Origin of the sequence: Hymenobacter sp. BRD128 (assembly GCF_013256625.1) — a bacterium.
Taxonomy (GTDB): Bacteria; Bacteroidota; Bacteroidia; order Cytophagales; family Hymenobacteraceae; genus Hymenobacter.
Genome location: NZ_CP053908.1, coordinates 1,770,689 through 1,886,031, shown reverse-complemented (window position 1 = coordinate 1,886,031; position 115,343 = coordinate 1,770,689). Strand labels below are relative to the sequence as shown.

General features: G+C 62.8%; 91 protein-coding genes (2 of these 91 running past the window's edge). 57 read left to right on the top strand and 34 right to left on the bottom strand.

All coding sequences use genetic code 11. The annotated features are described in order from the left end of the window. Window positions 1–217, top strand: partial view of a pirin-like bicupin family protein gene (locus GKZ68_RS08270; RefSeq protein ID WP_173113121.1) — the final stretch only. Its footprint begins 506 nt before the window's first position; the window shows 217 of its 723 coding nt (coding positions 507–723); its start codon lies off the left edge, out of view; the stop codon is at window positions 215–217. Beyond that, window positions 218–919, top strand: coding sequence for a GAF domain-containing protein (locus GKZ68_RS08265; protein WP_173113118.1), 702 nt, complete (start codon window positions 218–220; stop codon window positions 917–919). 5 nt (window positions 920–924) lie between these two features. Here GKZ68_RS08265 and GKZ68_RS08260 read toward each other — a convergent pair whose 3' ends face one another. After that, window positions 925–1,767, bottom strand: a complete 843-nt coding sequence (locus tag GKZ68_RS08260) for an alpha/beta hydrolase (protein WP_254244215.1) — start codon at window positions 1,765–1,767, stop codon at window positions 925–927. A gap of 23 nt (window positions 1,768–1,790) precedes the next feature. Then, complete coding sequence (locus GKZ68_RS08255; RefSeq protein ID WP_173113115.1) at window positions 1,791–3,680, bottom strand: M2 family metallopeptidase; 1,890 nt, start codon at window positions 3,678–3,680, stop codon at window positions 1,791–1,793. 81 nt (window positions 3,681–3,761) lie between these two features. Here GKZ68_RS08255 and GKZ68_RS08250 point away from each other — a divergent pair, with 81 nt between their 5' ends. From GKZ68_RS08250 to GKZ68_RS08230, 5 genes are all read left to right on the top strand, one after another. Next, window positions 3,762–4,712 (top strand): alpha/beta hydrolase, encoded by a 951-nt coding sequence (locus GKZ68_RS08250; RefSeq protein WP_173113112.1) that lies wholly within the window; start codon window positions 3,762–3,764, stop codon window positions 4,710–4,712. 77 nt (window positions 4,713–4,789) lie between these two features. Further along, entirely contained in the window at window positions 4,790–5,251 is a 462-nt protein-coding gene (locus GKZ68_RS08245) for a peroxiredoxin (protein ID WP_173113109.1), read from the top strand. Window positions 5,252–5,370: 119 nt separating this feature from the next. After that, the gene (locus GKZ68_RS08240; protein ID WP_173113107.1) at window positions 5,371–5,985 is read left to right on the top strand and encodes a trans-aconitate 2-methyltransferase; all 615 of its coding nucleotides are present in this window, start codon (window positions 5,371–5,373) and stop codon (window positions 5,983–5,985) included. Window positions 5,986–6,174: 189 nt separating this feature from the next. Then, a complete protein-coding gene (locus GKZ68_RS08235) occupies window positions 6,175–7,125 on the top strand; it encodes a helix-turn-helix domain-containing GNAT family N-acetyltransferase (protein WP_173113104.1) in 951 nt (316 codons plus the stop codon). Between the two features lie 48 nt (window positions 7,126–7,173). Continuing rightward, window positions 7,174–7,584, top strand: a complete 411-nt coding sequence (locus tag GKZ68_RS08230; RefSeq protein ID WP_173113101.1) for a DUF2000 family protein — start codon at window positions 7,174–7,176, stop codon at window positions 7,582–7,584. 19 nt (window positions 7,585–7,603) lie between these two features. Here GKZ68_RS08230 and GKZ68_RS08225 read toward each other — a convergent pair whose 3' ends face one another. From GKZ68_RS08225 to GKZ68_RS08210, 5 genes are all read right to left on the bottom strand, one after another. Further along, window positions 7,604–9,217, bottom strand: a complete 1,614-nt coding sequence (locus GKZ68_RS08225; RefSeq protein ID WP_173113098.1) for an efflux transporter outer membrane subunit — start codon at window positions 9,215–9,217, stop codon at window positions 7,604–7,606. Between the two features lie 75 nt (window positions 9,218–9,292). Beyond that, window positions 9,293–10,957 (bottom strand): efflux RND transporter permease subunit, encoded by a 1,665-nt coding sequence (locus GKZ68_RS22020; RefSeq protein WP_254244265.1) that lies wholly within the window; start codon window positions 10,955–10,957, stop codon window positions 9,293–9,295. Next, entirely contained in the window at window positions 10,861–12,579 is a 1,719-nt protein-coding gene (locus GKZ68_RS22015; RefSeq protein WP_254244214.1) for an efflux RND transporter permease subunit, read from the bottom strand. Before GKZ68_RS22015 ends, GKZ68_RS22020 begins: the two co-directional genes overlap by 97 nt. A 74-nt stretch (window positions 12,580–12,653) precedes the next feature. Beyond that, entirely contained in the window at window positions 12,654–13,694 is a 1,041-nt protein-coding gene (locus GKZ68_RS08215; RefSeq protein WP_217275339.1) for an efflux RND transporter periplasmic adaptor subunit, read from the bottom strand. A 341-nt stretch (window positions 13,695–14,035) separates the two neighbouring features. Next, window positions 14,036–14,284, bottom strand: a complete 249-nt coding sequence (locus GKZ68_RS08210; RefSeq protein ID WP_173113095.1) for a hypothetical protein — start codon at window positions 14,282–14,284, stop codon at window positions 14,036–14,038. 148 nt (window positions 14,285–14,432) lie between these two features. On the opposite strand from GKZ68_RS08210, the gene GKZ68_RS08205 reads away from it, so the two are divergent. The 5 genes from GKZ68_RS08205 (at window position 14,433) to GKZ68_RS08185 (ending at window position 20,762) form a co-directional block, all read left to right on the top strand. Continuing rightward, entirely contained in the window at window positions 14,433–14,879 is a 447-nt protein-coding gene (locus tag GKZ68_RS08205) for a hypothetical protein (protein ID WP_173113092.1), read from the top strand. A gap of 132 nt (window positions 14,880–15,011) precedes the next feature. Then, window positions 15,012–15,407 (top strand): hypothetical protein, encoded by a 396-nt coding sequence (locus GKZ68_RS08200; protein WP_173109581.1) that lies wholly within the window; start codon window positions 15,012–15,014, stop codon window positions 15,405–15,407. Continuing rightward, window positions 15,407–15,619, top strand: coding sequence for a carboxypeptidase-like regulatory domain-containing protein (locus GKZ68_RS08195; RefSeq protein ID WP_173113089.1), 213 nt, complete (start codon window positions 15,407–15,409; stop codon window positions 15,617–15,619). Before GKZ68_RS08200 ends, GKZ68_RS08195 begins: the two co-directional genes overlap by 1 nt. A 148-nt stretch (window positions 15,620–15,767) precedes the next feature. Continuing rightward, window positions 15,768–18,311: a zinc-dependent metalloprotease gene (locus GKZ68_RS08190; RefSeq protein WP_173113087.1), complete on the top strand. Its 2,544-nt coding sequence runs from the start codon at window positions 15,768–15,770 to the stop codon at window positions 18,309–18,311. 111 nt (window positions 18,312–18,422) lie between these two features. Next, the gene (locus GKZ68_RS08185) at window positions 18,423–20,762 is read left to right on the top strand and encodes a DPP IV N-terminal domain-containing protein (RefSeq protein ID WP_173113084.1); all 2,340 of its coding nucleotides are present in this window, start codon (window positions 18,423–18,425) and stop codon (window positions 20,760–20,762) included. Between the two features lie 92 nt (window positions 20,763–20,854). Here the strand turns inward: GKZ68_RS08185 and GKZ68_RS08180 are convergent, their stop codons facing one another. Next, on the bottom strand, window positions 20,855–22,354 hold the full coding sequence (locus GKZ68_RS08180) for an APC family permease (protein ID WP_173113081.1): 1,500 nt from the start codon (window positions 22,352–22,354) through the stop codon (window positions 20,855–20,857). A 113-nt stretch (window positions 22,355–22,467) separates the two neighbouring features. Here GKZ68_RS08180 and GKZ68_RS08175 point away from each other — a divergent pair, with 113 nt between their 5' ends. Both GKZ68_RS08175 and GKZ68_RS08170 read left to right on the top strand, forming a co-directional pair. After that, window positions 22,468–23,223 (top strand): hypothetical protein, encoded by a 756-nt coding sequence (locus GKZ68_RS08175; protein WP_173113078.1) that lies wholly within the window; start codon window positions 22,468–22,470, stop codon window positions 23,221–23,223. Between the two features lie 71 nt (window positions 23,224–23,294). Next, window positions 23,295–26,069, top strand: coding sequence for a hypothetical protein (locus GKZ68_RS08170; RefSeq protein WP_173113075.1), 2,775 nt, complete (start codon window positions 23,295–23,297; stop codon window positions 26,067–26,069). A gap of 117 nt (window positions 26,070–26,186) precedes the next feature. Here the strand turns inward: GKZ68_RS08170 and GKZ68_RS08165 are convergent, their stop codons facing one another. Beyond that, window positions 26,187–27,671, bottom strand: coding sequence for an ATP-binding cassette domain-containing protein (locus GKZ68_RS08165; RefSeq protein WP_173113073.1), 1,485 nt, complete (start codon window positions 27,669–27,671; stop codon window positions 26,187–26,189). 78 nt (window positions 27,672–27,749) lie between these two features. On the opposite strand from GKZ68_RS08165, the gene GKZ68_RS08160 reads away from it, so the two are divergent. Continuing rightward, a complete protein-coding gene (locus GKZ68_RS08160) occupies window positions 27,750–28,832 on the top strand; it encodes an AAA family ATPase (RefSeq protein WP_173113057.1) in 1,083 nt (360 codons plus the stop codon). Window positions 28,833–28,883: 51 nt separating this feature from the next. Beyond that, entirely contained in the window at window positions 28,884–29,222 is a 339-nt protein-coding gene (locus tag GKZ68_RS08155) for a hypothetical protein (RefSeq protein ID WP_173113054.1), read from the top strand. A gap of 47 nt (window positions 29,223–29,269) precedes the next feature. Here GKZ68_RS08155 and GKZ68_RS08150 read toward each other — a convergent pair whose 3' ends face one another. Further along, a complete protein-coding gene (locus GKZ68_RS08150) occupies window positions 29,270–29,956 on the bottom strand; it encodes an IS630 family transposase (protein WP_302051990.1) in 687 nt (228 codons plus the stop codon). Continuing rightward, window positions 29,865–30,230, bottom strand: a complete 366-nt coding sequence (locus GKZ68_RS08145) for a helix-turn-helix domain-containing protein (protein ID WP_173110521.1) — start codon at window positions 30,228–30,230, stop codon at window positions 29,865–29,867. Before GKZ68_RS08145 ends, GKZ68_RS08150 begins: the two co-directional genes overlap by 92 nt. 235 nt (window positions 30,231–30,465) lie before the next feature. Here GKZ68_RS08145 and GKZ68_RS08140 point away from each other — a divergent pair, with 235 nt between their 5' ends. After that, window positions 30,466–31,035, top strand: coding sequence for a hypothetical protein (locus GKZ68_RS08140; protein ID WP_173113051.1), 570 nt, complete (start codon window positions 30,466–30,468; stop codon window positions 31,033–31,035). A gap of 32 nt (window positions 31,036–31,067) precedes the next feature. Here the strand turns inward: GKZ68_RS08140 and GKZ68_RS08135 are convergent, their stop codons facing one another. Together GKZ68_RS08135 and GKZ68_RS08130 are read right to left on the bottom strand one after the other, a co-directional pair. After that, window positions 31,068–32,465 (bottom strand): sensor histidine kinase KdpD, encoded by a 1,398-nt coding sequence (locus GKZ68_RS08135; RefSeq protein ID WP_173113048.1) that lies wholly within the window; start codon window positions 32,463–32,465, stop codon window positions 31,068–31,070. 160 nt (window positions 32,466–32,625) lie between these two features. Then, window positions 32,626–33,321 carry a response regulator transcription factor gene (locus GKZ68_RS08130; RefSeq protein WP_173113045.1) on the bottom strand — a complete coding sequence of 232 codons (696 nt, stop codon included), beginning with the start codon at window positions 33,319–33,321 and terminating at the stop codon, window positions 32,626–32,628. 454 nt (window positions 33,322–33,775) lie between these two features. On the opposite strand from GKZ68_RS08130, the gene GKZ68_RS08125 reads away from it, so the two are divergent. The 5 genes from GKZ68_RS08125 (at window position 33,776) to GKZ68_RS08105 (ending at window position 38,568) form a co-directional block, all read left to right on the top strand. After that, a complete protein-coding gene (locus GKZ68_RS08125; RefSeq protein ID WP_173113042.1) occupies window positions 33,776–35,044 on the top strand; it encodes a family 16 glycosylhydrolase in 1,269 nt (422 codons plus the stop codon). Further along, complete coding sequence (locus GKZ68_RS08120) at window positions 35,005–35,208, top strand: hypothetical protein (RefSeq protein ID WP_173113039.1); 204 nt, start codon at window positions 35,005–35,007, stop codon at window positions 35,206–35,208. Before GKZ68_RS08125 ends, GKZ68_RS08120 begins: the two co-directional genes overlap by 40 nt. Window positions 35,209–35,311: 103 nt before the next feature. Beyond that, on the top strand, window positions 35,312–35,869 hold the full coding sequence (locus GKZ68_RS08115) for a histidine phosphatase family protein (RefSeq protein ID WP_173113036.1): 558 nt from the start codon (window positions 35,312–35,314) through the stop codon (window positions 35,867–35,869). 39 nt (window positions 35,870–35,908) lie between these two features. After that, entirely contained in the window at window positions 35,909–37,102 is a 1,194-nt protein-coding gene (locus tag GKZ68_RS08110) for a hypothetical protein (protein WP_173113034.1), read from the top strand. Between the two features lie 62 nt (window positions 37,103–37,164). After that, window positions 37,165–38,568 carry a M20/M25/M40 family metallo-hydrolase gene (locus tag GKZ68_RS08105; RefSeq protein WP_173113031.1) on the top strand — a complete coding sequence of 468 codons (1,404 nt, stop codon included), beginning with the start codon at window positions 37,165–37,167 and terminating at the stop codon, window positions 38,566–38,568. 171 nt (window positions 38,569–38,739) lie between these two features. Here GKZ68_RS08105 and treA read toward each other — a convergent pair whose 3' ends face one another. From treA to GKZ68_RS08070, 7 genes are all read right to left on the bottom strand, one after another. Then, entirely contained in the window at window positions 38,740–40,338 is a 1,599-nt protein-coding gene (treA, locus tag GKZ68_RS08100) for an alpha,alpha-trehalase TreA (protein WP_173113028.1), read from the bottom strand. 117 nt (window positions 40,339–40,455) lie between these two features. Beyond that, on the bottom strand, window positions 40,456–42,018 hold the full coding sequence (locus GKZ68_RS08095; protein WP_173113024.1) for a RagB/SusD family nutrient uptake outer membrane protein: 1,563 nt from the start codon (window positions 42,016–42,018) through the stop codon (window positions 40,456–40,458). 24 nt (window positions 42,019–42,042) lie between these two features. After that, window positions 42,043–45,087, bottom strand: a complete 3,045-nt coding sequence (locus GKZ68_RS08090; RefSeq protein ID WP_173113020.1) for a SusC/RagA family TonB-linked outer membrane protein — start codon at window positions 45,085–45,087, stop codon at window positions 42,043–42,045. A gap of 151 nt (window positions 45,088–45,238) precedes the next feature. Then, entirely contained in the window at window positions 45,239–47,044 is a 1,806-nt protein-coding gene (locus tag GKZ68_RS08085; protein WP_173113017.1) for an alpha-glucosidase, read from the bottom strand. 21 nt (window positions 47,045–47,065) lie between these two features. Continuing rightward, the gene (locus GKZ68_RS08080; protein ID WP_254244213.1) at window positions 47,066–47,947 is read right to left on the bottom strand and encodes a carbohydrate kinase; all 882 of its coding nucleotides are present in this window, start codon (window positions 47,945–47,947) and stop codon (window positions 47,066–47,068) included. 63 nt (window positions 47,948–48,010) lie between these two features. Further along, window positions 48,011–49,342, bottom strand: coding sequence for a sugar porter family MFS transporter (locus tag GKZ68_RS08075; protein ID WP_173113014.1), 1,332 nt, complete (start codon window positions 49,340–49,342; stop codon window positions 48,011–48,013). 181 nt (window positions 49,343–49,523) lie between these two features. After that, a complete protein-coding gene (locus GKZ68_RS08070; RefSeq protein ID WP_173113011.1) occupies window positions 49,524–52,319 on the bottom strand; it encodes a substrate-binding domain-containing protein in 2,796 nt (931 codons plus the stop codon). Between the two features lie 307 nt (window positions 52,320–52,626). Between GKZ68_RS08070 and GKZ68_RS08065 the strand changes: the two genes are divergently transcribed. Further along, window positions 52,627–54,696, top strand: a complete 2,070-nt coding sequence (locus GKZ68_RS08065; protein WP_217275338.1) for a glycoside hydrolase family 65 protein — start codon at window positions 52,627–52,629, stop codon at window positions 54,694–54,696. Between the two features lie 93 nt (window positions 54,697–54,789). On the opposite strand, the gene GKZ68_RS08060 is transcribed toward GKZ68_RS08065, so the two are convergent. Then, entirely contained in the window at window positions 54,790–55,599 is an 810-nt protein-coding gene (locus tag GKZ68_RS08060; protein ID WP_173113008.1) for an OmpA family protein, read from the bottom strand. 142 nt (window positions 55,600–55,741) lie between these two features. Between GKZ68_RS08060 and GKZ68_RS08055 the strand changes: the two genes are divergently transcribed. The 4 genes from GKZ68_RS08055 to GKZ68_RS08040 all read left to right on the top strand — a co-directional run bounded on the left by GKZ68_RS08055 (window position 55,742) and on the right by GKZ68_RS08040 (window position 59,798). Continuing rightward, window positions 55,742–57,580, top strand: coding sequence for a S8 family serine peptidase (locus GKZ68_RS08055; RefSeq protein ID WP_173113006.1), 1,839 nt, complete (start codon window positions 55,742–55,744; stop codon window positions 57,578–57,580). 49 nt (window positions 57,581–57,629) lie between these two features. Next, entirely contained in the window at window positions 57,630–58,415 is a 786-nt protein-coding gene (locus GKZ68_RS08050; protein WP_173113003.1) for a hypothetical protein, read from the top strand. An 80-nt stretch (window positions 58,416–58,495) separates the two neighbouring features. Beyond that, on the top strand, window positions 58,496–59,098 hold the full coding sequence (locus tag GKZ68_RS08045; protein ID WP_173113000.1) for a hypothetical protein: 603 nt from the start codon (window positions 58,496–58,498) through the stop codon (window positions 59,096–59,098). A gap of 55 nt (window positions 59,099–59,153) precedes the next feature. Beyond that, a complete protein-coding gene (locus GKZ68_RS08040; RefSeq protein WP_173112997.1) occupies window positions 59,154–59,798 on the top strand; it encodes a porin family protein in 645 nt (214 codons plus the stop codon). 123 nt (window positions 59,799–59,921) lie between these two features. Here the strand turns inward: GKZ68_RS08040 and GKZ68_RS08035 are convergent, their stop codons facing one another. Then, entirely contained in the window at window positions 59,922–61,250 is a 1,329-nt protein-coding gene (locus GKZ68_RS08035) for a M23 family metallopeptidase (RefSeq protein WP_173112994.1), read from the bottom strand. A 135-nt stretch (window positions 61,251–61,385) separates the two neighbouring features. Between GKZ68_RS08035 and GKZ68_RS08030 the strand changes: the two genes are divergently transcribed. Beyond that, a complete protein-coding gene (locus tag GKZ68_RS08030) occupies window positions 61,386–62,255 on the top strand; it encodes a hydroxymethylglutaryl-CoA lyase (protein WP_173112991.1) in 870 nt (289 codons plus the stop codon). Between the two features lie 126 nt (window positions 62,256–62,381). Next, window positions 62,382–63,140, top strand: coding sequence for a (Fe-S)-binding protein (locus tag GKZ68_RS08025; RefSeq protein ID WP_173112988.1), 759 nt, complete (start codon window positions 62,382–62,384; stop codon window positions 63,138–63,140). 2 nt (window positions 63,141–63,142) lie between these two features. Here the strand turns inward: GKZ68_RS08025 and GKZ68_RS21665 are convergent, their stop codons facing one another. Genes GKZ68_RS21665 through dapA form a run of 3 tightly spaced genes read right to left on the bottom strand, consistent with a single transcriptional unit; the run spans window position 63,143 to window position 64,585 of the window. Next, on the bottom strand, window positions 63,143–63,439 hold the full coding sequence (locus GKZ68_RS21665) for a 2OG-Fe(II) oxygenase (RefSeq protein ID WP_217275337.1): 297 nt from the start codon (window positions 63,437–63,439) through the stop codon (window positions 63,143–63,145). Continuing rightward, the gene (locus tag GKZ68_RS08020) at window positions 63,328–63,708 is read right to left on the bottom strand and encodes a hypothetical protein (RefSeq protein WP_217275407.1); all 381 of its coding nucleotides are present in this window, start codon (window positions 63,706–63,708) and stop codon (window positions 63,328–63,330) included. Before GKZ68_RS08020 ends, GKZ68_RS21665 begins: the two co-directional genes overlap by 112 nt. Window positions 63,709–63,721: 13 nt before the next feature. Then, the gene (dapA, locus tag GKZ68_RS08015; RefSeq protein WP_173112985.1) at window positions 63,722–64,585 is read right to left on the bottom strand and encodes a 4-hydroxy-tetrahydrodipicolinate synthase; all 864 of its coding nucleotides are present in this window, start codon (window positions 64,583–64,585) and stop codon (window positions 63,722–63,724) included. Window positions 64,586–64,664: 79 nt separating this feature from the next. On the opposite strand from dapA, the gene GKZ68_RS08010 reads away from it, so the two are divergent. Next, window positions 64,665–65,606: a polysaccharide deacetylase family protein gene (locus GKZ68_RS08010; RefSeq protein ID WP_254244212.1), complete on the top strand. Its 942-nt coding sequence runs from the start codon at window positions 64,665–64,667 to the stop codon at window positions 65,604–65,606. Window positions 65,607–65,700: 94 nt separating this feature from the next. On the opposite strand, the gene GKZ68_RS08005 is transcribed toward GKZ68_RS08010, so the two are convergent. Further along, a complete protein-coding gene (locus GKZ68_RS08005) occupies window positions 65,701–66,879 on the bottom strand; it encodes a LacI family DNA-binding transcriptional regulator (RefSeq protein WP_173112979.1) in 1,179 nt (392 codons plus the stop codon). Window positions 66,880–67,186: 307 nt separating this feature from the next. Between GKZ68_RS08005 and uxuA the strand changes: the two genes are divergently transcribed. The 21 genes from uxuA to GKZ68_RS07905 all read left to right on the top strand — a co-directional run bounded on the left by uxuA (window position 67,187) and on the right by GKZ68_RS07905 (window position 103,289). After that, on the top strand, window positions 67,187–68,428 hold the full coding sequence (uxuA, locus tag GKZ68_RS08000; RefSeq protein ID WP_254244211.1) for a mannonate dehydratase: 1,242 nt from the start codon (window positions 67,187–67,189) through the stop codon (window positions 68,426–68,428). A 40-nt stretch (window positions 68,429–68,468) separates the two neighbouring features. Next, on the top strand, window positions 68,469–70,580 hold the full coding sequence (locus GKZ68_RS07995) for an alpha-glucuronidase family glycosyl hydrolase (protein ID WP_173112976.1): 2,112 nt from the start codon (window positions 68,469–68,471) through the stop codon (window positions 70,578–70,580). Window positions 70,581–70,613: 33 nt separating this feature from the next. Continuing rightward, a complete protein-coding gene (locus tag GKZ68_RS07990; protein ID WP_173112973.1) occupies window positions 70,614–71,438 on the top strand; it encodes an SDR family NAD(P)-dependent oxidoreductase in 825 nt (274 codons plus the stop codon). A 72-nt stretch (window positions 71,439–71,510) separates the two neighbouring features. Beyond that, window positions 71,511–74,705 (top strand): TonB-dependent receptor, encoded by a 3,195-nt coding sequence (locus tag GKZ68_RS07985; RefSeq protein ID WP_173112970.1) that lies wholly within the window; start codon window positions 71,511–71,513, stop codon window positions 74,703–74,705. Window positions 74,706–74,787: 82 nt separating this feature from the next. Beyond that, complete coding sequence (locus tag GKZ68_RS07980) at window positions 74,788–76,572, top strand: RagB/SusD family nutrient uptake outer membrane protein (RefSeq protein ID WP_173112967.1); 1,785 nt, start codon at window positions 74,788–74,790, stop codon at window positions 76,570–76,572. A 174-nt stretch (window positions 76,573–76,746) separates the two neighbouring features. Continuing rightward, window positions 76,747–78,321, top strand: coding sequence for a DUF5597 domain-containing protein (locus tag GKZ68_RS07975; protein WP_254244210.1), 1,575 nt, complete (start codon window positions 76,747–76,749; stop codon window positions 78,319–78,321). Beyond that, a complete protein-coding gene (locus GKZ68_RS07970; RefSeq protein ID WP_173112962.1) occupies window positions 78,311–80,263 on the top strand; it encodes a sialate O-acetylesterase in 1,953 nt (650 codons plus the stop codon). The genes GKZ68_RS07975 and GKZ68_RS07970 overlap by 11 nt, the downstream gene beginning before the upstream one ends. Further along, on the top strand, window positions 80,253–82,451 hold the full coding sequence (locus tag GKZ68_RS07965) for a glycoside hydrolase family 3 N-terminal domain-containing protein (RefSeq protein ID WP_173112958.1): 2,199 nt from the start codon (window positions 80,253–80,255) through the stop codon (window positions 82,449–82,451). Before GKZ68_RS07970 ends, GKZ68_RS07965 begins: the two co-directional genes overlap by 11 nt. An 8-nt stretch (window positions 82,452–82,459) precedes the next feature. Further along, window positions 82,460–83,965, top strand: coding sequence for a xylulokinase (locus GKZ68_RS07960; RefSeq protein WP_173112956.1), 1,506 nt, complete (start codon window positions 82,460–82,462; stop codon window positions 83,963–83,965). Window positions 83,966–84,120: 155 nt separating this feature from the next. After that, entirely contained in the window at window positions 84,121–85,437 is a 1,317-nt protein-coding gene (xylA, locus tag GKZ68_RS07955; protein ID WP_173112953.1) for a xylose isomerase, read from the top strand. A gap of 164 nt (window positions 85,438–85,601) precedes the next feature. Continuing rightward, entirely contained in the window at window positions 85,602–86,690 is a 1,089-nt protein-coding gene (locus GKZ68_RS07950) for an endo-1,4-beta-xylanase (protein ID WP_173112950.1), read from the top strand. A gap of 245 nt (window positions 86,691–86,935) precedes the next feature. Next, on the top strand, window positions 86,936–89,341 hold the full coding sequence (locus tag GKZ68_RS07945; protein WP_254244209.1) for a glycosyl hydrolase 115 family protein: 2,406 nt from the start codon (window positions 86,936–86,938) through the stop codon (window positions 89,339–89,341). A gap of 129 nt (window positions 89,342–89,470) precedes the next feature. Then, complete coding sequence (locus GKZ68_RS07940; RefSeq protein ID WP_173112946.1) at window positions 89,471–92,137, top strand: glycoside hydrolase family 3 C-terminal domain-containing protein; 2,667 nt, start codon at window positions 89,471–89,473, stop codon at window positions 92,135–92,137. 154 nt (window positions 92,138–92,291) lie between these two features. Continuing rightward, the gene (locus GKZ68_RS22650; RefSeq protein ID WP_367949215.1) at window positions 92,292–92,885 is read left to right on the top strand and encodes a family 43 glycosylhydrolase; all 594 of its coding nucleotides are present in this window, start codon (window positions 92,292–92,294) and stop codon (window positions 92,883–92,885) included. Window positions 92,886–92,926: 41 nt separating this feature from the next. Continuing rightward, window positions 92,927–93,967 (top strand): family 43 glycosylhydrolase, encoded by a 1,041-nt coding sequence (locus tag GKZ68_RS22645; RefSeq protein WP_367949214.1) that lies wholly within the window; start codon window positions 92,927–92,929, stop codon window positions 93,965–93,967. A 94-nt stretch (window positions 93,968–94,061) separates the two neighbouring features. Then, window positions 94,062–95,018 carry a glycoside hydrolase family 43 protein gene (locus GKZ68_RS07930; RefSeq protein ID WP_173112943.1) on the top strand — a complete coding sequence of 319 codons (957 nt, stop codon included), beginning with the start codon at window positions 94,062–94,064 and terminating at the stop codon, window positions 95,016–95,018. A gap of 83 nt (window positions 95,019–95,101) precedes the next feature. After that, complete coding sequence (locus tag GKZ68_RS07925) at window positions 95,102–96,394, top strand: glycosyl hydrolase family 8 (RefSeq protein WP_173112940.1); 1,293 nt, start codon at window positions 95,102–95,104, stop codon at window positions 96,392–96,394. Between the two features lie 15 nt (window positions 96,395–96,409). Further along, window positions 96,410–97,978, top strand: coding sequence for a glycoside hydrolase 43 family protein (locus GKZ68_RS07920; protein ID WP_173112937.1), 1,569 nt, complete (start codon window positions 96,410–96,412; stop codon window positions 97,976–97,978). 40 nt (window positions 97,979–98,018) lie between these two features. Beyond that, window positions 98,019–99,365: a family 43 glycosylhydrolase gene (locus GKZ68_RS07915; RefSeq protein WP_173112934.1), complete on the top strand. Its 1,347-nt coding sequence runs from the start codon at window positions 98,019–98,021 to the stop codon at window positions 99,363–99,365. 259 nt (window positions 99,366–99,624) lie between these two features. After that, window positions 99,625–101,703 carry a transketolase gene (tkt, locus tag GKZ68_RS07910; protein WP_173112931.1) on the top strand — a complete coding sequence of 693 codons (2,079 nt, stop codon included), beginning with the start codon at window positions 99,625–99,627 and terminating at the stop codon, window positions 101,701–101,703. A 389-nt stretch (window positions 101,704–102,092) separates the two neighbouring features. Beyond that, complete coding sequence (locus GKZ68_RS07905) at window positions 102,093–103,289, top strand: lactonase family protein (protein ID WP_173112929.1); 1,197 nt, start codon at window positions 102,093–102,095, stop codon at window positions 103,287–103,289. A 95-nt stretch (window positions 103,290–103,384) separates the two neighbouring features. Here GKZ68_RS07905 and ligA read toward each other — a convergent pair whose 3' ends face one another. Next, window positions 103,385–105,397 carry an NAD-dependent DNA ligase LigA gene (gene ligA / locus GKZ68_RS07900; protein ID WP_173112926.1) on the bottom strand — a complete coding sequence of 671 codons (2,013 nt, stop codon included), beginning with the start codon at window positions 105,395–105,397 and terminating at the stop codon, window positions 103,385–103,387. Window positions 105,398–105,562: 165 nt separating this feature from the next. Next, window positions 105,563–105,802: a hypothetical protein gene (locus GKZ68_RS07895; protein ID WP_173112923.1), complete on the bottom strand. Its 240-nt coding sequence runs from the start codon at window positions 105,800–105,802 to the stop codon at window positions 105,563–105,565. Window positions 105,803–105,963: 161 nt separating this feature from the next. Here GKZ68_RS07895 and GKZ68_RS07890 point away from each other — a divergent pair, with 161 nt between their 5' ends. The 3 genes from GKZ68_RS07890 to GKZ68_RS07880 all read left to right on the top strand — a co-directional run bounded on the left by GKZ68_RS07890 (window position 105,964) and on the right by GKZ68_RS07880 (window position 107,385). Continuing rightward, entirely contained in the window at window positions 105,964–106,242 is a 279-nt protein-coding gene (locus tag GKZ68_RS07890) for a hypothetical protein (protein WP_173112920.1), read from the top strand. Beyond that, complete coding sequence (locus GKZ68_RS07885) at window positions 106,214–106,582, top strand: hypothetical protein (RefSeq protein ID WP_173112917.1); 369 nt, start codon at window positions 106,214–106,216, stop codon at window positions 106,580–106,582. The genes GKZ68_RS07890 and GKZ68_RS07885 overlap by 29 nt, the downstream gene beginning before the upstream one ends. A 248-nt stretch (window positions 106,583–106,830) precedes the next feature. After that, entirely contained in the window at window positions 106,831–107,385 is a 555-nt protein-coding gene (locus tag GKZ68_RS07880) for a cytochrome c oxidase subunit 3 (protein ID WP_173112914.1), read from the top strand. Between the two features lie 369 nt (window positions 107,386–107,754). On the opposite strand, the gene GKZ68_RS07875 is transcribed toward GKZ68_RS07880, so the two are convergent. Next, entirely contained in the window at window positions 107,755–108,531 is a 777-nt protein-coding gene (locus GKZ68_RS07875) for a copper homeostasis protein CutC (protein WP_217275336.1), read from the bottom strand. Between the two features lie 208 nt (window positions 108,532–108,739). On the opposite strand from GKZ68_RS07875, the gene GKZ68_RS07870 reads away from it, so the two are divergent. Beyond that, entirely contained in the window at window positions 108,740–110,962 is a 2,223-nt protein-coding gene (locus tag GKZ68_RS07870) for a GH92 family glycosyl hydrolase (RefSeq protein ID WP_217275335.1), read from the top strand. 76 nt (window positions 110,963–111,038) lie between these two features. On the opposite strand, the gene GKZ68_RS07865 is transcribed toward GKZ68_RS07870, so the two are convergent. The 5 genes from GKZ68_RS07865 to GKZ68_RS07850 all read right to left on the bottom strand — a co-directional run bounded on the left by GKZ68_RS07865 (window position 111,039) and on the right by GKZ68_RS07850 (window position 114,439). Further along, a complete protein-coding gene (locus GKZ68_RS07865; protein ID WP_254244208.1) occupies window positions 111,039–113,027 on the bottom strand; it encodes an AAA domain-containing protein in 1,989 nt (662 codons plus the stop codon). Window positions 113,028–113,246: 219 nt separating this feature from the next. After that, window positions 113,247–113,378 carry a hypothetical protein gene (locus GKZ68_RS22390; protein ID WP_302052011.1) on the bottom strand — a complete coding sequence of 44 codons (132 nt, stop codon included), beginning with the start codon at window positions 113,376–113,378 and terminating at the stop codon, window positions 113,247–113,249. A 5-nt stretch (window positions 113,379–113,383) separates the two neighbouring features. Continuing rightward, window positions 113,384–113,800: a hypothetical protein gene (locus GKZ68_RS07860; RefSeq protein ID WP_173112910.1), complete on the bottom strand. Its 417-nt coding sequence runs from the start codon at window positions 113,798–113,800 to the stop codon at window positions 113,384–113,386. Between the two features lie 19 nt (window positions 113,801–113,819). Continuing rightward, entirely contained in the window at window positions 113,820–114,191 is a 372-nt protein-coding gene (locus GKZ68_RS07855) for a cupin domain-containing protein (protein ID WP_173112907.1), read from the bottom strand. A gap of 29 nt (window positions 114,192–114,220) precedes the next feature. Next, window positions 114,221–114,439 carry a Kazal-type serine protease inhibitor gene (locus GKZ68_RS07850; RefSeq protein ID WP_173112904.1) on the bottom strand — a complete coding sequence of 73 codons (219 nt, stop codon included), beginning with the start codon at window positions 114,437–114,439 and terminating at the stop codon, window positions 114,221–114,223. Between the two features lie 196 nt (window positions 114,440–114,635). Here GKZ68_RS07850 and GKZ68_RS22640 point away from each other — a divergent pair, with 196 nt between their 5' ends. Continuing rightward, entirely contained in the window at window positions 114,636–115,187 is a 552-nt protein-coding gene (locus GKZ68_RS22640) for a CsbD family protein (protein WP_173112901.1), read from the top strand. Window positions 115,188–115,323: 136 nt separating this feature from the next. Then, a protein-coding gene (locus GKZ68_RS07840; protein WP_173112898.1) for a YtxH domain-containing protein crosses the window boundary here: on the top strand, window positions 115,324–115,343 show its 5' end (the start). It continues 394 nt past the right edge of the window; only the first 20 of its 414 coding nucleotides appear in the window; the start codon lies at window positions 115,324–115,326; its stop codon lies beyond the right edge, outside the window.

Below are 115,343 nucleotides of genomic sequence, written 5' to 3'. Positions count from 1 at the left end.
GAGCAACCTGGACTGCGGAAAAAAGCTGACGTTCAAAACTTTCCCCATTCGCCTTACCTTTATCTACGTCAAGGAAGGCAGTATCTCCGTGAACGGCACCGTGCTCGGGCCTAGCGACCAGGCCCGCCTCGACGCCGAAGACGTGCTCGATATCGAAGCCACCAAAGACGCCCAGTTTATTTTGATTGACCTGCCCGGTAGCGAGGCGAATTACTAGATGACGACCAATTTTCCTGCTTCGCTGATACCTGCGCACGACGCTGCCCGCCTGCGCACGCTGCACCAGTATCAGATTGTGAATACGACGCCCGAGCAAATATTTGACGATTACGTAGCGTGGGCGGCGCAGCTTTTCAGCGTGCCCATCGCGCTTATCTCGCTCGTCGATGCCGAGTTTGTGTGGTTTAAGGCCCTGACCGGGGCTACTGGTATCCCGGGCCTGCTGCGCAACGAGAGTATGTGCTCGGCGGCAATTTTGAGCGCCGATAAGGTAATAATATCCGACTACAAGCCCGAAAGCTGCGAGCTAATTAAGCCCGACGTGGCGCAGGCTATCGGGCTCAACTTTTACGCCGGCGCCGCCCTGGTGGCCGAAGACAACTCGCGCATGGGTATGCTCGCCATCATTGGCAAAGAAGCCCGCGATTTCTCGGCCGCCGAGGCCGAGCTGCTGACCCGGCTAGCGGGCCTCGTGAGCCAAACTATTGAGCTGCGCTACCGCTACCTGGCCGCCGGCCAGCTGGCCGAGTGGGAAGACGCGCAGCACGAGCTAAGCAAGGCCCTGGACGATAACGCGGCCCTGGCCCGCTACCTGGCTACTCGCAGCCAGGGCATTGACCTCGGCGACGCCGAGGTGGTGCGTCCCATCACCCAGCGGCTCGAAAGCGTGGCCCGCGTGCTGGCCCGCCGGCTGGGCTAGCCAGCTTACTTGGCTTTGCGCGGGGCCAATACCCGCCGGAAGCCCCGCAGCGCGGCCGGGTGGTAAATGGTAGCGTGCGTTTCGGCCGGCATGGGCTCGTAATACGCGGTGAGGCCGCTGCGGGGCGCGGCCCGAATGAGGCTGGCTAGCCGGGCCGTGGCCGCCGTGTCGCCTTGGCTGCTGGTGGCCAGGTAGAGCGTTTTGGCCGGGCCGCGGTAGGCCGCTACGAGGCCGGGGGCCTGCTTCACCAGTTGCCCGTCGTTCCACCACAGGCTGGGGTCGAAGGCCAGGTAGGTATCAAATAAATCGGGTTCCAGCAGCAGGGTTTCGACGGTAAAAAGCCCGGCCAGCGACTCGCCTACTAGGGCCGTTTCGGCGGTGGTGCGGTAGCGCTGGCGCACGGCCGGCATCAGCTCGCGGCGGATAAATTGCCGGAAGGTGGCCGACTCGCCCACGCGGGGCGCTATTTTTTTGTCTGCGGCATTGGTAGTGGGGCCGGTGAGGTCGCGGCGGCGCTGCGTATTCTCGATACCCACCAGGATGAAGGGCCGCATCGTGCCATTGCCCACCAGCACCTGCACCAGTCCCGCCACGTGCAGAAAATCTTCGGCTAGCCCCCCGTCGGGCATGTAAAGCACCGGCAGCCGCACCGTGGCCGAGTCGCGGTACACGGGTGGCAGGTACACATTGAGCCGCCGGGTTTCGCCCAGCACTTTCGAGGCTAGCGAGAAGGTTTCGCCGATGCAGAGCGGGGCAGCTGGGGTTTGGGCGCTGACCTCCTGCTTGGCAGCGAATATCAGGGCTAGCCAAAGCAGCTGGCTGAAGAAAATTTTTGGCCAGATATTCAAATAGTTAAAATGGAATTGCCGCATCACATCGTGTATTTCCGCCCCTTGTTCTGCTCCTTCAAGTATACCATTAGCGGCTGAAAATAGTCGACCATGGCCCTGGCCGAAAGGTCTTCGCCGGTTTTTTCCTTGAGCACGGTGCGCCAGTCGCGGCTGCTGCCGGGGCGCATAATGTCTTGTAGAAACTGGCCGACTTCCTGGCTGCCGTAGTAGTTGGTGGCGTGCGGGTCCTGGTGCAGGATTTTGCGGGCGATGTGGTCGTGGAGCTGGAATAAGATAATGTAGCTCAGCGCGTAGTCGTAGTACTGCGCGGGGTCGTCGTTGATGTGGGTTTTGGTGGCGGGGTCGAGGAACTGTTCGCCGCGCGGGCTAGGGGGCACCATGCCCTGGTACTGCTTGCAGAGCGCCCACCACTTGGCGTTGAGTTGGTCGGCGGGCAGGTTTTCGGCATAAAAGACGTTTTCCCACTCGCTCATCACGCCCGAGGCGAAGGGGATGAACGGCACGTATTGCAGCGCCTCTTTCAGCAGCTGCTGGGTCTGGTCGGTTTTGGTATTCGGGGCTATCAGCCCCAGCCCGGCCAAGAAGGGCTTTTGCTGGGCGGCTAGCCCCATCATGCTGCCGATGGCCTCGTGGTAGGCGCGGTTGGCGCCCTGGCGCAGCAGCGGCGGCACGTTGGGGTTGGTGTAGGTGAGGTAGTAGTAGATGTGGCCCAGCTCGTGGTGGGTGGTTTCGTACCACTCGGTGTTGGGCTCCACGCTCATCAGGCTGCGCACGTCGTGGTTGAGGTCGAGGTGCCAGGCCGAGGCGTGATTGTTCTTTTTGTAGCTGGCCGTGGCGGGCAGCGGGTAGATGCTGCTTTTCTCGTAGAAGCTGGCCGGCAGGGCCGGGAAGCCCAGGCTCTGATAGAAGCGCTCGGCCTGCTGCACGGGCCACTGCTGGCCCTTCTTGGCGATGGCCGCGTCGAGGTTGATGCCTTTTACCGTTACCAGGCTGCCCCAGTCCTGGCCCCAGCGGTTGGGCAGCCACTGCGCGGGCATGTAGTCGGGCACCTGCTTGACGTGGTATTTCTTGGCGAGCTCGTAGCGGGCGTAGGTGTGCAGCTCGCGGTAGAGCGGGCGCAGCTCGTCGTTGAGCTTGCGCACGAGCGCCATCATTTCGTCGCGGCTCAGGCCGTAGTCGCTGGCCTGGTAGCTGAAAAAATCGGGGTAGCCCAGCGCCTGCACCGTCTGGTTGCGCAGGTCGCGCAGGTTTAGCAGGCCGGTCTTCAACGTGGGGCCGATTTCCTTACTGGCCTCCCAGATTTGCTGGCGCTTCTGCGGGTTGGTTTCGGTGCGCAGCAGCGCATCGAGGTCGTTGGTCGTCACCGACTTGCCGGCGTAGGTGTACGTAAAGCCGTAGAGCTTCTCGGTCTGCGCGGCTTCGGCTTTGATGCGGCGCTTCACGAGGTCGGCCACGGTCTGGGGCGAGTTGGCGGCGTTGTAGAGCGCCGTTTCGAGCTGCTTGACTTGCAGCGGGGTAAGCTGGTCTTTGTGGGCTAAGAGCTCGCGTATTTCTTCAATAATCTGCTTGCTGCCGGCGAAGGCGGCCATGCGCTCATTGGCGCGGGCGGTGCGGCCGGCGTTGGTGGTGTCGCCGGGCACGATGTGCGTGTTGCTGGTCCACTCGGCCTCGCTAGCCTCGGTGTAGCGGCGCACGTACTGTTGGTTGTATTCAGTCAGAAATTGGTCGGCCGCGTCTTTAAAATCAATTTGCACATTGCCCGACGGCTGCCTGGCGGCAACGGGGCTAGCCGGCTTGGCCGGTGGCACGGTAGCCACGGGTACCTTTGCCGTGGGCGCGCAGGCGGTGAGCAGCGCGGCCAGCACCGACCAGGGCCAGCTAAAACGAAATTCAGAATAGCGCGTTTTCATGCGGGAAAGGTAGGGCCGCTGCCGTGTCTTGTTGCTTCTCCCGGCGTTATGGCCGCTTGTTTCGTTTGATTAATTGCTCTTATGAAAAATTCCTCCCTGCTGCTAGCCTTAAGTCTTTTCGGTTTGACTACCACCGCCCACCTTCACGCCCAAACTACGGCTGCCGGCACGGCCGCGCCCGTGCTGCCCCTTTACGCGGGCGCCATCCCCGATTCGAAGCCTAGCCAAGTGCAGGAAACCAGCGTGACCGAAGGCGTCGGCGTGCGGATTTCCAACGTCATTCAGCCCACGCTTACGGTGTATACCCCGGCCCGCGACCGCGCCAACGGTACGTCGGTTATTATTTGTCCCGGCGGCGGCTACGCCCGGCTGGCCATCGACCACGAGGGCTACGACGTGGCCAAGCGCCTGGCCGAGATGGGCATTACGGCCTTCGTGCTGAAGTACCGCCTGCCCAACGACCGCAGCCAACCCGACAAAAGCATCGCACCGCTGCTCGATGCCCAGCAGGCCCTGCGCCTGGTGCGCCAGTTGGCTCCCAAGTACAACCTCAACCCCGAGCGCATCGGCCTGATGGGCTTTTCGGCGGGCGGCCACCTGGCCGCCACGGCGGGCACCCATTTTGCCCGGCCCGTGGGCGATAACCCCGGCCCGGCCTCGGTGCGGCCGGCATTTCTGGTGCTGCTGTATCCGGTTATCAGCTTCGCCGATAGCATCGCCCACAAAGGCTCGCGCGACAACCTGGTGGGTGCCACCGCTAGCCCGGCGCAGGTGCGGCTGTACTCTAATGAGCTGCAAGTGAGCGCCCAAACGCCACCCACCTTTTTGGTGCACGCCGAGGATGATAAAACGGTGCCGGTGCAAAACAGCCTCGTGTTTTACGAGGCCCTGCACCGCCACGGCGTGCCCGCCGAGCTGCACATCTACCCCAAAGGCGGCCACGGCTTCGGTATGAACAACGCCACTACCAAAGACCAGTGGATAGAGCGCCTGCAAAACTGGATGGATGCCAACGGCTGGCTGACAAAATGAGTGAACAGTTGGTAGTGAGTAGTGAACAATACCCCTTCCACCTGTTCACTACTCATTATTAATTGTTCACTGCACGTATGCTTCAGCTCGGCGACCTAGCCCCCGATTTTACTCTGCCCACCGATAAAGGCGATACGTTTCACCTGGCCGACCAGCGGGGCAGGCCGGTAGTGCTCTATTTCTACCCCAAGGATGACACGCCCGGCTGCACCGCCGAGGCCTGCGCCTTTCGCGACCAGTACGCCGATTTTCTGGACCTGGGCGCCGTGGTGGTGGGCGTGAGCTCCGATAGCGAGGCCTCGCACCAGAAGTTCAGCCAGAAGCACCGGCTGCCGTTTCCGCTGCTGGCCGATGGCGGCGGGCAGCTACGCAGGCAGTATGAGGTACCCCGCGCGCTGCTCGGGTTGCTGCCGGGGCGCGTCACGTTCGTAATTGACAAGAACGGTAAAATCGCTTATATTTTCAACTCCCTGAGCGGCGCTATCGACCACGTTAGCAAGACCAAAGAGGTGCTGCGCGGGCTGGCCAGTAAGGCTTAGGTTCTGGCCCCTGGCGGACTCTAAACCGAAGACTGGTGCCGCCAAGCGTAGTGAGATGCGTAAGCGCGATTCCCCGATAAGTTGGCTAAGGCTGGCATAACCATTTAACCAACTTCTTCATGCGCAAGCGCTTTGGGCAGCTGCTCGACAATGCGGCTGTATTCCGCTACCATCGGCAGCGCATTCTGGATTATGGGCCAGGCAGCCCTGGCGCCCTCGGCTGGCATGCTGATAGCCAGCAGGTGCGCTTCAAAATGCTGGCCCAGATTGCTGACCTCGCCCACTGCTCGGTGCTCGACGTGGGCTGTGGCTATGCCGACCTGTATCCGTATCTGCGGCAGCGCTTTGCCGGGGTGCACTACCACGGCATTGAGCAAATGCCGGAGCTACTAGCCCTGGCCCAGGCCCGCTACCGCGATGCTCCGGATATTACCCTGGCCACCGGCGATTTTTTGCGCCAGGAGCTGCCGCTCAGCGATTACGTGCTGGCCAGTGGCTCGCTCAATTATCGCCAGCGCCAGCCGGGCTTCATTTTTCAGGCTATCGAGACGCTGTATGCAAGTAGCCGGCTCGGCCTGGGCTTCAACCTGCTGAGCTGGGAGCCGGCCGGCGGCGGCCCGCTGGTAGCGTATGACCCCGCCGATATTGTGGCCTTTTGCCAATCGCTAGCCCCCACAGTGGAGTTACACGAAGGCTACCGCGACGGCGACTTTACCGTATTCGTGTATCGTTAGAGACTAGTAGCGGCCAGGGTTAATGTGGCCGCTAGCCCTGCTGAGGGCACATTCCGACTCAGACAGGGCTTGCCTGGACGTGGTTGCCCTAAGGCAAAATGTGCCCAGTAGCTTATTGTGAATACCTGGAATTTGTGACTAAACCACCGCAGTAGTATTTTTGTGTAAGTACTTACATAAAACTCTGCCGTGGATTTTATTCAACAGCTAGGCCCGGTGGCTTTGGGAAGCCGCCTGCGCCGCCTGAGCGAGCAGCTAACTGGGGAAGCTGCGAGTATTTACGCGCAATACGGGCTGGATTTTCAGCCGCGTTGGTACCCGGTATTTTACCTGGTGGCGCACCAGCCGGGTATTTCCAGCAATGAAATTGCCGGGCAGATTGGGCATACGCACGCCTCGGTTAGCCAGATTATCAAGGAGCTAGTGCGTCACGAATTGCTAACCATGACGACCGACCCGCTCGACCAGCGCCGCCGCCTACTGGCGCTGGCGCCGCGTGGCCAAGCGCTGCTGCCTCAGCTGCAAACCCAAACCGAGGATGTGCGACGCAGCATGCAAGCCCTGCTGGCCGAAGCCAACGTGGACCTATGGCAGGCGCTCGAAATTTTTGAGCAGCAACTGCAGCGCCAGAGTCTGCGCCATCGGGTAGCGGCGACGCGGCGGCAGCGCGAGGCGGGCCTCGTGCGCATCCGCAATTTTGAGCCGGCCGACCAACCGGCCTTTCGGCAGCTGAATGTGGAGTGGATTTCACACTACTTTACCTTGGAACCGGCCGACTTAAAAGCCTTGGACCAGCCCGAGGCGTACATTTTGAAGCCAGGCGGCAGCATTTTGCTGGCCGAGCTAAATGGGACGGTAGTGGGCACCTGCGCCCTTATCAGGATGAGCGATGGCGGCTACGAGCTAGCAAAAATGGCCGTGGCGCCGGCCGCGCAGGGCCAGCAAATCGGCTACCTGCTGGGGCAGGCGGCCATCGAGCGAGCCCGCGCGCTAGGGGCATCCCGCGTCTATTTAGAAAGCAATTCTGCGCTCACACCGGCGCTGAACCTCTACCGCAAGTTAGGGTTTCAGCCGCTAGCCCAGGCTGTGCCCTCGCCCTATGCGCGGGCCGATGTGCAAATGGAGCTGTTGCTTTCGTAGTGGCAAGAGTATGAATAATTACTTGAAAGATAATGTTTTAACTTGTAGATGTACGCTACTAAAATTACCATTGTGCTGAAAAATGACCTGGCCGACTGGCAAAAGCTAAACGTAACGGCTTTTTTGGCTAGCGCAGTGGCCATTCAGTTTCCCGGCACGCACGGCCAGCCACTAGTGGGCAGCTCGGGCACTGCGTTTCTGCCGTTTTTGCGGCAGCCAATACTCGTGTATAAGGCTGAGCGTGAAGAAGAATTGCAGCGGGCCCGCCGCCGCGCCGCCGAGCGGGGGCTAGCAGTAGGCATTTATACCGAACCCTTATTTGCCACTAGGGGCGAAGCCGAAAACCTGGCCGTAGTGGCTAGCTACACCGATGACGAGCAGCCGCTGGTGGGGCTGGTGCTATACGGCGACGCCAAGCAGGTCAGCAAGGCCCTGAACGGCCTGAAATTTTACACCTAACGTACCGGTTATCACTAAGCTAGCGCCAGCCGCCACCCAGCGCGTGGTAGAGGTCCGTCACGGCCTGGCGCTGCTGCAGCTGGTCGTTTACACCATTGAGCTGGGCTTGCAGCAGGCTCTGCTGGGCCGTGAGCACCTCGGTGTAGTTGGCAAAGCCGGCGCGCAATAGCTCGTGGGTGTAGTCTACGGCTTTATTGAGCGCACCGAGCTGCTGGGCCCGGATACGGGCTTTGTCGGTGGCACTCTGGTAGGCAAAAAGGGCGTTGCTGACCTCCTGGCCGGCCGTGAACATCGTTTGCTGGTAGGTGTAGAGATATTCCCGCTGCAATGCCTGCGAGCGGGCCAGCCGCAGGCGGTTAATGCCTTGGTTGAATATCGGCTGGGCTAGCCCGCCCACGATGCTGGCAAACACGGCCGTGGGCGAAAACAGGTTTTGGATGGTGGTGCTCGTCAGGCCGCCGTTGGCTGTGACGGTGAAGCTAGGGTAGAAGTACGCCCGCGCGGCGTTGGTACTTTCAAAGGCGCTTTCAAACGTAAACTCGGCCTGCTGCACGTCGGGGCGATTGCGCAGCAGCTGGCTAGGTACGCCCGTGAGCAAGGGCGGGGGCGGGTCCTGGCTGGCCAGCATGCCGCGCTCAATAGGGCCGGGCGTGCGGCCCAGCAGCGTGGCCAGCAGGTTTTCGGCCTCCCGAATGCTGCGCTGCAAGTCGGGAATGGTGACTTCGGCGGCGTAGCGCTGGGCCTCGCTCTGCACTACGGCGGCGCCGGTTACCACGTCGCCTTCGAGCAGTTGTTGCATCACCTCCACGTCTTTGATGCGGTTTTGCACCGTTTGGCGGGTTATTTCGAGTTGTGCATCGAGGGCCAGCAGCGAGTAGTAGTTGTCGGCAATGTCGGCGATGAGCTGGGTTTGCACCACGCGCCGGTAGGCCTCACTCTGGAGCACCGAGGCGGCATACGAGCGCCGGGTGCTGCGCAGCTTGCCCCACACATCAGCCTCCCAGCTGCTGCTTAACCCGAGCAGGTACTGGTGGGCCGCGCCGCCCGTCACAATGCTCGACTGGTCGGTGGTCGTGGTGCCGGTGGTCGTGCCCGTACCGGTGGTCGTGCCACCCGTGGTCGTGCCCGTGCCGGTGGTCGTGCCCCCAGTGGTCGTGCCACCCCCGGTGGTCGTGCCACCCCCGGTGGTCGTGCCGCCCGTGGTCGTGCCACCACCGGTGGGTGTGCCGCCGGTAGTAGTACCCGTAGTGGTGCTGCTGCCGCCTACGCCGGTGCTCACAAAAGCCCCGCCCGTCCGCGAAAGCGTAGTGGTCGCGCGCCCGTTGAGGCTGGGCAGAAAGGCCGCCCGGCTCTGGGTTAATAGCGCCTGCGCCTGGGCAATGCGGGCGTCGGCCACTTGCAGGTTGCGGTTGTTGGCTAGCCCTTCAGAAATGAGCTTTTGCAGCTGCGGGTCGGTAAAGAGCTGCTGCCAGGGGCGGCTGGCCAGCGTGGTGGTATCGGTAGTAGCCACGTCGCGGTAGAGGCCGCTGGCAGGCGTTTCGGGCCGGCCATAGGGATGCAGAATGCCGCAGCCGCTGGCAGCGGCTAGTAGCAGTAGGGCGGGGGCTAGCCGTAATAAGCTATTGGTAATCATTGGTTTCAAGTCTAGGGCTTTGCACGCAGATACTGGCTGGGCGGGCTGCCCTGGGGCTGCCCACCCAGCTAGCCACTAGGCCATAGCCGGCTGCGGAGCAGGTTGTTCTTCCGGTTTGGGCTGGTCGGGCTTTTTGTCGCCGGCCGGCTTGGGTGGGCCACCCGCTACCTCCTCTTTTTCGAGCTGTTCCCGCGTTTTGGGCGGGCCGCTGATACGCTCCTGTAAGCTTTCAAAAATCAGGAACAGCACCGGGATGAAAAACACCCCGACCAGCGTGCCAAACAGCATACCGCCGATGGCGCCCGCCCCGATGCTCTTGTTGCCGTTGGCGCCCGCGCCGCTGGCAAACAGCAGCGGCAGCAGGCCAAACACGAACGCGAACGAGGTCATCAGGATGGGCCGCAGGCGGGCCTTGGCGCCCTCAATGGCGGCATCCAGAATTTCGAGGCCGTGGTCGCGGCGGCGGGCTAGCGAGAATTCAATAATCAGAATGGCGTTTTTTGCTAGCAGGCCGATGAGCATAATCACCGAAATCTGCAGGTAGATGTTGTTGTCGATGCCGAAGAGCCGGGCGAATAAGTACGTGCCGCTCAGGCCGATAGGAATCGATAAGAGCACCGCAAACGGCAAGATGTAGCTCTCATACTGCGCGCTCAGCAGCAGGTATACGAAGATGAGCGAGAGCGCGAAAATGTAGAGCGACTGCTTGCCGCTGCCCTGCTCCTCGCGGCTGATGCCCGAAAACTCGAACCCGTAGCCGGCCGGCAGCTTCTGGGCCGCCACTTCCTGAATGGCTACCAGCGCCTGCCCCGAGCTGACGCCCTCCTTGGGCGAGCCGTTGACTGAGATAGCCGTGAAGAGGTTGAAGCGCGACAAGGTTTCGGGACCAAAAACCCGCGTCAGCGTCACAAATTCGGTGATGGGCGCCATCGCGCCGGTGGCGTTGCGCACGAATATCTTACTCAGGCCCTCGGGGCTGGCGCGGTAGCTGGTGTCGGCCTGCACCATCACCCGGTACTGCTTGCCAAACTGGTTGAAATTAGAGGCATAGGAGCCCCCGTAGTACACCTGCATAGCGTTGAGAATGTCGGATTCCTTGAGGCCGGCTTCCTTCACCTTCGCCACGTTCACCGCCAGCTGATACTGCGGAAAGCCGGGATTGAAGGCGGTGGAGGCAAACTGGATTTCGGGCCGCTGGTTGAGCGCCGCCAGAAAATCCTGCGCCACTTTATAAAACTCGGCCACGGAGTGCCCGCCCCGGTCCTGAAGCTGAAACGTGAAGCCACCCGTCTGCCCGAAGCCCGTAATAGTGGGCTGCGAGTTGCTGCGGATTTCGCCGGCCCGGATGTGGGACGTAAGCTGCGTTATCTTCTTGATAACCGCCTCGTTGTTCATGTCCTTGCGCTCATCCCAGGGCTTGAGGCGCACAATCACCATGCCGTAGGCGCTACCCTGGCCGGCCAAAAAATTCTGGCCCGTAATGCGCAGCGTACCCCGCACCGCCGGAATGGTTCGAATCAGGCTATCGACCTCGTTGTTAACGGCCGTGGTGCGCTCCAGCGTGGAGGCGGGCGGCAGGCTCACGTTCACGAAAATGGTACCCATGTCCTCATTGGGTACGAAGCTGCTCGGGGTGCTCGTCATTAAAAAATACAGAAACCCGGCGAAGCCCGCCACGCCCGCCAGCGCCAGCCACTTGCGCCCCGCCAAAAACTGCACAGCGCGGGTGTACTTGCCCACCAGCGCATCATACGCCGCATTAAAGGCGATGCTGAAGCGCTGCATAAACGTCTTTTTCGGCGCACTGGCGCAGCCGGTGCGGGCTGGCCATCGGGGGCGGCCGGGTCGGCGGGGTTGGTCTGGTGGTGCGGCGGCAGCAGGAACAGCGCCGCCAGGGCCGGGCACAGCGTGAGCGCGTTGATGGCCGAAATCAGGATGGCCACCGCCAGCGTTATCCCGAATTGTTTATAAAACACGCCCACCGAGCCCGTAATAAACGTAACCGGTAAAAAAACCGCCGCCATTACCAGCGTGATGCTCAAAATAGCGCCGGTTATCTCGCTCATGGCGTCGATGGCGGCCTTGCGCGGCGAGGTGTAGCCGCTTTCGAGCTTGGCGTGCACAGCCTCGACTACTACAATGGCATCGTCCACCACAATGCCGATGGCCAGCACCAGCGCAAAGAGTGTCAGCAGGTTGATGCTGTAGCCGAATATCTTGAGAAAGAAAAAGGTGCCAATAATCGACACCGGCACCGACACGCCGTGGATAATCGTGGAGCGAAAATCCTGGAGAAAAATAAAAATTACCAGGAACACCAGCGCAAAGCATTCAACCAGCGTGTGAATTACCTTGTCAATCGACGCATCCAGAAAATCGTTGATATTCACCAGGTTGGTATAATGAATACCGGCCGGAAATGATTTCTCGGCTTCGGCTAGCACGGCTACCGATTTTTGAATAACGTCGCGGGCGTTCGAGCCCGGCGTCTGGTTCACCGAAATGCCCACCGAAGGCTTGCCAAACGTGGTGCTGTTGCTGGCGTAGTCCTGGGCCCCTAATTCGAGCCGGGCCACATCCTTGAGGTGCAGCAGCTGCCCCTGCGACGTACCCTTCAACACAATATTGCCAAACTGCTCGGTCGTGACGAGCTTGCCGGTGTACTTGATAACGTACTGAAAGCTTTGGTCCGAGTTCTGGCCAAACTGGCCGGGCGCGGCCTCCACGTTCTGGTCGGCCAGCGCGGCCGTAACGTCGGCCGGCGTGAGGCCATAGATTGCCATCACGTCGGGCTTGAGCCACACCCGCATGGCGTAGTTGCGCGAGCCGAAGGCATTGGCCGCGCCCACGCCATTTACCCGTTGCAGCTGCGGCGTGATATTAATAAGCGCGTAGTTCTGCAAAAACGTCTGGTCGTAGGCCGGGTTGTCGCTGTAGAGCGCAAAAATCAAGAGGTTGCTGCTCTGCTGCTTGCGCACCGTCACGCCGGCCAGGGTCACTTCCTGCGGCAGCAGGCTGGTGGCGCTGGCCACCCGGTTTTGCACGTCCACGGCCGCCTGGTCGGGGTCGGTGCCCACGTTGAAATACACCTGAATGCTGCCCGAGCCCGTGTTGGTAGCCGAGGAAGTCATGTAGGTCATGCCCTCCACGCCGTTTATCTGCTCTTCCAGCGGCACCAGCACGCTCTTGAGCACCACGTCGGCGTTGGCACCCGCGTAGCTGGCCGATACCTGCACGGTGGGCGGCGAAATATCGGGGTACTGCGCAATGGGCAGCGACAGCAGCCCCAGAATGCCCAGCAGCACGATGATAACCGAGATAACGGTAGAGAGCACGGGGCGCTCAATAAATATTTTCAGCATAAGGTAATTAGGATATAAGCGGCTGTATCAAGCACGTTTGGTAGTGCGCCCGCGAAGCAATGACCAAACGAAGGCTAGCCAGCCATTTCGGTCTTCGCGCTCTTCACTACTTTGGGCCGGATTTTCATCCCGTCCTTCAGGCCGCTGATGCCATCTACAATCACTTCCTGGCCCGCTTTCAGGCCTTTTTGCACCACGAAGGAGGCCCCGTTGGGCGTGGGCACCACCGTAATGGGCATGGCGTGGGCGGCCGTGTCGCGGCCCAGCACGTAGGCAAAGCGCTTGCCCTGCAGCTCATACGTAGCGCTCTGCGGAATGAGGAGCGCGTTGTCGAGTGGCTGAAAGGTGCGCACCGAGCCGCTGCTGCCGCTGCGCAAAAAGCCATGCTGGTTGGGAAACGTGGCGCGGAAGCTGCTGGCCCCGGTTTCGGTATTTATCTGGCCAATAGCGGTTTCGACGCGGCCGGGGTAGGGGTACACCGTGCCGTCGGCCAGCACTAGGCGCACGTCGGGTACCTTGGCTAGCTTGTCCTGCAAGGTGTTGCCGGGCCGGCGGCGGATAAAATTGAGCAGCGCCTTCTCGCTGAGCGAGAAGTAGGCGTACACATTGCCGATGCTCGAAATAGTGGTGAGCGGGGTAGTGGAAGTGCTGCTCACCAGCGCGCCGATTTTGTTCGGAATAGTGCCAATCACGCCATCCACGGGGCTCTTAATAACCGTGTAGCTAAGGTTGACCTGGGCATTGACCAGCGCCGCCTGGGCCTGGGCCAGGGCGGCTAGCTTGCTTTCGAGGGTATACTGCGCAGCCTCCAGCTCATACTTGCTGATGATGCCGCGCGCCACCAGCGGCTGCACCTTGCGCACGCCCATGCGGGCGGCGTCCACATCGGCCTGAGCCGTTTTGATGCCGGCCGCGGCCGTGCGCACCGCCTGCTCGTATTGCGGCGCCGAGATGCGGAAGAGCTTCTGGCCCTTCTTCACGCTAGCCCCCTCATCGACGTATATGGCGTCTACTGAGCCATCTATCTTGGGCCGGATTTCGACGTTTTGCTGGCCCTGAATAGAGGCCGGATAATCCTGGTACAGCGTCACCGTGTCGGGCTTCACCACGAGCACGGGGTAGTCCTTAATGGGCGGCGGCCCCCGTCTTTGCCGCCTTTGCCTGGCTTGCCATCGGCGGCAGTACTGTCTTTTTTGGAGCCACAGGCTGCCACGCTCAGCAAGGCCAGCAGCCCAGCCGCGAGGCCCGGTAATCGATTGCGCATCGTCTTAAAACGTATGAGTCGGGCCGTTCGGCTGGGCTAGCCTCTCCCTAAAAGACGAAGACCCCAACTATCCCGGCAGACGCTGCTATACGGCCGATGGGGAGGCCAGAGTTATGAGGGGCCGGTGAGCAGGCAATGGAATACGGAGCTTCTGGCCATCCGGACCGTTTTCAGGCCCTATTTGGGGCCGTATTAGTGATGGTGATGGTGGCCCGGCGCGGCGGGCTTGCCAAATACATTGACCAGCGCGCCCACCACAAACAGCGTGGCCCAGCACACGTAGAGCCAGCCGTAGCCGGTGGGCAGCGGCCGGCGCACGAGGTAGCGCATCAGCAGCTCGGCCCCGCCGCTCATCAGCAGCCCGGTGAAGGCGATAAACTGCCAGGAATTGAAGTGCGTGGGGCGATAGAGCTTGGCAAAATCCATGAGTGGAACGGGCAATAAAAAGGCAAAGAAAACGGGTGGCCCAACTTCGGGCGGGCTGGCGCGTACACCCTGGCACCGCCACTGGCCGCCGCCAGGCTAGCCCCGGCGGGCGAGGCCCGGCAAGTGGGCCACCCAGTAGCAACTACGTAAAACCACCCTGATTATGATACTCAGCGACGAGCTATTCGAAGAAGACGGCACCACGCCCAAAAAACAGGGCCAGCAAACCGATGCCCCCAACCAGAACCCGACCAACAGTATTCCGGCGGGCCACAACGAAGAGCTGGCCAAGCAGCGCGACTACCAGGAAGACCAGAGCAACAACAAGGCAAGCAACGACCCCAGCGCCGCCCGCAACACCGGCGCCAACGGCTACACCCAGCGCAGCGACCAGAAAGACCAGCTCCAGAACCTGCACATCGGCGGCTCGGAAACCGAGCCCCAGGGCGGCAGCAATCACGCCACCGCCGGCGAGCAGGCCCAGGGGCCCGGCTTCACCGAAGAGGGCAGCTACGAGCTGGGCGAAGGCATCCGGATGCACGACCAGCAGCTCGGCGACAGCACCACCAGCGGCCCCGCCCGCAAGCCCCAGGACGAAACCAGCAACTAAGCCTTTATTCCGAGTAGAAAAGTGCCGTATCCCGGCTGCCGGCCCCGCCCGGCAGCCGGGATACTTGTTTTGGGCCCTACGCCCCACGGGCTGTTGCCCTTAAGCAAAGCGCCACTTATCTTGCCGCGCCTTTTGACTTTTCTCTTAATGAATTTCTTCTTTACTGCGCGCGGCTTAGCGGCGGCAGCCGCTCCGTTTCTTTTTATTGGGCTAGCCAGCTGCAGCCATACGCCCGAAGCGGCCACCGCAACGGTGCCCCCCGCCGCGCCCGCTCCGGCGGCGGTGCCCGCTGCCGCCGCGCCCGTGGCAGTCGCCGCGGCCCCCAAAGCGGCCCCCATTAAGCAGCTGCCTAAGCAAAAGCTGGTTAAGCCCACCCCCGTGGCTCAGCCCGTAGCGGCCGCGCCGGCCGCGCCTACCCCCGAGGCGGCCCCTGCGGCTCCCGCCCCCGAGCCGGTAGCGGCGGCCCCCGCGGCCCCACCACCCGCACCCAGGCCGGCCGCGTACTCGACGAAAGCGGCCGCCCCCTAGTGGGAGCCACCGTGATGCTGCGCGGCAGCACCAAAGGCACCAGCACCGACGCCAACGGCAGCTACACCCTCGAAGTACCCAACGGCGAAAACACGTTTGTAGTCGGCTACGGCGGCTACCAGGACGAAACTGCCACCAGCCACGACGGCCAGCCCCTGAACGTGACGCTGCTGCCTTCGCCTAATAGCAAAGTCAAGAGTCGCCGCCGCTAGGGTACGCTGCCTTTATAGCAATTGCCACTACAAAAACGCCTGGATTTCCGCGGGAAGTCCGGGCGTTTCTGGTAATGGTAAAAATCGGCTAGGTCCCATGCCCGCCCAGCCGCTATACTTACGGCGGCTAAACGCTTATTCCTTTTGCATGAAACACGCCCTACTTTTCTCGGCTAGCCTGCTCGCCGCTAGTCAGCTGGCCACGGCCCAAACTTCGGCGCCCGGCACCGCTAGCCCCGCGCCCCGCGCCGAGGCCCGGCCGGCAGCCAGCCTCAGCGCCATTACGCAGGGATTGAAGAAGTTCGACGGCTATTTTCCGTTTTATTACGACGACAAAACCGGCAAGGTCTACCTGGAGGTAAGTCGCTTTGACCAGGAGTTTCTCTATTTCAGCTCGCTCCCCAGTGGCGTGGGGCTGGGTGGGCCCGAGCGCGGCGCGGCCACGTCGAGCCTCGCCAAGTTCGTGAAAGTCGGCCCTAAAGTGCTGCTGCTCGAACCCAACTATGCCTACCGCGCCTCGGGCCAGAACCCCGACGAGCAGCGCGCCGTGGAAAGTGCCTTCGCCAAATCCGTCATCTGGGGCTTCGCGCCGGTGGCCGTGGAGGGCGATAAGGTGCTGCTCGACCTCACGCCCTTCCTGGTGCGCGACAGCCAGAAGCTAACCGACCAGCTCGGCAAGCGCAGCTTCGCGGGCCTGCGCGGCGGGGCTGGCGGGCCGGCGCCCGCGCCCTACCGCTTCGATGAAACCCGCTCGGCCGTGTACCCCGACAATACGAAGAACTTTCCCAAAAACACTGAGTTTGAGGCGCTGGTAACTTTTGTGGGTGGGCCCAGCGCGGGCGGCAACGACTTTGGCTTTGGCAGCCCCGGCCTCGCGCCCGACCCCAACGCCGTGACCGTGCGCATGCACCAGTCGTTTGTGGAGCTGCCCCCGCCCGGGTTTAAGCCCCGCGAGTTTGACCCGCGCTCGGGCTTTTTTCCGTTCAGCTACCTCGATTTTTCGGTGCCCATGACCGAGCCGCTGACGCAGCGCTTTTCGCGGCGGCACCGGCTTGCAAAGAAAAACCCCGGCGCCCAAATCAGCGACCCGGTGGCGCCCATTGTATACTACGTGGACCGGGGCGCGCCGCCCGACATCAAGCGCGCGCTCATCGAGGGCGGCTCGTGGTGGAACCAGGCCTTCGAAGCCGCCGGCTACCGCAATGCGTTTATCGTGAAGGAATTGCCAGAAGGCGCCGACCCGATGGACATTCGCTACAACGTGGTGAATTGGGTGGACCGTGCTGGCAATCCGCGGGCGTTTTCGTTTGGCTCGTCGTACATCGACCCGCGTACCGGCGAGATTATCAAGGGCGTCGTCACGTTGGGTTCCGACCGCCACCGTCAGGACTACCTTATTGCCGAAGGCCTGCTTCAGCCGTATAAAAATGGCCGCAAAGCGCCCAAGGAGCTGGAAGACCTAGCGCTGGCCCGCATCCGGCAGCTCTCGGCCCACGAAATCGGCCACACGCTGGGGCTCTACCACAACTTCACCTCCAGCACCCACGAGCGCGGCTCGGTGATGGACTACCCCTTTCCGCGCTTTTCGCTGCGGGCCGATGGCAGCATCGACGTGTCGCAGGCCTACGCCACCGGTATTGGCAGCTGGGACAAGCGCGCGATTCTCTGGGGCTACCAGGATTTTCCGAAGGGCACCGACGAGTCGGCGGCCCTCAATAAAATCATGCGGGAAACACTTCAGCAGGGCCACATCTTCATTCCCGACATCGGCGGCTACGCGCACCCGCTGGCTAATCAGTGGGACGACGGCGAGAACGCCGTAACCCAGCTCACCAAGCTCATGGCCGTGCGCCGGCACGTGCTGGACACGTTTTCGGCCGATGCCCTGCCGGCCGGCGCGCCGCTAGCCACCCTGGAAGAAGTGCTGGTGCCCATGTACCTGCTGCACCGCTACCAGGTAGAGGCGGCGGCTAAGTCGCTGGGCGGCTTGTATTTCACCCACGCCGTGAAGGACGACGGCCAAGTGATTACCCGAATGGTAGAGCCCGCCGAGCAGTGGCGCGCCTTCGATGCGCTGCTGGCCACCGTGACGCCCGCCGCGCTGGCCCTGCCCGAAAAGCTCATCCAGCAGATTCCGCCCCGGCCGGCCGGCTACCCCAGCAGCCTCGAAACCTTTGCGGGCCACACCGGCCCGACCTTCGACCCGCTGGCCGCTGCCGAGGCAGCGGCCGCGCCCACCATCGCGGCCCTGCTCAGCCCCGAGCGCGCCGCCCGGCTGGTCGAGTATCAGGCCCGCGACGCCCGGCAGCCGGGCTTTATGCCGGTGGTGGATAAGCTGCTGGCCCAGACCTGGCAGGCGCCGCTCGCCCCCGGCTACCCCGGCGAGCTGCAAATAGTGGTGAATAACCTCACGCTAAAGCAGCTGCTCCAGCTAGCTGCCACCCCCGACCTCTCGGAGGGCGTGCGCGGGCAAAGCCTGCTCAAAATAACCGAGCTGCAAGCGTGGATGAAAAACCACCTCAACGCCGCCGAGCCCCGCCAGAAAGCCAACCTGCTCTTCGGCCTCGCCCAGATTAGCAAGTTTGAGGACGACCCCAATAAATTCACGCCCGCCCCGGCCCTTGAAATGCCGCCCGGCGCCCCCATTGGCTTGCCGGCGCTGGATTTTTTGGGTGATGACCAGGCGTATTAGGCTGAATAAAGCTTGTAGATAACCACCTGAAGCATGACTCTTCTAGAAGGGCCAGGGTCGAACGGTCAGCCCTACCTTTCGCCCCAATAAAGCCGTTTTTACCCGCTCTTTATGCACAAATACTTACTGGCTCTTACGCTGGCCGGCTCCGTAGCTGGGCCGGCCTTTGCCCAGGCGCCGCCCGTCCTCACGGCCCAGGACTACGCCCGGGCCGAGCAATTTATGGGCTACAACACGCAGCCCCTGGTCGACCACGCCATCGGCCAGCTCAACTGGCTGCCCAACGACCGGTTCTGGTACCGCACGATGACGGCGCAGGGCAGCGAGTTTGTGGTAGTAGACCCGGCGCGCAAAACCCGCACCGCCGCCTTCGACCAAGGCAAGCTAGCCACCGCGCTATCGGCCGCCAGCGGCCGGCCAGTTGAGGCCGCCCGGCTGCCGTTTCGCAGCTTCACCTTCTCGCCCGATGCGCAATCCATTGCCTTCACGGCGGGCGGCAAGCGCTACCGGTACGCGCTGGCGGGCGGCAAGCTGAGCCCCGACGACCCGCCCGGCGTGGGCGGCGCCATTAGTAAAAACGCTGATAATGAAGTGGTATCGCCCGATGGCCGCCTGGCCGCCTACATTCAGGACTACAACCTGTGGGTGCGCGATATCAAAACCAACCAGCAAACCCAACTCACCACCGACGGCGTGAAGGACTACGGCTACGCCACCGACAACGCGGGCTGGACGATGAGCGATGCGCCGGTGCTGCGCTGGTCGCCCGACTCGCGCAAAATCGCCACCTTCCAGCAAGACCAGCGCCGGGTGGGCGATATGTACCTGGTAACCACCAACGTGGGTCACCCCACGCTCAAAAGCTGGAAATACCCGCTGGCCGGCGACCAGGACATTGCCACCATCGAGCGGGTTATCATCGAGGTGAGCCCGGCCAAAGTGGTGCGCCTGCAACTGCCGCCCGACCCGCACCGGGGCTCGCTTTCCGATGATATTTCGAGCAGCGGCACCTTCGACGACGTGGACTGGAGCGCCGACGGTACGCAGCTGGCCTTCGTGTCGACCTCGCGCGACCACAAGCAGGAAAAGCTGCGGCTAGCCGATGCTGCCACCGGTGCCGTGCGCGAAGTGTTTGCCGAAACCGTGCCTACGCAGTACGAGTCGGGCTGGCACGCCATCAACTGGCGCTACCTGCCCAAAACCAAGGAAATTATCTGGTACTCGGAGCGCGACAACTGGGGCCACCTCTACCTCTACGACGCCACCACCGGCAAGGTCAAACACCAGATTACCAAGGGTAGCTGGCTCGTGACGCAGCTGCTGAAAGTGGACGAGCAGGCCCGCCAGCTCTACTTTCTGGCCGACGGCCGCGAGGCGAGCAACCCGTATTTCAGCCAGCTCTACCGCATTGGGCTCGATGGGAAGAACCTGACGTTGCTCACGCCCGAGGCCGGCAACCACCAAGTGGCGTTTTCGCCCTCGGGCCACTACTTTGTGGATAGCTATTCGCAGCCCAACGTGCCGCCGGTCAGCGTGTTGCGCGGCCTCGATGGCAAGCGCCTCGCCACGCTGGAGAAAACCGACATTGCGCGCCTCACTGCCAGCGGTTGGAAAGCGCCCACGCCCATCACGGTGAAGGCCCAGGACGGGCAGACTGATTTGTACGGGCTGCTCTTTACGCCTACCAGGCTTGACCCGGCCCGGAAGTATCCGGTTATCAACTACATCTATCCGGGGCCGCAGGGTGGGGGCGTGGGCAGCTGGTCGTTTGCCTCGGCCCGCAACGACCACCAGGCCCTAGCCGAGCTGGGCTTTGTGGTGGTGGTGATTGAGGGCAGCTGCAACCCACTGCGTTCCAAAAGCTTCCACGATGCCTGCTACGGCAACATGGCCGAAAACACCCTCGGCGACCAAGTGGCCGGCATGCGCCAGCTCGCCCAGCGCTACCCGTATATCGACCTGGGCCGGGCCGGTATCTGGGGCCACTCGGGCGGCGGCTACGCCACGGCGGCAGCCATGTTCCGCTACCCCGATTTCTTCAAGGTCGGCATCTCGGAGTCGGGCAACCACGAAAACCGCAACTACGAGGACGACTGGGCCGAGCGCTACATCGGCCTGCTAAAAACCAACCCCGACGGCACCACTAATTACGACAACCAGGCCAACGCGCTCTTCGCTAAGAATCTGAAAGGCAAGCTGATGCTAGCCCACGGCTTGCTGGACAACAATGTGCCGCCCTATAACACCTGGCTGGTAGTGGATGCCCTCACCAAGGCCAACAAGAGCTACGACCTCGTGGTATTTCCGCAGGCCCAGCACGGCTACGGCCAGTACTCGCCCTACATGACGCGCCGCCGCTGGGACTACTTCGTGCAGAATCTGGCCGGCGCCACCCCGCCCCACGACTACGAAATGACGCCCCGGCCTGACCCGCGCACGGAGGTGCAGTAATTATTCTGGCGCCTAACCTCACCCCAAAAACAAGCGTGCCCCTGGCTTTCATCCGAAGCCAGGGGCACGCTTGTTTTACAACTTTTAAAATGCTAGGCCCCGCCCATCCTTCGCCCAAACAAAAAGTACACCGGCAGCCCCAGCGCCACCAGGCCCAGGCCGTAGCGCGAGTACTCGGCCGTATCGGGCGCGATGAGCAGAATGATGCAGAAAGCCGAGGCCAGCGCCACGTAGAGGCCCGGTAGCACCGGGTAGCCCCAGGCGCGGTAGGGGCGGGGTGCGTCGGGCCGGGCGCGGCGCAGCACAAAAATCCCGATTATCGTGATGAGATAGAACAAGATAACCGAGAACATGACGTAGTTGAGCAGCTGCCCGTAGCTGCCGCTCAGGCACAGCAGGCAGGCCCAGAGGCACTGCACCCACAGCGCGCGGCCCGGCACGCCGGCGCGGTTGAGGATGGCGAGCGAGGGGAAAAACAGGCCGTCCTTGGCCATGGCGAAGTAGGCGCGGGCGCCGCTCAGGATGATGCCGTTGTTGGCCCCGAAGGTGCTGAGCATGATGAGCACGGCCAGCACGTAGGCGCCGGCCGGGCCCATCACCCGCTCGGCCACTGCCGTGGCAACGCGGTCGTCGGTGGCGTACTGAATGCCGCGGCCGGCTAGGGTCGCGGCCTCGGGCGAGCCCTGGAGGGGCAGCACCAGCAGGTACACGATGTTAATGAGAATGTAGAGCGCCGTGACGATGGCCGTGCCGATGGCCATGCTGCGCACCAGCGTGCGCTCGGGATTCTGAATTTCCTCGCCCGCGAAACCGATGTTGTTCCAGGAGTCGGACGAGAACAGCGAGCCCGTCATGGCCATGCCGATGCCGATGAGGAGGCTGCCAGTGCCCAGCGGCACGATGCCGCCGCTAGCCCCCGGCGCGGGCGAGCGCGTGGCGTGCCAGAGGTCGTGGAAGTTGGCCTGCACGGCCTCGGCGTTCAGCCCCAGAAACAGGCCGAACAGGATGAGCAGCGCCAGCGCCACCAGCTTGGTCGAGCTGAGCACGTTCTGGATGAGCTTGCCGGCCTGCACGCCGCGCGCGTTCACGGCCGTGATGGCCACGATGAGGATGATGGCCAGCAGCTGCACCGAGCTAAAGGGAAAGGGCCCGATGTTGAACAGCACATGCTTGACCGAAAACCACGGCCAGATAACGCCCGTGAACTTGGCAAAGGCCACGGCCACGGCCGCGATTACGCCGGTTTGAATGACGAGAAACAGCGTCCAGCCATAGAGAAACGCCACCAGCTTGCCAAAAGCTTCGCGCAAATACACGTACTGCCCGCCCACCTTGGGGAACATGGCCGCCAGCTCGCCGTAGCTGATGGCGCCGGCCATCGTGATAAGGCCGGTGAGCAGCCACACCACCAGCAGCCAGCCCGCTGAGCCCACCTGCCGGGCAATGTCGGCCGACACCAAGAAAATACCCGAGCCAATCATGGAGCCCGTCACGAGCATCACGGAGTCGAATAGCGTGAGCGCGCGCTTGAAGTGGCCGGGCGCGTCGGCCGGGGCGTTGGGAGCAGAGGAAGAGGGTAGGGCGTCGGCCATAAATGCGGAGGGCTGGGGCAGTTTTTTGCCAAAGAAACGACCGTACCATGCAATGCAACCCCGCCCGGCTCAGCTGGCCTCATAGAGGCGCCCCTTTTTGCTGGGTTTTGGCTATGATTTATCGACTCCGGTTTCCCCTGCTTGCCACTGTGCTGTTTTGCCTTACTTCGATGGCGGGCTGTCCCAATAAGGTGCCGGCCGGGCAGTTCACGGTAGTAAAAGGCATTGTCACCAGCCTGCGCAGCGGCCGGCCGCTGCCCGGCGCGTTGGTGGCGTTAATCTCTGCCAACGACTATAATCTGCAAAACTACGACTTGATTGACACCGTGCATACCGATGCGCAGGGCGCTTACACGCTCAGCTTTACTAATAAAAAGGGCCTTTATTATGGCGTTGACTGCGGGCAACTTAGGGGGGGCAGCTATAAGCCTTACTGGCAACCTCACCTCGATTTCCCTGATTCGGTCGTCACTCCGGCGGGCGGCTTTCTACGGCTAGGCACGAAGGACGTGGTAATTGGGCAAACCAACGTCGTCAATTTTCGACCCTCGCCCCGGCGCGTGTGGCAGGTGCAGGTAGATACGCGGACTACCGGCTACCAATATCTGGATTTCATCGAGCAGTACTATAGTGTGCCCGTGGGACCGGCCGATAATCAGCACCGCCTGGTAACTATCTATCAGGCACTGCCTTTTACGACGGCCGCACCACAAAATTTTTACCAAACTCCAGGTGTGCTGCCGAAGGCGCTTTTTAGGCGGTCCGCATCTGGCACCACCGGAACTACCCAAGATACCGTGGTGCAGCTGGCACCCATTACTCCCCTTACCGGCGATACGGTGAAGGCCACGCTAAAATTTGGGCACTAAAGAGTAACCTTCGGGCCGGGCTATCGCTCTTAATAACTTGCTAAGCCGCCCGGCAGCCTACTTTTGCCACCATGTCCCGCAAGCTTCTGGCCCTGTTGGTAGCGCTGGTAGTGCTGCTGTCGCTGGCCACTTACGTCTACTACCGCCGCACGCTGGCTGCCCGCTCCGTTGACCCCTACGCCCTGGTGCCCGACGACGCGGTGCTGGTGCTGGCCACCCGCGACCACGCCGCCCTGGTGCAGCACCTGCAGGAAGCCGGCGTGTGGGACAATATCACCGGCGTGCGCTACTTCCAGCAGGTGGCCGGTCCGCTAGCCCTCGCCGATAGCCTTGACACCGGCGGGCGGCCCGCCGTGGCGGGCGCGGTAGCGGGCCGCCCGCGCGGCTTGCTGGCGCTGCTGGGTAAGAAGCTCGTGCTCACTTCGCTGCATATCACCGGGCCGGGGCAGGTTGATGTGCTTTACCAAATTCCGCTGGCGAGCGTGCGCGAATACCGGCAGGCGCGGGGCCTGCTCGAAACGCTCGGTCGCGACCCGCGCTACCGCTTCAGCCTGCGCGATTACGAGGGCTATGAATTGCAGGAATTAACGGCGCAGGCGGGCGGCAAGCTTACGGTGCTCAACTACCGCAATCATTTGCTGGTCAGCACCCACGCCGCGCTGGTTGAAGCCGTGGTGCACCGCCTGGGCCACCCCGAGGCGCCCACCGTGCGCGCCGGTTTCGGGGCTACCGATTTGCTGCGCCTGCGCGACGTGGATGCCACCCTATTCGTTAATTTCCGGCGGGTGCCGGCCCTGCTCGACGTGCTGTTTCAGCCCGGCACCCACGCCCTGCTCGACCAGGCACTGGCCCTCAGCCACGAGACGCTGCTAGGCCTCAAATTCGGCCCCGGCCAACTTACCCTCACCGGCTTCGCCAATCCCGAAACGGCCGCTAACTCGTGGCAGCAACCCCTGCACGGCCAGCCGGCCCAGTCCCTGCGCCCGCTGGCCGATGTGCTGCCCCTGCGCACGGCCCTGGTGCTGGCCGTGGCCGGGCGGCTAGCTCCCGTGCCCGCCCCCGACACCCTGCGCGCCCCCCGCGCCGTTCTCGACAGCCTGCGCGCGACGCTGGCGCCGGGGGCCACGCTGGCCTACCTGGCGGCCGCGGCGCCGGGCATTGCACCGGCCCGCCTTACGCTGCTGCGCAGCCGGGCGCCGGGCCATACGGCGCAGTGGCTGGCCCGCCTGCGGCGGCTGGGCGGAGCCTCGCCAGCCTTTGGCCGGGTGGGCAATTACGAGGTACACGAGGCTGGCTTTCAGAGCGCGGCTTTGCTAGGGCCGCTGGCCAACCCTACGCCAACCAATGCGATACTGAGCACCGCATTGGTTGGCAACTACTTAGTGGTAAGTGATGACGCCACCCTGCGCGCCTACCTGGCCGACGTAGTCGCTGGCCAGGTGTGGAGCCGCTCGGCTGCGCAGGTTGCCCTGCTGCAACAAACCCAGCCGCTGGCCCGCCTTACGCTGCTGGCCGATGTGCGCCAGGGCTGGAACGCCCTGCTCGGCTCGCTGGCCGAAGAGCGCCGCGCTGGTTTGCTGCGCAATGAGAGCCTGCTGCGCCACTTTTCGCAGGTGGCCTGGCAGCTCGTGCCGCCCGAGCAGGCCGCCGACGAAGCCCGGCCCGGCAGCCAGTACTTTGCCCAACTCTTGCTGCGCCGCCCCGGCCAGGGGCTAACCCCCGACTCGGCGGCCTCGGGCAGCGGGGCTAGCCTGCGCTTTCGCACGCCGCTGGCCGGCCAGCCCTATTTGCTGCCCGCCGTGCCCGCCACCGATGGCACGCTGGCGGCTCCCGTGCTGGTGGCCGACTCGCTGGGGGTGCTTTCGCTGCTGCCCGCTGGTACTGCCGGCCGCGCCTGGGCCGATAGCCTGCCCGGCCCGGTGGTGGGCCCGCCGCGCTTGCTGCGGGGGCGCCTGCTGCTGGCCACGGCGCACCGCGTGCATTGGCTTAGCCCGGCCGATGGCCGCGAGGCGCCCGGCTTCCCGCTCAACCTGCCCGACTCGGTAACGGTGGCTAGCGTGGCGGCCGGCACTGCCACGCGCCTGCTGGTGGCTACTACTACCAATGACCTATTACTCTTTGACACCAACGGCCGCCGCTACCCCGGCTGGCCCCATCGCCTCGAAGCACCGCTGGCTGGCCCGCCCGCGCTGCTCACCGTGGGCGGGCGCGATGTGGTGGTAGTGGCCCTGCGCAATGGCTACGTGTATGCCTTCGACCAGGCCGGCAGCCGCTACCCTGGTTTTCCGGTGAGCGCCGGCGCGCGGCTCGAAGGGCCGCTGCTCACTACCGCCGGCCCCACGCTGGCCCGCAGCCAGGTGCGCGTGGTGAACCAGCACGGCGAGCTGCTGAGCATCACGCTGAGCGGCGACATCGGCCCCCGGCGCCGCATCGCCACCTGGAGCCGCACGGCTAGCTTTCGCCTCGTGCCGGAGGCTGGCGGGCACGCCGGCTCGTTTGTGGTAGTGCGCCAGGATGGCGGCCAGCTCGACGTATTCAGCCCCGGCAGCGCGGTGCCGCTGCTCAGCCGCCAGCTGCTTACCTCGGGCGACAAGCCGGTGCAGTGGTTCGATTTCGACCCTACCCACCAGGTGCTGGCCCTCACCGAGCCGCTGCCGGGGCAGGTAGCGCTCTTCGACGGCCAGGGCCGCGCGCTGGGGGCCGGCGCGGGCTCGCCTAGTCCGGCCGGCACCTGGCCCAGCACCGGGGGCGGCGTGGCCCTGCGCTACGAGGCCGCCCGCCAACGCTACCAGCTTACGCGCTACGTGCGCCGCGAGCTGCGCCGCGATGAAGTGCGGACCCAATAAGGCAGCGCGCCCGCAGGGCTAGTGGGCAGTCTTTTAAGATTAAGGAGCTAACCAGTAATAAGTTGCTTAATGCTCGGCTGGAGAGTTGGGCGGATAATACTCCAGTGCTGAAAAGGGCTAGCCAGCAACTGGCGCGGGCAGCTCCAGCACCCGCGTTACGCTGCGCGGGATGTCGGCGGCATAGTGGCTCACGAAAACCAGCGCTACGGGGCTAGCGGCGCAGAGGGCATCGAGCACCGCCCGAAAGTAGGGCTGCTGCGCCGCGTCGAGGCCTTGGCCGGGCTCATCGAGCAGCAGGAGCGGCGGGTTTTTGACCAATGCCCGCGCCACCAGGCACAGGCGCTGCACGCTGGCCGGCGCCTGCCGCAGGGGCTGGGCGGCGTGCTCGGCCAGGTGCAGCACGGCTAGCCAGGCATCGGCCGTAGCGAGCTGGGCGGGCGTGGCCCGGCCCGGCCCCAGCGTGTCGGCAAAGCCGGAGGCCACCACTTGCCGGCAGGTGGGCTGGCCGGGGAAGTATTGCAGCAGCTCGGGCGACACGTAGCCGACGCGCTGCTTAATGTCCCAGATGCTCTCGCCCGTGCCCCGGCGCCGGTCAAAGAGCGTGATGCACTGGCTGTATGCCTGGGGGTTGTCGCCGTTTAAGAGGCTGATAATCGTAGACTTGCCCGCCCCATTCGGCCCCAGCAGCGCCCATCGCTCGCCGGGCTTTATTTCCCAGCTCAGCCGGTCGAGGATGAGGCGCTCACCGTAGCGAATGGTCACGTTTTCGAGCCTGGCCAGGGTGCTGAACGCTGGCGGCGCGGGCGGCCACAGCGCCGCCAGGGCCACCGCATCGGGCAGGAGCGGGGTGGGCGCGGCGGCCGGCTGGTAGTCGGCCAAGGGTAACACGTGGGTTACACGGCCCTCGGCTAGCCTCGCTACCTGCTTCACAATCGCCGGAATCTCGCCCGGCGTGGTGGCCAGCACCACGGTAGTGCCCGCGGCCGCCACCTCGGCCAGCAGCGCGTCAAAATCGGCCCGGCTCGCCGTGTCGAGGCCAGCCAGCGGGTTATCCAGCAAGAGCAGCGCCGGATTGCGCAGTAGCGCCCTGGCCAGGCGCAGGCGCTTGGTTTCACCGTTGGAGAGCTGAATGAGCGGCTGGGGCTGCAAGTGCGTGAGGCGCAGGCGCTCTACCACGCGGGCGTAGGTCCAGGCCGCCCTCGGCGCGGGCGCGGGGCTAGCCAGCAGGTATTCGCGCACGGTGGGCACCTCCTCGGCCGCCGTGGCCTCGTAGCGCTGCTGATAGTACAGCTCGCTGCCGCCCGGCCGCGCCCGAAAGGGTGCCCGCGTGCCCACCAGGCTCACTACTTGCCGCCACGCGGCCAGCGGGTCGGTGGGGTGGCGCTGGCGGGCGGCGGCCTCCAGGCCGGGGGTGGTGGCCCGGCCACCCGTGAGCAGCAATTGCCCGGCCAGCGCCGCCAGCAGGGCGCTCTTGCCCGCGCCGCTAGGCCCCACCAGCGCCAGGTGCTGCCCCGGCTCGATGCGTAGGCTAAGGTCAGCGAAAAGTATCCGGTCGAGGTGCCGCACGGTTACGTGCGCAAAGGTTAGCAGGGGAGTCGGCATGGGAAAAAGTGGCGCCCGCCCTAGCTTGCGCCGAGTAAGCAGCCGCGCAAGCTAGCGCGCCAGCCGCATTTTTGCCCTATGCCTTTTTCCCTTGGCCTCGTCGTAGGCAAGTTCTGGCCGCCGCACCGGGGCCACCAGCTCCTGCTCGAAACCGCTGCCGCCCAGGTGGCCGAGCTGCTCGTGCTCGTCTATGCCCACCCCGACGATGCCGTGCACCCCGCGCCCACGCGCGCCGCCTGGCTGCGCGAGCTCTACCGGGGCGACGACCTTGCTCAGGGCCCGCGCGCGGGCACCACGCCGCTGCGCATCATTGCCCTCACCGCCGAAGCCGACGGCGTGCCCCCCGACGCGGCCGACGACCACACCCACCGCGAATTTGTGCGCCAGTGGCTGGCTAGCCACGGCTACCGCCCCGAGGTAGTATTCAGCAGCGAAGCCTACGGCCCCGGCTTTGCCGCGCACCTGGGCGCCGCGCACGTGCTCGTCGATGAGCCCCGCCAGCAGGTGCCCGTGAGCGGCACCGGCCTGCGCGCGGCGCTCGCCGCCGATGCCACCTACTACCACCTGCTCGATTCGCGCTACCTGCACCCGTTCATCGCGGCGCAATACGGGGCCGTGCCGCCCACCGCCGTGCCGCGCCTGGTGCTGCTAGGGGCCGAAAGCAGCGGCAAAACCACCCTGGCCACGGCCCTGGCTGAGGCGCTCGGCACCGCCTGGGTGCCCGAATACGGCCGCACGCTCCACGAGCAAAAACACGGCGCGCTCGCCTACGAGGACCTGCTTTACATCGGCCGCCGCCAGCTGGAGCTGGAAGATGCCGCCGCGCCCCAGGCCCACGGCTGGCTCGTCTGCGATACCAACGCGGCTACCACGGCCCTGTATTCCTACTACTATTTTCACCGCTGCGACCCGGCTTTACAGGCGCTGGCTAGGGTGTGCGGCGCGCGCTACGCCCACACCTTCGTGTGCCTGCCCACCGTGCCCTTCGAGCAGGATGGCTGGCGCGGCCCCGAAGCGCTGCGCCAGTTTCAGCACGGCGCTATTTTGATGCAGCTGGAGCTGCTGGGGATTCCTTATACGTTGCTCGATGGCAGCGTGGCAGAAAGGGTGGCGCAGGTGCGGGCGGCGCTAGGTGTTACTTCAGTTGAAGACAGCGTGTAGCCAATGAAATGGTCTAGATTCCTGCTTGTTAATAGCATTTTCTTAATGAGTATGGTAGCGCTTACTATCTATTGGGCAGTCAGCTATGGTGCTTACACTCATGTCAAGGGTGACGAAAGTTTCGTTTTTATGGAGATGCTTGCTGGGTTAGGATATCTTGGACTTGGGGCTAATGCTTTGTATGTGAAGAGTATAAGTTGGTTGGTAGCACTGGTGATGCCACTAGTTTTAAGTGGGTTAGCTGTTGTGCTGGTATTCGCCGCATTGATGTTATTATCCATGAGCGGATACCCGGCGCAGCTTATCATTAGCTATGGAGTTTCCTATAGTATCGTTACTCTTAGCACGATTGTTCGCGGGGCCTATAAACGTAAATTTATTGCCTCCTAAAATATCTAGCTAGCGCGAGTTTAGGCGTAATCGTAATTATAGCGGATTCATGAACGGTGTACGTGATAGCCACAGTGATTAAACCACGCTTTCGCATCGGGGCCAGTAAGCCAGTCGATGGCGGTATGTAAGGCTTCTTCGAGCGCGTCGCGGGTCCGTGCCTGGGCGTGGCGCAGCTTGGTTTTGAGCTTGCTCCAGGCCTGCTCGATGGGGGTAAAGTCGGGCGAGTAGGGGGGCAGAAACAGCACTTCGATGCCGCGCCGGGCTAGCCACTCCCGCAGCCCGGTCAGGTGATGCACCCGCAGGTTGTCGAGGACCAGCACGTCCCCGCGCCGTAGCTGCGGGGCCAGGATGCGGCTGATATACAGGGCGAAGCTGCGCTGATTCAAGGCCCCTTCCAGCACCTGGACCCCGTGCAGCCCGTGCACGGACAAGGCGCCAATTAAGGTTAGGGAGCGGGCCGGGCGGCGCAACGGTACGGCCCCACTCACACGCTGGCCGGCCTGCGCCCGGCCATAGCGCCGCGTGTAGTCTAGGCGCAGGCCGGTCTCGTCCAGAAAATGAAAGCGGGCTACGTCGGGGCGTTGCGCGATAGCCGCGACGTGCGCGCTGCGCAAGGCGTGTACCCGGGGCGTATCGCGCTCAGTGGCGTGCAGGCTTTTTTTTACGTCGCCAGCCTTGTTCGTGTAGCACCCGCCAGACGGAGCCCCGGCTAACGGCTTGCCCGCGCTCAACCAGCAGGAGCGTCTGTAACTCGGCCAGGGTGGCATCGGGTTGGGCCGCCACCTGCTCCCCGAGCCAGGCCTGCGCCGCCGCATCCAGGCAGCGGGCCGGACCACCGCGGCCGGGCAGGGCGGCCAACTGCCCGCTTTGCCGCTGGCGACGCAGCAGCTTGCCGACGAAGGCCACACTCACGCAAAACCGGGCGGCGACGTGGGCTTGTCGCGCCCCGGGCTCGGCACACGCTTGCGCGATACGCTGCCGCAAATCAAGAGAATAGGCTTGCATACACCCGGTACGTAAACAGCTTTATAGTAGCTACACCGTTCTAGAATCCGCTATAGCGTTTTTTATTAGGGATGGCTGTGCCTCCCGTATAACGAGTTAGCCGAATGCACCTTGCGGCGCCCACCCGCTACCAGCGCGAGTTTAGCGCAGCGCAACTCGCGCTGGTAGCCGAAAAATATGCCTCTGTAGTTTGGTTTAGTCGGTAAAAGGGATATACCAGCCCAGATAATTTGCCATGAAAGAAATTATTGGCTTAGCAGTACTCGCCAGCGGCTTGTTTGGGGCGGCGCTGGGGCTTGGCGGCTACGGGCTGCTGAGGCACAGAAAGCGACTACTGTATCTGGCGGCAGCGAGTGCATCGCTGAGCCTGCTGGTAGCTAGCTGGACGGCTTACCGCGCATTTTATAAATCATATCGCCACGTGGCCGAAGCCGTCAGGCCCCGCAATGGCGCCGAAATCTATGCGGCGCTCTTTGGTCGAAGTTCCGTAGCCTGCACCCAGGTTATCGAGTCGCAAGACCAAGTAATACCAAGAATAGACTACGCCATTTGGCTGCATTTCAAAACTTGCCCCAGTGAATTCAAGCGGCTCTTGGCGCGGCACCCATTCGACGGGGATAAAGTGCCGACTGCGCAGTGGTTAGAAAAAATTCCGGGTGCCGGGAATATCCAGTGGTTTCGGCCGCAGGCGATGGGCGATACTATTCTGGTTTATGAATACGCCACTGCGAACAGCCGGAACATTCAAACCTTTTGGGCTTCTCGTGATAGCACCGAAGTGTTTTACCGGGATATTGCTGACTAAAGCTAACAAGGGCAGAAAATGCTAGCCGCAGTTTACGCCGCCCCAAACTCCAGCACGAAGGCCGTCCCCCTGCCCACTTCCGACTCGGCCCACAGGCGGGCCTTGTGGAAGCTGGCGATGGTTTGGGCGATGGGCAGGCCTAGCCCGTAGCCCTCGGGGGCGCTGGGGCCGGTGGCGTGAAAGCGCCGGAAGCGGTCGAAGAGCAGCGGCAGGTTTTCGGCCGCGATGCCGGGGCCCTGGTCCTCGACGCGCAGCTGGTAGCCGCCGCTCGGGGTGGAGCGGCCCAGCACCTTTATCTGCCCGCCCTCGTGGTTGTACTTGATGGCGTTGCTGAGCAGGTTGCGCAGCAGCGTGTGCAGCAGCGTAGCGTTGGCGCGGGGCACCACGTGGTCGGGCTGGAGGTCGATGCGCAGGCTGATTTCGCGCTGCTGGCGGCGGTCGTCGAGCTCCTCGACTACGTCGTGCACGGTGTCGGTGAGGCTCACGCTGGCGTCGCGCAGGTACTGCTCGTTTTCGATGTTGGCAATGAGCAGCAGCGTGCGCACCGTGTTGCGCAGGCGGTAGAGCGTGCGCTGGCTTTCCACTATCTGCCGGCCGTGGGCCTCGGGCAGGGTAGGGTCTTGCAGCATATTCTCGAAGCGCGACTGCAGAATGCTGGTAGGCGTGAGCAACTCGTGGCTCACGTTGCTCATAAACTCGCGCTCCTTCTCAAACGAGGCCTGCAGCTGCCGCATCAGGGCCGAGAGCGAGTCGTCGAGCCGCCGGAAGTCGGTCGTATCGGTATCGAGCCGCTGAAACGAAAACTCGCCTGGCTGCCGGATGCCCCGCAGCTTGCGCGAAATCAGCTCGCGCAGCGGCCCCAGCAGGTAGTGCGCAAAGGCCGCATCGGTAAACACCGTGATGGCCGCGCCCGCCACCAGCACCCACAGCGCCAGCCGGCGCAGCGTATCGGTGAGCAGCTCCACCGTAGCCAGCGACGAGCCGATTTCGAGGCGGTAGCGCCGGGGCTCGGCACCATTGGCCGAGCGCGCCGGGGCACTGGCCGGGCTTAGGGTGCCGAGCGGGGCCACGTAGCTCAGGATGCGGAAGTCCTCAATTACTTTATCTACCTGTCGGTGCTCCTCAAAAATGCGCTCGGTGGGCGGCCCCATCGGGCCGCTAGGGTAGGCAGGCAGCGGCGTAATGGTAATGTATTCCTGCTTGAGAATATTATAGTCGGCGTAGCTCTCCTCGTGCTCGGCCCGCAAAAAGGCGGCTAGCCCGTCGCGCTCAATGAGGTGCAGCAGTTCCTTTTTCTTTTCGAGCAGGCGCTGGTCGGTGTGGGCCACTGCCACGCGCTGCACGATGGGCGGAATCAAGAGCGCCCCCAGCAGCACCAGCAGCAGCTTCGAGAGGCCGTTGAAGAGGCCGAGCTTGGTTTCTAATCGCATATAACAAGCGCTAAGCGCGCCCACAAAGAAAGAACGTCAGGCTGCGCGTGGCGAACATCTCTACCAAACGACACCCTCGCGGCGCGGCAGAGATGCTTCGCCAAGCGCAGCCTGACGTTCTGGTTTATTTTGCTGAGCAGCAGGCTAGCCAATAACCTGCTTACACTGCCCGGTAGCCAATGCCGCGCACCGTTTCGATAAAGTCGGGCGAGCCAAACTGGGCCAGCTTCTTGCGCACGTTCTTGATGTGCACGTCGATGTAGTTCGAGTCCGAGTCATCTTCCAGCACATTGCCCCACAGGTGCTCGCCGAGCTGCAGGCGCGTGAGCACGCGGCCCCGGTGCAAGAGCAAATAATGCAGCAGGTCAAACTCCTTCTTGGTGAGCGGCACCTCGGGGCCGGGCGTGTCGGGGGTGCTGCCGTAGCGCACGGTGCGGGCCGTCACATCCAGCACGAAGCCGTCGCCGAAGGTGATTTCGGGGCGCTTCAGGCCAAACTTGCGGCGCGTGATGGCCTGCATCCGGCTCGTCAGCTCCAGCAGCGAGAAGGGCTTGGGCAGGTAATCGTCGGCGCCCAGGTCGAGGCCCTTGATACGGTCGTCGAGGGCGCCGCGCGCCGTGAGGATAATAAACGAAGCCTCCTGTTTTTCGCTCTGGCGGGAGTCGCGCAGCAGGTCGAGGCCATCGCCGCCGGGCAGGCCCAGGTCGAGCAGCACGAAGTCGTAGGAGTTCACAAACAGCTTTTCCGATGCCTCGGCGTAGGTGTAGGCCGAGTCGACCAGGTACTGGGCCTGCGTCAGGAACTGGCGCACCTCCTGGTGGAGGCTTTTCTCATCTTCAACGAGCAGAACGTGCATGGAGCGGGGAGGAGTGAAGGAGGAATGATGGTGCAACATTCGGCTACAGGCCGTTAAATGAAGATGAATATTTGCTGTTTATTTGATGAAGATGCAGCACTAGCCGCCTAGCGCCGCTAAGTAGAGCGGTTTGTGAGGCGCATTATAGGAGTAGCTGAGTAGCGCTAGCTACAAAAACTCTGGCCAAGCCCGTTTTTTTAATTGTTTTTTAGCCAGCGGCGGGGCCAGGGGCGCCGGGCCGCCTGCGAGTATTTCCTTCAGAAATTGCACAATTATAGTATGTGTGGTAAGTGTAAAGCTGGCGCATTTTGGCCGTTGCCAAGGCTATTGAGCGCCTTTTTCGGGCTTGCTAACTACTCGCTAAAGTTGGATATTTGAAAAACGCTAAGCCGTGGCTAGCCCTCAGGACCGCGGCTAGTATTTTATTTTCCCACCCATCCTTTTCCACCTCCTTATGATGAAAGGTACGCTTACCTCCCTTTTGGGCGGGGCGGCGCTGCTGCTACTCGGCGCGCCCCGCATTACCCAGGCCCAAACTTACCAGCTGGTTTGGTCCGATGAGTTTACGAATGGTATCGGCCCAAACTGGCAGTTTGAAACCGGTAACAATAACGGCTGGGGCAACAACGAGAAAGAGTATTACCAGGCCGCCAATGCCACCGTAGCCAATGGGGTGCTGCAGATTACGGCCAAAAAAGAGAGCGTGGGCGGCTTCGGCTACACCTCGGCCCGCATGAAGACCCAAAACCTGAAGGACTTCAAGTTCGGTCGTATCGAGGCCCGCATCAAGCTGCCGCTGGGCCAGGGGCTGTGGCCGGGCTTTTGGATGATGGGCAGCAACATCAGCTCGGTGGGTTGGCCGCAGTGCGGGGAAATCGACATTATGGAGCACATCAACGCCGATAACACCATTTACGGCACCGCGCACTGGTACAGCGGTGGCCACGCGCAGTATGGCAAAACCATGACTACCACGGCCGGCGACTGGCATGTGTACAGCGTAGAGTGGACGCCCACGGCCATCAACTGGTTTGTGGATGGCGTTCAGTACTGCGCTTTTAATATCACGAATGGAACCGGCAATACCCAGGCTTTTCAAAACCCCTTCTTTATTTTGCTGAACCTGGCCGTGGGGGGCAACCTGCCCGGCCAGGCCATCGATGATACCAAGCTGCCCGCCACTATGTACGTGGACTACGTGCGGGTATCACAATTGGTGACTACTACTACCGGCACAACCCGGACACTGCAGGCCGAAGCGGCCAACGTGAACAGTGGCATGGTGGCCGAGCCCTGCTCCGACATCGGGGGCGGCCAGGATATGGGCCACATAGCTGCGGGCAACTATCTCGTATTCAATAATATTAACTTTCCGGTTACCGGTGCCTACACCCTTAGCTACCGCGTGGCTAGCCCCAACGGCGGTACCGTGTCGTCTGATTTGAACGCCGGCGCGATTCAGCTCGGCAATACCGCCATTCCGGCTACTGGCGGCTGGCAAACCTGGACCACCGTGAGCAAAACCGTGAACATCAACGCGGGCACCTACAACTTGGGCGTGTATGCCCAAACGGCCGGCTGGAACATCAACTGGCTAAGCATTACTAACCCGGCCGGGGCGCGCATGGCGTTCCCGGCCGGCCCGGCGGCTAGCCCCCGGCACCGGGCCTGTACCCCAATCCCGTGGCGGGCCGCGACTTCCTGCGCACCGAGCCCGAGGTAGTGGGCCACACCTACCAGGTGCTCGATGCGCTGGGCCGCGTGGCTGGCCAGGGCACCGTGGGTGCCGATGGGCTCGACGTGTCGGCGCTGCGCGCCGGCCAGTACACGCTGCTGCTGACCTCGCCCACCCAGGAGCGCAGCAGCCGCCACTTTACCAAGCAGTAGCGGCCTGGTATTGCTGCTAAAAAGCGGGCTGCCTAGTGGGTGGCCCGCTTTTTTGGCGGCTACCTTTGGCCGGCTTGCACCTACAGCAAGTGCCTTATTACGTATGCTGAAAGCTGGCCTGTACTCCATTTGCGGCTACCTACTGCTAAGCCTTATCGTATTGCCGGCTGCCGCCAAGCCGCCCGTCACCACTATTTACCTCGTGCGCCACGCCGAGAAGGACCTTACGCCCGGCCTCACCGACCCACCCCTCGCGCCCGCCGGCGAGGCCCGTGCCCGGCTGCTGGCCCAGCGGCTGCGCCGTTATCACCCGGCGGCCCTCTTCACCACCACCGATACGCGCCGCACCCGCGCCACCCTGGCCCCGCTGGCTCAGGCCACCGGCCTCACGCCCGAGGTGTACCGCGCCCAGGAGCCGGCCGCGCTGGCTAGCCACCTCCGCCAGGATTATGCGGGTAAAACGGTGGTCGTGGTGGGCCACTCCAACACGCTGCTGCCGCTGCTGTCGGCACTGGGCGTGGCGCCCCTGCCCGGCGAAATCCGCGATGAGGAATACAATTATCTCTTCAAAGTGACGCTGCGCGAAGGCCAGCCCGCCAAGCTGATAATGAGCCGCTACGGCGCCGCGCCCCGGGCCGTGAGCGCGGGCACCGAGAAGTAAAGCGGCGAATGTTTCCGGTAGGTTTGTTGAAAAGAAGTCATGCGTAAGTTGTCGCGAGCGGGGTGGATAATTAGCGGGCTGGCGCTAATAGCTGGCTGCCAGCCTGATACTAAATCGACCGAGAAAGCCCAGCTGGCGGCGTTGCCCGTGCGGGCCACCTCAGCCGCTAGCTCATCGCCTGCTGCCCTAGCCGCGCCTTACACGGGCTACCACCGCTACCAGGGCACCGTGGGCGGCCAGCTCGTAACGGTGGAGCTGACTTTTAAGCCCGCCCACGACCACGAACCAGCAGCTTGCCAGGGCTCTTATTACTACGGCTACGGCAAAGGAGGCACCTTGGCGCTGGAAAGCAATGCGGCTTATCAGCCCGGCCGGCCGCTAGCCCTCACCGAGCCGAGCGATACCGAAAAGCGGACCATTACCGGCCAGTGGCAGGCTAGCCAGCCTGCGGGCGCCATGCTCAGCGGAACCTGGGCCAGCCCCGGGGGCCGGCTCCGGCCCTTTGTGCTGCGCGAAGAATACCAGGATGCCCGGCACCATCAGCTAGCCGTGCGCTACGAGATTCTGACGGAGGGTGCTGAGGGCCCGCTGCCGCAGCCAAAAGACGGAGCGGCCGCTAATAGTAATTATTCTGCCACCGCTACCCTAGAGCGCGGCTACCTGCATCTGCTCGGGCCCGACACGCTGCGCCCGGCCCTGCGCCAGTTGCAATGCCCTGGCCCGGCCCGCCGCCGCGCCGAGAGGCAGGCTTACCTGCGCGATAACCCCGTGCAGGAGGAAACGGAAGGCATCACCGACGTTACGTTCAACGACTATGGCCTGCTCTCGGTCAGCACGTTTCAGACTTGGTATTCGGGCGGTACCCACCTTGGGCACAGCGCAGGCAATGCCATCTATGACCTGGCAACCGGGGCGCCGGTAGAGTTAGCCCAACTGCTGTGGCCCAGCGCTGAAGCACAGTTTCGCGCGCTGGTAATCCGGCATTTTCAGGCCGACGCGGATAGCCTGCCCGAAGACTGGCTCGACGCCGACCAGCCCGCCGTAGCGGGCCACGTAGGGCTGGAGTTGAACAACATTCTGCTCACTTTTGAAGAGAGTGACTTGACTAACAAGGTGGTAGGGGGCGTGAAAATCTATATTCCTTATGCAGAAGTAGTGCCCCTGTTGCGCCCCGGCACGCCGCTAGCCCGGATGTTGCGCGAGCGCGGCCTTTGGCGCCCGGGTAATAAATAGTAGGAATAAAAGCCGCTAGCCTGGTACTTTTGGCCAAACACGCTTTTTCTGCTGCTTTCCCTATGCGTTCATTTTCCTCGCTGCTCCTGGCGGGCCTGCTGGCTGCCAGCGTAACTACCGCCCAGGCCCAAACCACTTCTGCCAAAGCCGATTCTCTCACCATTCGCAAGATTTACGACGAGGCGCTGCTGCGCGGCCAGAGCTACGACAACCTGCGCTACCTCTGCCAGAAAATCGGCGCCCGCCTCTCGGGCTCGCCCCAGGCCGCGCTGGCCGTGCAATGGGGCAAGCTGACGATGGAAAAAGCCAACTGCTTCGACAAAGTCTACTTGCAGGAATGTATGGTGCCGCACTGGGTGCGCGGCGCTAAGGAAAAAGGACAAATTATTGGTAATAAGGGTAAAAGCATCTCGGTGGCCGTGTGTGCGCTGGGTGGCTCGGTCGCCACGCCCGGCAATAAACCCCTGCGCGCCGGGGTAGTTGAGGTCAAGAGCCTGGCCGAGCTAAAAGCCTTACCCGACGACGCGGTGCGCGGCAAGTTTATTTTCTTCAACCGGCCCTTCGACGACCGCCTCATTGAGCCCGGCGCGGCCTACGGCGGCGCCGGCGACCAGCGTCGCTCGGGCCCCGCCGAGGCCGGCCGGCGCGGCGCGGTAGGCGCCTTGGTGCGCTCGCTCACCGCTGCCCGCGACAACAACCCCCACACCGGCGCCACCAACTACGGCGACACGCCCACCAAAGTGCCCGGCGCCGCCCTCAGCACCCAGGCCGCCGACCAGCTCAGCCAGTTGCTGGCCGCCGACCCCAAGCTAGAGTTTGAGCTGGAAATGAGCTGCTTGCAACTGCCCGATGAGAAAAGCTACAACGTGGTGGGCGAAGTTCGGGGCTCGAAATATCCCGAGCAGGTTATCACCGTGGGCGGCCATCTCGACTCGTGGGACCTGGCCCAGGGGGCCCACGACGACGGTACCGGCGTAGTGCAAAGCATTGAGGCCCTGCGCCTGCTCAAGGCCGCCGGGCTGCGCCCCGAGCGTACCGTGCGCGCCGTGCTCTTCATGAACGAGGAAAACGGCACCCGCGGCGGCGATAAGTATGCTGAGCTCGCCAAGCAAAACCACGAAACCCACCTGGCGGCCATCGAGAGCGACGGCGGCGGCTTTACCCCGCGCGGCTTTAACGTGGAAGCTACGCCCGCTGTATTTCAGAAAGTGGCGGCCTGGAAGCCGCTGCTGGCCCCTTACTTATCCGGCCAGCTCACCCCCGGCCACGCCGGCACCGACATCGAGCCGCTGACCGCCGCTGTGCACCCGGTGGCCCTTTTCGGCTACGACTGCGACTCGCAACGCTACTTCGACCTGCACCACTCGGTGCTCGACACCTTCGAGCAGGTAAACCGCCGCGAGCTGGAACTGGGCGGCGCCAGCATGGCCGCGCTCATCTACCTGCTGGGCAAGTATGGGCTGTAGCAGGGGCTAGCGACGCCACGATTGGCTGCATCCTACCTAATACTGATAGTCCTCAAAATAGGCCGCCGGGCTGAGCTTAGCGAAACACTTTACCACGCGGCTAGGGTCGCGCGGTAGAGATGCTTCGACCAGCTTAGCCCGGCGGCCTTCTTCGTCAGCGCTTGGCAAACCTTACAGCGACTTGCGGCGCTGCTCCCGGCTGCGTTGCTCATCCAGCAGCTTGAGCAGCACACCATTGGTCCAGCCGAAACCGTCTTGCAGTGGGTATTCGCCGCCGCCGGCGGTGCGGCTCAAGTCTTCCACGTTGTATTTTTCCAGCAGCCGGCCGGTGCGGCCGAAAACCCGCACGTTGAGGGTCGTCCAGCGGTGGGCGATGGTGTCGGCCAGGGCGGGCAGCTGGTAGCGGCGCAGGCCGGCCACCGTGAGGTATTGCAGGGGCGCCCAGCCGTTGGGCGCATCCCACTGCTGGTGGCTGGCATTGGTGGTAGTGAGCACGCCGCCGGGGCGCAAAAACTCGCTTTGGAGGCGGCTAGCCACGGCGCGGGCCTGGGCCGGTGTGGCCACGCCGTAGGTAAGCGGAAAAACCCCGGCCAGGGTACGTATGCTAGCCAGCTTCTTTTGGGGTAAGTCATAATCGACAAAAAAGCCGGCCTGCGCATCCCAGCAGTAGCGCTGGATGGCAGTGGCGCGGGCCAGCGCCTTCTGGCGATACTGGCTGGCCTCGGCGGGCTGGCCGGCGGCGCGGCTGGCGCGGGCCAGGGTTTGCTCCAGCACCAGCAGCAGGCAGTTGAGGTCAACCGGCACTAAGTCAGTAGTATGAATGGAGCTGAGCTGCCCAGCGGGCCCAAACCAGCGGGTGCTGAAATCCCAGCCCGAGGCGGCGGCGGCGCGCACATTATGGAAGAATTGGGCGGGCGGCTGCTTGCTGAGCTTGGCGGCTTCCACGTCTTCGCGGTACGACTCCTCGCGGGGCTGGTCGCTCTCGTCCCAGTAGCGGTTCAGGCGCTCGCCGCCGGGCAGGCGCACGGCGCGGCGGTCGGCCTGGCCGGGCTTGAGCTGGTCGGCGCCGGCCATCCAGTAGGCATATTCGCGGGCCAGCGCGGGGCGGTAGCGGGTCAGCACGGCCGTCGAGTCGGGGCCGGTGGCGAGCAGGCCGACCATCTGGGCAAAGAAGGGCGGCTGCGAGCGGGTAAGGTAGTAGGTACGGTTGCCGTTGGGAATAAAGCCCAGCTTGTCAATCAGGTAGGCAAAATTGTCAACCATGTCACGCACCTGGGTCAGCCGGCCCGCCTCGCGCAGCCCGAGCATCGTAAAGTACGAGTCCCAGTAGTACACCTCCCGGAAGCGCCCGCCCGGCACCACGTAGGAGTGCGGCAGCGGCAGCAGCGACGAGTAGGGCGGCGCGGTGGCCTGGGCTGGCCGCCGCAGCACCGTCCAGAGCGTGTCGAGGTGCGCCCGGATGCCGGCCTGGATATTGCTGCGATACTGCGCCGTGTCGGTGGTGGGTAGGTAGAAGTAACGCTTGGCAAACGCCTTCAGGTCGAAGCCCGGCTGGCCTTTTTCCTTGGCGTAGGCGGCCAGTACGGCGGCCGGCGCGGCGGTGGGCAGCATATCCACGAAGGTTTTGCCATCGGGATACACCCGGCCCAGCTGAACGGCTTCGAATAAGCCGGGATACAGCCGGCGCGGCGTGGGCTGGGCGGCCGGCTGGGCTAGGGCCGGGCCGGCCAGCAGCAGAAGCGCGGCGGCCCACAGGTTTTTGGTATGCATAAGGAAGATGTAATAAGCAGCGTAAAAAGTAACCGGCAGGCTAGCCGCTAAGCTCAAAAAAAGAGCAGCGGCCGGCTACTGCCAACCGCTGCTGCTTTCGGGCCTAGCGCTTACCTGTTAATACCCAGGGTTCTGAGTAAGGTTGGGATTCACGGCCAGTTGCTGGTTCGGAATCGGGAAAATCAGGTATTTGGGGTCTGAACTCGTGGGGCCTTGCTCAATAGGGCCCAAGAACTTACCGAAGCGTACCATATCCTGGCGGCGCCACAGCTCCAGGTACAGCTCACGGCCGCGCTCGTCGTAGATGTCGGTGAGGCTCACGCTGGCAAGCGCGCTGGCCGCACGGGTAGGATGCGTGCGGACGGAATTAACCAGCGCCAGCGGCGTGCTGCCGTAGGAGCCGGCCGTGGTGCCCGTAGCCCCGCGCATAATGGCCTCAGCCTTCATTAGAATAACGTCGGGCAGGCGGAAGTGCACCATATCGTTATCGATAGTACCTGCGCCGTTGTTAGTGAAGTCGGGAGGATACTTCATAGGGCGGATGCCGGTTACCTCAAGGTTGGCACCGGTTTCTATGATATTTACCGAGGCGGTGAAGGAAAGCGGATTCCCTAGGCGGTCGGTTAGGGCTGCACCAGTCAGCAGGCTATACTGCTGCCCGATGAGGTAACCCACGTTGACGTGCTGGCCAGGGTTAGCAGGACCGTTTGTGTACGAGTATACCTGCCCCCGACGCAGGTCTGATGCCTCGTATTTATTGTAGAAGCTAGGCAAGGCGCAGGGGCCGTTATAGCCACTGGGGTTCATGTTGTAGTGCGAGATAAAGCGCCACAAATCATACTGCGCCCCGCTGCTGACGCCCCCGATATTGAGCTCGGTGAAAATATTTTCCGTACCAATATTGGTGTTATCGGGCGCGAAATTGTCGAAGTAGTTCTTCGCGAACGTATAGCGCCCGCTGCTGATAATCTGGTCGGCTAGGGTCACGACCATGTTCATATCGGCCGCAGCAAAGGTCGGCGTCTGCCGGTTGGAGTAAACCCCCCGGTTGAGGTAGCACTTCATGAGTAGGCAACGGGCTGCATCCTTGGTAGCCCGGCTAGCGGGCGCATCGGGCAGGTTGGGCAGCGCGGCGGTTACTTCCGCAATGATATAGTCGAGCGCGGCCGAGCCTTTACGTACTTGGGCGTTGGTCGATACCAGCTCACCCGGCTCCCGGTACGGCACCTGGTCGTAGAGGTCAAGCGTCCAGTACATGGCAAAAGCACGTAGGAAGCGCGCTTGCGCCTGCTGGGTCGCCGTAGCGGCAAACTTAGTTTGCAGCATATCGGTGGCCGCAAACACGATACCACCCAGATTGGCGTAGGCGTCGCGCACCTGGCTGTGGTTGGCGTCCCAGGTATGCTGGTGCAGCTGCCGCCACACCCCGTTATCGTCCCAGTCGCCGGCGCGGGTCGGCATCAGGCGCTCGTCGGTAGTTACCTCCGAAAGGGCAAACACTTGCGTAGCGCCCTGAAAAGGGGAGCGCATTGAGTTGTAAACGCCGTCGAGTAGCGACGAAGCGTTGCCGGTAGCCGCCTGGTCGGAGGTGGCGGTACCCTGCAGGTCTTCGTTAATCTTGCAGCTATTGGCCAACTGCAGCATAGCTAGCAGGGCGGCTGCACTTAGGGTCTTTTTCATATCTAGATAAAAGCTTGGGTGGGATTACAGCGAGAAGTTGAAGCCGAACGTGAACGTGCGGGCCGAGGGATAACCCGTGTAGTCGATGCCAGCCGAGGGCACCACGCCGTTAGCCTTGTTGGTGTTCACTTCGGGGTCGAAACCACGATAGTGAGTGAAAAGTAATAAGTTCTGCCCGATGGCGTACACATTCAGGCCTTTGAATACCCCGGCCACATCGCCCACAGAGTAGGAGAGCGTCAGGTTGGAGAGCTTCAGGTAGTTGCCGCTTTCTAAGTAGCGGGTCGAGGGCGTTACGGCGTTGGAGAGCGATTCTTTTACGCCCGACTGGTACTCGGCTAGCGAAATGTTCTTGCCGGCCCGAATCTGGCTCACGTTCAATACGCTATTGAAGGTGTTGTTGTAGAGTACGTTGCCAAATGCCCCCGTGAAATTAGCCGTGAGCGAAAGCTTGGCAAAGCGCAGCGTCGTGTTGAGGCCTAGCAGGGTGGTGGGATTGGGGTTGCCGGCGTATTGACGGGCGCCAAAGTCATTGTAGAGGCCCGTAGTTGGGTTGATACCGTTGTAGACAGGCAGCTGGAAGCCGTTGATGGGCTGGCCGTTCTGGATGGTTTCGGAAAGTACCCCCGACAAGCCCTGCCCGTTTAGCGTACCGGTTTGAATGATGAGAGCTTCGGGCAGATTGCTTACCGAGTTGCGCACGAAGGTGGTATTACCACCAATGGTGAAGCCAAACTTCGGTGTGTCGAAAATAGTGGCGTTGGCGATAAGCTCAACGCCTTTGTTCACAACTTGCCCAGGGTTCAGGTTAAACCAGATAACGCTGCCGCCCGGTGCCGATGGGTAGCCCGGGTTACGGGGAAACAGCAGGTCGGTGGTACGCTTGTAGAAGTAGTCGGCCGTTATGGTCAGGCGGTTGTTGAACAGCGCGAGGTCCGTGCCAATATCAAATTGCTCGTCCGACTGCCATTTCAGGTCAGGGTTGGCGTTGGTAATCTGCGCTAGGCCCCCGTTGTTATTCTGGAACGTGTACTGCGACTGTGCTGAGCCGGCCGGGAATTCCTGGTTGCCGGTGCGGCCGTAGCCGGCACGCAGCTTCATCTGGTTGATGGCCGACACCTTGAAGAATTCTTCCTGGCTGATATCCCAGGCCGCCGACACCGATGGGAAGTAGCCGTAGCGGTGATTGGAGCCAAACTTCGTGGAGCCGTCCGAGCGTAACGTAGCCGTCAGCAGGTAGCGGTCCTTGTAGTTCAAAATAACCCGACCAAAGTATGACTGAAGCTCCGAAATGGGGTCAACAGTCGAGGAGACAGAGCGGCCCGAGGGGTTGGAGTACTGGATGTAGTTGGTGTAGTCGAGCCCGTAAGTACCGAAGCCAATGGGGGCCCCCGTTACCGTGTTCACCGGCCCGCGGCCGCTGAGCGAAGTAGTAGTATTATTAAACCGCTGGTACTCGTAGCCTAGCAGGGCATTGAGGTTGAAGCTGCTGCCCAGCTTTTTGTTGAAGTTCAGCGTGTGGGTCATTTGCTGCGTCAGCAGCTCGGCCGTATTGATTTGCGCGTAGCCCACCTGCTGATAATCAGAGATGTTGAGGCGCTGGTCGATGCTGGTGCGGCGCTGGCCCGTACTGTAGGTGCCTGCCACCAAGGCGCGGTACTCCAGCCAGTCGTTGAATTTGTAATAGGGCGAGAGCGATACCTGCGCCGTGGTGGTGCGGGCGCGGTCGTGGTAGTAGGCTAGCATGGCCACCGGGTTGATGGTGCTGCTGCCCAGGCGCGCTATCGGCAGGCCGTTGGCGCTGTAGAGCGAGTCGGTGGGGTTCCAAGCCAGCGCCTGGCCGATTACCGTACCCCGGTAGTCACCGTTATTGGTAATGGGGGCCAACTGCTCATTGGACTGCGTTACTTTTAAGTTAGCATCGAGGCCTAGTCGCTTGCTTTCCAAGAATTTGAAATTGCCTGCAAACGCGCCGCTGTATTTCTCAATACCCGAGTTTTTGATGATACCCTTTTGGTTGAGGTAGCCTAGCGACACGCGGTAGCGGTTGTATTCGGTGCCGCCGCTGGCTGCTAGGTTGTAGTTCTGGAGCGGGCCATTTTGCAGAATAGCGCCGAACGGGTCATTGTTCTGGCCCTTGTCGTTGGTGGCCGGGGCGCCGTAGTAGGTCAGCGCCTGTCGGTACTGGTCGGCATTCAGCACATCGATGCGGCGCAAAATGCGCGAGAAGCCGGCTGCCGCGCCAAAGTCAATGCGGGTTTCGCCCGCCTTGCCCCGCTTGGTGGTGATAATTACTACGCCGTAGGCTGCACGCGAACCGTAAATAGCGGTGGCCGAAGCATCTTTCAAGATGTCGATGCTTTCAATATCGGCCGGATTGAGGAAGTTGAGCGGGTTGCTAGCTGGGCTATCGCCGAAAGCAGTAGAAGAGCCAGGCGTGGCCGAGCGGCCATCGAGCGGCACGCCATCTACCACGTACAGCGGCTGGCCAGTGCCCGTCACGGCCGAGTTGCCTCGGATGCGGATGGTGCTGGCGCCGCCGGGCTGCCCGCTATTCTGCGTCACCTGCACGCCCGAGGCGCGGCCCTGAATCAACTGGTCGGGCGAGGTGAAGGTACCCTTATTGAAATCTTTCGGATTTAGGGCACTCACTGCCCCGGTCAGGTCACTTTTCTTGACCGTGCCGTAGCCAACTACCACCACGTCGCTCAGTGCCTGGGCGTCGTCTTTTAGCGCAATGGTTACCGTATTGCGGCCCGTAATATCGACCGTTTGCTTGGCGTAGCCCACAAACGAGACCGTGAGGGAGGTAGCCGTGGCCGGCACCTGCAGCCGGAAGCTACCGTCGGCCCCGGTGCTTGCCCCCACGGACGTGCCCGTCACGAGCACCGTCACGCCGGGCAGGCCGGTGCCAGTATTATCCGTCACCTTGCCCGATACCTCGCGCGCGGTTTGGGCATAGCCGGCTAGGGGTACAAACAGAGCCAGCAGCAGCGTCTTGCCGCTGAGCGCCGACCGGGCCGCCGGCTGCTCGTAGGCTTGGTGAGTTGAGTAACAGGTGTTACGCATGAGTGAAAAGGGTTAAAGTGGGAAATGCTGAAAACACCCAGCCCCTGGCCGCCTACCGCAATCGATTCCGGAAAAAGGCTGTAAAAGGCGCAGCGGCTGAGTGAAACCTGGGAAAAAAGTTGGTAGAAAATAAGGAACTGACCTTCAAAGACTAGCGTAGGTGATACACCACCGCTTGCCAGGGCTGAAGCGCCAGGGCCGGCCCGCTAGGGGCCGCCGGATAATTATTGAGCCAGGGAGTACCGCTAGGGGTGAGGCCGGCCGGCAAGGGCCAGCGCTGCGGCGCCGACGAGAAGTTGAGCACCACCAGTGCCTTTTCAGACCCTAGCGTGCGGGTGTAGGCGTAGATGTGCGGGTTGGCTGCGTCGAGCAGTTGGTAGTGACCATATACCAGCACCTTATGCTGCTTGCGCACGGCAATGGCCCGCCGGAAGTGGTTGAGCACCGAGGTCGAGTCCTTGTCCTCACTAGCCTCGTTGACGGTCACGTAGTTAGGATTGACCTTAATCCAGGGCGTGCCGGTAGTGAAGCCCGCATTGGCCGAGGCGTTCCACTGGAAGGGCGTGCGGCTGTTGTCGCGCGAGAAGCGGGCTAGCGAGTGGAAAAAAGCGGCCTCGTTGCCGCGCTGCTCCTGCAGCAGCGCGTAGGCATTGCGGGCAGCCACGTCGCGGTATTCGGCAATGCCGTTGAAGGGACTATTGGTCATGCCCAGCTCGTCGCCGTTGTAGCAATAGGGCGTGCCGCGCATTGTTAAGATAAACGTATTCAGTAGCTTGGCCGAAGGCGCGCGGAAGGCGGGCCGGTCGTCGCCAAACTTGCTCACCATGCGCGGCTGGTCGTGGTTACCGAGGTCGATGGCCTGCCAGCCTTTCAGAGCAAAAGCGCTGTCCCACTTCGTAAACACCCGCTTGAGGGCGGTGAGCTTGTAGGTGTCGGCACCGCTGCCCACACCCACGCCCTCAAAGTGATAGGTCATGTCGAGCTCCTTGCGGGCGGGGTCCACAAAGAGCATGGCCTCGGTGGGATTGCGGCCGGCGCCCTCGGCCACGGTCATCAGGTTGTAGTGGCTGAGCACCTGCTGGTTAATCTCCTTGAGGTAGTCGTGCAGGTGCGGGCCGTGGTTGTAGGCGTTGGTATAGTTGGCCTGCGTAAGGCCCGGCATGGGCGGAAACGTCGGGTCTTTGGCCACAAACTGGAAGGCATCCATGCGGAAGCCGTCGATGCCCTTATCGGCCCAGAAGCGCATGATGTTGTACACTTCCTGGCGCAGCTTGGGGTTGTTCCAGTTCAGGTCGGGCTGCTTTTTCGAGAAGTAATGCAAGTAGTAGCTCTTGGTGGGCGCATCGTACTGCCAGGCGTTATTCTTCACGTCGAAGGTGCTGAAGCGCGCCGGCGGCGTGCCTTTTTCGGCCGGCCACCAGTAGTAGTAGTCGCGGTAGGGGCTGGTGCGCGAGGCGCGGGCCGAGGTAAACCAGGCGTGCTCGTCCGAGCTGTGGTTCACTACCAGGTCCATCACCAGCTTGATGCCGCGGGCGTGCATTCCTTTGAGCAGCGCGTCGAAGTCGGCCATCGTGCCAAACTCCGGCATTATCTGCCGGTAGTCGCTGATATCGTAGCCGTTGTCATCGTTGGGCGAGGCGTAAATCGGGTTCAGCCAGACCGTGCCCACCCCGAGGCTTTTCAAATAATCGAGTCGGGAGATGATACCCTTAAGGTCGCCCACGCCGTCGCCGTTGCTATCCTGAAAGCTGCGCGGATAAAGCTGATAAACAACCGTTTCCTTCCACCAGCCGGCGGGCTTGTCGAGGCTGGCGGCCGGGCTAGCCTGGGCGGTTGTCGTGGTAGTTGCCGTTTCGGTTTTGGCAGACTGGTTGCACGCCGAAGCCGCGCCCACCAGCACCACCACCGCCAGCCGGAGCTTAGCCGAGTAAGAAACAGGTAAAAAGGGAAAGAGCATAATTCGTTAAAAAGCGGCAAGTCAAGCGATAGAAGCGGCTAGCGACAACACATCGGCCTCGGAGATGGCGGGCGTGGCGCCTTGGTAGGAGGCCACCAGTGAGCCCGCCGCGCAGGCAAAGGCTAGCGCCTCGGCCGGCGGCTGGCCGGCTAACCAGCCCTTCAGCAGCGCGGCCAGAAAAGCATCGCCGCTGCCAATGGTGTCCTGCACCTGTACCGGGATGCCGGGGCTGCGGAAGAGCTGCTGGTCGGTCCAGAGCACGGCCCCGTCGGCCCCTTTGGTCACGCACACGGCTTGCAGCTGAAAGCGGTCGGCGAGCCAGTGCAGGGCGGTTTCTTCGTCGGGGCTAGCCCCAAACCAACCCATGATTTCGGCCAGCTCGTGGTGGTTAAGCTTCACCAGATTGGCCTGCCGCAGTAGGTAGGTCACCACGTTGCGTGAGTAGTGCGGGGCGCGCAGATTGACGTCAAATACCTTAAAAGCAGCGCGTTGGAGCAGGCGATAAAGTGTTTCGCGGGTGGCCCCGCTGCGGGCAGCCAGGCTGCCAAATACGAACGCCTCGGCGCTCTCGACCAATGGGCCCAGCGCGTCTTCGTACTGAATATAGTCCCAGGCCACGGGCTGCACTATCTTATAAGTCACTTCGTGGCTGTCGCTCACGTTGGCTTTTACCACGCCCGTCAGGTGGGTTTCGCCGCGCTGGATGTAGCGGGTGCTCAGGCCCTTGCTTTGCACGAAGGCGAGCAGCTCGGTGCCCAGGTCGTCGTGGCCCACGCGGCTGATGAGCAGCGCCTCACGCCCAAAATTGCGCAGGTGCACGGCCACGTTGAGCGGGGCGCCGCCGGGCTGCTTGCCCGTGGGCAGCACGTCCCACAGCATTTCTCCAAAGCAGGTGATAGCCATACGAGCGAAGAGTAAAGTTTAGTCAACGAGCAGTTTTAAAGTGAAATACCCCTAGCAGATGACCTAGTGCATGACCAGCGTTTTGGCTACGCCTTCGAGGCTGGTACCCTTGGTTTCGGGCATGAAGCGCAGCACGAACACGAGCTGCAGGACCATCATGCCGCAGAAAAAGGCGAACGTGTTGCCGCCGCCCAGGCGCTCGGCGAAGTAGGGAAAGGTGAAGGCGATGACCGTCGCCATCACCCAGTGCGTGCTGGAGCCCAGCGCCTGGCCCTTGGCCCGCACGGCATTCGGGAAAATCTCGGAGATAAATACCCAGATAACCGCGCCCTGCGAAAAGGCGAAAAAGGCGATGTAGGCAAAGAGTAAGCCTGGCACCAGCAACCCGCCAAAGAGTTGGAAGCGTTGGGTATAGAAGGCCATCGCCACCAGTCCCAGCGTGGCAATGAGCCCTAGCGAGCCGACCAGCATGAGCGAGCGCCGCCCAAACCGGTCAATGACATTAACGCCCAGTAGTGTGAAGCAGAAGTTGACTAGCCCGATGCCCGCCGATGAGAGTAGTGCCGCGCCCTGGCCCAGCCCCGTCATCTCAAAAATGCGCGGTGCGTAGTAGATAATAGCGTTGATACCAGACACTTGGTTGAAGAATGCGAAAGCCATTGCCAGCAGCACCGGCGTGCGGTATTGCCGCGCCCACAGCGACTCGCTTTCCTGCCCGGCCGCCGCCTGCGCGGTCAGAATGGCGGCCGTGTCGGCCTCCACCGTGCTAGGGCTAATGAGGCGCAGCACGTCTTTGCCCTCGGCGAGGCGGCCGTGCAGCAGCAGCCAGCGCGGGCTTTCGGGCACCCGAAACAGGAAGAGCAAAAAGGCCAGGGCCGGCACTGCCTGCACGCCCAGCATGAGCCGCCATGAGTGCTCACCCACGTTAGCCAGCAGGTAGTTGGAAAGATAAGCGGCCAGAATGCCGAACACGATGTTGAACTGAAACAGTCCCACGAGCTTACCGCGCGAATCGGCCGGCGAAATCTCGGAGATGTAGAGCGGCGCCGTGACCGACGAGGCGCCCACGCCTAGCCCGCCCAAAAAGCGAAAGACCATAAACGGCACCCAGGCCGGGGCTAGGGCCGCGCCTACGGCCGATACCAGGTAGAGCACCGCAATCCACCGCAGCGTCTGGCGGCGGCCCAGCCGGTCGCTCGGAATGCCACCAAACATAGCCCCCAGTACCGTGCCGATAAGGGCAATGGAAATGGTGAAGCCGTGCTGCACCGCGCTCAGCTGCCACAACTGCTGAATAGCTTTCTCGGCCCCCGAGATAACGGCCGTGTCGAAGCCGAACAGGAAGCCGCCCAGCGCCGTGACAATAGACCAAAAAAGAACGTTGCGTTGCACCATGACCAGAACCGTTTGGACAAAAGTCCAGGCTAAGGGGGCGCTAGGCATTCACGAGCATACCAAATGCATTTAAAAATAATGCGCCTGATTTAATTACTTGTCTACAAGCAAGATAAAATGATAGTGAGTGCTAACTCACCCGGGCGAATCTGCATTTTTGCGCCATACTTCTAAAAATCGGTCAGACCCGTAGGTGCGTATGCAAGGCCTTAAACTCAGAGGGTGATACTTGGTACTTGCCCTTGAAGGCGGTGGAAAAGTAGGAGGGTGAAGAAAAACCCGTTTGGTAAGCTACGTCGGCCACAGTGCTGCCTTCCTGGAGCAGCAGTTGCCGGGCCTTGGTGAGGCGCACCGTTTGAATGTACTCCGTGACGCCGGTGCCAAGCAGCGCCTTTACCTTGCGGTAGAGCTGCGTGCGCGACACGCCCAGGCTGTGGGCAATGTCATCGACGCCCAGGCTAGGCTGGTCGAGCCGGCCCTCGATGATGGCGGCTAAGTCGGCCAGAAACTTCTGGTCTACCCGCTGCGGCACGGCCGTGGGTGGCGCGCCCGATAGCTGGCGATGAAAATGCTCGCGCTGCTGGTCGCGGTTGCGCAGTAGCGTGCGCAGGCTTTCGAGCAAAAAAGTGGGGTTGAAGGGCTTGGTGAGGTACAGGTCAGCGCCGGCCTGCACGCCGGCTACCTGCTGCTCGGGCGCATTCTGGGCCGTGAGCAGCACCAGCGGGATGTGCGAGGTGCGCCAATCGCTTTTGAGCGCGGTGGCTACTTCCAGGCCGCTGAGTTCGGGCAGGCCCACGTCGCACACTATCACGTCGGGGATGGTTTCGCTGGCTTGGCGCAGGCCGGCGGCGCCGTCGGCCGCTGTGCTCACCTGAAAATGTGGCTGTAGCTTTTGCACTAAAAACTCGCGCACCTCATCATTGTCTTCAATGACGAGGGCGGTGGCATCGGAGCGGATGGGCGGGGTGCTGGCCGGCTGGCTGGGGGCCGGCTCTTCGGCTGGCAGGGCCGCGGCGGTGCCCAGCCGCCACGCGCCGGGCTCTAGGTCGTCGAGAAACGCGGCGGGCTTTTCGAGCGGCAGGCGCACCTCGAAGGTGCTGCCCTGGCCGGGCTCGCTGGTGAACGCCAGCGTGCCCTGGTGCAGCCGGGTAAGGCCGTCGGCCAGTGCCAGCCCTAGCCCCGAGCTGTTGGGCGTGGGCTGGCTGCCCTGGTAAAACCACTCCAGAATGTGCGGCTGGTCGGCTTGGGCAATGCCGCGGCCGGTATCGGCCACGCTGACGCACACGGTTTTAGTGGCCTTATCGAGCCCGATGCTGACCGTAATCTGACCACCGTCAGGGGTGTATTTAAAGGCGTTGGAGAGGAGATTGAAAAAAACCTTGTCGAGAATCTCGCCGTCGAACCAGAGGAAGATAACCGGCTTGGCCGCTGCGAAGCGGAAGGTGATGCCGCGCCGCCGAGCGGTTTTCTCAAATACGTCCATGATTTCGCGCACGAAGCCCACTAGGTCGCCTTCGGTGGCGTGCACGGCCATCTTGCCCACGTCGATTTTACGAAAATCCATGAGCTGATTGACGAGCTGCAACAAGCGCTGGGCGTTGCGGCGCACCAGGCTCAGGTCGTGGCGCTGCGTGGGCGTGAGGTCGTCGGCCGGGCTGGTGAGCAGGTCCTCAACCGGCCCCAGAATGAGGGTGAGCGGCGTGCGTAGCTCGTGCGAGAAGTTGGTGAAAAAGCGCAGCTTAGCCTCGGAGGTGCGGCGTACTTCCTCGGCGGCGGCTCGGGCCTGCTCGGCCAGGTCCTCAATCTGATTGCGTTGCTGGCTGATTTCGGCATTCTGTCCTTCCAGCACCCGCCGGATGCGCTGGTTGAGGCGCGACGACCGCCAGGCCAGGGCCCCCAGCAGCACGGCCCCGAGCAGGCTGGCCAGCAGCAGGTACACCAGCATCTTCTGGTTGTCGTAGCGCTGCTGCTGCTGCTGCCAGCGCTGCTGCTGCCGAAAAATATCGCGCTGCTGGGCTAGCAGCCGCTCGGTCTGGCCACGCACGGCCTGTACGTTGGCCGAATCTACTATCATCGTAACCAAGATATTGTCCTTGATATACGGCTCGTGGTTGAGAATACGTAGTGCCGTGCGAATAGCTTCCTCACCGCCTGGCGAGTAGAGCAGGGTAGCCTGCAAGGTGCCATTGGCCACTAACTCCAGGCCATTGCCCGGCCCCGGCAGGCCATCGACCCCGATAATGCGCACCCGCTGGCCTAGCCGCAGTTGCTGCACCACTTGGTGGGCCGCCCGAGCCATGGGGTCGTTGTGGGCGAAAATGAGATTCACGCCAGGATGAGCCCGCAGCAGCGCGGGCAGCTGCTCCAGCACCAGGTCGGGCTGCCAGGCGGCCGCGAGCTGCGCTACCAGGCGCATATTGGGGTAGGCGGCCAAGGCCTGCCCAAAGCCTACGTGGCGGTCGCTGGCCGGCGAGGAGCCCGGCCGGCCCAGTATTTCGAGCACCTGGCCGCGCCCGTGCAGCAGCTGGGCAGCGTAGCGGCCGGCCGTGCGGCCTACTTCCAGACTGTTGCCGCCCACGTAGGCCGTGTAGTGGGGGGAGGTGGTGCGCCGGTCGAGGATAATAACCGGAATGCCCTTGGTATAGGCCGTATCGACAAGGTCGGCGAGGGGCGTAGCCTGGTTGGGCGAGATAATTAATAAATCAACCCGCTGCCGGATAAATTCTTGAATGTGGCGCCGCTGCAAATCGGTGTCGTTGCGGGCGTCCAGCATCTGAAACTGCACGTTGGGATGGAAGCTCAGCTCCTTTTCCATCCCCGCCAGCATGGCTTGGCGCCAGGCGTCGCCATTGGTGCACTGCGCAAAGCCAATGCGGTAGACCGGCGCGCGTGCAGCGGGGGCGCAGCTGGCCAGCCCCGCCAGCAGAAGCAGCGCCAGCAGCCGGCAACCCAACTGAGGTAGCAAATGAATTTTCAACGGGTGGGAAAAAGAGAGTAACGGCTACCTGCGCAGCGGGGGTCGCCGGCCGGTAGTAACTAACTGCCAACTAACCAAGCCGGTTCAAGTGCAGGTTTCTAATGGCGAAGTAAGGTAGAGAAAAAAATATAAACAGGTGCTACCGCAGAAATGCCGCCCGGTCCTTTGCCGGCTCACCCAGGCTGGGTAATTGATGGCTTGCGGCTGATATTATGGGGGAAGACCGTACTTTGAGGCGATTTTTCTGGCGCGGCGCCCGTGGGTGCCAGTTGCCCGCCCCGCGTCGTTGCTCCTTTCCTTACCTACTATGTTCCCACCCATCTTGTGCCGACTGGCGGTGTGCCTGTGCGCCCTAAGCACTGCGCTGCTCGCTAGCCGGCCGCTGGCGGCCCAGCCGGCCCCGCCCGACCCCTGGCGCATCAGCGCCGATAAAATTGACCCTAGCCACTACTACGGCGTAACGGTGGCCAACGGCATGCTGGGCATTGTGTCGTCGCCGGTACCGTTTCAGGTCAAAAACGTGGTGCTGGCCGGCGCCTACGACCAGTACGGCCGGGGCCGGGTCAGCAACTTTCTCAACAGCTTCAACCTGCTGAATATGTACCTGGAGGTAGACGGCCACCGCCTGGGTGCCCAGGATGCCAGCAAATTTCACCAGGAGCTGGATATGAAGGGGGCTAGCCTTACCACCAGCTTCGACTACGGCGATAAGGCCACCATCAGCTACACCTACTATGCCCTGCGCCACCTGCCCTTCACGGTGCTCATGGAGGTGCGCATCGCGGCCAGGAAAGACCTCGCGCTCACCGCCGCCAGCGTTATGGAAACGCCCGATGCCCTGCGCGATGCGCAGAACTACTACAACGAAATCGACCGGCCGCACGCCACGCTCAGCCTGCTCACTTCGTCGGCCAAGAGCCCGACGGGCAAGCTCACGCTGTGCGCCAGCAACAGCTTTTTGTTTGAAGAGCCGCACGGGCAGGAGCCGCGCATTATTCATGAGATGTGGGACAACAACATGCACCTCATGAAATTCAGCAAGGTGCTGAAAGCCGGCCAAACCTACGCTTACGCCGTGGCCGGCTCCAGCATCACCTCGGCCCACCACCCCGACCCGCTCAACGAGGCCGAGCGCCTCACCATTTTTGCGCGCCTCGAAGGCCGTCAGCGGCTGTTGGAGTTTCACCAGAAAGCCTGGCAGGACTTGTGGGCCAGCGACATCCAGCTTGCCGGCGATGCCCAGGCCCAGCAGGATGTGCACAGCATGCTGTACCACCTCTACAGCTTTTCGCGGGCGGGCACCGACTACTCGCCCTCGCCGATGGGCCTGTCGGGGCTAGGCTATAACGGCCACGTGTTCTGGGACAGCGACTTGTGGATGTACCCGGCGCTGCTGGTGCTGCACCCCGAAATCGCAAAATCCTTAGTTGAGTACCGCTTCAACCGCCTTGAGTTAGCGAAGCGCAATGCTTTCGAGCACGGCTACAAAGGCGCCATGTACCCCTGGGAAAGCGCCGATACCGGCGTGGAGGAAACGCCCGTTTGGGCGCTGAGCGGGCCGTTTGAGCACCATATTTCGGCCTGCGTGGGGCTGGCTGCTTGGCAGTACTACTGCGTGACGCAGGACCGGGACTGGCTGCGCGAGAAGGGCTGGCCCATCTTGCAGGCCACCGCCGATTTCTGGGCGAGCCGCGTCGAGCGCAACGGCCCCGGCCGCTACGATATCAAGAACGTGGTGGCCTCCGACGAGTGGGCCGAAAACGTGGATAACGATGCCTTTACCAACGCCGCCGCCCAGGCTAATTTGCGCGCCGCCGCCGCCGCCGCTAAGCTGCTGGGCCGCCCTGCCAATGCCGACTGGGCGCTGGTAGCCCAGAATATTCCCATTCTTAAAATGCCCGACGGCGTGACTAAGGAGCACGCCACCTACCACGGCGAGGGCATCAAGCAGGGCGATGTGAACCTGCTGGCCTTCCCGCTCGGCACCATCACCGACCCTGGCCAGATTAAGAAAGACCTGGCCTACTACGAAACCCGCGTGCCCAACGAGGGCACTCCAGCCATGACCCAGGCCATTTTTGCCCTGCTATATGCCCGCCTCGGCGACGGTGCCAAGGCCCAGCACTTCTTCCAGGATGCCTACACGCCCAATCTGCTGCCGCCCTTCCGCGTCATCGCCGAAACCAAGGGCGGTACCAACCCTTACTTCGCCACCGGCGCGGGCGGCGTGCTGCAAGCCGTGCTCATGGGCTTCGGCGGGCTGGAAATCACCCCGCTAGGCATCGCGCAGCGCAAAACGACCCTGCCCAGCGGCTGGCAGTCGGTGAAAATTACCGGCGTGGGACCGGGACGCAAAACGTACTCGGTGAGCCGCTAGGGTATGTAACTAAGTAAGTAGTAGTTAAATAAAAAACGCCCGCCATGCTTTGGCAGACTCAGCATGACGGGCGCTTTTTCTGAGTTTTTGCCGCTAGTTCGTATTCAAAATTGAAAATAGCTCGTCGAGCTTCGGCGTCAGAATAATATCGGTGCGGCGGTTCAGCGCTTTGTCCTGGGGCGTGTCATTGGCGGCTACGGGCAGGTACTGGCCCCGGCCTGAAGGAGTTATTTGGGTAGGGTCGATACCCGAGGCAGTGAGCAGGCGCGTGATTTCGGTGGCGCGCAGCACGCTCAAATCCCAGTTGTCCTTGGCGCCGTTTACCACGCCCTTGATGGGCACGTTGTCGGTGTGGCCTTCCACCAGGATATTCACATCTTTGTTGCCCGTCAGGGCGTTAGCCAGCTTGATAAGCGCGTCCTGGCCGGCTGGGTCTACCTTGGTTGAGCCCGATTTGAACAGCAGTTGCTCGGAGAGCGACACGTAGACCTTGCCGTTTTTGACGTTCACCTGCAAGTCCTGCGAGTTGAAGCCCAGCAGGGCGTCGGCCACTTTTTTGCGCAGGGCGTTGGTGGCGGCATCCTTCTCATCCAGAATGCGCTGCAGCTCGGCCACGCGGGCATTTTTACCGGCCAGGTCCTGCTCGGTAGTACCCAGCGTCTGGTTGAGCTGACTCACGCGGTTGGTTTTGGCCAGTAGGTCGGCACTGAGGGTCGCTTCGTTCTGGTTTTTAGCCTGTTGCAGGGCCATCTTCTCGGCTTGCAGCTGGTCACGCGATTTAGTGAGGTCGGCATTTTGCTGCTGTAAGGCGGCGATTTCTTTTTTATTACAGCCCGGCAGCGCCAGCAGCGTCAGGGCCAGCAGCAGGGTAGGCGGGGCGAAGTTTTTCGAGGCAAAAGACATGGCTAACGCACGTAAAGTGGTAGAAACGACCCGGCGCGGGCCGATACACTCCGGCTAAACGGCCGCCCGAAAGCCCAGGTTGTCTGCCCACCTGGGCCGGAGCGCGGCGCCGGGGTACTTTTGCGCGCTGCCCTTCCCTTTTATGCGCCTACTACTACTGCTACTTTGCCTGCTGAGGCTGCTGGTTGCGCCAAGCCCTGGCCAGGCCCAGGCACCGGCCCGCTACTGGGTCAGCTTCCGCGACAAGGCGGGCGGGCGGTTCGACCCGGCGCGCTATTTTAGCCCGGCCGCGCGGGCGCGCCGCCAGCGCCAGGGCCTGCCCGCCGCCGACTTCACCGACCGCCCCGTGCGGGCCGACTACGTGGCCGCCGTGCGAGCGCGGGTCGATACACTCACGCTGGTTAGCCGCTGGTTTAATGCCGTGGCCTGCCGCGCCACACTGGCCCAGGCCGCCGCCTTGCGCCAGCTGCCCGGCGTGGCCAGCGTGGTGGCCTGGCCACTGGCCAGCCGGTTGCGGCCGGCTAGCTACTATGCATCCGAAAGACAAGTGGCTAGCCCAAGCCAAATCGCCGTGGCCCGACCCGCCGTATCGCCGGCCGACTACCTGCTGGCCCGCCAGCAAACGGCCGCCCTGGGCCGCGCCGACCTGAGCCGGGCCGGCCTGCTGGGGCAGGGGATACGCATTGCGGTATTCGACGTAGGCTTTCGGGGGGCCGACTGGCACCCGGCTTTCCGGGCGCTGCGGCGCGAAAAGCGCATCGCGGCCACCTATGATTTTCTGAAAAATCAGCCGGGCGTATTTCGGGGTGGCTCGCACGGCACCGAGGTGCTGGGCTGCCTGGCTGGCCGCCTGCCCGGCCCCGATAGCCTGCACCAAGGCCCGGCGCTGGGGCTGGCCCCGGCCGCCACCTACCTGCTGGCCCGCACCGAGGGGCTAGCCAGCGAGCGCTACCGCGAGGAGGAAGCCTGGCTGCGCGCCGTCGAATGGGCCGACCAGCAGGGCGCCGATATCATTAGCTCGTCGCTGGCCTATACCGAGCAGCGCTACTTTCCGGAGCAGATGGATGGCCGGCACTCGCTGGTGGGGCGGGCGGCTACGCTGGCCGCCCGCAAGGGTATGCTGGTGGTGAGCGCCGCCGGCAACGACGGCGACGACGACTGGGTGCGCATCGGCACGCCCGCCGATGCCGACTCGGTGCTGGCCGTGGGCGGCCTCGACCCGGCCACGGGATTGCACCTGGCCTTCAGCTCGGTAGGGCCGAGCGCCGACCGCCGGCTGAAGCCCGACGTGTCGGCCTTCGGCATCGTGCTCACGGCCAATGTCTCGGGCGGGTTTGAGCGGGTGGAGGGCACGTCGTTTTCGGCGCCGCTGGTGGCGGGGCTGGCGGCCTGCGCCCAACAGGCCGGCGGCAAGCTCACGGCGATGGAGTTGTTTCGGCAGGTGCGTGAGGCCGGCGAGCTGTATCCGTATTATGACTACGCCCACGGCTACGGCCGGCCCGAGGCTAGCCGCCTGCTGGCCCGGCGGCTAGGCCCGCTACCGGCCCCGGAGCCCACGTTCGACTTTGTGGTGCACGACTCGCTGGTGGCCGTGGTGCTGCGGCCCGCCGCCACCGTGCCCGCCGCCCGCCCGCTGCCCCTGGTGGCCGAAGCCGACGAGCTGGCCGCCGGTGCTACCGACTGGCTCACGCCGCCCACTCCCGAGCGCCCGCCCGGCACGCCCACGCTCCCCGCCCCCAGCGTGCGGCCCGTGGGTAAGGAGCACGACACGCCGCCCGGCCCGCCGCCTGCCCTGCCGCCGTACCCGGCCTACCCGGCCCGCCTCTACTGGCACCTGGCCGATGCGCGCGGCGTGCTGCACCGCTACGAGGTGCGCGCCACCACCCAGCGGCTGGTGGTGCAGGTGCCGCGCCGGCTAACCCGCAATGGCAACGTGCTGCGCGTTTATTATCAAGGCTATACGGGTCAATATGCGGAATAGCTCTGGGCTTAGGTCAAAAAATAAACGAGAAGAATTACGAGCAATTTCTTTGGTAGCTGCCACCCGGGCGGCGTTTGGTAGCTCTTCTCTTTCGACTTCTAATGCCAGTAATTCGCCCATGCGCGGCCCCACGACTAAGCGCCTTCCCGTAGTGTTGCTGCTCCTAGCCCTGCTGCTGGCTGGCCCGGCCGCCCGCGCCCAGCAGGTGCTGCTGCAAACCGACGTGGCCAGCGATACCATTCCGAGCCGCACGGGACCCAACCGGCGCTACTTTGGGCACTTCTACCTGGGCTATGCGCTGGCCGCCGGCCCGAGCGCGCTCGGGGTGCGGTACGGGTTTCCATCGTCCGAATTGCAGCTGGGCGGCCGGCTCAAGCGGCGGCTCGGCCCCTTCTTTGCCCTTAATACCGACCTGCGCTATGCTTACCTGCGCTACGGCCTCGACCCCGACGCTGCCCGGCCCGGCCCCTTCGGCCGGGGCTTCGACAGCCAGTACTTCAGCTACCACCAGCTGCAAGGCGAGGCTAGCCTGCGCCTGAGCCCCTACCGGCGCCGGGGCAACACCGTGGGCCGCTACCTCGACCTGCTGGCCTACGGCGGCTGGGCTTTTGCCACTACCTACGCCACGGCTGGCCCCGGCCCCAGCGGCGGGCGGCTCGAAGTGGTGGCGCATCAGCCCGACTACCTGGCCCGCTGGCAGGGTGGGGTGGGCCTGCGCCTGGGCAGCAACTCGCTGGCCCTGGTGGGGCGCTACCGCCTCAGCGATGCCCTGCGCGGCCCGGACCTGCCCGAGCCGCCGCGCTGGCAGCTGGGTCTGGAGATAGGCTGGTTCTGAACCCCTAGCCGCCACGCCTGCGTACACGGCGATTAGCTTAGCGCTGCCTTCTTTTTTGCCTGCCTGAACTCTTCTGCCTTATGACTACCTCTATCTGCAAGCTCGGCGCTATAGCCGCTATTCTGCTCACGGTCAGCTCTTGCGTAAGCACCGAGCGCGAAACGGCGACTTCCACCAAAAACCCGCACGCCGAGTTCACGCCTCCCAACGGCCGGGGCCAGCGCGTGGGCGGCGCCACGGTGCTCAATACTGTGCGCACCACGCACACTTTTTCGGACCCGCAAGCGCCCGATAACTTCATTTTGCAGATGCGCGGCCCGCGCGTGCTCAGCAGCCGCGTCCATTTATTCGTGGTGAATAGCAAGGGCGACACCCTGCGCCACGAGGTGCTGCCCGCCACCGCCCTGCTCGACGACCGCACCCTGCGCAACAACCAGTCGGCCACGGTGCGCGACAAGGAAATCAGCATCCTGCGCGGCATGAATAACTTTTTCAACCCTAGCCACTTCGTGCAGCCCGCCGTGCCCACCAGCGCCACCCAGCCCGCCGAGCTCGACGCCCAGGCCTGGACCAGCCTGCGCGACGACCCCCGCGCCGTGGGCTTCGACTACCCCAGCGGCAGCGGCGAAACCCGGCTAGCCTATTCGCATCAGCTAAATAAGGTGTTGGTTATTAATCAATAATAAATTGGTAGTTAAAAGAAGAGTAGGGGGTAATTTAAGGGATAGTAATGCATTAATGAAGTATTTGCTACTGCTGATTCCGCTCGTCACTCATGCGCAGCTTTATGGCCGGGCGGGAGGCAGCTTGGCTGGCTTTGCAACTTCCGTCAGCAATGGTTACCACACCAGCACCGACGATAAGCTTAGCTATCATGCGGGTCTGGGCTATCAGCAGTCCCTTACCCGCAGGCTAGCGCTGGTGCCGGAAATACAGTACGCTGACGAGCGCATGACCATCAGGCGGTCATCGGATTACGATGCCAGTTTCGGAGCACTGTATTCTTCCCGCTTTAGCTACCTAAACATACCCGTGTTGCTACGCCTAACGTGGGGCCGGCTTTACGCGGAGGCCGGCCCGCAGGCCAGCCTGCTCGTGGGCGGGCACGAAATGGGTACTGTACACGTGAATCAAACTATTATTTACCCCAGCCACGACGTAACGGACCCGCGCATCGGCTACCGACGTTTCGACGCCGGCGCGAGCGTGGGGGTGGGTGCATGGTTTTCGGCTAGGCTGGGCGTGAATGCTCGTCTCTACCAGGGATTACTCTCCCTCACCCACGATGCGGGGGCCAACACCGCGCACCTGTACCGCCAGTCGTTTCAAGCCTCGCTCACGTATCAACTCGCTACCACCCCTGGTAGCAACCTATATCGGTAGGGATTGGGGAGTGATTGCCTACGCTTCGTCAGTGCTAAGATGGCCGGGCCCCGCGTTTGGTACCTATCAGAAAGCCTGTGCAACCGCGCGCTACTCTCCAGGAAATGGAGGTAGAGCTAGCACTCAAATCTTCGCCCAGCCCTGCTGGCCAGCCGCGTTGCGTAGCAGCGCATAGCCATTACTCTGCCCCAGCACAGTAGCGGCCGTTTGCGAAGGCCAGGCTGCTAGCGCCGGGGCGCTGGCCAGGGGCGCCGTCTGAATCTCGTGGGCCACCGCCAGCACCAGGCGGCGCAATGGCTGCGCCGGGGCTACCGTGCGGGCAGCCACGTAGCGGTGCTGGCCATTGGGCAGCGCCACGCGCAGGTAGTCGGCCCGCTGGCCGAGCACGAGTAAGGGGAGTGTAGCGGGCAAATGGTAGCTGGCCTGCCCCGGGCGCGGGCGTACCCATTCGCCCCGGCGGTCGGGGCTAGCCAGCGCAGTCGGCACTGGGTCGGCGCGGTGCAAAAACGGCCACGGGTCCACGGCCCCGCCCACGCGGTAGATGCCGAAGTGTAGATGCGGCGCGGTAGTGCGGGCGTTGCCGGTATTGCCGACCAGGCCCAGCGTGTCGCCGGCCCGCACGTGCTGGCCGGGCTGCACCAGCTGCTTATCCAGGTGCGCGTAGTAGAGATGCTGGCCCTGCGGGTCGGCTAACCACACCACGCGGCCGCCCAGGGTGGTTTCGCCGGTGCGGGTGACGTAGCCGTCGGTAGCCGCCACGGCGGGAGTGCCGCGCGGCGCAAAGATGTCGACGCCTTCGTGGCAGCGGGCGCCACCGTCGCGCGCATTGCCCCAGAAGCTGCCGATAGCCTGGTCGGTGCGGCCCTTCACCGGAAACAGCCCGAGCCCCGGCCCGCGCCACAGGCGCAACGTGTAGCGCCCGGCCGCCAGCAACTCCGGCTGCACGCGCAGCAGGTGCTGGCCATCGTCGGCCACCTGGTAGCTGTAGTCGTAGGTGCCGGCGGCCGTGGTGTCGGCGGCCGTCCACTTCACTAACTGGGGTTGCTGGCCGGGGGCTAGCCCGAAGGCATCAACAAACACGCGCGGGGCCAGTGTGGGGCCGGGCGCCAGCGTAAGGCGCACGTGCACCAGCTCGCCGGCCCGCACGGCGTAGCGGTAGCTGGCCGCCATAGGCTGCTCGGGGCGGAAATAACCGGTTTCGAGCATGGGCAACGTCACTACCAGCGAGTCGCGCAGGGCCTGCGCCGCCGCCCGGTGCCACTGCCGGCCCAGGGCCGCTTCTTGTAAGCCGGCGCGGTCGAGGGCGCGGGCATAGTCCTCATGCGGGGTGGTTTTCTGGAAAAGCGCGGCTAGGGTCTGGGGCTTGCTGCAAGAAGCCAGCAGGGCTAGCAGTACCACCAGGAAGCCCCCGGCCCGCCGCCTGCCAGCGGGTGGAAAGAACGAAAAAAGCATAGTGGGCAAACGCCCGCGCCACCAGGCAAGTTCGCCCAAAATGGCTCGTTATGGCGAGCGCAGCGAAGCAATTGCACCTAAAGACTTGTGCTCGGCCGGCATGCAATGACGGGTAGTTTCTACCTTCGCCCCGCTATGCCCACCCACCCCGTCGTCCTTACCGAATGCCCGCGCGATGCCATGCAGGGCCTGCATGAGTTCATCCCTACTGCCGCCAAAACCGCCTACCTCCAGCAGCTGCTAGCCGTGGGCTTCGACGTGCTCGACTTCGGCTCGTTTGTGTCGCCCAAAGCCATTCCGCAGCTGCGCGATACCGCTGCGGTGCTCGCCGGCCTCGACCTCGACCGCACGCAAACCAAGCTGCTGGCCATCGTGGCCAACCTGCGCGGGGCCGAGCAGGCCGCCAGCCACCCCGAAATCCACTACCTGGGCTTCCCGCTCTCCGTCAGCGAAACCTTTCAGCGCCGCAACACCAACCAGACCATCGCCGAGGCCCTGGCCGACGTGGCCGCCATGCACGCGCTCTGCGAGCGCCGGGGTAAAACGCTGATTGTGTACCTGTCAATGGGCTTCGGCAACCCTTACGGCGACCCGTACAGCCCGGCCGTGGTGGCCGATTTTACGCAGCGGCTAGCCGCGCTGGGCGTGCGCATCGTGGCCCTGTCCGACACCATCGGCGTGAGCACGCCCGCGCTCATTACGCCGTTGTTTGAGGAGCTGATTCCGGCCTTCCCGCACATCGAGTTTGGCGCGCACCTGCACACCACGCCCGCCACCTGGCGCGAAAAAGTAGCCGCCGCCTACCAGGCCGGCTGCCGCCGCTTCGATGGCGCCCTCGGCGGCATCGGCGGCTGCCCCATGGCGGCCGATGTGCTCACGGGCAACATGGCGACCGAGAACCTAGTGGCGTTTCTGGAAGGGGTGGGGGAGGATGTGGGGCTGGATAAGGAGGCGTTTAAGCGAGCGCAGGCGCAGGCTAGCGGAGTGTTTCAACTGGCGCATTAAAATCGTCTGCCATGCTGACGAAGGAAGTATCTTACCAGGATGAGACGGGTCCCGTTGACCTGACAAGATGCTTCCTTCGTCAGCATGACAGACGATTTTCAACCTCATTAGTAACGATAATACCCAGTGGCTAGCCCTCCCCAAGTCGATATTTTCATTCCCTGCTTCGTCGACCAACTCTACCCGCATACCGCCCTCAACACGGTGAAAGTGCTGGAGAAAGCCGGCTGCCAGGTGCACTACAACCCGGCCCAAACCTGCTGCGGCCAGCCCGCCTATAATGCGGGCTACAAAGAAGAAAGCCGCGACATTGCCGAAAAATTTCTGCGTGACTTTAGCGAACCTGCCACTACTGACTTAGACGCGCCGCGCTACGTCGTAAGCCCTTCCGCTTCGTGTGTGGGCATGGTGCGCAACGCCTATTCGCACCTCTTCGCCGGCACGCCCGAGGCGGCGCGCTGCCAGGGCGTACAACGCCGCACCTACGAACTTACTGAGTTTTTAACCGATGTGCTGAATGTCAGTACCATTCCCGGCGCGCGGCTAGCCGGCACCTATACCTACCACGACTCCTGCTCGGCGCTGCGCGAGTGCGGTATTCGGGAGGCGCCGCGCCGGCTGCTCGACGCCGTGGCTGGCCTTAGCCGCGTCGAGATGGCCGAAACCACCACCTGCTGCGGCTTCGGCGGCACCTTCGCCGTGAAGTTTGAGGCTATTTCGGTGGCGATGGCCCAGCAAAAAGTCGAGCACGCCCTAGCCACCGGCGCCGACTACATCGTGAGCACCGACGTGAGCTGCCTCATGCACCTGGAGGCGTACATCCGCCGTGAGAAGCTGGCTATCAAGACCATGCACATTGCCGACGTGCTGGCCAGCGGCTGGTAGCGTTACGAGGCCAAGCTGCCCGCCTCGGCCGTGCGATACATCACGTCCGAGCGCAGCACGTATTTCACGCCCTGCGTCACCTCGCTGCCCTCGTGGTAGAGGCTGTGCAGGAACAGCAGCGCCATGCCCTGCCGGGGCCGAATGCGCACGCCCCGAAACGTGGTGTCGCCGCCCTGAAAATTATCGTTCAGGTATACCATAAAGGTAAAGTAACTTGCTTCTTGGGCGTTGCGAGCATAGCTCTCATCAATATGGCCCTTGAACTTGTGGCCGCGCTGGTAGCGGTAGAAGCGAAACAACTCATTGAGGCCAATGCCGTGCTATTACCAAGCTGCATGAGCACAAACGGCTGGATTTTCGCCCACAATTCCTGGGCTAGCTCCTCGCTGTTGTAAAAGGCCCGGCTGTTGTTGCGCACATCGGTTTTTACCTTGCTGCCGCCCGCCGTGTTCACCTTGGCTAGCTCATAACCGATTTCCTCGCTACGCACGATATACTGCAAGCACTCGGCGCGCGTGAAGAAATCTTCGACCGTGAAAATGTTGTCGGCTACTTTAGTAAGGTGCATAGGCGAATATAGCTTAGAGTAGCATCTTAATCCGCGCCGTTAGCCCCTCGCTGGCGGGCACCAGGGGCAGGCGCACGGCGGGCTCGCACACGCCCTGCAGGGCTAGCGCGGCCTTCACGCCCACGGGGTTGCCTTCTTCGTACATCAGCGGGTTCAGGCCCACAAAATAATAAAGCAGCTCGCTGGCGCGGGCAAAGTCGCCGGCCAGCGCGGCGCGGGTCATGTCGCTGAATTTCTGCGGAAACGCATTGCCCAGCACCGAGATAATGCCCTGGCCGCCGCAGGCGATGAGCGGTAGCGTGAGCATATCATCACCACTCAAAAACAGGAAGTCGGCCGGCTTCTTAGCCAGGATGGCGAGGCACTGCTCCACGTTGCCGCTAGCCTCCTTGATGCCGATGATGTTAGCGTGCTGGGCTAGCTTGAGGGTAGTATCGGCCGAGATATTGGAGCCGGTGCGGCCGGGCACGTTGTAGAGAATGAGCGGCAGGGGCGAAGCCTCGGCCAAGCGCTGATAATGAGTCACTATGCCGGCCTGGCTGGGTTTATTATACGCCGGGCTGGCCGACAAAATAGCCGTGATGCCGGTGGGGTCGAAGCTGCGCAACTGCTGCTCGACGGTGGCCGTGTCGTTGCCGCCGATGCCGTACACGAGCGGCACGCGGCCGGCCACGTGCCGGCGGGCAATATCCAGAAGCTCAGCTTTCTCCGAAGCCGTAACGGTAGGCGACTCGCCCGTGGTGCCGTTGATGACCAAGTATTCGACGCCACCTGCAATGTTGAAGTCGAGCAGGCGCTCCCAGGCCGCCATATCGATGGCGCCGGTGGGAGTAAAGGGGGTCACCAGGGCCACGCCGGTGCCGTGTAGTTTGTTCATCCGCTGTCGGGGTTGTTGCTTTGTGCAAAAGTACACTCATCGTCCGCCGTTGCGCCTAGCCGGCTTTTTAATTGCTTCCTTGAAAAACCTGTTTCCGGTAGCCGCCGTGGTGGCTGCCACGCTGAGCCTAGCCGCCTGCGACTCCAAAACCGCCACCACCGGCGAGGCCCGTACCACTCCCGACGCCGAGGCCACGGGCAAAACCGATTCGGCTAAAATCGACGAGACTGCGCCCACCTCGGGCACCGCCGCCGTGGCCGCCGAAGAAGCTAACGCCAAGCCCGGCCCCGACCCTAGCACCATCCCGGCCGCCAAGGCCAGCGATGCGGCGGCCATCTACGCCCGGCCCCAGATTCCGATTCTGTGCTACCACCAGATTCGCGACTGGACGGCCCGCGACTCGAAAGGCGCCAAGGATTACATCATTCCCATCGCGCAGTTCAAGGCCCAGATTAAGATGCTGGCCGACAGTGGCTACCACACCATTCAGCCCGACCAGCTCTACGCCTACCTCACCACCGGCGCCAAGCTGCCCAGCAAGCCGGTGATGCTTACCTTCGACGACACCGACCTCGACCAGTTCACCATTGCTCGGCCCACGCTGGCCCAATACGGTTATAAGGGCGTGTATTTCGTGATGACCGTGAGCCTCGGCCGCCCACACTACATGACCAAGGCCATGGTGAAGCAGCTTTCCGACGAGGGCAACCAAATTGGCTCGCACACCTGGGACCACCACAACGTGAAAAAGTACCAGGGTAAGGATTGGGAAACCCAAATCGACAAGCCTACCAAGACGCTGGAAGACATTACGGGCAAGAAAATCAAGTACTTCGCCTATCCCTTCGGCCTCTGGAACACCCAGGCCTTCCCCGAGCTGAAAAAGCGCGGCTTCGTGGCCGCCTTCAGCCTGGCCGAAAAGCGCGACCAGCAAGACCCGCTCTTCACCATCCGGCGCATCATCGCCAGCGGCTACTGGAGCCCCCGCACGCTGCACAATAATATGGTACAGAGCTTTTAAGCGCCGTTCAAGTAGCTGATAGAAGAAAAACTAAACAGAACGTCCTGCTGAGCTTGTCGAAGCAGGACGTTCTGTTTTAGCTCATTAATTCCGGTTACACCAGTACTTTCAGCTTCTCGCCCTTGCCCTTGAGCGACGACTGCCGGATAATCAACTCGCTCGTAACTACGCAGGTGCGCGGCTGAAAATCTTCTTTCTGCGCCATTTGCTCCAGGAAGAGGCTGGCCGCCTGCTGGCCGATGCGGAAGGGGTGCAAGTCGACAGTAGTGAGGCCGGGCTCGATGAGGCTAGCCAGAAACTCGTCGCCGAAGCCCACGATGGCCATGTCTTCGGGCACGCGCACGCCGCGCTCGCGCAGGGCCAGCAGCAGGTCGAAAGCGTTGGTGTAGTTGATGGCAAAAATGGCGTCGGGCGGCTCGGGTAGGGCTAGCCAGGTATCGAGGGCCGCCACGGCCGACACGGGCCGGAAGTCAATGTGCGCGCACAGCTCCTCGGTGGTGGGCAGGCCGTGCTTGCGCAGGGCGCTGAGGTAGCCCGCCTGCCGCTGCCGGCTGATGAGCAGCGACGCCGGCCCCGCCAGAATGGCAATGCGCCGGCAGCCCTGCTCAATAAGGTGCTCGGTGATGGTGAACGCCCCTAACCGGTCGTCGAGAATAACCTTGGCGCTGTTCACCTCATTGCACACCCGGTCGAAGTGAATAACTGGAATGCCGCGCCGCGCGGGGTCTTTCACGTGGTCGAAGTTCTCGGTTTCGCGCGAGTGGCAGATGAGCAGGCCATCTACCCGGCTGGCTATCAGGGCCTGCACATTGCTCACCTCCGCCTCATACGACTCCTTCGACTGGCAAATCATCACCCGGTAGCCCGCCTTGGTAGCCACCTGCTGAATGCCGCTGACGGCGGTGGCAAAAAACGGCCGCTCCAGGTCAGGGATGAGCACGCCGATAGTATTGGTAGCTTGGCTCTTAAGGCTCTGGGCCAATAAGTTGGGCTGGTAGTCGAGCTGCTGGGCGGCTTCCAGAATGGCCTGGCGCGTGAGCGGGCTGATGTCGGAATGGCCATTGAGGGCGCGCGATACCGTGGAGGGCGCCACGCCTACCTGCCGGGCCACGTCGGCAATGGTGGCCTGGTGGCGCTTGCGGCTAGGGGTGCCGGCCGGCTTTTCGGCCGTAAAATGGTAGTCGCAGGCCTTGCAGAAGAAGCGTTGCCGCCCCCGCACGAAGCCCGCTTTCATCACGTCGTCGGCGAGGCTGCACTTAACACATTTAACCATAGAGCAAGGGTGGGAAAAAAGGTGGATAATGCGAAGGTCGGACGGAAGCTACGAAATAGGTGGCGGAATGTAGCAGTAAAAAAAATATTTTGCAAAGTTTACCTATCGGCAACGTTTGCGAAAACGTTGCCGATAGTTTTTTTGCTGATTTTCCTTGAATTTGAGCTTTTTAGGTTATGCTGAGTGGTAACACTGACTTTACATTTGAATCAGATTCCACCCCAGACCAGTGCTGATTTTGCTGCGTAAGCCACCTATCGCAACGTATTCAGTAGGTTTGAAAATTGCACTTTTTTGTTAGAGCACCATGCTGCACACTATGCGCTGGTTTGGGCCCAACGACCCAGTTTCGTTGTTCGATATTCGCCAGGCCGGCTGCGCCGGGGTCGTGTCGGCCCTGCACCAACTGCCCGTGGGCGCGGTGTGGCCGGTAGCTGAAATCCAGGCCCGGCAGCAGCTTATCGAAGCCGGTAATCAGACCCATTTACCCCTGCATTGGGCTGTGGTTGAGAGCTTGCCCGTGCACGAGGACATCAAAAAGGGGAGGGCTAGCCGTGCCGAATACATCGCCAATTACCAGCAATCGCTGCGCAACCTGGCGGCCTGCGGCATCCGCACGGTGTGCTACAATTTCATGCCCGTGCTCGACTGGTCGCGTACCGATTTGAGCTACGAAATGCCCGATGGCTCGCGGGCGCTGCGTTTCGTCTGGCAGGATTTTGCCGTGTTTGACTTGTGCATTCTCAAGCGCCCCGGCGCCGAGGCCGACTACGAGCCCGCCGTGGCCGAGGCTGCCCGCCGGCAGTTTGCCAGCATGAGCCCCGAAGCCGTAGCCCAGCTTACCAATACGACCCTGCTCGGCCTGCCCGGCTCGGAAGAGGCGTTTGAGTTAAGCACCTTTCAGGATTATCTGAATGAATATAAGGCGATTGATGCCGCTGCCCTCACGGCCAACCTGCACTACTTCATTCAGCAGGTGGCGCCGGTGGCGGAGGAAGTAGGTATTGGCCTCTGCATTCACCCCGACGACCCGCCTTTCCCGCTGCTGGGCCTGCCGCGCGTAGTGAGCACCGAGGCCGACCTGGCGGGCCTGCTGGCCGCCTGCAACGTGCGCGCCAACGGCCTGACCTTCTGCACCGGCTCGCTCGGGGTGCGGCCCGATAATGACCTGGCCGGCATGGTCGAGCGCTTTGGCTCACGCATCCACTTCGTGCACCTGCGCACCACCAAGCGCGAGGAAAATCCGCGCAACTTCCACGAGGCCGACCACCTGGCCGGCGACGTGGATATGTATGCCGTGGTGCGGGCGCTGGTAGAGGAAGAGCTGCGCCGCGAAGCCGCCGGCGAAGAGAAAGCGGCCCTGCCCATGCGCCCCGACCACGGCCACCAGATGCTCGACGACCTGAATACGAACAAGCGCACCTACCCCGGCTACTCGGCCATCGGCCGCCTGCGTGGCCTGGCCGAGCTGCGCGGCCTCGAATACGGCCTGCGCCGCACCCTGACCCAGGCCGAAGTACCGGCCACTGCCGCCTACGCGGCCCGCTAAAACTACTCGCTTTCCGCTCCATTTTTCCCACCCATCCGCCATGTTGCTGCGCAACGTGTTTCTGCTTCTGCTGTGCCTGATGGCCGCCGTCCCCAGCCGGGCCGACGACGGCTACCGGCTGTGGCTGAAGTACGACCGTATCGGCAACGCGATTGAGCGCCAGCAGTATGCGCGGGCGGCGCAGTTTGTGGCTAGCCCCGGCAGCACCCCGGTGCTGCGCGCCGCCAGCGCCGAGCTGACGCGTGGGCTAGGGGGGCTGCTGGGCCAGGCCGTGCCGACGGTTGCCAGCGCCGGCAGCCGGACGGGCGGTATTGTGCTGCGCGTGGATGCCGCGGCTAGCCAGACGGTGAAGGCGGAGGGCTACCGCATTTTTTCGGAGAAAAACAACCTCGTTATCGCCGGCCGCACCGACCGGGCGGTGCTCTACGGCGCATTTGCGCTGCTGCGGCAGGTGCAGACGCGCCAGCCGCTGGCGGGCTTGGCTAGCAGCAGCAGCCCGCGCATCAATTTTCGCCTGCTCAACCACTGGGACAACCCCAACGGCACGGTGGAGCGGGGCTACGCGGGCTCCAGCATCTGGAAGTGGTACGAGCTGCCCGAGCGTCTCGACCCGCGCTACACCGACTATGCCCGCGCCAATGCCTCGATTGGTATTAACGGCGTGGTGCTCAATAATGTAAACGCCAGCGCCCGTTACCTCTCGGCCGAGTATATCGGCAAGGTGGCGGCCGTGGCGGGCGTGCTGCGGCCCTACGGCCAGCGGGTGTACCTGTCGGTGATGTGGGCCGCGCCCAAAGTCATCGGCGGGCTAGCCACCGCCGACCCGCTCGACCCCGCCGTGAAGCAGTGGTGGGCCGCCAAAACGGACGAAATCTATAAGGCGATTCCCGACTTTGGCGGCTTTCTGGTGAAGGCCAACTCGGAGGGCGAGCCCGGCCCCCAGGACTACGGCCGCAACCACGCCGACGGGGCCAACATGCTGGCCCAGAGCCTCGGCCGCCACGATGGCGTGGTGATGTGGCGCGCCTTCGTGTACAAGGCCAACAGCAACGGCGACCGCTTCAAGGAAGCCTATGAAGAGTTTCAGCCCCTCGATGGCAAGTTCGACCCCAAGGTGCTGGTGCAGGTGAAAAACGGGCCGATTGACTTCCAGGCCCGCGAGCCGTTTCACCCGCTGTTTGGGGCCATGCCGCGCACGCCGCTGCTGCTCGAAGTGCAGCTCACGCAGGAATACCTGGGCTTTGCCACGCACCTCGTGTACCTCGGCCCGCTCATCAAGGAAGTGCTGGAAGCCGACACCTACGCCCAAGGGCCCGGCTCGACGGTGGCTAGGTTAGTGGATGGCAGCCTGGACCACCACGCGCTCAGCGGCATCGCGGGCGTGGCTAATATCGGCGCCGACCGCAACTGGACCGGCCACCCGGTGGGCCAGGCCAACTGGTACGCCTTCGGCCGGCTGGCCTGGGACCACACGCTGAGCCCGGCCGCCATCGCCCGCGAGTGGACCCGCATGACGCTGACCACCGAGCCGGCCGCCGTGCGCACCATTACCGGCCTGCTGGGGCAGTCGCGCAGCATCTACGTGCGCTACACCACGCCGCTGGGCCTGCACCACATCATGGGCGAGAGCATTCACTACGGCCCGCAGCCCTGGCTAGCCAAGGCTGGCCGGCCCGACTGGACGGCCGTGTATTACCACAAAGCCGACTCCATCGGCCTGGGTTTCGACCGCACGGCCACGGGCAGCAATGCCCTGGCGTTGTATAAGCCCGAGGTGCAAAAGGAGTGGGGCGACGCCCGCACCTGCCCGCTCAACTACCTGCTCTGGTTTCACCACGTGCCCTGGACGCAGCCGCTCAGCACCGGCCACACCCTCTGGAGCGAGCTGGCCACCCGCTACTACACCGGTGCCGACTCGGTGCTGTGGCTGCAGCAGCAGTGGGCCGCCGCCCGCCCGGCCCTCGACCCCGCCCTCTACGCCGACGTGGCGGCCCGCCTCATCACCCAGCGCAAAGAGGCGCTGTGGTGGCGCGATGCCTGCGTACTCTACTTCCAGACGCTCGCCAAGCAGCCCATTCCGGCGCCGCTAGCCCCGCCCACGCGCTCGTTGGCCGACATCAAGCGGCTCGTGCAGCTGTATCAGCTCAAGTAATTCCTCCCTATTCGCTCCGGCCTTATTCTGCTCATGACTCCTTCGCTACTCACTGCCGACGCCCACGCGGCCACTGCTACCACTCCCGATGCGGCCCCGCAGGCCAACGTATTCTCGCTGGCCGGCCGGGTAGCTCTCATCACTGGGGGGGGCACCGGCATTGGCCTCGAAATAGCCCGCTGCATGGTGGCGGCCGGGGCCACGGTCATCATCACCGGGCGCCGCGAGGCGGTGCTCCACGACTCGGCCGCCGAGCTGGGGCAGGGGGCGCACTTTCTGGTGAATGACATCTGCGACCTGGCTAGCCTCGACGGACTGGTGGAGCAGGTAGAGGCCGAGTACGGCCCGCTCGATATCCTGGTCAACAACGCGGGCATCAACATGAAAAAGCCCGCCCTCGAAGTAACGGACGAGGATTTCAACCGCATTATTCAGACTAATCTCAACGCCGTGTTTTCGCTGACGCGGGCCGCTGCCCGGCGCATGGTGCCCCGGGGCAGCGGCGTCATTCTCATGATTTCGTCGATGGCCGCCTACTACGGCATCGACCGCGTGGTGGCCTACGCGGCCTCCAAGTCGGCCGTCGAGGGCATGGTGAAGGTGCTGGCTTCTGAGTTTTCGAGCCAAGGCGTGCGCGTGAATGCCATTGCCCCCGGCTTTATCGAAACCGAGATGAGCCGCACGGCCATGAACTCGGACCCCGACCGCCGCGACCGCGCCATGCGCCGCACCCCAATGGGCAAGTTTGGCGAGCCCGCCGACATCGGCCACGCGGCCGTCTTTCTGGCCTCCGAGGGGGCGCGCTACATCACGGGCGTATCGCTGCCCGTGGACGGCGGCAATTCTATTGGTTTCTAAGTCCTTACCGGCTTGGGCTGGCTTCAGCCCTGGGCTGCTTTCTTCCGTTTTCACTTTTCAAATTTCCCACCCATGAACACACGCATACCGTCGTCTAGCCCGCTCAAGGGCTTGAAATGGTCGCGGCTGGTGCCGCTGCTCTTGCTAAGCGGGGGCCTGGCTCCCCTGGTGCCGCAGGCTGCCTACGCCCAGGTAGCGGGCACGCACACCGTAACCGGTAAAATCACGTCCGACAACGGCGAGGGCATTCCGGGCGTCACGGTAGTAGTGAAAGGCACCACTACCGGCGCCACCACCGATGCCAACGGTAACTACACCGTAACCGTACCCAACGACAACAGTGTGCTGGTGTTCAGCTCGGTGGGCTTTGCCAAGCAGGAGGTAGCCGTGGGCAAGCGCACCAACCTGAGCCAGGCGCTGGTGCCCGAAACCCAGGCCCTCAACGAGGTGCAGGTAGTGGGCTACGGCACCCAGAAAAAAAGCCAGGTAACGGGCGCCATCTCGAGCGTGAGCGACGAGCAGCTGCGCGACGTGCCGGTGGCCAACGTGGGCCAGGCCCTGCAGGGCCGCGCGGCGGGCATCACGGTATCGAGCAATGGCACGGCACCGGGCCAGTCGCCGACCATCCGCATCCGGGGCAGCCGCTCGCTCTCGGGCTCCAACGACCCGCTGCTGGTGGTAGATGGCGTGCCCTTCGACGGCAGCCTCAACGACCTGAACCCCGACGACATCACTTCGCTCGAAGTGCTGAAGGACGCCAGCTCGACGGCCATCTACGGGGCTAGGGGTGCCAACGGCGTTATCCTCATCACCACCCGCCGCGGCAAGAGCGGCGCGGCCCGCGCCACTTACGCCGGCTACTACGGCATGAAGGATATCTACGGCCGCTTCGACCTGATGAACGGCGAGCAGTACTACAACTACAAGCTCGAAGCCTACCGCACGCAGAGCCCCACGTTCGACCCTAGCAACCCGTCGTTCCTGACCCAGGACGAGCGCAACAACTACGCCGCCGGCAAAACGACCGACTACCAGAGCCTGCTGTTTCAGAAAGGCCATATTCAGAACCACACCCTCGGCGTGAGTGGGGGCACTGATATTACGCAGTATTCGGCTTCGCTGGGCTACTACGATGAAACGGGCATTGTGCCGGTGCAGCGCTTCCAGCGCTACTCGCTGCGCGGCACCCTCGACCAGCAGATTGGCAAGCGCATTAAAGTGGGTGTTAATACGCTCAACACGTTCACCAACGCCAACGACCCGAACGTGAACGTGCTGTACCAGATTCTGACTACCAGCCCCCTGGCTTCGCCCACCGATGCCAATGGCCAGCTGGTGCTCTACCCCAACGGCGACAACGCCGGCTCGAACCCGCTGACGCTGTACGCCCCCAATGCCCACCTCGACCGCAGCCGCCGCCTGCGCTCGTTCAACAGTATCTACGGGCAGGTGAATATTCTCAAGGGCCTCGACTACCGGCTCAACGTGGGCCTCGATGGCCGCACCCAAGCCGATGAGTCGTTCTACGCTTCGGTAACGCCCAACAACGGGGGCGGCGTGAATACGGCCGGCCGCTCGTCGAGCATTGCCTACAACCTGCTGGCCGAGAACCTGCTGACCTACAACCGTAACTTTGCCGAGAAGCACGACCTGAACGTGACGGCGCTCTACAGCCGCCAGACCTACCACGCCGACGGCTTCCAGGCCCAGGTGCAGAATACGCTGGCCGACTTCCAGCTGGCCGACAACCTGGCCGCTGGCACGTCGCGCGGCATTAGCAACAATACGCAGCCCATCGACTGGGCGCTGGAGTCGTTTATGGGCCGTATCAACTACGCCTACGACAACCGCTACTCGGCCACGCTCACGGCGCGCGTCGACCGCTCGTCGCGCCTGGCCGTGGGGCACCAAACCAACTTGTTTCCCTCGGCCGCCGTGGCCTGGAACATTGCCAACGAGTCGTTCCTGCAAGGCTCGGACTGGCTCAACACCCTGAAGCTGCGCGCTAGCCTGGGCCGGGTGGGCAGCACCGCCATTAACCCCTACCAGACGCGTGGGGCGCTCATCACGGGCATCGGCAACGGCTACTATAACTTCGGCACCACCGGCGCGGTAGGCGTAATTCCCTCGGCCATTCCAAACCCGCTATTGGGCTGGGAGTACACCACTACCACCAACTTTGGCCTCGACTTCGGCTTCTTCCAAAACCGCCTCACGGGTAGCGTAGAAGTGTACCAGCAGCGCACCAGCGACCTGCTGCTGCCCGACGCCCTGCCCACGGCCAGCGGCTACGGCTCATTTTTGCGCAACGCGGGCCAGACCCAGAACCGCGGCGTTGAAATCTCGCTAACCACCGTGAACGTGCGGGCCAAAGACCTCGGGGGCTTTGAGTGGAGCACCGACTGGAACTTCACCGTGAACCGCGAGAAAGTGCTTAGCCTGAATCTCTACGATGCCAGCGGTAACCTGCGCGATGACGTGGGCAACCAGCGCTTCATTGGCCAGCCGCTCTACGTAATCTACGACTACCGCAACCTGGGCGTGTGGCAGGCCTCGGAGGCTGACCAGGCTAAGAAGTACGGCAGCAAGGTGGGCCAGATTCACGTGGATGACGTGAACAACGACGGTAAGATTGACGCCAACGACCGCGTGATTGTGGGCTCGCGCCAGCCCAAGTTTGAGGCTGGCCTCACCAACCGCTTCCGCTTCAAGGGCTTTGACTTGACGGTAGTGGCGCTGACCCGCGTGGGGGCCACCGTAGTAGACCCCTACTCGTTTGGCCCCAGCTACTACGCCACGAATACCGGCCGCCGCAACCAGTTGAACTTCAACTACTACTCCACCGGTATTCCCGCTAGCCTCACGCCGGGCACGCCGGGCGGCGTGCCCGCCAACCCCAGCAACGACTACCCCGAACCCGACCAGACCGTGCGCGCCAACGAGTGGCCCACCTACGGCTCGACCCTGGGCTACCACAGCGGCACGTTTATCAAGGTGCGCAGCATCGACCTGGGCTACACGCTGCCGGCGGCCTGGGCTAAAGCGGCTTTCATGAGCAGCACCCGCATTTACGTGCAGGTTCAGAACCCTTACATCTGGGCGGCCGACAAGTACTTCCAGCATAATAAGGCCATCGACCCCGATGCGCTTTCTTACTCAACCCGCTTTGGCGGCGGCGACATCTCGGGCGCCGGTATCACCTTCCAGGGCGGCAGCAACTACCCCGTTACGCGCGCCTTCATCGTGGGCGTAAACCTGGGATTCTAGCGCTGAGCTGCGGCCCTGAGTCTGGCTAGCCTGGCTTGGGGCCGCGAGCCCCCCATTTCCTATCCAATCCTTCGCAATCATCATGAAAAAAATAGTATTAGCTACGCTTGGCACGGCACTGGTGCTGTCGGCGACCAGCTGCAACAAGGACATCCTGGACGAGAACCCGACGTCGGTGCTGACGCCCGCGTTCCTGCAAACATCGCAGGGCGTGGAGGCAGGCGTAGTAGGCGTGTACTCGGGCCTACGCCAGATATACGGCAACGACGCGGCCACTTTCACCACCGAGGCGGGCACCGACCTCTGGACCACCGGCATCTCGGCCAGCAGCGGCCTGTCTGACTACGACAACAACGCCCTGACACCCTCGGGCGACGGCTCGCACTCGTTTGTCTGGACGGCGTGCTACCAGAAAATCAACGCCGCCAACGGAGTGCTGCAATATGGCCCCAACGCCCAGGGCCTCTCACCCACGCGCCTGACCCAGCTGCTGGCCGAGGCCAAGCTGCTGCGGGCCCAGTACTACTTTGTGCTGGCGCAGGACTTCGGCGACGTGCCGCTCTACACCGCCTTCATCGACCAGCCCACCAAGGATATCAGCCGTGCCCCGCTGGCCGATGTGTACACCCAGATACTCAAAGACCTGACGGAGTCGCTGGCCACCATCGCCGATAAGCCCGCCCAGCCCGGCCGCGTAACGCGCGCCACGGCCCTGCACCTGCTGGCCAAGGTGTACCTAACCCGCGCCACCTCGTCGGCCAAGCAGGCCACCGACTACGCCATGGCCGCCCAGTACGCCAAAGAACTGATTGATAACCAAGGTCGCTACGGCCTGGCGCTGGAAGCTGACCCGGCTACCGTATTTGCCGAAGGCAACGAGAACGGCAAGGAGGTCATCTTCAATGCCCAGTTTAACAACGACGCCACGTTTACGGGCCTGGATGGCTTCACCTACGTGAGTGGCGAAAACGTGCTGAACTTCCAGTACCGCAGCCGCTACGACAAGATGCCCAACATGGCCCGCGACACGTACAACGGCCGCCCGTTTGCCCGCCACGTACCCACGTACTTCCTCGAAAATTCGTACATCCTGCGCGATGCCAGCGGCAACGCCCTGGAGTCGGGCGCCGCGCTGCGCACAACCGATACGCGCTACAACAAGTGGTTTACGACGGTATACACCGTGAACGCGCCCAATGCCAACGGCGGCAGCACCAAGGCCGTCATCGGCGATACATCGGTCTGGTACCCCGGCCGCGACCTGACGGCGGCGCAGCTCGCGCGCATTGCCAGCCGCACGCCGTATCCGTACCTCGTTATTCAGCCTAGCCAGTACACCACGGAGTACTTCCCGACGCTCAACAAGTTCGACAGCCGCAACCGCTCGTCGCTCAACGGCTTCTCGACCCGGCCCAACATTATTTACCGCCTAGCCGAGACGTACCTGATGGCCGCTGAGGCGTACTTCTACCTTGGTAATAGCGCCCAGGCCGCCACCTACCTCAACGTGGTGCGCGAGCGCGCCGCTGCCGCCGGCAAGAAAAGCCTAATGGATATCACCGCCGCGCAGGTAAGCATCGACTTTATTCTGGATGAGCGCGCCCGTGAGCTGTGCGGCGAGTTTACCCGCTGGTACGACCTGAAGCGTACGGTCACGGCCGGTGGGGCCAGTGAGCTGCTCACGCGCATTCGCAATACCAACTATGCGCCCGCGCTGCGCTCGGTAACGACGCCGGGCTTCACCAAGGGCGGGGTATACGGCTCCAACGCGGCCATCAACATCAAAGACTTCCACGTGCTGCGGCCCATTCCGCAGAGTGAAATTGACCGCACTGGCGGCAAGCTCACCCAAAACCCTGGGTACTAGCCCTGGCTGGCCAGCGCTGCCGGGCTGCCGCAAGGTGGCCCGGCAGCAACTGTCTGCTTGGTTTTAATAAGGGAGTTGAACCCGTTCGCGGAGTTGTTTTCAATACAGGTAATTTTGAGCTATAAAGAGTTGATAGGTAGGTTTATGATGGCCAGCTTGCTTGGGCTGAGCGCCTTGGGTACCCGTGCCCAGAGTGCCCCGCCCCGGCTGGTAAAAACCGGCCCGAGTACCCAGTTGCTGGTGGATGGAAAGCCGTTTTTGATACTGGGTGGCGAGCTGGGCAATTCGAGCAGCTCAAGCACGGCCTACCTGCAGCCCGTCTGGCCCAAGCTCCAGGCCATGCACCTCAACACGGTGTTTGCGCCCGTGTACTGGGAATTGCTGGAGCCCACCGAAGGCCGTTTCGATTTCAAGCTGGTGGATGAGCTGCTGGCCGACGCCCGCCGGCACCAACTCAAGCTGGTGCTGCTGTGGTTTGGGGCCTGGAAAAATAGCATGTCGGTGTATGCCCCGGCCTGGGTCAAAACCGACCCTAGCCGCTTTCCGCGCGCCACCGATGCGCAGGGCCACCCCCAGGAAATCCTGACGCCCTTCAGCGCCGCAAACCTGGAAGCTGATAAAAAGGCGTTTGTGCGCCTGATGCAGCATCTCAAGCAAACGGACAGCCGCACCCACACCGTGCTGATGGTGCAGGTCGAAAACGAAATCGGGATGTTGCCCGAGGCCCGCAGCTACGACGCCGCGGCCCAGGCCGCCTTCGCCCAGCCGGTGCCCGAGCCGCTGCTCACTTATTTGCAGCGCAACAGCGCTAGCCTGCGCCCCGAGTTTGCCGCGCAGTGGCAGCGCCACGGTGCCAAAACCCAGGGCACCTGGACCGAGGTTTTCGGCCCCGGCGTGGCCACCGACGAGATTTTTCAAGCCTGGTACTACGCCGACTTTACGAATACCCTAGCCGCCGCTGGCAAAGCCGCCTACCCGCTGCCGATGTACGTGAACGCGGCCCTCAACTACCGCGCCGACCGCCTGCCCGGCCAATACCCCAGCGCTGGCCCGCTGCCCCACCTCGCCGACGTGTGGGAAGCCGGTGCTCCGAGCATCGACATCTTGGCGCCCGACTACTACAACCCGAATTTCCGCTACTGGTCCGACCTGTTTACCCGCAACGGCCGGCCGCTTTTTACCCCCGAAATTGCGTTTGAGCCCGGCGACGACGCCAAGGCGCTCTATGCTTTCGGGCACTACAACTGCCTGTCTTTTTCGCCCTTTTCCATTGAATCGACCGACAAGCCCGCGCAGGAGCCCATCGGCAAAGCCTACGACCTTTTGCAGCAGATAACCCCGCTGCTTACCAAGTACCAGCCGCTAGGGGCCGTGCGCGGCTTCCTGCAAGCCAAAGACTCGGCCGCCGGCCACGCTACCCTCGGCGACTACCGTTTCACGGTGAAGCACGACTACACCCTAGGCTGGGCGCCCGACGCGAAAAAGCCCGACTGGCCGCTGGCCGGTGGCCTCATCATCAGCGTGGCACCCGACGAGTTTTACGTCGTGGGCAACAGCCTCGTTATCAACTGCGAGCCCACGGCGGCCGGCAAAAAGGCCGGCTTCGTCAGCATCGACGAAGGCCGCTTTGTCAACGGCGCCTGGGTGCCCGGCCGCCGCCTCAATGGCGACCAGAACCACCAGGGCCGCCATATTCGCCTCGAACCCGGTAGCTATGCTATTCAACACGTTAAGCTCTATGCCTACTAATCGTTTTGCCCAGCTCGCCGCCGCGGGCACCCTGGCGGTACTGGCCGCCGCGCCCGCCCGCGCCCAGGTGCGCCTGCCGCGCCTCGTGAGCAACGGCATGGTGCTGCAGCGCGAGGCGCCGGTGCGCATCTGGGGCTGGGCCAAGGCCGGCGAGGCGGTCAGCGTGGCCTTCCAGGGTAAAACCTACCGCACTACCGCTAGCCCCGCCGGCCAGTGGCAGGTGCAACTGCCCGCCCTGAAGGCCGGTGGCCCCTACGAGATGACCATCGACGCCAGCAACCACTTGGTGCTGAAGGATATCTTGGTGGGCGACGTGTGGTTTTGCGCGGGGCAGTCGAACATGGAACTGCCCATGCGCCGCGTGCGCGACAAGTATCCGCAGGAAGTAGCCACGGCTAACAACCCGCGCATCCGGCAGTTCGACGTGCCGATGCGCTACGCCTTCAACGGCCCCAAAGCCGACGTGACTGGTGGCAGTTGGGTAGCCCTTACGCCCGAAACGGTGCTGGGCTTCTCGGCCGTGGGCTACTTCTTCGCCAAAGAAATCAACGCCAAGTATCAGGTGCCCGTGGGCCTGATAAAGGTGGCCGTAGGCGGCTCGCCGGCCGAAGCCTGGCTGAGCGCCGATGCCCTCAAGCAGTTTCCCAAGTATGAGCAGCAAGCCGCGCCCTACCGCGACAGCGCCGCCGTGGTCGGCATCCAGCAGCGCGAGCGCGCCGCCGTGGGCGACTGGTACAAGCGCCTGCACCAGGCCGACCAGGGCGAGGCGCCCGGCCAGCCCAAGTGGAGCAGCCCCAGCTACGACGCCAGCGCCTGGCCCACCATGCCGGTGCCCGGCTACTGGGCCGACCAGACGCCGCTCGGCATGGTCAACGGCGTGCTGTGGTTTCGCAAGGAAGTGGAAGTGCCCGCCGCCATGGCCGAAAAGCCCGGCCGCCTGGAGCTGGGCACGCTCGTCGACGCCGACTCGACCTACATCAACGGCCAGCTCGTGGGCACCACTGCCTACCAGTACCCGCCGCGCAAGTACGACTTTGGCCCCGGCGTGCTGAAGGCCGGCAAAAACGTGATTATGGTGCGCCTCATCAGCAACGGCGGGCGCGGGGGCTTTACCAGGGAGAAAACCTACCAGCTCACGGCCGGCGGCCAGGCCCTCGACCTGCGCGGACCTTGGCAGTACAAGCTGGGCGGCACCATGACGCCCACGCCCGGCACCACCACGTTTCAGTACCAGCCGGGGGGGCTGTATAATGGCCTCGTGGCGCCGGCCTTGCCCTACGCCATCAAGGGCGTGCTGTGGTACCAGGGTGAGAGCAACGTAGGCCACCCGGCCGATTACTACGCCCTGACTTCGAGCCTTGTCACCGACTGGCGCGCGCACTTTCAGCGGCCCGACCTGCCCTTCCTCTACGTGCAATTGGCCAATATCAACGCCGTCAAAAAGGAGCCCGGCGAGAGCAACCAGGCCCTGGTGCGCGACGCCCAGCGCCGCCTGCTGGCTTTGCCGCGCACCGGCATGGCCGTTATCAGCGACGTAGGCGAGTGGAACGACATTCACCCGCTTGATAAGCAGACTGTCGGCCACCGGCTAGCCCTGGCCGCCGAGAAAGTAGCCTACGGCGACCCCAAAGTGGTGGCCAGCGGCCCGCTCTACCAAACCATGAAAACCACCGGCAAGCAGGTTACGCTGACTTTTGCCGGGGTTGGGAGCGGGCTCGAAGCCAAAGGCGGTGGCCCGCTCGGCGGCTTCACCGTGGCCGGGGCCGACCACAAGTTTGTACCCGCCCAGGCCCGCATCGAAGGCAATAAAGTAATCGTCTGGAGCGACCAGGTGCCCGCACCCGTGGCCGTGCGCTACGCCTGGGCCGATAACCCCGAAGGGGCTAACCTGTACAACAAAGAGGGCCTGCCCGCTTCAACTTTCCGCACCGATGACTTTTAGGCTGACCTACTTGCTGCCCGGCTGCGCGCTGCTGGCCCTGGCTAGCCTGGAAAGTAGCGCCCAAACCACATCCGTGTTTCGCGACGCGAAGCAGCCGCTTAGCGTGCGGGTGAATGACCTGATTAAACAGCTGTCGCTGGAAGAAAAAGCCCAGCAAATGCTCGACCAGAGCCCGGCCATTCCGCGCCTGGGCATCCCGGCCTACAGTTGGTGGAACGAGGCGCTGCACGGCGTGGGCCGCTCGGCGCCGGCCACGGTGTTTCCGCAGGCCATCGGGCTAGGGGCGACGTTTGACGACGACCTGGCCCTGCGCGAAGCCACCGCGATTTCGGACGAGGCGCGGGCGGTGTACAACGCGGCCATCGCCAAGAACCACTACGTGAAGTACGGCGGCCTCACCTTCTGGACGCCCAACATCAACATCTTCCGCGACCCGCGCTGGGGCCGCGGTCAGGAAACCTACGGCGAGGACCCCACGCTGACCTCGCGCATGGGCGTAGCCTTCGTGCGGGGCTTGCAGGGCGACAACCCGAAGTACCTCAAAGTGGCGGCCTGCGCCAAGCACTACGCCGTGCACAGCGGCCCCGAGCGCCTGCGCCACGAGTTCAACGCTGAGGCTAGCCCCCAGGATTTGCGCGAAACCTACTTGCCGGCCTTCAAGGCATTGGTAAAAGACGCCCACGTGGAGGCCGTGATGTGCGCCTACAACAGCACTAACGGCGAGCCCTGCTGCGGCAACGAGTTCTTGCTCGACCAGGTGCTGCGCAAAGAGTGGGGCTTCCGGGGCCACGTAGTGAGCGACTGCGGCGCCTTGGATGACCTTTACCAGGGCCACAAAACGGTTAAGACCAAGACTGAAGCCGCCGCGCTAGCCCTCTCGCGCGGCGTAGACCTGAACTGCGGCGACACCTACACCAAGCTGCCCGATGCCGTGCACCAGGGCCTGCTCAAGGAAAGCCAGGTGGATACCGCCCTCGCCATTCTGCTGCGCACGCGCTTCAAGCTGGGCTTGTTTGACGGGCCAAACGCTACGCCCTACGACCGGCTAGGCCCCGAGGTGGTGAACAGCGCCGCCCACCGCGCCATGGCTAAGGAAGTGGCCCTCAAGTCGATGGTACTGCTTAAAAACAACGGCGTGCTACCCCTGCGCCCCGACCTGGGCAAGTACTTCGTGACCGGCCCTAATGCTACCAGCGTGGAAGCGCTGCTCGGCAACTACTACGGCGTGAACGACCAGATGAGCACCATCCTGGAGGGCTTGGTGGGCGCCGTGCAGCCCGGCAGCCAGATTGAGTACAAGCAGGGCGCCCTGCTCGACCGGCCCAACATCAACCCCATCGACTGGACCACCGGCGAGGCCAAGCAAACCGACGCCATCATCGTGGTAATGGGCATTACGGGCGTGCTGGAAGGGGAGGAGGGCGAGTCCATCGCCTCGCCCAATGCCGGCGACCGCCTCGACTACAACCTGCCCCAAAACCAAATCGACTTCCTCAAAAAGCTGCGCCAGGGCAGCAAAACGCCCATCATCGCCGTCGTGACCGGCGGCAGCCCCATGAACCTGAGCGAGGTGCACGAATTGGCCGACGCCGTACTCCTGACCTGGTACCCCGGCGAGGAAGGCGGCAACGCCGTGGCCGACCTCGTGTTTGGCAAGGTCTCGCCCTCGGGCCGCCTGCCCGTCACGTTTCCCAAGAGCTTCGCCCAACTGCCCGCCTACGAAAGCTACGGCATGAAGGGCCGCACTTACCGCTACCTGGCCGCCGAGCCCATGTATCCCTTCGGCTATGGCCTGAGCTACGGCAAGTTTGCGTACTCCAACCTGAAGTTGGCCAAAGCCAAAATTGGCAAAAACGAATCAGCTGAAGTAACTGCCACTGTCACCAATTCGGGCACCCTAGCTGCCGATGAAGTAGTGCAGCTCTACCTCACGCACCCGCCCAAGGCCGGTACTCAGACGCCGCTTTTTGCCTTGAAAAGCTTCAAGCGTGTGAACCTGCAGCCGGGGGCTAGCACCCAGGTCAAGTTCACGCTCACGCCCGCCCAACTGGCGCTGATTGACAAGGGCGGCAACGCCGTGGCGCCTAGCGGCCCGGTCACGGTGTACGTGGGTGGCTCGCTGCCCTCGGCCCGCAGCCTAGCGCTGGGCGCCGCCAAGCCAGCTTCGGCTCTATTGACTATTAAATAGCTTCCACTATGAAATATCTCCTTGGCTACGACATCGGTAGCTCTTCCATCAAAGTCTCGCTGCTCGACATCGCCACCGGCCGCTGCGTGGCCGCCGCCACCTCACCCGAAACCGAGATGGAGATGGCCGTGCCCCAGCCCGGTTGGGCCGAGCAGCGCCCCGAGCGCTGGTGGCAGGAAGTCATCAACACCACCAAAAAGCTGCAAGCCCGCTACGGCTTCGACCCGTCGCTGCTGGCCGGCATCGGTATTACGTACCAGATGCACGGCCTGGTGCTGCTTGATAAAGACGGCCACGTGCTGCGGCCCGCCATTATCTGGTGCGACAGTCGCGCCGTGGAAATCGGCAACCAGGCCTTTGCTGACCTAGGTGAGGAGTTTTGCCTAGAGAATTTCCTGAACTCGCCGGGCAACTTCACCGCCTCCAAGCTGAAGTGGGTGCGCGAAAACGAGCCGGAGATTTACGCCCGAATCCACAAGATTCAGCTGCCCGGCGATTACCTCGCCTACCAGCTTACGGGCCAGATGCAAACCACCGTATCGGGCCTCTCGGAGGGCGTGTTCTGGAATTTCAAGAAGCAGGCCATCGCCCAGGAGCTACTCGACTACTACGGCATCAGCGCCGACTTGCTGCCCGAGGTGGTGGACACCTTCGCCATCCAAGGCCGCCTCACGGCCGAAGCGGCCCAGACGCTGGGGCTAGCCCCCGGCACGCCCATCAGCTACCGCGCCGGCGACCAGCCCAATAACGCCTTCTCGCTCAACGTGCTGAACGCCGGCGAAGTAGCCGCTACCGGCGGCACCAGCGGCGTAGTCTACGGCATCAACGAGACGACCACGGCCGACCCCCGCTCGCGCGTCAACTCGTTCGTGCACGTGAACAGCACCCGCGAACAGCCTAAAAACGGCGTGCTGATGTGCCTCAACGGCACCGGCATTCTGAATAGCTGGCTGCGCAAAGCGGTGGGCAACCTGCCCTACGACCAAATGAACACCCTGGCCGCCCAGGCGCCGGTAGGGGCGGCGGGCCTGCTCTTTCTGCCCTTCGGCAACGGCGCCGAGCGCATTCTCCAAAACCGGCCCGCCGCCGCCAGCCTCCACGGCTTGCAGTTCAACGTGCACGGCCAGCCGCACCTCATCCGCGCCGCGCAGGAAGGCATTGTGTACGCCCTCAACTACGGCATGGACATCATGCGCGCCTCGGGCGTGCAGGTGCAGAAAGTGCGCGCCGGCCACGCCAATATGTTCCTCTCGCCGGTGTTCCGCGAGGCTTTCGTGAACTGCGGCAACGTGACGTTGGAGCTCTACGACACCGACGCGGCTCAGGGCGCGGCGCGCGGCGCGGGCATTGGCGCGGGCATCTACGCCAGCCCCAAGGAGGCGTTCAATGGCCTGGCGCTCATCAGCACTGTGGAGCCTACCCCTGCCCTGCAAGCTCAATACCAGCAAACCTACAGCGACTGGCAGACCCTACTAGCTCGCGAAACCCGCCCGGCGGAAATGTTAATAGCCTAAGCCTCGTCCTGGCGAAGTGCGAAGACGCAGGTGCTGCCAGCGTTGCGGCCCCGCATCAGTTCTTTCTCTTTTTTTAAAGCAAATATTAGGGATGAAGCACGCTTAGCTGACTATCCCTGTACCACCTCTCATTACCCCCCAACTACCCTCCCAACATGGCAACCTCCGAATTTTTCAAAGGCATCGACAAAATCAAGTTTGAAGGCCGCGAGTCTGATAATCACCTGGCTTTCAAATGGTACGACGAAAACCGTATGGTGGCCGGCAAGACCATGAAGGACCACCTGCGCTTCGCTACCGCGTACTGGCACACGTTCGTGGGCACCGGCGGCGACCCGTTCGGCCCCGGCACCAAGAACTTTGCCTGGGACCAGAAAGGCGACATCGTGGGCCGCGCCAAGGACAAGGCCGATGCCGCATTTGAGTTTTTCACCAAGCTCGGCACGCCCTACTACTGCTTCCACGACATTGACCTCGTGGATGAGGGTGCTTCGTTGAAAGAGTACGAAAGCAACCTGAGCACCGTGGTTGACTACCTCAAAACCAAGCAGCAGGAAAGCGGCGTGAAGCTGCTGTGGGGCACGGCCAACGTGTTTTCGAACCCGCGCTACATGAACGGCGCCAGCACCAATCCTGACTTTGCGGTGGTGGCCCACGCCGGCACGCAGGTGAAAAACTCCATCGACGCCACCATCGCGCTGGGCGGCGAGGGCTACACTTTTTGGGGTGGCCGCGAGGGCTACATGACCCTGCTCAACACCAACATGAAGCGCGAGCAGGAGCACCTGGCCCGCTTCCTGAGCATTTCGCGCGACTACGCCCGCAAGCAGGGCTTTAAAGGCAAATTCTTCATCGAGCCCAAGCCGGCCGAGCCCACCAAGCACCAGTACGACTTCGACGCCGCTACCGTCATCGGTTTCCTCAAAGCGCACGGCTTGGAAAAGGACTTCATGCTGAACCTGGAAGTGAACCACGCCACGCTAGCCGGCCACACCTTCCAGCACGAGCTGCAAGTAGCCGCCGATGCCAACCTGCTCGGCAGCATCGACGCCAACCGCGGCGACTACCAGAACGGCTGGGATACCGACCAGTTTCCGAACAACCTGAATGAGCTGACCGAGAGCATGCTCATCATCCTGGAGCACGGCGGCATCGCCCCCGGCGGCATCAACTTCGACGCCAAAACGCGCCGCAACTCGACCGACCTGGAGGATATCTTCATCGCCCACATCGCCGGCATGGATACCTTCGCCCGCGCCCTCGTCACGGCCGATGCCATCCTCACCAAGTCGCCCTACAAGCAATTCCGCACCGAGCGCTACGCTTCGTTCGACTCGGGCCACGGCGCCGAGTTTGCGAAGGGCAACCTCACGCTGGAAGACCTGCGCCGTGTCGCGCACGAAACCGGCGAGCCCACGCCCCGCAGCGGCAAGCAGGAGTGGCTGGAAAGCATCATTAATCAGTATATCTAAGCTAGTGCTATTGCTAGCCTAGCGTAGCGCCTCATCCTTAGTCCCTTTGCTCAAAGCGCGAGGGGGAGCCGAACGACTGCTCTTCATCAGTTTGCATTAGGCTGCCCTTCGCTTTGCGGATAAGGGTCGGGGGATGAGGCGCTATTTTTAGTAAGCTCCGTTTTATGAACGTTTCCCGCTACGCCCTCGGTGCCCTGTTGCTAGCCAGCCTGGCCTTCACCAGCAGCCAGCGCCCGCCCGCTGAAAAGGGCCTGAAAGACTACTACAAAGACTACTTCCCGGTGGGCGTGGCTGTGTCGCCGCGGGCGTTGCAAAACCCGGCCGAGGTAGCGCTTATTCTTCAGCAGTTCAACAGCCTCACGCCGGAGAACGACATGAAGATGGGGCCCATCCACCCCGACTCGACCCGCTACAATTGGGGGCCGGCCGATGCCATCGTGGACTTTGCCCAGGCGCACAAGCTGAAGGTGCGCGGCCACAACCTCTGCTGGCACGAGCAAACGCCCCGCTGGATTTTCAAAAATCCCGATGGCAGCCAGGTGAGCAAAGCACGGCTGCTCAAGCGCCTGCACGACCACATCGACGCCGTGGTGAAGCGCTACAAAGGCAAAATTTACGCCTGGGACGTGGTGAACGAGGCCATCGCCGATAACCCCGGTGAGTTCCTGCGCAACTCCGACTGGTACAAAATCTGCGGCGAGGACTTCATTGCCGAAGCCTTTCGCTACGCCCACGCCGCCGACCCTAGCGCGGTGCTCTTCTACAACGACTACAACACCGAGCGCCCCGAGAAGATGGAGCGCATCTACAAGCTGCTCAAAAAGCTGAAGGATGCCAAAGTGCCCATCGACGCGGTGGGCCTGCAGGGCCACTGGTCGCTGGTCGAGCCCACCGGGCAGGAGCTGCGCGCCACCATCGAGCGCTTTGCCTCGCTAGGCCTCAAGGTGCAGGTGACCGAGCTGGACGTGTCGGTGTACCCCTGGGAAAAGGACCGCCGTGCCAAGCGCCCCGACGAGTCGGACGCCTACACGCCCGAGATGCAGGCCAAGCAAAGCGCACAGTATAAGTTATTTTTCAACGTGTTTCGTGATGAGGCGAAGGCCGGCCGCCTCACGGGCGTTACGTTCTGGAACATTTCTGACCACTACTCCTGGTTGGATACCTACCCGGTGGCGGGACGAAAAAACCACCCACTGCTGTTTGATGAGAATTTCAAGCCCAAGCCGGCTTACTACGAGGTGGTGAAGTTTTAAGGTCTAGGGTGAGGTGCACACCTGCTGAGCAACCCCCACTACTAAACAATATTCCCAATGCGCATTATCCTTGCCCATCTTCGGCTGACGGTGCTAGTGCTGGTCCCCGCGCTGGCCTTCGCTCAGCAGCCGGCCCCCCTGCGTACCGACCACTACATCGCTGCCAAACAGAGCGCCGGAAGTTTCCCGCTCGTGGCGGGGGGAAGGCCGCCGCGCTCTACGCCAGCGACGGCGAGTGGCCGGGCGTGCTGCGCACCATCCGCGACGTGCAGGCCGACATCACCCGCGTGACGGGCCAGGAACCTGCCATGCTCACTGATGCGCCGCAGAGTGCGCAGCCCGTGGTGCTCATCGGTACGCTGGGCCACAGCGCTTTGATTGACAAGCTGGTGCAGAACGGCAAGCTCGATGTGAGCAACCTGGCCGGGCGCTGGGAAACCTTCGTGGTGCAGCCCATCGCCAACCCCCTGCCGGGCGTGGCCAGCGCCCTGGTGGTGGCGGGCAGCGACAAGCGCGGCACCATCTACGGCCTCTACGACCTGTCGGCGCAGATGGGTGTATCGCCCTGGACGTGGTGGGCCGATGTGCCCGTGCCGCACCAGAAAAACCTCTACGTAGCCGCCGGCCGCCACACGCTGGGCGAACCCAAGGTGAAGTACCGGGGCATTTTTCTCAACGATGAGGCGCCCGCGCTGAGCGGCTGGGCGAAGGAGAAATTCGGCGGCATCAACTCTAAAATGTACGAGCACGTTTTTGAGCTAATCCTCCGGCTGAAAGGCAATTACCTCTGGCCCGCCATGTGGGGCAATGCCTTTAACGACGACGATAAGCGCAGCCCGGAGCTAGCCGATACCTACGGCATCGTGATGGGCACCTCGCACCACGAGCCCATGCTGCGCGCCCAGCAGGAATGGAAGCGCTACGGCAAAGGCCCCTGGAACTACCAGACCAATGCGCCGGTGCTACAGGAGTTTTGGCGCCAGGGCATCCGCAACATGGGCGCCCACGAGAGCATCGTGACCATCGGCATGCGCGGCGACGGCGACGAGCCCATGAGCCGCGAAAGCAACACCGCCTTGCTCGAAAGAATAGTGGCCGACCAGCGCCGGATTCTGGCCGAAGAAACCCACAAACCCGCCGAGCAGACGCCCCAGGTATGGGCGCTCTACAAGGAGGTGCAGGAGTACTACGACAAAGGCATGCGCGTGCCCGACGACGTGACGCTGCTACTCTGCGACGACAACTGGGGCAACCTGCGCAAGCTGCCCAGGCTCGGCGACCAGCCCCGCAAGGGTGGCTACGGCATCTACTACCACTTCGACTACGTGGGTGGGCCGCGCAACTACAAGTGGCTGAACACGAACCCGCTGCCGCGCATCTGGGAGCAGATGCACCTGGCTTACGCGTATGGCGCCAACCAGATTTGGGTGGTGAACGTGGGCGACCTTAAGCCGATGGAGCTGCCGATTTCGTTTTTCCTCGACTACGCCTGGAACCCCGATGCGCTGCCCGCCGACGGCGTGGCGGCTTATACCGAGCGCTGGGCTAGCCAGCAGTTCGGCCCCAAATACGCCGCCGACATTGCCGATATCCTGGCCAAATACGCCAAGTACAACGCCCGCCGCAAGCCCGAGCTGCTCGACGCCACCACCTATAGCCTGGCCACCGGCGAGTGGGCTAGGGTAGTGGCCGAGTACAACGCCCTGGCCACCCGCGCCGAGGCCATCAGCCAGAAGCTGCCCGCCGCCGACCGCGACGCCTACTTCGAGCTGGTGCTGCACCCGGTGCTGGCCTGCGCTAATCTCAACGAGCTGTACTACACCGTGGCGCAGAACCGCGAGGCCGCTAAAACCAATCAGCCCAACACCAACGCGCTGGCCGAAAAAGCCAGGGTGCTGTACGCCAATGACGCCGAAATCAAGCAGCGCTACCACGCCCTGGCCGGCGGCAAATGGAACCACATGATGGACCAAACGCACATCGGCTACACCTACTGGCAGCAGCCGGAAGTGGATAAGATGCCTGAGGTTGTAACGCTGCCCGCGGGCACCCCGGCCCAAGCTGCCGCGCCGACCCCTAGCCCGGCAGACAACGCCAGCTACGTCTCGCTCGATGCCGAAAGCTACTTCCAGGCCGTAAATGCCGGCCCCGTCACCTGGCAGCGCCTGCCCGACCTGGGCCGCACGGCGGGCGCGGTCACGACCGTGCCGGTTACGGCTGCGCCTACCCCCACGCCGGGCGGGGCTAGTCCGCACCTGGAGTATCGCCTCTCGCTAGCCCAGGCCGGCCCCGTCACGGTGAGTGCTTACCTGGCGCCGACCCTGGATTTCACCAACACCACCGGCCTGCGCTACGCCGTGTCGATTGACGATGAGGCGCCGCAGCTTGTCAACCTGCACACCGGTCTCAATCCCGATAATGGCAACAGACCCTGGGAAAGGGCGGTGGCCGAAAATATTATCCTCAAAACCTCGCAGCACAATGTGGCTGCTGCCGGCGCGCACGTGCTCAAATTCTGGCGCGTGGACCCCGGCGTGGTACTCGAAAAATTGGTAGTGAGCCAAGGCACGGTGCCCGCTAGCTACCTCGGCCCGCCCGCCAATGCGGCCGGCTTGGGCAAGGCCCTGCCTGGCACGCTCGGTAGCCGTTAACCTCACCCCCGGCCCTTCTCCAAAAGCAAGGGGGGCCTGACGTTCGCTTGCAGTCAGCTCCCCTTGCTTTTGGAGAGGGGCCGGGGGGAAGTACCCCGCGTTCGGCCACAATCCATTCCATTCCCACCCATGAAATTATCGTACCTGCTCCTGGGCCTGGGCCTGCTGGCGGCCAGCGGCGCCCAACGCCCGCCCGCGCCGCGTCCGGCCGTGGCCGCTTACCCCTTCCAAAACCCCGATTTGCCGCTCGACCAGCGCGTGAATGACCTGGTGGGCCGCCTCACCCTGGCCGAAAAAGTATCGCAGATGCTGAATGCTTCGCCGGCCATCGACCGGCTGGGCATTCCGGCCTACAACTGGTGGAATGAGGCGCTGCACGGAGTGGCGCGCACGGGCCTGAAAACCACGGTGTTCCCGCAGGCCATCGGCATGGCAGCTACGTTTGACAAAGATGCCATGCTGACGATGGCCACCATGACTTCGGATGAGGCGCGGGCGGTGCACCAGGAGTACGTGCGGCGCGGCGAACGAGGTATTTACCAAGGACTTACGTTCTGGACGCCCAACATCAACATCTTCCGCGACCCGCGGTGGGGCAGGGGCCAGGAAACCTACGGCGAAGACCCCTACCTGACCGGCCAACTAGGCTCGGCGCTGGTGAAGGGCTTCCAGGGCGACGACCCGAAGTATCTGAAAATCACGGCCTGTGCCAAACACTTCGCCGTGCACAGCGGCCCCGAGTCGTCGCGCCACGAGTACAATGCCCAAATCAGCGACTACGACCTGTGGGACACGTACTTACCCGCCTTCCGCGACCTGATAGTAGACGCCAAGGTGGCCGGCGTGATGTGCGCCTACAATGCCTTCGCTGGCCAGCCCTGCTGCGGCAGCGACGTGCTGATGACCAATATTCTCTACAAGAAATGGCAGTTTAAGGGCTACGTTACGTCCGACTGCGACGGTATCAACGACTTCTGGCAGCACCACAAAACCGACCCCGACGCGGCCACCGCCGCCGCCAATGCCGTGCTGCACGGCACTGATATTGAGTGCGCTACGGGCAAGCTCTTTACCTATAACTCGCTGCTGGATGCGGTGCAAAAAAAGCTCATCAGCGAGCAGCAGCTCGATACGTCGGTGAAGCGGCTGTATAAAATCCGGTTTCAGCTGGGCATGTTCGACCCCGTGGAGCGCGTGAAGTACGCCCAGATTCCGCTGAGCGTAGTGGAAAGTGCCCCGCACCAGGCCCACGCCCTCAAAATGGCCCGCGAGTCGGTGGTATTGCTTAAGAATGAGCACAACACCCTGCCCCTGCGCAAGGACCTGAAAAAAATCGCGGTGCTCGGCCCCAACGCCAACAGCGCGAACGTGCAGCTGGGCAACTACAACGGCTTCCCGACCAACATCGTGACGCCGCTTGAAGGCATTCGTGCTAAGGTGGGGCCGGGTACGGAAGTGGTGTACATCCAGGGGGTTGACTACGCTAGTAACACCGTGTTCGAGCCGCTTGACATTAATAAACAGCTGGCTTACAATGGCCAGCCCGGCTTCCAGGCCGAGTATTTCAAGGGCCCCAACCTGGAAGGGCCGGCCGTGGCCACGCGCCAGGAAGCCGGCCTCGACCGCTACCTGGCCAACGTAAAGCTGGAAATCGCGCCCGGCCTGCCGGCCGAAAACGTATCGGCCCGCTACCGCGCCACCTTCACGCCCGCCGCCACTGAGGAGCTAGCCCTGCAAATCACGGGCGACGATGGCTACCGGCTCTATGTCAATGACAAGCCAGTGATTGACGCTTGGGCTAGCCGCGGCTCCTCGACCAGGCAGTACGTGCTGAATGTAACCAAGGGCGAGCCCCTCGACCTGCGCCTGGAGTACGTGCAGTACGACCGCCGCAGCATCCTCAAGTTTACCGGCGCGCGGGTGGTGCCCATGAACGCGGCCAACATCCTGGCTAGGGTCAGGGATGCCGACGCTATTGTGTTTGTGGGCGGCATCTCGCCCCAGCTCGAAGGCGAGGAAATGACGGTAAAAGTGCCTGGCTTCAGCGGCGGCGACCGCACCACCATCGGCCTGCCCGAGGTGCAAACCAACTTGCTAAAGGTGCTGCACAGCAGCGGCAAGCCGGTGATATTCACGATGATGTCGGGCAGCGCCCTGGCTACGCCCTGGGAAGCGGCCAACCTGCCGGCCCTGCTCACGAGCTGGTACGGCGGCCAAGCCGCCGGCACGGCCCTAGCCGACGTGCTCTTCGGCGACTACAATCCCGCCGGCCGCCTGCCGGTCACGTTCTACAAGTCGGAAACCCAGCTGCCAGCCTTCGACAACTACAGCATGGCCGGCCGCACCTATCGTTACTTCACCGGCGAGCCACTTTTCCCCTTTGGTCATGGCCTGAGTTATACTACGTTCAAATACAGCAACTTGAAGGTGCTGTCGAAGCCCGCCACCGGCCAGCCCATCCGGGTGAGCGTGGAGGTGCAGAATACCGGCGCCCGCGCCGGCGACGAGGTGGTGCAGCTCTACGTGCGCCACCCCGGCGCAACGGGCCGCGTGGCGCGGCACGCGCTGCAAGGCTTCCGGCGCATCAACCTGGCGCCGGGCGCCCGGCAAACGGTGCAGTTCACGCTTTCACCGCGCCAGCTCTCGCGGCTCGATGCGCAGGCCCGGCGCGTCGAAGCGTCCGGCAAAGTGCAGCTGTTTGCGGGCGGCGGGCAGCCGCTGGCGGCGGCAGTAGCGGCGGGCCGCGTGCTGCAAACCGACCTGGCCCTGGCTGGGCCACGGGTAACAATTGACTAGAGCGGCGGCCAACTACCACCCCTGAGGCCATCAGCCGCCACCCGTGCAAGCGGGCCGCACGCTCTTCAGAATCTTTCAAACCGCCTTTTGCCTTGCTTCTTTTCAGCCGCCACCACTCAATTTATCGCCATTTTTTAGCATGCTACTACCGCAAATGAAAAAAGCTCTCCTGCTTTGGAGCGCGCTGGTGCTCCAAAGCTTTGGGCTGTCTGCACAATCGATTGACTTGGTTAATCCCATCCTCACGGGCTTTTATCCCGACCCCAGCATTGTGAAGGTGGGGCCGGATTATTACCTGGTCAACTCTACGTTTGCCTACTTCCCCGGCATTCCGGTGATGCACAGCCGCGACCTGAAGAACTGGCAGCAGGTGGGCAACGTCATCAGCCGGCCCTCGCAGATGAATTTTCTGGGCGACCGCATGACGCGGGGCTTGTTCGCGCCGGCCATTGCTTATCACAAGGGTACCTACTACGTTACGTGCACGCTGATTGACCACAAGGGCAACTTTGTGGTGACGGCCAAAAATCCTGCCGGGCCGTGGAGCGACCCCACCTTCCTGCCCGAGGTGCGGGGCATCGACCCCTCGCTGTACTTTGAGGGCGACAAGGCCTACGTCATCTACAACAGCGACCCGCCCGACAACAAGCCGCTCTACGACGGCCACCGCTCCATTAAGATTATCGAGCTGAACCCAGGCACGTTGCAAACCGTGGGTGAGGCCAGCATCGTGGTCAACGGGGGGTAGACCTCAGCAAAAAGCCCGTCTGGATTGAAGGCCCGCACCTGATGAAGCGCGGCGACTGGTACTACCTCTACGCGGCCGAGGGTGGCACGTCGGTGAATCACACGGAGGTGGTATTCCGCAGCCAGGCGCCGCTCGGGCCGTTTGTGCCCTACGAGCACAACCCCATTCTTTCGCAGCGCGAGCTGCCCCGCGACCGCAAAAACCCCATTACCTCGGCCGGGCACGCGCAGTTTGTGGAGGGGCCCGATGGCAAGACCTACGCTATTTTTCTGGCCGTGCGGCCCTACGAGGATAATTATTACAATACTGGGCGCGAGACGTTTATCGTGCCCGTGGAGTGGAAAGACGGGTGGCCAGTAACGGTGCCCGGCCCCAGCGGCGTGCAGTACAGCTACCGGGCCAATTTCCCGGAGGTGAAGCTGCCCGGTGCCCGGCCGCAGAGCGGCAATTTTGCCTACACCCTCACTTTTGAGAGGCAGCTCGACCCGGCGCTGCTGTTTCTGCGCACGGTCGATAGCAGCAGCTTTTCGCTGGGCAAGGCCAAGGGCCTCACCCTGAAGCTCAAGCCCGCAACGGTGGCCGAAACCGGTAGTCCGGCCTTTATTGGCAAGCGGCAGCAGCACCTGTACTGCACCGCCGAAACGGAGCTGACATTTGCCCCCAAGGCGGCCAATGAGAAGGCGGGCCTGGTTATCTTCCAAGACGAGAAGCACTTCTATTACCTCTGCAAATCGGTGGACAACGGCAAGCCGCTGCTCCAACTCTACAAGAGCACCGCCGATGCCAAGCAGCCGGAGCGACTGGCCGAGGCGCCGCTCAAGTCGGCCACGGCTAGCGTGCAGCTGCGCATTCAGGCCCAGGCCGACGCCTACAGCTTCAGCTTCTCGGAAAACGGCAAGGCGTGGACGGTGCTCAAAGATAAGGTGGATGGTAAGTTTTTGAGCACGCAGGTGGCGGGCGGCTTCATCGGCTGCTTGTTTGGCATGTACGCCACCTCGTCGGGTCAGCCCACGACAAATACGGCCGCTTTTAAGTGGCTCAAGTACGAAGGCAACGACCCGATGTATAAAAAGGCGCAATAAGGCCACGCGCCTTTTTATCATTTTAGCGGGTGGAAAGTGGCGGTTCGGCCGTCCCCTGGCCGCCCTTTTTGCCTGGTCTTCAACCTCCAGCCCTATGAAAATTTTCATTCTCCTGGCTCTTTTTAGCTCGCTGGCCTGCCCCGGCTTGCGGGCCCAAAACCCCATTATCCGCGACGTGTTCACGGCCGACCCGGCGCCGCTGGTGTACCGCGACACGCTGTTTCTGTACACCGGCCACGACACGGCTTCGGTGCAGGAAACCAACTACAAGATGCCCGACTGGCGCATCTACTCCACCACCGACATGGTGCACTGGAAGGACTACGGCAAGCGCCTGTCGCCCAAGACCTTCGCCTGGGCTACCGGCGATGCCTACGCGGCGCAGTGCGTGTACCACAAGGGCAGATTCTACTGGTTCGTGGCCACGTTTCACAAGAAAGATGAGCACAGCCAGGGCGGCGCGGCCATCGGCGTGGCCGTGGCGGACCGGCCCACCGGCCCGTTTAAGGATGCCATCGGCAAGGCGCTCATCGTCAATGAAATGACTACCGACAAGCCGCACGCCTGGGACGACATTGACCCCACGGTGTTTGTGGACGACGACCAGCAGATTTACCTGTACTGGGGCAACGGCAGCTGCAAGTGGGTAAGGCTCAAGGACAACATGACGGAGCTGGCTAGCCCCATTACCACCTTCACGCCCAAAAACTACATCGAAGGCCCGTGGGTGTACAAGCGCAAAAAGCTATACTACCTCGTGTACGCCAGCGCCGGCACCAAGCCCGAAATGATAGAGTACTGCACGGCCCCCAGCGCCGCCGGGCCGTGGACGTACCGGGGCATTATTCAGGGAAACGTGCCCAACAGCTTCACGACCCACCCCGGCATCGTCGACTACAAGGGCAAGAGCTATTTCTTCTATCACAACGGCGCGCTGCCCACCGGCGGTAGTTACCGGCGTTCCATTTGCGTCGATGAACTGCAGTATAACCCCGACGGCACCATCAAGCCCATTGTGCAGACTACCAAGGGGGTAAAGCCGGTAAAGTAGCGCGGACTTGCAGTCCGCAAGTCGGGCGCTCCGGGTAACGCGCAGGCTGCAGGCCCGAGCTATGGCACCCAATTAAGAACCTTATGAAGCAACTCGTTACACGGCTGGGAGCCAGCCTCGTGCTGCTTGCGCTAAGTGCCGCGCCCGCCGCTGCCCAACGCTCGGGCAAGCCGATGAATGCCCAACCGGCCCCCAAAGGCGCCTTTTATTCGGGCGCCTACCCCAACCTTTTTCGGGAAGCGGGCTACCACCAGGCCGACATCGACCAAAAGGTGGCGCAGGCGTACCACGACGTGTTTGAGGGGCCTAACAAGGTGTACTTCGAGGTGGGCGACTCCATGGCCTACGTCTCGGATGTGAAGAACGAGGATGCCCGCACCGAAGGGCTGTCCTACGGCATGATGGTGGCCGTGCAGCTCAACAAAAAGGAGGTATTTGACCGCCTCTGGCGCTGGTCGAAGAAGTACTTGCAGCACCAAAGCGGCCCGCTGGACGGGTATTTTGCCTGGAGCATCAATACGGCCACCATGAAGCGCAACTCGGAAGGGCCCGCCTCGGATGGCGAGTTGTATTTCGTGACCAGCCTGCTGTTTGCCGCCAACCGCTGGGGTAATGCCACCGGCATCAATTATTACCAGCAGGCCCGCCGCATCCTGGATGCCGCGTGGAAAAAGGATGGCACCGGCGACGTGCACAACCTCTTCAACACCCAGCACAAGCAGATAAGCTTCGTGCCGGTGGGCGATATGTACACCTGGACCGACCCCTCATACCACGTGCCGGCGTTTCTGGAGGTGTGGGCCGAGTATGCCCAGGACGGGCACGCGCAGTTTTACCGCGCCTGCGCCGATACGTCGCGCGCGTTTTTGCACCGCGCCTGCGCCGCGCCCACCGGCCTCAACTACGACTACACCGAGTTTAGCGGCCAGCCCCACGCTACCCGCTGGGCACCAGCCGCCTTCCGCTACGATTCGTGGCGCGTGCCCATGAACATTGCCATGGACTACGTGTGGTTTGGCCAGGACCGCCGCTGGCAGCAGCAGTACGCGCGGCGCCTCCAGGCTTTTCTGCGGGCCAAGGGCCTGAATACCTTCGAGGACCAGTTCAACGTGGACGGCTCGCGGCCCGATTTCATCTTGCCGGCCGGCAAAGTCAAGAAGCTGCGGCACTCGCTAGGGTTGGTGGCTACGTCGGCCGCGGCCTCGCTCGCGAGCCCCGCCGCCAACCGCCTCGACTTCGTGCACGCCCTCTGGAACGCCAGGCTAGCGCCCTACGACGACGGATACTTCGACCCCTACTACGACGGCCTGCTGTACCTGTTCAGCCTCATGCACCTGAGCGGCAAATACCAGGCGATAAAGCCCCCCATGCACTAAATGCCAAGGCCAACGATGAAGAAGTATATACTGCTGCTGGCTGGGCTAGCCCTGTGGGCGCCGGCGGCCTGGGCCCAGACCCCAGCGGCCCACAACCCCGTGGTGTATGCCGACGTGCCGGATATGTCCATGATTCGGGTAGGCAAAACCTACTACATGAGCAGCACCACCATGCACATGAGCCCTGGGGTGCCCATCATGAAATCGACCGACCTAGTGAACTGGAAGCTGGTGAGCTACGCCTACGACACCCTGACCACCATGGACGCCATGACCCTCGCCAGGGGCCAGAGCACCTACGGGCGTGGCTCGTGGGCCAGCAGCCTGCGCTACCACCAGGGCACGTACTACGTGAGCACGTTTGCCCAAACCACGGGCAAAACCCACGTGTATTCAACCAAAAACATCGAAAAAGGCCCCTGGAAGGCAGTTTCTTTCCGGCCCAGCCTGCACGACCACTCGCTGTTTTTCGACGACGATGGGCGCGTGTACATGGTGTACGGCGCGGGTAAAATTCAGCTGGCCGAGCTCACGGCCGACGTGGCGGGCCTGAAGCCGGGCACCACACCGCAGGTTATCATTGAGAATGCCAGCGCTCCCGCCGGCCCTACCCCCGGCCTGCCGGCCGAGGGCTCGCAGCTGTTTAAGATTAAGGGCAAGTATTATTTGTTTAACATTACCTGGCCGCGTGGCGGCATGCGCACGGTGGTCGTGCACCGGGCCGACAAAATAATCGGCCCCTACGAGGGCCGGGTGGCCCTGCAAGACCTGGGCGTGGCCCAGGGCGGCCTCATCGATACCCCTGGCGGCGAATGGTTTGCCTATTTATTCCGCGATTTTGGCGCGGTGGGCCGCATCCCGTATTTGGTGCCGGTGCAGTGGGAGAGTGGCTGGCCGGTGCTGGGCAGCCCGGCGGGCAAAGTGCCCGAAACCCTAGCCCTACCTGCCAACCAGCCCTTGATTCCCGGGCTCGTGGCTTCCGACGAGTTTACGCGCCGGGCGGGCGAGCCGGCCCTGCCCCTGGTCTGGCAGTGGAACCATAACCCCGACAATGCGCTGTGGTCCGTAACCAAGCGTCCCGGCTACCTGCGCCTCACTACCGGGCGGGTCGATACGTCGTTCTTGCTGGCCCGCAATACCTTGACGCAGCGCACCATCGGGCCGGTGTGCGCCGGGGTCACGGCCGTAGATGTATCGCACCTGAAAGCCGGCGATTTTGCCGGCCTCGGCGTGTTGCAGAAGCGCTACGGCCTGGTGGGCGTGCAGGCCAGCGCTGGCGCCAAAGCCATCGTGATGGTGAGCGCCGAGTCGGAAAAGCCGGTCGAGTTGCAGCGCCTGCCGCTGACCCAGGACAAGGTGTATTTTAAAATCGAGTGCGATTTTAAGGACCGGCGCGATGTGGCTAGCTTCTTCTACAGCCTCGACGGCAGCACCTGGCAGCCCGTGGGCGGGCCGCTCAAAATGGCCTACACGCTGCCGCACTTTATGGGCTACCGGTTTAGCTTGTTCACCTACGCCACCCAGGCGGCGGGCGGATACGCCGACTTCGACTATTTCCGCATGGAGGACCATCTGAGCAAGTAGGAAGTTATCCCACGCTTATTCTTATTAAGCATCAAACCCGATGCGTACCCTGAAAATTTGTGGACTACTCGCCGCCCTGGCTGGCGCCGGGCTCCAGACCGCCCGCGCCCAAAACCCGATTATTACGACGCAATTCACGGCCGACCCCACGGCTAGGGTATTCGGCGACCGGGTGTACTTATACCCCTCGCACGACATCCTGGCCCGGCCGGGGCGGGGGCGCGTGGGGTGGTTTTGCATGGAAGACTACCACGTTTTCTCATCGGCCAACCTCACCGACTGGACCGACCACGGCGTCATCGTGACCCAGAACAAGGTGCCCTGGGTACAGCCCGACAGCTACAGTATGTGGGCGCCGGACTGCGTTGTTCGGAATGGAAAATACTATTTCTACTTCCCCAGCACTCCTCGGGATACTACCGGCGGCCGGGGCTTCCGCATCGGGGTGGCCGTGGCCGATAAGCCCACCGGCCCCTTTGTGCCGCAGGCCGCCCCCCTAGCCGGGGTGCGGGGCATCGACCCCAATGTGTTTATCGACCACGATGGGCAGGCCTACCTGTACTGGTCGCAGGGCAATATCTACGGGGCCAAGCTGAAAGACAATATGCTGGAGCTGGCCTCCGCGCCCAAAACCCTGGGCGAGCTGCCCACCAAAGGCCTGAAGGAAGGCCCGTATCTATTTGAGCGTAAAGGTATTTACTACCTCGCGTATCCGCACGTGGCGAATAAAACCGAGCGCCTCGAATACGCCACCAGCACCAGCCCGCTCGGGCCATTCACGGTGAAAGGCGTACTTATGGATGAGTCGCCGACCGGCTGCTGGACCAATCACCACTCCATTGCGCAGTTTAAAAACCAGTGGTACCTGTTCTACCACCACAACGATTTGTCGCCGAAATTCGACAAAAGCCGCTCGGTCAGAATCGACAGCTTATCCTTCGCCGCCGATGGCTCCATTAACAAAGTAGTGCCTACCCTGCGCGGCGTGGGCCTGACCAGTGCTCGTCAAAAAATACAAATAGACCGCTACAGCCGCCTAAGTGCGCAGGGCGCCGCCATCGCGTTCTTGGACACAGCTGACACCTTTCGGGGCTGGAAAACCGTGCTGACCAACGCCGGCGCCTGGGTGCAGTACAACGGCGTCGATTTTGGCCAGCCAAAGCTCCGCACCGCTACGCTGCGGGGCACTTCGGCCGCTGGCGCCACCGTCCAGATTCGCCTGGACCGCGCCACCGGACCCCTGCTCACGCAATTAACCGTGCCAAAGGGCGGGGCTTGGCAAGAGGTAAAAGCGCCGCTCGCTGCTTTCCAGCCCGGCCGTCACACGCTCTTTGTGTCGCTCAAAGGCGGCACTGGCGCCGAAATAGATTGGCTTCGCTTTGAATGAGCCAAGTAAAAAATACGCGGCAGCCTGCGCCTGAGGTGTCAGCAAGCCGGCCTAGGAGTACTGGCCCGGCCGCCGAGCCTGCCACGAGGGGCCCGCTGCGGGGCACCCGGGCAAGAGTGTGCCGACCTACCCCGGTGCGGCAAGTAATAGGGGCCGGAAAGCAGTATTAATTAGTACATCCACTGAAAAATCCGTAGAGAAACGTGGCGCGGCTCTCTACACCGTGTTCCTTTGCGCTACCAATCTTTTTCGCTTACCCATGAGCAACTCCAATCCCAACAACGTTTCGATTGATGAATTGAGCGTTAACACCATCCGCCTGCTGTCGGTGGATATGGTGCAGAAAGCCAACTCTGGCCACCCCGGCCTGCCGCTAGGGGCTGCCCCGATGGCCTACGTGCTGTGGTCGCGCTTTTTGCGCTTTAACCCGCAAGACCCGAAGTGGCCCAACCGCGACCGGTTTATTTTGTCGGCGGGCCACGGCTCGGCGCTCCTCTACAGCCTGTTGCACCTCTACGGCTACGACCTGAGCCTGGACGATTTGAAGAATTTCCGCCAGATGGACTCCAAAACGCCCGGCCACCCCGAGTCGCACATCACGCCCGGCGTGGAAGTGACGACCGGCCCGCTCGGCCAGGGGTTTGCCAACGGCCTGGGCATGGCGATGGCCGAGGCGCACCTCGCCGCCACCTACAACAAGGAGGGCCACGCGCCGGTGCAGGACCACTACACCTACGTGCTGGTGAGCGACGGCGACCTGATGGAAGGCATCGCCTCGGAGGCGGCCTCGCTGGCCGGTCACCTGCAGCTGAGCAAGATGATTTATCTCTACGACGATAACCACATCTCGCTCGACGGCCCCACCAACCTGACCTACACCGAAAACCCGATGAAGCGCTTCGATGCCTACTACTGGCATACGCAGCACGTAACCGACGGCAACGACCTCGACGCTATCGAGAACGCCATCAGGGTGGCGCAGTCGGTAACCGACCGCCCGTCGATTATCGCCGTGCGCACCATTATCGGCTTCGGCTCGCCGCTGGCCGGCACCAGCAAGTCGCACGGCTCGCCGCTAGGGGCTGACAACGTAAAGATTACCAAGAAGTTCTACGGCTTCGACCCCGAGCAGTCGTTTCAGGTGCCCGCCGAAGTGTACGAGCACCTCAAGCAGCCCGGCCAGCGCGGCGCCGAGCTGCAAAAGCAGTGGGATGCCGATTTCGCCAAGTACGCCGAGGCCTTTAAGGACGAGGCGAATATGTTCAAGCGCTCCTTTGCGGGCGACCTGCCCGAAGGCTGGGACAAAGACCTGCCCGTGTACACGCCCGCCGATGGCGAGCTGGCTACCCGCCAGGCCTCGGGCAAAGCCCTGGATGCCATCAAGAAAGCCGTGCCGTTCATGTTCGGCGGCTCGGCCGACCTGGCTAGCTCCAACGAGATGGATAAGTCGGGCAGCGACAGCTTCCAGCCCGCGCACCCGGCCAACCGCAACGTGTGGTGGGGTGTGCGCGAGCACGCCATGGGCGCGGCCATGAACGGTATCGCCCACCACGGTGGCCTGCGTACCTACGGCGGTACCTTCCTCACGTTCAGCGACTACATGCGCGCGGCCATCCGCCTCACGGCCCTGGCCGAGAGCACGGCTACGTTCGTCTTCACCCACGACAGCATTGGCCTGGGCGAGGACGGCCCCACCCACCAGCCAGTCGAGCAGGTGCTGGCCCTGCGTACCATCCCGAACATTGTGGTATTGCGCCCCGCCGACGCCAACGAAAGCACCGAGGCCTGGCGCATTGCCATGACCACGCCCAAGTCGCCGGTGGTGCTCATTTTCTCGCGCCAGAAATTGCCGATTCTCGACCAGACCAAATTGGGCTCGGCCCGCGAGGGCGTGCGCAAGGGTGCCTACATCTTGAGCGAAGCGCAGGGTGGCCAGCCGCAGTTCATTCTCATCGCTACCGGCTCGGAAGTGGCCTTGGCCATGAAAGCCCAGGTAGAGCTGGAAAAAGCCGGCACGCCCACCCGCGTAGTGAGCATGCCGAGCTGGGAGCTATTTGAGCACCAGGATAAAGCCTACCGCGAGCAGGTGCTGCCGAAGGATGTCAAGAAGCGCTTGGCCATTGAGGCCGGCTCGCCGATTGGCTGGCACAAATACACTACCGACGAGGGCGGCGTTATCGCCATGAACCGCTTCGGCGAGTCGGCTCCGGCCGAGGAACTGTTCGAGAAGTTCGGCTTTACCGTGGCCAACGTGGTGAAGCGCGCCCAGGGCGTGCTGGCCGGCCACCCCGAAGACCCCGCCACGGAGAAAAAAGAAGTAGTAGCCAAGGGCAACTAAGGCGGCGCGTTGCGGGTGGCTGGGTACCTGGCCGCCGGGCGTTTCGCCGCTGCTGCCCTGCATCCGGATACCTCACCACCCGCAACCAACGTCGTGCGTTTTGCCCTCCTTTTTCGGTGGCGGGCTGGCCCTTGTCGGGGCAGTCGGTTTTAGTGCCCGGTGCGCCATTGTGCCCGTAGCCAGCGCGGTTGCGACCCTAGCCGGGACGTGGCGGCGGTGCCTACGGGCATTTTTTTGCTCAGGTGGTCGGCTTGGGCTGCATCAATCTTGGCCAGGTGACAGCTTGTGCTCACGCCGCAAAAGGCCCGCGCCGCACGAAAATGCTGCGCGGGTAGCGCCGCTATCCGCAGGCGGTAGCATCTTTGCGGCTCGTCATTCTCACTTATCCGATGCTCCATTCTTCCATTTTCGCCGCTGCCGGTGGGCGCCTCTTGGTTGCCGGGTTGGCGCTCGCCACCTTGGCAGGCTGCGCGCGCACCGTGCCCACCACGGCTGGCAACCACGATTACCTGGTCTATATCGGTACTAATGTGGCTTCGCCGCAAGAGAATACAATTTACCTCTACCACCTCAGCCCCGCCACTGGTGAGCTGCTGCCGCTGGGGGCCATGAAGGGGGGCGCCCAACCTACGTACCTGACGATGGATGCCGCCCACCGCCACCTCTACGCGGTGAGCGAAACCCAGACCTACCTCGGCCAGCCCGGTGGCGGCGTGAGTGCGCTCGCTATTGACCCGCGCACCGCCATGCTGACGATGCTTAATCAGCAGCCTTCTACCGGGGCCTCGCCGTGCTACATTAGTCTAGACCGCACGGGTAAGAATGCCTTGGTAGCCAATTATTCCAGTGGCAACGTAGCCGTGCTGCCCGTGCGCCCCGACGGCCAGCTAGCCCCCCCGGCCGCCACCGACCAGCACCTGGCGCCTTTCGGGCCCCATAAGAACCAGAGCAGCGCCCACGCGCACTGCTTTCTAGCCGCGCCCGACAATCGCTACGCCTTTGCCGTAGACCTGGGCACCGATAAGGTGACGGGCTACAAGCTGGATGCGGCCACCGGCCAGCTGGCACCGCTGCCCGCGCCGGCCTTCACGGCCAAGCCGGGCGCGGGGCCGCGCCACCTCACGTTTCACCCCAACGGCCGCTGGGCCTATCTCGAAAACGAGCTGAACTCGACCGTGACGGCGCTGGCGTATGATGCCAAAGCCGGTACGTTTCAGGAAATTGAAACACTGAGCACGCTGCCCGCTGGCTTCAGCGGCGACAACTCGGGCGCCGATGTGCACGTGAGCCCCGATGGCAAGTTTGTCTATACCTCCAACCGGGGCGATAACAGCCTGGCTGTGTTTCAGATAGCCCCCGCCGATGGTCGCCTTGCGCTGGTTCAGCACGTGAGCACCCAGGGCAAAACGCCCCGCAACTTTGCTCTCGACCCTAGCGGCCGGGTGCTGCTGGTGGCCAACCAAAATTCGGATAACGTCTTTACCTATACCGTTGATAAGCAGACGGGTAAGCTAACGCCCACTGGTAAGTCGGTGAGTCTGCCCTCGCCGATGTTTGTGGAGGTGGTACCGGATTTCACGAAGTAGAAGCGCAAGGGTTCGCGAAGTAAGAAGAGGTTTCGCAAGGTTTGGCAGAACGTCAACCTTATGAAACCTCTTTTTACTTCGCGAACCCTTGCGTGCTATTCGCCTAGCGGCAGCAGGGCTAGCAGCTCATTCTCCGAAATAATGGGCACCTTTAGCGTGGTGGCCTTCTCGCGCTTGGCAGGGCCCATATTATCGCCAGCCACCAGGTAGCTGAGCTTCTTGGAGATGGAGCCGGTAATTTTGCCGCCGTGCTGCTGAATGAGGGTTTGCAGCTGCTCGCGGCTGTAGTTTTCAAACACGCCCGAGAGTACAAACGTGAGGCCGGCCAGACGGTCGCTCACCGCCTTCGGCGGCTCGCCGCTAGCCTCCAGCTGCACGCCGGCCGCTTGCAGGCGGGCAATGAGCGCCTGGTTTTCGGGCTGCTGGCTCCACAGGGCCATCGAGTCGGCGATGACGCCGCCGACCTCAGGCACCTGGGCCATTTCTGGGGCCGAAGCGGCCATAATGGCCCCGATGGTGCGGTAGTGCTGGGCCAGCTTCTGGGCCACGGTTTCGCCCACGTAGCGAATGCCAAGGCCGAAGAGTACGCGCTCGAAGGGCACAGTCTTGCTTTGCTCAATGCCCGCGAGAAGGTTGTCAATCGACTTTTCACCCAGGCGCTCCAAGCCCACCAGCTCGGGGCGGCGCTGGGGCAGGTCATAAATGTCGGCGGGCGTCGTCACTAGGTTCAGGCCGAAGAAACGCCCCACCGTTTCGGCGCCTAAGCCGTCGATATTCAGTGCCTTGCGGCTCACATAGTGCTCGAGCCGGGCCTTGAGCTGAGGCGGGCAGCCGCGCTCATTAGGGCAGCGAAAATGCGCCTCGCCCTCGGGGCGCACCAGCGGCGTGCCGCAGGCCGGGCATTCGGTAGGGAAGCGCACCGGCACGGCCGCGGCGGGCCGGGCGGCGAGGTCTACGCCGGTGATTTTAGGAATAATTTCGCCGCCCTTTTCTACGAACACCAGGTCGCCGAGGCGCAGGTCGAGCAGGGCTATCTGGTTGGCGTTGTGCACGCTGGCGCGCTTCACGGTGGTGCCGGCCAGGGGCACGGGGTCGAGCAGGGCTACGGGCGTGACGGCCCCGGTGCGGCCCACGTTGTAGATAATCTCGTTGAGGCGCGTGCGGGCCGCCGCCGTGGGGTATTTGTAGGCAATGGCCCAGCGCGGGCTCTTGGCGGTGAGGCCCAACTGGTCTTGCTGGCGCAGGTTGTCGACCTTGATGACAATGCCGTCGGTATTCACGGGCAGCGTGAAGCGCTTTTGCTGCCACTCGTGGATGTAGTCGAGCACCTCCTGCAAGTTGGCGCAGCGCCGCCAGGTGGGCGACACCGGTAGGCCCCAGGTCGTGGCCGCCTCCAGGGCCTCGCTGTGGCTGGCAAAGTGCCGGCCCGGCGTGAGTACCGAGTACGCATAAAAGCGCAGGCGCCGCGCCGCTACCTGAGCCGAGTCTTGCAGCTTGAGCGCGCCGCTGGCGGCGTTGCGGGGGTTAGCCAGTAGAGCCTCCCCATTTTGCTCGCGCTCCTGGTTGAGGTCGTTGAAGACCTGATTGGGCATGAATACCTCGCCGCGCACCTCCACCTCGGCCGGGAAGGTGCCGTGCAGGTGCAGGGGCAGGGTACGGATGGTGCGCACGTTGGCCGTCACCACGTCGCCGCGGGTGCCGTCGCCCCGCGTCACGCCCTGGCTCAGGTCGCCGTTTTCGTAGCTCAGGCTCATGGCCACGCCGTCGATTTTTTGCTCGCACACGTAGGCGTAGGGCGCGCCTTCGAGGCCACGCTGCACGCGCTCGTCAAACTCGCGCAGGTCGTCTTCCGAGTAGGTGTTGCCCAGGCTCAGCATGGGGTAGCGGTGCGTGGCCGTGGCAAACTGCTTGGTGATGGTGCCGCCCACGCGCTGGGTGGGCGAGTTGGGCCGGGCCAGGGCAGGATTTTCCTGTTCGAGCCGATTCAATTCCGCCAGCAGCGCGTCAAACTCCTGGTCCGACACCTCGGAGATGTCGTGCTGGTAGTACTGGGTATTGAGGTGGTGCAGGCGCTGGGTGAGCTCCTGAATGCGGGCTTGCGGGTCCATAGGGCGAGAGAGGGCTAGCTAGAGAAGAAGGGCTATACCCTAAAAGAACGTCATGCTGAGCCCCGCGAAGCATCGCGCTCACCTGTTGGACGACCTAGCCCTAACGAGGCGAGCGTGATGCTTCGCGGGGCTCAGCATGACGTTCGGTAATTTTTCGAATTGCGCTTACGCGGCGCTGGCAACATGACGGTTGGGCTGTACAAAGTACGTGGTGCCGCCTTTCTGCCGGGCATCGCGCTCGCCCTGCTCCTCGGTACGGGCGGGCGGGGCAGTTTCCTCGCCGGGCTGGCCCTTGGCTTCCTTGGCCTCGGTGGGGATAATGGGCTCGGCCGGCGCCTGGGGCTTGAAGCGGGCAACGAGCAGGAAGAGAATGGTGGCGACGGCGAACCAGGCGAAGAATTTCATGGCGGAGGAAAAGTCCAGATGTGCGGCAAAAATACACCGGCCAAGCCAACGACAACCCTAGCCGGGCGGTTGCGTTTGGGTTTGTAGAGGCCAGCAGGCTTGCTTTGGAGCACCAAGGCCAGCGGCCGCCACGGCTTTTTTACGCTTTCACCACCCTTCTCATGCCTGACCAATCCGCCACTTCCTGGGCCGAAACGGCCGCCTCGCTGCTCACCAAGCTTTCGGGCGGCGTCGAGCTCAACCTGAATTTCGACCAAGTCGAACTACAAGTGCCCAACCAGCAAAACCCCGCCGGCCTGCCCGCCACCTGGAAGCTCAACGGCGCGCTGCGCATCCGCACCAAAGGCGAAGCGCCGGCGCCCGCCGTGCGCGTAGACCCGCCGGCGCCCAGCGGCCAGCCCCAGCCGCAGTTTGGCCAAACCAACGGGCCGCGTGGCTAGCGGCCTCGAAGTAGAGGCCCGGCTGGTACTCACCTGGCCGGGCGGGCACGATATTCAGCTGGCGGCCTCGGGCACGTACCTTATTCTCAACGTGCCTAGCCAGCAGGTGCTCGACCTCATCACAAGCGGGCCGCCGCAGCCGCCAGGCACGCCCAAGCCACCCAAAAAACCGGGCCCCGACCCGCTGGAGCAATTGCACTGGCTGGCCCGGCGCCTCGGGCTGGTGCTCGACCTGCGGGTGGCTGGCAAAACCTACGTCACCTTCGGCCTGCCCGACCGCAACGGCCCCAAGATTACGCTGAACGCGGTGCTGGGTAAAATCGGCTCGTTTTTTAAATGAGTGCTGCGGGTTACTTGCTGATACTGCTCGGCACACCTATCAGCAAGTAACCCGCAGCAATCGCCGACCAACCCACTTACCGGCCGAACAAAAAGCGCTGCTTTTGCCTTAAGCAAATGAGTTTCTCTTTGCCGTAATTTAGCTTTTGTGCAAGCCCCCGCGACGACCGCAATACTCCCTTAGGCACCGGCCGGCGGCCCGCCGGTGGCTCGGCGTTCAGCCGCATCGAGCGCGTGCCGCCGCTGCTGATGCTGCTTTACCTGGCGCTGCTGGGTATTACCATGCTGTTTGTAACGCTGGTGGCTATGTACGTGGCTTCCAGGGCGCAGAGCGCGGTGCCGCGCGGAATGCATCCGTTTCCGCGCTACTTTTCGCTGAGCACGGTAGTGCTGCTGGTGTCGTCGTACACGCTGGCGCAGGCGCCGCGCCTCTACCGCGCCGACGACCTGCCCGCGCTGGTGCGCTGCCTGGGCGCGACGCTGCTACTAGGGTGCATCTTCAGCGGCTTGCAGGTGCAGGGCTGGCGCGAGCTGGTGCAGCAGGGCGTGCTGTTCACGGGCGAGCGCAGCGGCACGTTTGTCTACGTTATCTCGGGCCTGCACGTGGCGCACGTGGGGGCCGGGCTGATTTTTTTGCTGGTCCACCTGCTGCGCACCCTGCACGCCAGCCGCGATAGTGTGCGCACGTTGGTCTTCATTCGCAACCCTTATCACCTGCGCCAACTGCGCGCCCTGCTCACTTACTGGCACTTCATCGACGTGCTGTGGGTGGCGCTGTTCGGGATGTTCTTGTTTTTGTATTAACAGCTGCCCCGCGGATTTAGCAGGTTCATCGCGGATTTTGAACAAGACGCCGGCCTGCGGCTGCGGGCAAGTAAAAGGCCGCGCCAGGTATTTAGTACCAGGGTAAGCCGGGAGTAGAACGCTGCAGCGGTGCGTCTTTGCAGCGTTTCACTGGGTCATTGTTCCACGGATGGGCCGGTTTAGGCAAGCGGTGCTCTACCCTAAGTGCCCGGTAGATGCGGACAAAACCGTGCCCGCCTAGGAAGCATTAGTGCAGTGGCAAGGCACTGACAGTAAGCGCTGTATAAAATTTATAAGAAATTTTCAGCACGCGACGCAAAAAAAACACAGCCACTATCCCAATAGCTAAAGGCGTTGAAAACTGAATAATCAGCCCATCAGTTGAGCCGCCAGCCTTGCCACGATGGCCGCATCCGTTTCCCAGCGCGGCGCGTCAAACTCGGTGGCTTTGGCGGCCGGGGGGCTAGCCACCAGCCGCCGGGCACTGGCGTGAAACTCGTGGGCGCCCGTGGCCGCTAGCACGCCCGGCAGCGTAGCCGGCGTGATACCGGCGCCCGGCATGATACTGAGGCGCCCCGCCGCCTGCTGCCCCAGCGCCGCGAGCTGCGCCTGGCCGGCCGGCGCGCTCGGCTGCCCGCCCGAGGTAAGCACCCGCTGGCAGCCCAGCCCGATGATTTCTTCGAGCGCCCGCGCCTGGTCGGGGCACGCGTCGAAGGCGCGGTGAAAGGTAACCGCCAACGGCCCCGCAGCTTGCATCAGCGCGCGGCAGCCGGCCAGGTCTACGCGGCCGGCCGCATCGAGTGCCCCCAGCGCCACCCCCGCACACCCGAGTGCCCGGCACTGCGCAATATCATCGGCCATAATAGCCAGCTCCTCCGCAGTATAACAGAAATCCCCCGGCCGGGGCCGAATGAGTACTACCACTGGAATAGAAAGCAACGCAAGCACTTGCTTAATAAGGCCGTAGGAGGGCGTAATGCCCCCCTGTTCAAGATTCTGGCACAACTCAATGCGGTGCGCACCCCCGGCCTGCGCCGCCACGGCCGACTGCACGGAGCCCGCGCAAATTTCCAGCCGCCGGGGCGGGCTGGCGGCGGCGGCGGGGCTAGCGGCGGGGCCGGCTGGTTGGTCGACTTGCTTCATCATGCGGCAAATATGGGCTGGCGCGCTGCCCGGAAAAAGTCCGGCATTTTTGGCGGTAGCCCCGCTTACTTGTGCGGGCAAGAGATTAGTCCGTGTTTTGTAGGCCACATTTGCCGCTGCCATTTTTTATCCTTCTCCTTTCGCTTGCTCTGCTATGCGCCAACATCCTGCCTCACGAGCTTATAAGATAACTAATTGGCTGACAAGATGCGTGCTAAGCGGAGGGCTGCTGTTAGGCGCCGCGCCGGCCCCGGCGCAGCAGCTTACTTCCTACGTGGACCCGCTCATCGGCTCGGGCGGTCATGGACACGTGTTTGTGGGGGCTAATGTGCCGTTTGGGGCGGTGCAGCTCGGGCCACAAAATATTTTTAAGGGCTGGGACTGGTGCTCGGGCTACCATTATTCGGACAGCCTGCTCATCGGGTTTTCGCACACTCACCTCAGCGGTACCGGGGGCTCAGACCTTGGCGACGTGCTCATTATGCCCTACACCGGCCCGCTGCGCACCGATAAGGGCCGGCAGCCGGTGCCCCACCAGGGCTACCTCTCGCGCTACTCGCATCAGCGTGAGGTGGCCCGGCCCGGCTACTACGCCGTGACCCTCGACGACTACGGCATCCGGGCCGAGCTCACGGCCAGCGCGCGGGTGGGCATGCACCGCTACACGTTTCCAAAAGATGGCAAGCCCGCCCGCGTCATCATCGACCTCAAGGAAGGTATTGACGACAAAGCCACCGATACCTATCTCGAACAGGTTGATGCACAAACGTTTATTGGCCACCGCTTTTCGCACGGCTGGGCCGACCACCAGCAGCTGTTCTTCGCCATCAAGACTTCGGTGCCGGTGCCCGCGTTTGCCCTCTACAACGAGGCCCAATCCTTGGCCGGCAAGGCGGGCCAGGGCGCGGCTATAAAGGGCGTGCTCACCTTTGCCAAGCTAGCCGGGCCGGTCGAGTTGAAAGTGGGCATTTCGCCGGTGAGTCCGCAGAATGCGCTGGCCAATATTCAGGTTGAAATGCCGGGCTGGGACTTTGCCGCCGTGCAAAAGGCGGCTACCGTCAAGTGGAACCAGGAACTCGGCAAAATCACCATCGAAAGCCCCGACCCGGCGGTGCGGCGCACGTTCTACACGGCCCTTTACCACGCCTGGTTTGCCCCGGCGCTGTTCAACGACGCCAACCGCGACTACCGCGGCACCGACGGCAAGGTCTACCCGAAGGCCCCGTTTCAGAACTATACCACGTTCTCGCTCTGGGATACGTACCGCACCGAGCATTCGCTCTTTACCCTAGCCCAGCCCGAGCGCGTGCCCGACCTGATGCAAGCCATGCTAGCCATCGGCCAGCAGCAGGGCAAGCTGCCCATCTGGCACCTGATGGGCAACGAAACCAACACGATGGTGGGCTACAGCGCCGTGCCGGTGCTGGCCGAAGCTTACCTCAAGGGCACGCCCGGCCTCGATGGCCGCCAGGTTCTCGCCGCCCTTAAGCAAGCCAGCACCCGCGACGACCAGGGCGTGCAGTACCTCAAAACGCTGGGCTTCATCCCGGCCGATAAGGAAAACGAGTCGGTGGCCAAGGCGATGGAATACGCCATCGACGACTGGAGCATCGCGCAGGTAGCCAAAAAGCTCGGTGAGCAGGCTGACTACCAAGAGTATAGCAAGCGGGCTAAATATTATCAGCAGTACTTCGACCCGCACACCCGCTTCATGCGCGGCCTCACCGCCGATGGCAAGTTTCAGCTGCCGTTCGATGCCTTTCAGTCCATTCACCGCCAAAACCCTTATACTGAAGGCAATGCCTGGCAGTATACCTTCTTGGTGCCGCACGATGCCCCGGGGCTGATAAAGCTGTTCGGCAGCGACGCGGCTTTTGTGCAAAAGCTTGACAGCCTTTTTATTGTGAAGGGGAGTCTGGGGGCGAGCGCCTCGCCCGACATCTCGGGCCTCATCGGCATGTATGCCCACGGCAACGAGCCTAGCCACGCCACCACCTACCTCTACGCCTACGCCGGCCAGCAATGGAAAACTGCCGAAAAAGTGCGCCAGGTGCTACGCGAGATGTACAAAGACCAGCCCGACGGCATCAGCGGCAACGAAGACTGCGGGCAAATGTCGGCCTGGTACATCCTGTCGGCGCTGGGTTTTTATCCCGTCAGCCCCAGTAGCGGGGCCTACGTGCTGGGTAGCCCGCTGGTCAATAAGGCTACTATTCGCTTGCCTCAAGGCAAAACCTTCGTGGTGAGCGCGGTGAATAATAGCCCGCAAAACATTTATATTCAATCGGCTATGCTCAACGGCCAGCCCTACGCCAATAGCTACCTGCTGCACCGCGACATCGTGGCGGGCGGCACCTTGCAGCTCACAATGGGCCCGCAGCCCAACCGCGCCTTCGGCACGGCCCCGGCCAACCGGCCAAAGGAAGTGTATTAGAAGCAGAAACCCGTAAAAAGAACGTCATGCTTCCCTGCGGTCTGCATGACGTTCTTTTTACAAGGCTGAAAACGGGTTAATCCTGCAATTCCCAGGCGGTGCGGTAGCCGCCCACGCGCTCCACGTAGTCGAGGAAAGCCTTGTAGAATGGGTGTGCCCCCAGCGTGGACGAGTCGCCGATGAGCAGCAGCTTTTTGCGCGCCCGCGTCATGCCCACGTTCATGCGGCGAATGTCGGAGAGGAAGCCGATTTCACCGTGCGAGTTGCTGCGCGTGAGGCTAATAGCGATGATATCGCGCTCCTGGCCCTGAAATGAATCGACGGTGCCGATGCTAAGCTGGCGGTGCAGCAGCAGGCCGCTGAGCTCGTCGTTTTCTTCCACCGCGTATTTTAAATAATTAATCTGGGCGCGGTAGGGCGCGATGACGCCGATGCTGAGCGGGTCGCTTTCGTGGTCGGGCGCGTCGTAGGGCTCCAGTAGCTGGGCTAGCCGCTTCAGCAGCAGGTCGGCTTCCTCAGGGTTGGCCGTAGAGCGGCTTTCGGGGATAGTGATTTCCTGCATCCCGAAGCCGGCCGTGTCGAGAAATTCGACCGGCAGGTCGGGCGCAAAGCGAATGTCGTAGGCGTCGAGGCCAGCGTGGGCCACGGTGGGCGCGGCCACCAGCCGGCCCTCGTAAAACTGCTCGGAGCTGAACTGCATAATCTGCTCGTGCATGCGGTACTGCACCTCTAGCATGCGGCTAGCCTCGGGCTGGCGCTTGATGGCTTTCTCGAACAGCGTTTCGCGCAATGCGCCCGCTTTGTCGCTTTTCACGGTGGGCGGCAGCTGCTGGTGGTCGCCGGCCAGCACCACGCGGCCCGCCTTGGCAATGGGAATCCAGCAGCCAGGCTCCAGAGCCTGGGCGGCCTCGTCGATAAACACCGTTTCGTAGGTGAGGTGGCGAATGATGCGGTTGCTGGCGCCCACCAGCGTGCAGGTAATTACCTGCACCTGGTCGAGCAAGTCCTCGGTGATGTAGCGCTCCAGGCCATCGGCCTCTTGGTGCAGGGCGCGCGCTTCCTCCTTCAGCAGGCGGCGCTGCTCACGCTCTTCCCAGCCAAACTGCCGGGTGTGCTTGCCAGCCATTTCGCGGTACTGCTCAGCGGTTTGGCGCATCGAGCGCAGTTCGCCGTAGCGCTTGTGGGCCATCACCTGCGCATCGAGCGTGTGCTCTAAAAGCAAGTCCGACACCCGGCTAGGGTTGCCCATTCGGATAACGTTGACGCCACGCTCGGCTAGCTTCTCGGTCAGCAGGTCCACGGCCGTGTTCGAGGGCGCGCACACCAGCACCCGGCGCTCGCGCCGGATGGTTTCCAGAATGGCCTGCACCAGCGTGGTCGTTTTGCCGGTGCCGGGCGGACCATGAATAATGGCTACGTCTTGGGCGGCCTGCACGTGGCGCACGGCGGCCAGCTGGCTCTCGTTGAGCGGGCTAGGGTAGAAGAGGTCGTCGGCCTTTTCCGGGCGGAAGCGGGCCGGCTTGGCCCCGAGCAGGATGTCGCGCAAGTCGGCCAGGCGGTCGCCGTAGGCGCCCATCACCTTGCCCAGCGCGTAATCCATCTCGCGGTAGCTCACCTCGTCGAAGGTGAGGTCGATGCCCAGCTTGCCGCCCTCCAGCACCCAGTCGGGCAGGTCTTCCTTGGCGGTGGCTAAGGTCAGCTTATTGCGGCGCACGCTGGTGATGACGCCGCTGAGCGTGGGCCGGTCGGTGGCCGAGCGCCCCGGCACATTGCCAAACAGCGCCGCGTTCTTACCCACCTGAAACAGGTGCAGGCCGGCTTGCCCAGCCGGACGCTCCAGCTCCAGCACCACCTTACCGCCAAAGCCCACGTCTTCTTTGGTAATCGTGACGGGGTACCACGTCAGCCCGCGCTTTTGGCGCTCCTGCACGGTGGCTTTAGCATTCTTGAGCTTAAACTGCTCTAAATCTTCTTGTTGCTCCAGCTTGAGCAGGCCCTGCACGCGGCGCAATTCCTGCTCAATGGCATAGGGCTCGGCGTGGGGGAAAATAGTTTCGGTCGACAAAAGCGAGGTAATTGATTTCGTTGAAGGTGTAACAACGAAAACGGGAAATGAGTGGCCGAGAGTCCTACTAAATACTGCAGTTCAACTAGCCTATCTCATCAGGGTCATAATGATAATGCTCCTGGCTAGCGGTGGTAAAGCGCTGAATGAATCCGGCTTCGTAGTGCTGCGGTTTAGTTGGCTTAAAAATATGTTGTTGGATGGCCCAGTCCTAGGCACTTATGCCCACAGGGTATTTGGTAAGGCAGCCAGGCGATAGCGCGTAATAAACTCTTCAGCCTGAGCTTGCGAAGCAAAAACGCCGCTAGTAAACAGGCCACCTGCGCCATGAAATACCCAAACTTCTTCCATAATACTCAATCTACTAGCCCCACCGCCCAGGCCCTAGCCTCGGGCAGCGAGGTGAAGTGCCGAAACTCATAAGGCAGGCCCGGCACGCTGCGCTGGTACATGCCGTCGATGGTGATGCGGTTGAGCACTTCTTCCGATTCGAGGTGGGCGAAGCGGAGCACGCCTAGCTCGCCCAGCGGCACGAGCACTTCGTTGTGGGTCCATTCGAGGTCTTTGGGGCGCACGGCGCCGAGGCGGCGGTCATCGGCCACCCAGCCCGTGACGTGGTGCAGCCGAGCCTGGCGCAGCGCCTCAAGCAGTGCCGCCCGAAATTCAGCGCTGCCGGCAAAGCCTAGCCACTCGGTTTCGAGCACGTTGCGCGGCCCGCCGCTGTGCAGCACTAAGTTGAGAAATGGATAGGAAGCAACGATGGAAGTAGTCATGTGAAAAGCAAAGTCACTACTATTCTTCGCGGTGTACGGTAGCCGGGTTAAAGGCAGGCACGCACACTGACCAATACTCGCACTCAGCGTCAAATGGATTGGAGTAGCGCACCCGCGCGCCGGCCTTTATCAGCAGCGACTCCCCGGCTTGCAGCTCCACCACGTCGTCGTCTATCTCGAAGCGCTTGCGCCCGCGCACCACAATCGTGATTTCGTCAAACTCCGGGCGCTGGTGCGGCTCGCTCCACTGCGGCGGCGCCACCATGTGGGCCACGCTGTACTTGGCGGTGTGGGTGCTGGCTAGCCCCACGTGCTCCTCAATAAGCTTGCCATCGGTAGTGGGCACGCGGAAGGGCTGGGCGTTGCGGGAGTAGTTTTTTTCGGCAGGCATAAGAGATACTGAAACGAAGAACCACGAAATTAGGGCCGGCCGGGGCAGGGGCCGGGCCTGAACGTGCGCAGGCCCGCATTGCGCGCTACGCAGGCATTAGGGTAGGTGAGGCCGTTGCAGCCGCACACGGGGTCATATTCCATCGTGCAGATGCCGCTGGGATTTACCCGGCTAGGGTCGATGCAGTCGGCCATGGCCCGCGGCTGGCGCTGGCACGCGCTGCCCGCCGCCAAAACGAAACCTAGCATAGCAGAGAAGCGAGTCATCAGGAGGCCTTATACGGGCCAGCGGTTGGCAAAGGCCGCCGGCTAGCCTGCGCGCAAGAAAAAAAGGCCCTGACCCAACCCCTCGCCGTGCCGCGCGTATAGCTGCCAAAACCCGGGCTGACGGCCAGTACCGAGCCGGCCCCGGCCAATTCACCTTACCTTTTTACTTTTCCTTCTCATGTCGTACCGCGAAGAAGATAACAACGCAGGCAAAATTCTCCTCGCCGCCCTCGCTGGCGCTAGCGCTGGCATCATCGCCGGCATCCTGCTGGCCCCCGATAAAGGCTCGGCTACCCTCGAAAACTGGAAAGGCGCAGCCAAGCAGTACGGCGGCCAGCTGGGCGACCAATTCAATAAGTACAGCGCCGACCTCGAAACCAAATTCAAAGGTCTGAGCGACAAACTCGAAGACATGGGTGTGCTGGGTGCTGGCGGTAGCCTCAACATCAAAGGCAACTGGGACGACATCAAAGGCAAGCTGAAGCAGCAGTACGCGCAGCTCACCGATGAAGACCTGAATTTTGCCGAAGGCAAAGGCGACGAACTGATAGGCAAGCTGCAAGATAAGCTTGGCAAAGGCAAAGCCGAAATAACCAAAATTATCAATGACCTCGCCGGCAAAGGCAGCGACGTGGCCGACAAAGCCAAAGACGCCGCCCACAAAGGGGCTGATGCCGCTAAAGATGCCGTAAACAAAGGTGCAGACGCAGCCAAAGACGCCACCAAGTAAGCTAGCCTTAGGCTGCTTAGCCAAGCCCCGTGCCCACCGGCGCGGGGCTTTTTTGCGCCGGTAAGCTAACCAGCCGGCCAGCTTCCTCGTTAGCGACAGGTAGTACATTCATTCATTCCTAACCCTCTTTTTACTCATGCCGAAGCCTAAGGACAA

Coding starts and splice junctions, on each gene's coding strand:
- GKZ68_RS07925 (WP_173112940.1), top strand. CDS start 95,102: ATGAAGCAACTCGTTACACGGCTGGGAGCCAGCCTCGTGCTGCTTGCG.
- GKZ68_RS07850 (WP_173112904.1), bottom strand. CDS start 114,439: ATGCTAGGTTTCGTTTTGGCGGCGGGCAGCGCGTGCCAGCGCCAGCCG.
- GKZ68_RS08105 (WP_173113031.1), top strand. CDS start 37,165: ATGCGTTCATTTTCCTCGCTGCTCCTGGCGGGCCTGCTGGCTGCCAGC.
- GKZ68_RS07880 (WP_173112914.1), top strand. CDS start 106,831: ATGCTGCTTTACCTGGCGCTGCTGGGTATTACCATGCTGTTTGTAACG.
- GKZ68_RS08035 (WP_173112994.1), bottom strand. CDS start 61,250: ATGCTTTTTTCGTTCTTTCCACCCGCTGGCAGGCGGCGGGCCGGGGGC.
- GKZ68_RS08045 (WP_173113000.1), top strand. CDS start 58,496: ATGACTACCTCTATCTGCAAGCTCGGCGCTATAGCCGCTATTCTGCTC.
- GKZ68_RS07960 (WP_173112956.1), top strand. CDS start 82,460: ATGAAATATCTCCTTGGCTACGACATCGGTAGCTCTTCCATCAAAGTC.
- GKZ68_RS22390 (WP_302052011.1), bottom strand. CDS start 113,378: ATGGAAGAAGTTTGGGTATTTCATGGCGCAGGTGGCCTGTTTACTAGC.
- GKZ68_RS08030 (WP_173112991.1), top strand. CDS start 61,386: ATGCCCACCCACCCCGTCGTCCTTACCGAATGCCCGCGCGATGCCATG.
- xylA (WP_173112953.1), top strand. CDS start 84,121: ATGGCAACCTCCGAATTTTTCAAAGGCATCGACAAAATCAAGTTTGAA.
- GKZ68_RS08115 (WP_173113036.1), top strand. CDS start 35,312: ATGCTGAAAGCTGGCCTGTACTCCATTTGCGGCTACCTACTGCTAAGC.
- GKZ68_RS08040 (WP_173112997.1), top strand. CDS start 59,154: ATGAAGTATTTGCTACTGCTGATTCCGCTCGTCACTCATGCGCAGCTT.
- GKZ68_RS08180 (WP_173113081.1), bottom strand. CDS start 22,354: ATGGCCGACGCCCTACCCTCTTCCTCTGCTCCCAACGCCCCGGCCGAC.
- GKZ68_RS08140 (WP_173113051.1), top strand. CDS start 30,466: ATGAAAGAAATTATTGGCTTAGCAGTACTCGCCAGCGGCTTGTTTGGG.
- GKZ68_RS07965 (WP_173112958.1), top strand. CDS start 80,253: ATGACTTTTAGGCTGACCTACTTGCTGCCCGGCTGCGCGCTGCTGGCC.
- GKZ68_RS08250 (WP_173113112.1), top strand. CDS start 3,762: ATGAAAAATTCCTCCCTGCTGCTAGCCTTAAGTCTTTTCGGTTTGACT.
- GKZ68_RS22015 (WP_254244214.1), bottom strand. CDS start 12,579: ATGCTGAAAATATTTATTGAGCGCCCCGTGCTCTCTACCGTTATCTCG.
- GKZ68_RS08205 (WP_173113092.1), top strand. CDS start 14,433: ATGATACTCAGCGACGAGCTATTCGAAGAAGACGGCACCACGCCCAAA.
- ligA (WP_173112926.1), bottom strand. CDS start 105,397: ATGGACCCGCAAGCCCGCATTCAGGAGCTCACCCAGCGCCTGCACCAC.
- GKZ68_RS07905 (WP_173112929.1), top strand. CDS start 102,093: ATGCTCCATTCTTCCATTTTCGCCGCTGCCGGTGGGCGCCTCTTGGTT.
- GKZ68_RS07855 (WP_173112907.1), bottom strand. CDS start 114,191: ATGCCTGCCGAAAAAAACTACTCCCGCAACGCCCAGCCCTTCCGCGTG.
- GKZ68_RS07950 (WP_173112950.1), top strand. CDS start 85,602: ATGAACGTTTCCCGCTACGCCCTCGGTGCCCTGTTGCTAGCCAGCCTG.
- GKZ68_RS08240 (WP_173113107.1), top strand. CDS start 5,371: ATGCGCAAGCGCTTTGGGCAGCTGCTCGACAATGCGGCTGTATTCCGC.
- GKZ68_RS08085 (WP_173113017.1), bottom strand. CDS start 47,044: ATGCTCTTTCCCTTTTTACCTGTTTCTTACTCGGCTAAGCTCCGGCTG.
- GKZ68_RS07990 (WP_173112973.1), top strand. CDS start 70,614: ATGACTCCTTCGCTACTCACTGCCGACGCCCACGCGGCCACTGCTACC.
- GKZ68_RS22640 (WP_173112901.1), top strand. CDS start 114,636: ATGTCGTACCGCGAAGAAGATAACAACGCAGGCAAAATTCTCCTCGCC.
- GKZ68_RS08135 (WP_173113048.1), bottom strand. CDS start 32,465: ATGCGATTAGAAACCAAGCTCGGCCTCTTCAACGGCCTCTCGAAGCTG.
- GKZ68_RS07970 (WP_173112962.1), top strand. CDS start 78,311: ATGCCTACTAATCGTTTTGCCCAGCTCGCCGCCGCGGGCACCCTGGCG.
- tkt (WP_173112931.1), top strand. CDS start 99,625: ATGAGCAACTCCAATCCCAACAACGTTTCGATTGATGAATTGAGCGTT.
- GKZ68_RS08155 (WP_173113054.1), top strand. CDS start 28,884: ATGGTAGCGCTTACTATCTATTGGGCAGTCAGCTATGGTGCTTACACT.
- GKZ68_RS07860 (WP_173112910.1), bottom strand. CDS start 113,800: ATGACTACTTCCATCGTTGCTTCCTATCCATTTCTCAACTTAGTGCTG.
- GKZ68_RS08075 (WP_173113014.1), bottom strand. CDS start 49,342: ATGGTGCAACGCAACGTTCTTTTTTGGTCTATTGTCACGGCGCTGGGC.
- GKZ68_RS08080 (WP_254244213.1), bottom strand. CDS start 47,947: ATGGCTATCACCTGCTTTGGAGAAATGCTGTGGGACGTGCTGCCCACG.
- GKZ68_RS07875 (WP_217275336.1), bottom strand. CDS start 108,531: ATGATGAAGCAAGTCGACCAACCAGCCGGCCCCGCCGCTAGCCCCGCC.
- uxuA (WP_254244211.1), top strand. CDS start 67,187: ATGCTGCACACTATGCGCTGGTTTGGGCCCAACGACCCAGTTTCGTTG.
- GKZ68_RS08145 (WP_173110521.1), bottom strand. CDS start 30,230: ATGCAAGCCTATTCTCTTGATTTGCGGCAGCGTATCGCGCAAGCGTGT.
- GKZ68_RS08125 (WP_173113042.1), top strand. CDS start 33,776: ATGATGAAAGGTACGCTTACCTCCCTTTTGGGCGGGGCGGCGCTGCTG.
- GKZ68_RS07890 (WP_173112920.1), top strand. CDS start 105,964: ATGCCTGACCAATCCGCCACTTCCTGGGCCGAAACGGCCGCCTCGCTG.
- GKZ68_RS22650 (WP_367949215.1), top strand. CDS start 92,292: ATGAAAAAAGCTCTCCTGCTTTGGAGCGCGCTGGTGCTCCAAAGCTTT.
- GKZ68_RS08065 (WP_217275338.1), top strand. CDS start 52,627: ATGTTCCCACCCATCTTGTGCCGACTGGCGGTGTGCCTGTGCGCCCTA.
- GKZ68_RS08095 (WP_173113024.1), bottom strand. CDS start 42,018: ATGAAAAAGACCCTAAGTGCAGCCGCCCTGCTAGCTATGCTGCAGTTG.
- GKZ68_RS08185 (WP_173113084.1), top strand. CDS start 18,423: ATGCACAAATACTTACTGGCTCTTACGCTGGCCGGCTCCGTAGCTGGG.
- GKZ68_RS08005 (WP_173112979.1), bottom strand. CDS start 66,879: ATGGTTAAATGTGTTAAGTGCAGCCTCGCCGACGACGTGATGAAAGCG.
- GKZ68_RS08090 (WP_173113020.1), bottom strand. CDS start 45,087: ATGCGTAACACCTGTTACTCAACTCACCAAGCCTACGAGCAGCCGGCG.
- GKZ68_RS08245 (WP_173113109.1), top strand. CDS start 4,790: ATGCTTCAGCTCGGCGACCTAGCCCCCGATTTTACTCTGCCCACCGAT.
- GKZ68_RS08020 (WP_217275407.1), bottom strand. CDS start 63,708: ATGCACCTTACTAAAGTAGCCGACAACATTTTCACGGTCGAAGATTTC.
- GKZ68_RS08265 (WP_173113118.1), top strand. CDS start 218: ATGACGACCAATTTTCCTGCTTCGCTGATACCTGCGCACGACGCTGCC.
- GKZ68_RS08225 (WP_173113098.1), bottom strand. CDS start 9,217: ATGATTACCAATAGCTTATTACGGCTAGCCCCCGCCCTACTGCTACTA.
- GKZ68_RS08165 (WP_173113073.1), bottom strand. CDS start 27,671: ATGCCGACTCCCCTGCTAACCTTTGCGCACGTAACCGTGCGGCACCTC.
- GKZ68_RS08175 (WP_173113078.1), top strand. CDS start 22,468: ATGATTTATCGACTCCGGTTTCCCCTGCTTGCCACTGTGCTGTTTTGC.
- GKZ68_RS08055 (WP_173113006.1), top strand. CDS start 55,742: ATGCGCCTACTACTACTGCTACTTTGCCTGCTGAGGCTGCTGGTTGCG.
- GKZ68_RS07930 (WP_173112943.1), top strand. CDS start 94,062: ATGAAAATTTTCATTCTCCTGGCTCTTTTTAGCTCGCTGGCCTGCCCC.
- GKZ68_RS07985 (WP_173112970.1), top strand. CDS start 71,511: ATGAACACACGCATACCGTCGTCTAGCCCGCTCAAGGGCTTGAAATGG.
- GKZ68_RS07940 (WP_173112946.1), top strand. CDS start 89,471: ATGAAATTATCGTACCTGCTCCTGGGCCTGGGCCTGCTGGCGGCCAGC.
- treA (WP_173113028.1), bottom strand. CDS start 40,338: ATGCATACCAAAAACCTGTGGGCCGCCGCGCTTCTGCTGCTGGCCGGC.
- GKZ68_RS08190 (WP_173113087.1), top strand. CDS start 15,768: ATGAAACACGCCCTACTTTTCTCGGCTAGCCTGCTCGCCGCTAGTCAG.
- dapA (WP_173112985.1), bottom strand. CDS start 64,585: ATGAACAAACTACACGGCACCGGCGTGGCCCTGGTGACCCCCTTTACT.
- GKZ68_RS08110 (WP_173113034.1), top strand. CDS start 35,909: ATGCGTAAGTTGTCGCGAGCGGGGTGGATAATTAGCGGGCTGGCGCTA.
- GKZ68_RS07895 (WP_173112923.1), bottom strand. CDS start 105,802: ATGAAATTCTTCGCCTGGTTCGCCGTCGCCACCATTCTCTTCCTGCTC.
- GKZ68_RS08060 (WP_173113008.1), bottom strand. CDS start 55,599: ATGTCTTTTGCCTCGAAAAACTTCGCCCCGCCTACCCTGCTGCTGGCC.
- GKZ68_RS08170 (WP_173113075.1), top strand. CDS start 23,295: ATGTCCCGCAAGCTTCTGGCCCTGTTGGTAGCGCTGGTAGTGCTGCTG.
- GKZ68_RS07980 (WP_173112967.1), top strand. CDS start 74,788: ATGAAAAAAATAGTATTAGCTACGCTTGGCACGGCACTGGTGCTGTCG.
- GKZ68_RS07915 (WP_173112934.1), top strand. CDS start 98,019: ATGCGTACCCTGAAAATTTGTGGACTACTCGCCGCCCTGGCTGGCGCC.
- GKZ68_RS22645 (WP_367949214.1), top strand. CDS start 92,927: ATGAAGCGCGGCGACTGGTACTACCTCTACGCGGCCGAGGGTGGCACG.
- GKZ68_RS07995 (WP_173112976.1), top strand. CDS start 68,469: ATGTTGCTGCGCAACGTGTTTCTGCTTCTGCTGTGCCTGATGGCCGCC.
- GKZ68_RS08255 (WP_173113115.1), bottom strand. CDS start 3,680: ATGAAAACGCGCTATTCTGAATTTCGTTTTAGCTGGCCCTGGTCGGTG.
- GKZ68_RS08130 (WP_173113045.1), bottom strand. CDS start 33,321: ATGCACGTTCTGCTCGTTGAAGATGAGAAAAGCCTCCACCAGGAGGTG.
- GKZ68_RS08160 (WP_173113057.1), top strand. CDS start 27,750: ATGCCTTTTTCCCTTGGCCTCGTCGTAGGCAAGTTCTGGCCGCCGCAC.
- GKZ68_RS08230 (WP_173113101.1), top strand. CDS start 7,174: ATGTACGCTACTAAAATTACCATTGTGCTGAAAAATGACCTGGCCGAC.
- GKZ68_RS07920 (WP_173112937.1), top strand. CDS start 96,410: ATGAAGAAGTATATACTGCTGCTGGCTGGGCTAGCCCTGTGGGCGCCG.